104 protein-coding genes, 1 tRNA gene, 6 pseudogenes and 1 riboswitch (2 of these 112 cut by a window edge) are annotated in these 113,069 nt (G+C 68.8%); of the genes and pseudogenes, 44 read left to right on the top strand and 67 right to left on the bottom strand.

Features of this window, described 5'->3' with window-relative positions; translation table 11 throughout:
- A protein-coding gene (locus ACWEOW_RS01985) for a PIN domain-containing protein (RefSeq protein WP_452267465.1) crosses the window boundary here: on the top strand, positions 1-100 show its final stretch. Its footprint begins 305 nt before the window's first position; the window shows 100 of its 405 coding nt (coding positions 306-405); its start codon lies off the left edge, out of view; the stop codon is at positions 98-100.
- 770 nt (positions 101-870) lie between these two features.
- Here the strand turns inward: ACWEOW_RS01985 and ACWEOW_RS01990 are convergent.
- Entirely contained in the window at positions 871-1,224 is a 354-nt protein-coding gene (locus tag ACWEOW_RS01990) for a nuclear transport factor 2 family protein (RefSeq protein WP_452267466.1), read from the bottom strand.
- A gap of 167 nt (positions 1,225-1,391) precedes the next feature.
- The gene (locus tag ACWEOW_RS01995; RefSeq protein WP_452267467.1) at positions 1,392-2,234 is read right to left on the bottom strand and encodes an oxidoreductase; all 843 of its coding nucleotides are present in this window, start codon (positions 2,232-2,234) and stop codon (positions 1,392-1,394) included.
- A 97-nt stretch (positions 2,235-2,331) separates the two neighbouring features.
- On the opposite strand from ACWEOW_RS01995, the gene ACWEOW_RS02000 reads away from it, so the two are divergent.
- Positions 2,332-2,898 (top strand): TetR/AcrR family transcriptional regulator, encoded by a 567-nt coding sequence (locus ACWEOW_RS02000; RefSeq protein WP_452267468.1) that lies wholly within the window; start codon positions 2,332-2,334, stop codon positions 2,896-2,898.
- 191 nt (positions 2,899-3,089) lie between these two features.
- Here ACWEOW_RS02000 and ACWEOW_RS02005 read toward each other — a convergent pair whose 3' ends face one another.
- Entirely contained in the window at positions 3,090-4,298 is a 1,209-nt protein-coding gene (locus ACWEOW_RS02005) for a PstS family phosphate ABC transporter substrate-binding protein (RefSeq protein WP_452267469.1), read from the bottom strand.
- A gap of 153 nt (positions 4,299-4,451) precedes the next feature.
- Here ACWEOW_RS02005 and ACWEOW_RS02010 point away from each other — a divergent pair, with 153 nt between their 5' ends.
- From ACWEOW_RS02010 to ACWEOW_RS02030, 5 genes are all read left to right on the top strand, one after another.
- Entirely contained in the window at positions 4,452-6,131 is a 1,680-nt protein-coding gene (locus ACWEOW_RS02010) for an ATP-binding protein (protein WP_452267470.1), read from the top strand.
- On the top strand, positions 6,128-6,799 hold the full coding sequence (locus tag ACWEOW_RS02015; RefSeq protein ID WP_452267471.1) for a response regulator: 672 nt from the start codon (positions 6,128-6,130) through the stop codon (positions 6,797-6,799). The genes ACWEOW_RS02010 and ACWEOW_RS02015 overlap by 4 nt, the downstream gene beginning before the upstream one ends.
- Before the next feature lie 285 nt (positions 6,800-7,084).
- The gene (locus tag ACWEOW_RS02020; RefSeq protein ID WP_452267472.1) at positions 7,085-8,053 is read left to right on the top strand and encodes an alpha/beta hydrolase; all 969 of its coding nucleotides are present in this window, start codon (positions 7,085-7,087) and stop codon (positions 8,051-8,053) included.
- A gap of 46 nt (positions 8,054-8,099) precedes the next feature.
- Complete coding sequence (locus tag ACWEOW_RS02025; protein ID WP_452267473.1) at positions 8,100-9,083, top strand: hypothetical protein; 984 nt, start codon at positions 8,100-8,102, stop codon at positions 9,081-9,083.
- A gap of 65 nt (positions 9,084-9,148) precedes the next feature.
- Complete coding sequence (locus ACWEOW_RS02030) at positions 9,149-9,646, top strand: hypothetical protein (protein WP_452267474.1); 498 nt, start codon at positions 9,149-9,151, stop codon at positions 9,644-9,646.
- Positions 9,647-9,718: 72 nt separating this feature from the next.
- Here ACWEOW_RS02030 and ACWEOW_RS02035 read toward each other — a convergent pair whose 3' ends face one another.
- Positions 9,719-10,312, bottom strand: a complete 594-nt coding sequence (locus ACWEOW_RS02035) for a GNAT family N-acetyltransferase (protein WP_452267475.1) — start codon at positions 10,310-10,312, stop codon at positions 9,719-9,721.
- Positions 10,313-10,788: 476 nt separating this feature from the next.
- On the opposite strand from ACWEOW_RS02035, the gene ACWEOW_RS02040 reads away from it, so the two are divergent.
- Complete coding sequence (locus ACWEOW_RS02040; protein WP_452267476.1) at positions 10,789-11,259, top strand: hypothetical protein; 471 nt, start codon at positions 10,789-10,791, stop codon at positions 11,257-11,259.
- A 293-nt stretch (positions 11,260-11,552) separates the two neighbouring features.
- Here the strand turns inward: ACWEOW_RS02040 and ACWEOW_RS02045 are convergent, their stop codons facing one another.
- Complete coding sequence (locus tag ACWEOW_RS02045) at positions 11,553-12,218, bottom strand: response regulator (protein WP_452267477.1); 666 nt, start codon at positions 12,216-12,218, stop codon at positions 11,553-11,555.
- Positions 12,215-13,348, bottom strand: a complete 1,134-nt coding sequence (locus ACWEOW_RS02050) for a sensor histidine kinase (RefSeq protein ID WP_452267478.1) — start codon at positions 13,346-13,348, stop codon at positions 12,215-12,217. Before ACWEOW_RS02050 ends, ACWEOW_RS02045 begins: the two co-directional genes overlap by 4 nt.
- A 166-nt stretch (positions 13,349-13,514) precedes the next feature.
- On the opposite strand from ACWEOW_RS02050, the gene ACWEOW_RS02055 reads away from it, so the two are divergent.
- The gene (locus ACWEOW_RS02055; protein ID WP_452267479.1) at positions 13,515-13,916 is read left to right on the top strand and encodes a hypothetical protein; all 402 of its coding nucleotides are present in this window, start codon (positions 13,515-13,517) and stop codon (positions 13,914-13,916) included.
- 4 nt (positions 13,917-13,920) lie between these two features.
- On the opposite strand, the gene ACWEOW_RS02060 is transcribed toward ACWEOW_RS02055, so the two are convergent.
- Positions 13,921-14,784: a hypothetical protein gene (locus ACWEOW_RS02060; protein WP_452267480.1), complete on the bottom strand. Its 864-nt coding sequence runs from the start codon at positions 14,782-14,784 to the stop codon at positions 13,921-13,923.
- A 318-nt stretch (positions 14,785-15,102) separates the two neighbouring features.
- Between ACWEOW_RS02060 and ACWEOW_RS02065 the strand changes: the two genes are divergently transcribed.
- Positions 15,103-17,844: an ATP-binding protein gene (locus tag ACWEOW_RS02065; protein ID WP_452267481.1), complete on the top strand. Its 2,742-nt coding sequence runs from the start codon at positions 15,103-15,105 to the stop codon at positions 17,842-17,844.
- Positions 17,845-17,976: 132 nt separating this feature from the next.
- Here ACWEOW_RS02065 and ACWEOW_RS02070 read toward each other — a convergent pair whose 3' ends face one another.
- Complete coding sequence (locus tag ACWEOW_RS02070) at positions 17,977-18,600, bottom strand: FMN-dependent NADH-azoreductase (RefSeq protein WP_452267482.1); 624 nt, start codon at positions 18,598-18,600, stop codon at positions 17,977-17,979.
- A gap of 85 nt (positions 18,601-18,685) precedes the next feature.
- Here ACWEOW_RS02070 and ACWEOW_RS02075 point away from each other — a divergent pair, with 85 nt between their 5' ends.
- Together ACWEOW_RS02075 and arfB are read left to right on the top strand one after the other, a co-directional pair.
- Entirely contained in the window at positions 18,686-19,138 is a 453-nt protein-coding gene (locus tag ACWEOW_RS02075; protein WP_452267483.1) for a MarR family winged helix-turn-helix transcriptional regulator, read from the top strand.
- Between the two features lie 66 nt (positions 19,139-19,204).
- Positions 19,205-19,660, top strand: coding sequence for an alternative ribosome rescue aminoacyl-tRNA hydrolase ArfB (gene arfB / locus ACWEOW_RS02080; protein ID WP_452267484.1), 456 nt, complete (start codon positions 19,205-19,207; stop codon positions 19,658-19,660).
- Between the two features lie 186 nt (positions 19,661-19,846).
- Here the strand turns inward: arfB and ACWEOW_RS02085 are convergent, their stop codons facing one another.
- On the bottom strand, positions 19,847-20,296 hold the full coding sequence (locus ACWEOW_RS02085; RefSeq protein WP_452267485.1) for a MarR family winged helix-turn-helix transcriptional regulator: 450 nt from the start codon (positions 20,294-20,296) through the stop codon (positions 19,847-19,849).
- Between the two features lie 104 nt (positions 20,297-20,400).
- On the opposite strand from ACWEOW_RS02085, the gene ACWEOW_RS02090 reads away from it, so the two are divergent.
- Together ACWEOW_RS02090 and ACWEOW_RS02095 are read left to right on the top strand one after the other, a co-directional pair.
- On the top strand, positions 20,401-20,775 hold the full coding sequence (locus tag ACWEOW_RS02090) for a VOC family protein (RefSeq protein WP_452267486.1): 375 nt from the start codon (positions 20,401-20,403) through the stop codon (positions 20,773-20,775).
- 235 nt (positions 20,776-21,010) lie between these two features.
- Positions 21,011-21,487 (top strand): Hcp family type VI secretion system effector, encoded by a 477-nt coding sequence (locus ACWEOW_RS02095; RefSeq protein WP_452267487.1) that lies wholly within the window; start codon positions 21,011-21,013, stop codon positions 21,485-21,487.
- Positions 21,488-21,615: 128 nt separating this feature from the next.
- Here the strand turns inward: ACWEOW_RS02095 and ACWEOW_RS02100 are convergent, their stop codons facing one another.
- From ACWEOW_RS02100 to ACWEOW_RS02110, 3 genes are all read right to left on the bottom strand, one after another.
- Positions 21,616-22,782 (bottom strand): aminotransferase class V-fold PLP-dependent enzyme, encoded by a 1,167-nt coding sequence (locus tag ACWEOW_RS02100; protein WP_452267488.1) that lies wholly within the window; start codon positions 22,780-22,782, stop codon positions 21,616-21,618.
- A gap of 585 nt (positions 22,783-23,367) precedes the next feature.
- On the bottom strand, positions 23,368-23,820 hold the full coding sequence (locus tag ACWEOW_RS02105) for a DUF1801 domain-containing protein (protein ID WP_452267489.1): 453 nt from the start codon (positions 23,818-23,820) through the stop codon (positions 23,368-23,370).
- Positions 23,821-23,979: 159 nt separating this feature from the next.
- Positions 23,980-24,213, bottom strand: coding sequence for a hypothetical protein (locus tag ACWEOW_RS02110; protein WP_452267490.1), 234 nt, complete (start codon positions 24,211-24,213; stop codon positions 23,980-23,982).
- Positions 24,214-24,241: 28 nt separating this feature from the next.
- Between ACWEOW_RS02110 and ACWEOW_RS02115 the strand changes: the two genes are divergently transcribed.
- The 6 genes from ACWEOW_RS02115 (at position 24,242) to ACWEOW_RS02140 (ending at position 30,916) form a co-directional block, all read left to right on the top strand.
- A complete protein-coding gene (locus ACWEOW_RS02115) occupies positions 24,242-24,820 on the top strand; it encodes an ArsR/SmtB family transcription factor (RefSeq protein ID WP_452267491.1) in 579 nt (192 codons plus the stop codon).
- The gene (locus ACWEOW_RS02120; RefSeq protein ID WP_452267492.1) at positions 24,817-25,608 is read left to right on the top strand and encodes an SRPBCC family protein; all 792 of its coding nucleotides are present in this window, start codon (positions 24,817-24,819) and stop codon (positions 25,606-25,608) included. Before ACWEOW_RS02115 ends, ACWEOW_RS02120 begins: the two co-directional genes overlap by 4 nt.
- 535 nt (positions 25,609-26,143) lie before the next feature.
- Positions 26,144-26,509, top strand: coding sequence for a YciI family protein (locus ACWEOW_RS02125; RefSeq protein WP_452267493.1), 366 nt, complete (start codon positions 26,144-26,146; stop codon positions 26,507-26,509).
- Between the two features lie 144 nt (positions 26,510-26,653).
- Entirely contained in the window at positions 26,654-29,281 is a 2,628-nt protein-coding gene (locus ACWEOW_RS02130) for an adenylate/guanylate cyclase domain-containing protein (RefSeq protein WP_452267494.1), read from the top strand.
- A 237-nt stretch (positions 29,282-29,518) separates the two neighbouring features.
- On the top strand, positions 29,519-30,325 hold the full coding sequence (locus ACWEOW_RS02135; protein WP_452267607.1) for an LLM class flavin-dependent oxidoreductase: 807 nt from the start codon (positions 29,519-29,521) through the stop codon (positions 30,323-30,325).
- A gap of 21 nt (positions 30,326-30,346) precedes the next feature.
- Positions 30,347-30,916 (top strand): dihydrofolate reductase family protein, encoded by a 570-nt coding sequence (locus tag ACWEOW_RS02140; protein WP_452267495.1) that lies wholly within the window; start codon positions 30,347-30,349, stop codon positions 30,914-30,916.
- A gap of 158 nt (positions 30,917-31,074) precedes the next feature.
- Here ACWEOW_RS02140 and ACWEOW_RS02145 read toward each other — a convergent pair whose 3' ends face one another.
- The 4 genes from ACWEOW_RS02145 to ACWEOW_RS02160 form a co-directional block, all read right to left on the bottom strand.
- Entirely contained in the window at positions 31,075-34,368 is a 3,294-nt protein-coding gene (locus ACWEOW_RS02145) for a S8 family serine peptidase (RefSeq protein WP_452267496.1), read from the bottom strand.
- A gap of 410 nt (positions 34,369-34,778) precedes the next feature.
- Positions 34,779-37,184, bottom strand: coding sequence for a LuxR C-terminal-related transcriptional regulator (locus ACWEOW_RS02150; protein ID WP_452267497.1), 2,406 nt, complete (start codon positions 37,182-37,184; stop codon positions 34,779-34,781).
- Positions 37,084-37,725 (bottom strand): ATP-binding protein, encoded by a 642-nt coding sequence (locus ACWEOW_RS02155; RefSeq protein WP_452267498.1) that lies wholly within the window; start codon positions 37,723-37,725, stop codon positions 37,084-37,086. The genes ACWEOW_RS02150 and ACWEOW_RS02155 overlap by 101 nt, the downstream gene beginning before the upstream one ends.
- A 123-nt stretch (positions 37,726-37,848) precedes the next feature.
- Entirely contained in the window at positions 37,849-40,716 is a 2,868-nt protein-coding gene (locus ACWEOW_RS02160) for a helix-turn-helix transcriptional regulator (protein ID WP_452267499.1), read from the bottom strand.
- A 332-nt stretch (positions 40,717-41,048) separates the two neighbouring features.
- Between ACWEOW_RS02160 and dctP the strand changes: the two genes are divergently transcribed.
- Positions 41,049-42,203, top strand: coding sequence for a TRAP transporter substrate-binding protein DctP (gene dctP / locus ACWEOW_RS02165; protein WP_452267500.1), 1,155 nt, complete (start codon positions 41,049-41,051; stop codon positions 42,201-42,203).
- Here dctP and ACWEOW_RS02170 read toward each other — a convergent pair.
- Positions 42,178-43,419: a PucR family transcriptional regulator gene (locus ACWEOW_RS02170; RefSeq protein WP_452267501.1), complete on the bottom strand. Its 1,242-nt coding sequence runs from the start codon at positions 43,417-43,419 to the stop codon at positions 42,178-42,180. The two genes, dctP and ACWEOW_RS02170, sit on opposite strands and share 26 nt — an antisense overlap.
- Positions 43,420-43,505: 86 nt before the next feature.
- On the opposite strand from ACWEOW_RS02170, the gene ACWEOW_RS02175 reads away from it, so the two are divergent.
- From ACWEOW_RS02175 to ACWEOW_RS02185, 3 genes are all read left to right on the top strand, one after another.
- The gene (locus ACWEOW_RS02175) at positions 43,506-44,636 is read left to right on the top strand and encodes a flavin reductase family protein (protein ID WP_452267502.1); all 1,131 of its coding nucleotides are present in this window, start codon (positions 43,506-43,508) and stop codon (positions 44,634-44,636) included.
- 42 nt (positions 44,637-44,678) lie between these two features.
- Positions 44,679-45,839: a fatty acid desaturase family protein gene (locus tag ACWEOW_RS02180; protein WP_452267503.1), complete on the top strand. Its 1,161-nt coding sequence runs from the start codon at positions 44,679-44,681 to the stop codon at positions 45,837-45,839.
- A gap of 252 nt (positions 45,840-46,091) precedes the next feature.
- A complete protein-coding gene (locus tag ACWEOW_RS02185) occupies positions 46,092-46,676 on the top strand; it encodes a class I SAM-dependent methyltransferase (RefSeq protein ID WP_452267504.1) in 585 nt (194 codons plus the stop codon).
- Positions 46,677-46,992: 316 nt separating this feature from the next.
- Here ACWEOW_RS02185 and ACWEOW_RS02190 read toward each other — a convergent pair whose 3' ends face one another.
- The 8 genes from ACWEOW_RS02190 to ACWEOW_RS02225 form a co-directional block, all read right to left on the bottom strand.
- A complete protein-coding gene (locus tag ACWEOW_RS02190) occupies positions 46,993-47,280 on the bottom strand; it encodes an antibiotic biosynthesis monooxygenase family protein (protein WP_452267505.1) in 288 nt (95 codons plus the stop codon).
- 431 nt (positions 47,281-47,711) lie between these two features.
- On the bottom strand, positions 47,712-48,548 hold the full coding sequence (locus tag ACWEOW_RS02195; RefSeq protein WP_452267506.1) for a hypothetical protein: 837 nt from the start codon (positions 48,546-48,548) through the stop codon (positions 47,712-47,714).
- Positions 48,545-49,492: an ABC transporter ATP-binding protein gene (locus ACWEOW_RS02200; RefSeq protein ID WP_452267507.1), complete on the bottom strand. Its 948-nt coding sequence runs from the start codon at positions 49,490-49,492 to the stop codon at positions 48,545-48,547. The genes ACWEOW_RS02195 and ACWEOW_RS02200 overlap by 4 nt, the downstream gene beginning before the upstream one ends.
- 480 nt (positions 49,493-49,972) lie before the next feature.
- Positions 49,973-51,160 carry a Gfo/Idh/MocA family protein gene (locus tag ACWEOW_RS02205; RefSeq protein WP_452267508.1) on the bottom strand — a complete coding sequence of 396 codons (1,188 nt, stop codon included), beginning with the start codon at positions 51,158-51,160 and terminating at the stop codon, positions 49,973-49,975.
- Between the two features lie 115 nt (positions 51,161-51,275).
- Positions 51,276-52,346 carry a LacI family DNA-binding transcriptional regulator gene (locus ACWEOW_RS02210; protein WP_452267509.1) on the bottom strand — a complete coding sequence of 357 codons (1,071 nt, stop codon included), beginning with the start codon at positions 52,344-52,346 and terminating at the stop codon, positions 51,276-51,278.
- A gap of 50 nt (positions 52,347-52,396) precedes the next feature.
- On the bottom strand, positions 52,397-53,266 hold the full coding sequence (locus ACWEOW_RS02215; protein ID WP_452267510.1) for a carbohydrate ABC transporter permease: 870 nt from the start codon (positions 53,264-53,266) through the stop codon (positions 52,397-52,399).
- Positions 53,259-54,230, bottom strand: a complete 972-nt coding sequence (locus ACWEOW_RS02220; RefSeq protein WP_452267511.1) for a carbohydrate ABC transporter permease — start codon at positions 54,228-54,230, stop codon at positions 53,259-53,261. Before ACWEOW_RS02220 ends, ACWEOW_RS02215 begins: the two co-directional genes overlap by 8 nt.
- A 15-nt stretch (positions 54,231-54,245) precedes the next feature.
- The gene (locus ACWEOW_RS02225) at positions 54,246-55,523 is read right to left on the bottom strand and encodes an ABC transporter substrate-binding protein (RefSeq protein ID WP_452267512.1); all 1,278 of its coding nucleotides are present in this window, start codon (positions 55,521-55,523) and stop codon (positions 54,246-54,248) included.
- 125 nt (positions 55,524-55,648) lie between these two features.
- On the opposite strand from ACWEOW_RS02225, the gene ACWEOW_RS02230 reads away from it, so the two are divergent.
- Entirely contained in the window at positions 55,649-55,810 is a 162-nt protein-coding gene (locus ACWEOW_RS02230; protein ID WP_452267513.1) for a hypothetical protein, read from the top strand.
- Between the two features lie 741 nt (positions 55,811-56,551).
- Here ACWEOW_RS02230 and ACWEOW_RS02235 read toward each other — a convergent pair.
- Complete coding sequence (locus ACWEOW_RS02235; protein WP_452267514.1) at positions 56,552-58,117, bottom strand: outer membrane protein assembly factor BamB family protein; 1,566 nt, start codon at positions 58,115-58,117, stop codon at positions 56,552-56,554.
- A gap of 224 nt (positions 58,118-58,341) precedes the next feature.
- On the opposite strand from ACWEOW_RS02235, the gene ACWEOW_RS02240 reads away from it, so the two are divergent.
- On the top strand, positions 58,342-58,716 hold the full coding sequence (locus ACWEOW_RS02240) for an STAS/SEC14 domain-containing protein (RefSeq protein WP_452267515.1): 375 nt from the start codon (positions 58,342-58,344) through the stop codon (positions 58,714-58,716).
- A gap of 270 nt (positions 58,717-58,986) precedes the next feature.
- On the opposite strand, the pseudogene ACWEOW_RS02245 reads toward ACWEOW_RS02240, so the two are convergent.
- A pseudogene (locus ACWEOW_RS02245) lies at positions 58,987-59,754 on the bottom strand (STAS domain-containing protein); the annotation flags it as partial.
- A complete protein-coding gene (locus ACWEOW_RS02250; protein ID WP_452267608.1) occupies positions 59,679-60,023 on the bottom strand; it encodes a SulP family inorganic anion transporter in 345 nt (114 codons plus the stop codon). The pseudogene ACWEOW_RS02245 and the gene ACWEOW_RS02250, both read right to left, overlap by 76 nt.
- On the opposite strand from ACWEOW_RS02250, the pseudogene ACWEOW_RS02255 reads away from it, so the two are divergent.
- Together ACWEOW_RS02255 and ACWEOW_RS02260 are read left to right on the top strand one after the other, a co-directional pair.
- A pseudogene (locus tag ACWEOW_RS02255) lies at positions 59,936-60,346 on the top strand (ATP-binding protein); the annotation flags it as partial. The gene ACWEOW_RS02250 and the pseudogene ACWEOW_RS02255 sit on opposite strands and share 88 nt — an antisense overlap.
- Before the next feature lie 379 nt (positions 60,347-60,725).
- Positions 60,726-61,727, top strand: coding sequence for a DUF389 domain-containing protein (locus ACWEOW_RS02260; RefSeq protein WP_452267516.1), 1,002 nt, complete (start codon positions 60,726-60,728; stop codon positions 61,725-61,727).
- 33 nt (positions 61,728-61,760) lie between these two features.
- Here ACWEOW_RS02260 and ACWEOW_RS02265 read toward each other — a convergent pair.
- The 3 genes and pseudogenes from ACWEOW_RS02265 to ACWEOW_RS02275 all read right to left on the bottom strand — a co-directional run.
- Positions 61,761-61,901, bottom strand: a pseudogene (locus ACWEOW_RS02265) (helix-turn-helix domain-containing protein); the annotation flags it as partial.
- 504 nt (positions 61,902-62,405) lie between these two features.
- Entirely contained in the window at positions 62,406-63,077 is a 672-nt protein-coding gene (locus ACWEOW_RS02270) for a GAP family protein (protein WP_452267517.1), read from the bottom strand.
- Complete coding sequence (locus ACWEOW_RS02275; protein WP_452267518.1) at positions 63,077-64,876, bottom strand: alkyl/aryl-sulfatase; 1,800 nt, start codon at positions 64,874-64,876, stop codon at positions 63,077-63,079. The genes ACWEOW_RS02270 and ACWEOW_RS02275 overlap by 1 nt, the downstream gene beginning before the upstream one ends.
- Before the next feature lie 86 nt (positions 64,877-64,962).
- Here ACWEOW_RS02275 and ACWEOW_RS02280 point away from each other — a divergent pair, with 86 nt between their 5' ends.
- Positions 64,963-66,639 carry a SulP family inorganic anion transporter gene (locus ACWEOW_RS02280; protein WP_452267519.1) on the top strand — a complete coding sequence of 559 codons (1,677 nt, stop codon included), beginning with the start codon at positions 64,963-64,965 and terminating at the stop codon, positions 66,637-66,639.
- Between the two features lie 307 nt (positions 66,640-66,946).
- Positions 66,947-67,147: pseudogene (locus ACWEOW_RS02285) on the top strand (mechanosensitive ion channel domain-containing protein); the annotation flags it as partial.
- A 59-nt stretch (positions 67,148-67,206) separates the two neighbouring features.
- Here ACWEOW_RS02285 and ACWEOW_RS02290 read toward each other — a convergent pair.
- Positions 67,207-67,497, bottom strand: a complete 291-nt coding sequence (locus tag ACWEOW_RS02290; RefSeq protein ID WP_452267614.1) for a hypothetical protein — start codon at positions 67,495-67,497, stop codon at positions 67,207-67,209.
- Between the two features lie 106 nt (positions 67,498-67,603).
- Complete coding sequence (locus tag ACWEOW_RS02295) at positions 67,604-68,965, bottom strand: DUF1254 domain-containing protein (protein WP_452267520.1); 1,362 nt, start codon at positions 68,963-68,965, stop codon at positions 67,604-67,606.
- Positions 68,966-69,563: 598 nt separating this feature from the next.
- Between ACWEOW_RS02295 and ACWEOW_RS02300 the strand changes: the two genes are divergently transcribed.
- On the top strand, positions 69,564-69,854 hold the full coding sequence (locus ACWEOW_RS02300; protein WP_452267609.1) for a hypothetical protein: 291 nt from the start codon (positions 69,564-69,566) through the stop codon (positions 69,852-69,854).
- On the opposite strand, the gene ACWEOW_RS02305 is transcribed toward ACWEOW_RS02300, so the two are convergent.
- Together ACWEOW_RS02305 and ACWEOW_RS02310 are read right to left on the bottom strand one after the other, a co-directional pair.
- On the bottom strand, positions 69,782-70,087 hold the full coding sequence (locus ACWEOW_RS02305) for a transposase (protein WP_452267610.1): 306 nt from the start codon (positions 70,085-70,087) through the stop codon (positions 69,782-69,784). The two genes, ACWEOW_RS02300 and ACWEOW_RS02305, sit on opposite strands and share 73 nt — an antisense overlap.
- Before the next feature lie 217 nt (positions 70,088-70,304).
- Positions 70,305-70,847, bottom strand: coding sequence for a MarR family winged helix-turn-helix transcriptional regulator (locus ACWEOW_RS02310; protein ID WP_452267521.1), 543 nt, complete (start codon positions 70,845-70,847; stop codon positions 70,305-70,307).
- A 182-nt stretch (positions 70,848-71,029) separates the two neighbouring features.
- Between ACWEOW_RS02310 and ACWEOW_RS02315 the strand changes: the two genes are divergently transcribed.
- Positions 71,030-73,105, top strand: a complete 2,076-nt coding sequence (locus tag ACWEOW_RS02315) for an MMPL family transporter (RefSeq protein WP_452267522.1) — start codon at positions 71,030-71,032, stop codon at positions 73,103-73,105.
- Positions 73,106-73,126: 21 nt separating this feature from the next.
- Here the strand turns inward: ACWEOW_RS02315 and ACWEOW_RS02320 are convergent, their stop codons facing one another.
- The 3 genes from ACWEOW_RS02320 to ACWEOW_RS02330 all read right to left on the bottom strand — a co-directional run bounded on the left by ACWEOW_RS02320 (position 73,127) and on the right by ACWEOW_RS02330 (position 75,946).
- Positions 73,127-74,557 (bottom strand): tryptophan-rich sensory protein, encoded by a 1,431-nt coding sequence (locus ACWEOW_RS02320; protein WP_452267523.1) that lies wholly within the window; start codon positions 74,555-74,557, stop codon positions 73,127-73,129.
- Between the two features lies 1 nt (position 74,558).
- The gene (locus ACWEOW_RS02325; protein WP_452267524.1) at positions 74,559-75,272 is read right to left on the bottom strand and encodes a CPBP family intramembrane glutamic endopeptidase; all 714 of its coding nucleotides are present in this window, start codon (positions 75,270-75,272) and stop codon (positions 74,559-74,561) included.
- Positions 75,273-75,364: 92 nt separating this feature from the next.
- Entirely contained in the window at positions 75,365-75,946 is a 582-nt protein-coding gene (locus tag ACWEOW_RS02330) for a hypothetical protein (RefSeq protein ID WP_452267525.1), read from the bottom strand.
- A 102-nt stretch (positions 75,947-76,048) separates the two neighbouring features.
- On the opposite strand from ACWEOW_RS02330, the gene ACWEOW_RS02335 reads away from it, so the two are divergent.
- The 3 genes from ACWEOW_RS02335 to ACWEOW_RS02345 are packed head-to-tail and all read left to right on the top strand — an operon-like array spanning position 76,049 to position 78,197.
- Positions 76,049-76,936 (top strand): MerR family transcriptional regulator, encoded by an 888-nt coding sequence (locus ACWEOW_RS02335; protein WP_452267526.1) that lies wholly within the window; start codon positions 76,049-76,051, stop codon positions 76,934-76,936.
- Positions 76,937-76,965: 29 nt separating this feature from the next.
- Positions 76,966-77,328, top strand: coding sequence for a fumarylacetoacetate hydrolase family protein (locus ACWEOW_RS02340; protein ID WP_452267527.1), 363 nt, complete (start codon positions 76,966-76,968; stop codon positions 77,326-77,328).
- Positions 77,328-78,197, top strand: coding sequence for a maleylpyruvate isomerase family mycothiol-dependent enzyme (locus ACWEOW_RS02345; RefSeq protein ID WP_452267528.1), 870 nt, complete (start codon positions 77,328-77,330; stop codon positions 78,195-78,197). Before ACWEOW_RS02340 ends, ACWEOW_RS02345 begins: the two co-directional genes overlap by 1 nt.
- On the opposite strand, the gene ACWEOW_RS02350 is transcribed toward ACWEOW_RS02345, so the two are convergent.
- From ACWEOW_RS02350 to ACWEOW_RS02365, 4 genes are all read right to left on the bottom strand, one after another.
- Entirely contained in the window at positions 78,189-78,386 is a 198-nt protein-coding gene (locus tag ACWEOW_RS02350) for a hypothetical protein (RefSeq protein WP_452267529.1), read from the bottom strand. The genes ACWEOW_RS02345 and ACWEOW_RS02350 overlap by 9 nt on opposite strands.
- A gap of 310 nt (positions 78,387-78,696) precedes the next feature.
- Positions 78,697-79,038: a J domain-containing protein gene (locus ACWEOW_RS02355; RefSeq protein ID WP_452267530.1), complete on the bottom strand. Its 342-nt coding sequence runs from the start codon at positions 79,036-79,038 to the stop codon at positions 78,697-78,699.
- A gap of 223 nt (positions 79,039-79,261) precedes the next feature.
- Positions 79,262-79,621: a hypothetical protein gene (locus ACWEOW_RS02360; protein ID WP_452267531.1), complete on the bottom strand. Its 360-nt coding sequence runs from the start codon at positions 79,619-79,621 to the stop codon at positions 79,262-79,264.
- A 27-nt stretch (positions 79,622-79,648) separates the two neighbouring features.
- Entirely contained in the window at positions 79,649-80,080 is a 432-nt protein-coding gene (locus ACWEOW_RS02365; RefSeq protein ID WP_452267611.1) for an Hsp20/alpha crystallin family protein, read from the bottom strand.
- Between the two features lie 157 nt (positions 80,081-80,237).
- Here ACWEOW_RS02365 and ACWEOW_RS02370 point away from each other — a divergent pair, with 157 nt between their 5' ends.
- Positions 80,238-80,555 carry a MerR family transcriptional regulator gene (locus ACWEOW_RS02370; RefSeq protein WP_452267532.1) on the top strand — a complete coding sequence of 106 codons (318 nt, stop codon included), beginning with the start codon at positions 80,238-80,240 and terminating at the stop codon, positions 80,553-80,555.
- A gap of 430 nt (positions 80,556-80,985) precedes the next feature.
- Here ACWEOW_RS02370 and ACWEOW_RS02375 read toward each other — a convergent pair.
- Positions 80,986-82,907: pseudogene (locus ACWEOW_RS02375) on the bottom strand (FAD-dependent oxidoreductase).
- Between ACWEOW_RS02375 and ACWEOW_RS02380 the strand changes: the two are divergent.
- Positions 82,869-83,198: a hypothetical protein gene (locus ACWEOW_RS02380; RefSeq protein WP_452267615.1), complete on the top strand. Its 330-nt coding sequence runs from the start codon at positions 82,869-82,871 to the stop codon at positions 83,196-83,198. The pseudogene ACWEOW_RS02375 and the gene ACWEOW_RS02380 sit on opposite strands and share 39 nt — an antisense overlap.
- A gap of 316 nt (positions 83,199-83,514) precedes the next feature.
- Here ACWEOW_RS02380 and ACWEOW_RS02385 read toward each other — a convergent pair.
- The 9 genes and pseudogenes from ACWEOW_RS02385 to ACWEOW_RS02425 form a co-directional block, all read right to left on the bottom strand.
- A pseudogene (locus ACWEOW_RS02385) lies at positions 83,515-83,676 on the bottom strand (DUF6582 domain-containing protein); the annotation flags it as partial.
- 478 nt (positions 83,677-84,154) lie between these two features.
- Positions 84,155-84,227, bottom strand: a tRNA-Thr gene (locus tag ACWEOW_RS02390).
- Positions 84,228-84,377: 150 nt separating this feature from the next.
- The gene (locus ACWEOW_RS02395) at positions 84,378-85,073 is read right to left on the bottom strand and encodes a transglycosylase family protein (RefSeq protein ID WP_452267533.1); all 696 of its coding nucleotides are present in this window, start codon (positions 85,071-85,073) and stop codon (positions 84,378-84,380) included.
- Positions 85,074-85,098: 25 nt separating this feature from the next.
- Positions 85,099-85,209, bottom strand: a riboswitch (cyclic di-AMP (ydaO/yuaA leader).
- Positions 85,210-85,522: 313 nt separating this feature from the next.
- A complete protein-coding gene (locus ACWEOW_RS02400) occupies positions 85,523-87,367 on the bottom strand; it encodes a protein kinase domain-containing protein (protein WP_452267534.1) in 1,845 nt (614 codons plus the stop codon).
- A gap of 133 nt (positions 87,368-87,500) precedes the next feature.
- Positions 87,501-87,860 carry a fumarate reductase subunit FrdD gene (gene frdD, locus ACWEOW_RS02405; protein WP_452267535.1) on the bottom strand — a complete coding sequence of 120 codons (360 nt, stop codon included), beginning with the start codon at positions 87,858-87,860 and terminating at the stop codon, positions 87,501-87,503.
- Entirely contained in the window at positions 87,861-88,313 is a 453-nt protein-coding gene (locus ACWEOW_RS02410; RefSeq protein WP_452267536.1) for a hypothetical protein, read from the bottom strand.
- The gene (locus tag ACWEOW_RS02415; protein ID WP_452267537.1) at positions 88,310-89,053 is read right to left on the bottom strand and encodes a succinate dehydrogenase/fumarate reductase iron-sulfur subunit; all 744 of its coding nucleotides are present in this window, start codon (positions 89,051-89,053) and stop codon (positions 88,310-88,312) included. Before ACWEOW_RS02415 ends, ACWEOW_RS02410 begins: the two co-directional genes overlap by 4 nt.
- Positions 89,046-90,836 carry a fumarate reductase (quinol) flavoprotein subunit gene (frdA, locus tag ACWEOW_RS02420; RefSeq protein WP_452267538.1) on the bottom strand — a complete coding sequence of 597 codons (1,791 nt, stop codon included), beginning with the start codon at positions 90,834-90,836 and terminating at the stop codon, positions 89,046-89,048. Before frdA ends, ACWEOW_RS02415 begins: the two co-directional genes overlap by 8 nt.
- Before the next feature lie 6 nt (positions 90,837-90,842).
- Positions 90,843-91,067 carry a hypothetical protein gene (locus ACWEOW_RS02425; RefSeq protein ID WP_452267539.1) on the bottom strand — a complete coding sequence of 75 codons (225 nt, stop codon included), beginning with the start codon at positions 91,065-91,067 and terminating at the stop codon, positions 90,843-90,845.
- Positions 91,068-91,146: 79 nt separating this feature from the next.
- On the opposite strand from ACWEOW_RS02425, the gene ACWEOW_RS02430 reads away from it, so the two are divergent.
- On the top strand, positions 91,147-91,269 hold the full coding sequence (locus tag ACWEOW_RS02430; RefSeq protein ID WP_452267540.1) for a hypothetical protein: 123 nt from the start codon (positions 91,147-91,149) through the stop codon (positions 91,267-91,269).
- Here the strand turns inward: ACWEOW_RS02430 and ACWEOW_RS02435 are convergent.
- Complete coding sequence (locus ACWEOW_RS02435; protein WP_452267541.1) at positions 91,254-91,685, bottom strand: CBS domain-containing protein; 432 nt, start codon at positions 91,683-91,685, stop codon at positions 91,254-91,256. The genes ACWEOW_RS02430 and ACWEOW_RS02435 overlap by 16 nt on opposite strands.
- 208 nt (positions 91,686-91,893) lie before the next feature.
- Between ACWEOW_RS02435 and ACWEOW_RS02440 the strand changes: the two genes are divergently transcribed.
- Positions 91,894-93,480, top strand: coding sequence for an alpha,alpha-trehalose-phosphate synthase (UDP-forming) (locus ACWEOW_RS02440; RefSeq protein WP_452267542.1), 1,587 nt, complete (start codon positions 91,894-91,896; stop codon positions 93,478-93,480).
- Positions 93,477-94,283 (top strand): trehalose-phosphatase, encoded by an 807-nt coding sequence (otsB, locus tag ACWEOW_RS02445; RefSeq protein ID WP_452267543.1) that lies wholly within the window; start codon positions 93,477-93,479, stop codon positions 94,281-94,283. Before ACWEOW_RS02440 ends, otsB begins: the two co-directional genes overlap by 4 nt.
- A 180-nt stretch (positions 94,284-94,463) precedes the next feature.
- Here the strand turns inward: otsB and ACWEOW_RS02450 are convergent, their stop codons facing one another.
- The 5 genes from ACWEOW_RS02450 to ACWEOW_RS02470 all read right to left on the bottom strand — a co-directional run bounded on the left by ACWEOW_RS02450 (position 94,464) and on the right by ACWEOW_RS02470 (position 101,226).
- Positions 94,464-95,444, bottom strand: a complete 981-nt coding sequence (locus ACWEOW_RS02450; RefSeq protein ID WP_452267544.1) for a LacI family DNA-binding transcriptional regulator — start codon at positions 95,442-95,444, stop codon at positions 94,464-94,466.
- Between the two features lies 1 nt (position 95,445).
- The gene (locus ACWEOW_RS02455; protein WP_452267545.1) at positions 95,446-97,338 is read right to left on the bottom strand and encodes a glycoside hydrolase family 13 protein; all 1,893 of its coding nucleotides are present in this window, start codon (positions 97,336-97,338) and stop codon (positions 95,446-95,448) included.
- Complete coding sequence (locus ACWEOW_RS02460; protein WP_452267546.1) at positions 97,335-98,249, bottom strand: sugar ABC transporter permease; 915 nt, start codon at positions 98,247-98,249, stop codon at positions 97,335-97,337. Before ACWEOW_RS02460 ends, ACWEOW_RS02455 begins: the two co-directional genes overlap by 4 nt.
- Position 98,250: 1 nt before the next feature.
- Positions 98,251-99,807 (bottom strand): ABC transporter permease subunit, encoded by a 1,557-nt coding sequence (locus ACWEOW_RS02465; RefSeq protein ID WP_452267547.1) that lies wholly within the window; start codon positions 99,805-99,807, stop codon positions 98,251-98,253.
- Between the two features lie 111 nt (positions 99,808-99,918).
- Positions 99,919-101,226 carry a sugar ABC transporter substrate-binding protein gene (locus ACWEOW_RS02470; RefSeq protein ID WP_452267548.1) on the bottom strand — a complete coding sequence of 436 codons (1,308 nt, stop codon included), beginning with the start codon at positions 101,224-101,226 and terminating at the stop codon, positions 99,919-99,921.
- 326 nt (positions 101,227-101,552) lie between these two features.
- Between ACWEOW_RS02470 and ACWEOW_RS02475 the strand changes: the two genes are divergently transcribed.
- Positions 101,553-102,656, top strand: a complete 1,104-nt coding sequence (locus ACWEOW_RS02475; protein ID WP_452267549.1) for an ABC transporter ATP-binding protein — start codon at positions 101,553-101,555, stop codon at positions 102,654-102,656.
- 139 nt (positions 102,657-102,795) lie between these two features.
- Positions 102,796-104,040 carry a DUF4032 domain-containing protein gene (locus tag ACWEOW_RS02480; RefSeq protein ID WP_452267550.1) on the top strand — a complete coding sequence of 415 codons (1,245 nt, stop codon included), beginning with the start codon at positions 102,796-102,798 and terminating at the stop codon, positions 104,038-104,040.
- Here ACWEOW_RS02480 and ACWEOW_RS02485 read toward each other — a convergent pair.
- The 4 genes from ACWEOW_RS02485 to cysS all read right to left on the bottom strand — a co-directional run bounded on the left by ACWEOW_RS02485 (position 104,024) and on the right by cysS (position 107,961).
- Complete coding sequence (locus ACWEOW_RS02485) at positions 104,024-104,542, bottom strand: vitamin K epoxide reductase family protein (RefSeq protein ID WP_452267551.1); 519 nt, start codon at positions 104,540-104,542, stop codon at positions 104,024-104,026. The two genes, ACWEOW_RS02480 and ACWEOW_RS02485, sit on opposite strands and share 17 nt — an antisense overlap.
- A gap of 4 nt (positions 104,543-104,546) precedes the next feature.
- Positions 104,547-105,401 carry a DUF929 family protein gene (locus tag ACWEOW_RS02490; protein WP_452267552.1) on the bottom strand — a complete coding sequence of 285 codons (855 nt, stop codon included), beginning with the start codon at positions 105,399-105,401 and terminating at the stop codon, positions 104,547-104,549.
- Positions 105,402-105,536: 135 nt separating this feature from the next.
- Positions 105,537-106,505 (bottom strand): 23S rRNA (guanosine(2251)-2'-O)-methyltransferase RlmB, encoded by a 969-nt coding sequence (rlmB, locus tag ACWEOW_RS02495; RefSeq protein ID WP_452267553.1) that lies wholly within the window; start codon positions 106,503-106,505, stop codon positions 105,537-105,539.
- Between the two features lies 1 nt (position 106,506).
- On the bottom strand, positions 106,507-107,961 hold the full coding sequence (gene cysS / locus ACWEOW_RS02500; RefSeq protein WP_452267554.1) for a cysteine--tRNA ligase: 1,455 nt from the start codon (positions 107,959-107,961) through the stop codon (positions 106,507-106,509).
- A 69-nt stretch (positions 107,962-108,030) separates the two neighbouring features.
- On the opposite strand from cysS, the gene ACWEOW_RS02505 reads away from it, so the two are divergent.
- Entirely contained in the window at positions 108,031-108,786 is a 756-nt protein-coding gene (locus ACWEOW_RS02505; RefSeq protein ID WP_452267555.1) for a hypothetical protein, read from the top strand.
- Between the two features lie 54 nt (positions 108,787-108,840).
- Here the strand turns inward: ACWEOW_RS02505 and ispF are convergent, their stop codons facing one another.
- From ispF to ACWEOW_RS02525, 4 genes are read right to left on the bottom strand one after another with little or no spacing between them, the layout of a single operon-like run.
- Positions 108,841-109,392: a 2-C-methyl-D-erythritol 2,4-cyclodiphosphate synthase gene (gene ispF, locus ACWEOW_RS02510; RefSeq protein WP_452267556.1), complete on the bottom strand. Its 552-nt coding sequence runs from the start codon at positions 109,390-109,392 to the stop codon at positions 108,841-108,843.
- On the bottom strand, positions 109,392-110,216 hold the full coding sequence (locus ACWEOW_RS02515; protein ID WP_452267557.1) for an SDR family NAD(P)-dependent oxidoreductase: 825 nt from the start codon (positions 110,214-110,216) through the stop codon (positions 109,392-109,394). The genes ispF and ACWEOW_RS02515 overlap by 1 nt, the downstream gene beginning before the upstream one ends.
- Positions 110,217-110,232: 16 nt before the next feature.
- Positions 110,233-110,973, bottom strand: a complete 741-nt coding sequence (ispD, locus tag ACWEOW_RS02520; protein WP_452267612.1) for a 2-C-methyl-D-erythritol 4-phosphate cytidylyltransferase — start codon at positions 110,971-110,973, stop codon at positions 110,233-110,235.
- 10 nt (positions 110,974-110,983) lie between these two features.
- Positions 110,984-111,466, bottom strand: a complete 483-nt coding sequence (locus ACWEOW_RS02525) for a CarD family transcriptional regulator (protein WP_013493734.1) — start codon at positions 111,464-111,466, stop codon at positions 110,984-110,986.
- A 385-nt stretch (positions 111,467-111,851) separates the two neighbouring features.
- On the opposite strand from ACWEOW_RS02525, the gene ACWEOW_RS02530 reads away from it, so the two are divergent.
- Entirely contained in the window at positions 111,852-112,373 is a 522-nt protein-coding gene (locus tag ACWEOW_RS02530; protein WP_452267558.1) for a hypothetical protein, read from the top strand.
- A 76-nt stretch (positions 112,374-112,449) separates the two neighbouring features.
- On the opposite strand, the gene ACWEOW_RS02535 is transcribed toward ACWEOW_RS02530, so the two are convergent.
- Positions 112,450-113,069: the 3' portion of a response regulator transcription factor gene (locus ACWEOW_RS02535; RefSeq protein ID WP_452267559.1), read on the bottom strand. The gene runs 64 nt beyond the window's last position; the window shows 620 of its 684 coding nt (coding positions 65-684); its start codon lies off the right edge, out of view; it ends in the stop codon at positions 112,450-112,452.

Consider the following 113,069-nt stretch of genomic DNA (forward strand, 5'->3'; position numbering starts at 1 on the left):
CGCTGCCGAGCTGGCCGGGTTGACCATCCTGCACCTGGACAAGGACTTCGACCTGATCGCAGACCTCACAGGCCAGCCGACCGAGCGTCTCCGCGCTTGACGGCGAACCGCCGTTTCCCTGGAGCATTTCGCCGCCAGCCGCCCACCCTGACCGCTGCATGCGCGGACGTCGAGAGGGAGGTCGCGGCGCCCCGGCGTGAGGCTGCGAGGATGTGCGTGTGGCCAGGAAGTCAAAGGGTCCGACCTTCGCCGAGCTGATCAAGCAGCCCACCTGGAGCGAGGCGAAGTCGCGGCAAGCGGGTGAGCACGCGGTGCGACCCGGCAGGTACAACCATGCTGGCGAGCTCTTCGACCCCAGCGGTCGACTGCTGGTCCTTGAGCGGGAGGACATCACGCCCCAGCGGGCGCAGGAGCTTGTCAGCGGCGGTGCGCTCGTGGCCCATGAAGGCTGTGGGTGCGGCGGTTGGGCTGGCTGTCAGCCGGACTGGTCGTCCAGCGACGCCGTGTCGCGGCTGGGTACGTGTTCGCCATCGCTCCGGGGCCGGGGTGTGCCGACGTGGATTGATCTTTGGAGTAGCGAGGCGGGCCAGGTCGTGTACTTGCACGGAGACGTGCAGTGGGGCAACGAGCTCGGTTGAGCGCCCCGCTGTGCGCGGCTGGACCCGTCGGCCCGGTCCCGAGGTCGGATGCCTGAACTCCGCGGAGCGGCATGCGAGTGCCGTCCTGCGAGCACGAGCGCCAGACGTCGACGTCGCTGTCAAACAAGATCGCTGACAGTAGGTGCGGCGTTGCGATCCACCCATCGACGGTCGATGCGTCGCGAGCAGTTGACATGGCGAGCCAGTAGATGACGGCCGCCGTAGGCGCCAATCAAGGCGGCGGCATAAACACGGCGATGTCACCGTACGCGCGCATCGCGGCGATCCGGTCACCGGCGAGGTCGTAGGCGACGCAGTACGGGATCCGGGAACTTCCGTCCTGGCCGGCGCAGCTTCCTTCGATATAGGCCGTGCCGTCCGAGACGGACAGTTGACGAGTCTTCATGCCGGTCATGCGAGCGTGCAGGCCCATGATGCCCGCTTCGACCGCTTCCGACCCCAAGAGCTCTTCGTCGCTCTGGATGCTGGTCCAGGTGACGTCGTCGGTGAGGAACTGTTGGAAGTGACCACTTCCCATCGCTGTGAAGTATGCCTCCATGACCTTCGCGGTGTCATCGGCCGACATGGGCTCCTCCGGTCTCGTGGTTGGGCCAGGCTTCAGTCCCCATTGTGGCTCCCGTGGCGCCCAGCTGGCAGGCCTCGATGGCTGCCGACGGCGTTATGACCTGGACTGCTTTATGCCGCCTTCGCAAGCCGTGCATTCGTCCGTGCGGGGCAATTGAGCGGTGCTGCTTAGTTCTTGAGTCCGCTGGCTCGCTTGATCAACGCATCGAACGTGCGGTCCGGCAGCACCGCGTGAAGGCCGATGAGCGGCTTCGCACCAAAGCCCACGGCATAGCGAGTCTTGGGTCTTTTGGCAGAGGCGGCCTTGCTGATCGCCTTCGCGATCACAGACGGGTCGGACGAGAACCGGGCGTTTCCCTCGCCGGACAGGCTGGCGGCCACCGCCTGCGCCTGGTCGGCGTACGGGCCGACGCCCGATGTCTCTTTCAACATCTTTGCGGCGTTGGCTCCCCACTCGGTCCGTATGCCGCCCGGCTCGATGATCGCGACATCGACGCCAAAGGGGGCGGCCTCGAGTCGGACACAGTCGCTGAGTGCCTCGAGCGCGAACTTGGTCGCGTGATACCACGAGCCCAGCGGGGTGTGGATTCGTCCGCCCATCGACGTGATGTTGATGATCGTCCCGTCGCGCTGGTCCCGCATGTGCGGCAGGGCCAGCTGCATCAGGCGGGCTGCGCCGAAGACGTTGACCTCGAACTGTCGCCGGGCTTCGTCCATCGCGACATCCTCCAGCGCGCCGTAGGAGCCATAACCGGCGATGTTGACGAGCACATCCAGTCGGCCCTTCTCCTCGATGATCCGGTTGACGCCCGCGACCATCGACTCGTCGTCGGTGACGTCCATGGCCAATGGCCTGATGCCGTGAGCGGCCAGCTTCTGGAGCCGCTCGAGGCGGCGAGCGGCGCCGTAGACGACGAACCCGTCCTCGGTCAGCTTCCGCGCCGCGGCCTCCCCGATCCCGGACGAGGCGCCGGTGACGAGAGCCACGCGGGACTGGTGGTTGCTGGGCATGGGCGACGTCCTCACTGTAAGGTGAACCTTCATTCACGTTAGATCATGAACCAAGGTTCACTTTCACGCAAGTCCCATCGGATCCCGAGGTTGTGCCGTGACCCAGCAGCAGCGCGCTCCACGCGCGGACTCCGCGCGTAACCGCGCCAAGATCCTCGACGCCGCGCGCTCACGCATCACCGAGTCCGGACGTGATGTCGCGATGACCGACATCGCGGCCTCAGCCGGGGTGGCGGTGGGCACCCTGTACAACCACTTCCCCACCAAGGTGGACCTCGTCGCCGCGGTCATGGACGAGTTCGTGACCCAAGTTGCCGACCGCTCCGAGGAGCTGCGAAGGGCGGTCGAGGCCGGCCAGCAAACGGGTGGGGCCGCGGTGACGGAGTTCCTACGGTTCGTGCTCGACGCGTCGGCGGTCAATCACGCCGTCAAAGTGGTCGCCCAGACCATGGGCTCGTCGACCGTTGGGGACTCCCCGGACGAGGCCCGCGCCGCACGCGCCTTGGCATTCCTGCTCCGGGCGGCGCAGCAAGAGGGCGTCGTCCGCGAAGAGGTCACCGTGCAGGACGTGTACCTGCTGGTGAACTCGGCCCCCCTGGACGCGCCGAAGCCAGCGCGTGATCGCTGGCTCGACCTGGTGTCCCGCGGCATCCTCGCCGACTGAGTCCACGGACTCAGCGGACCGCCCCGCCATCACGAGGTTCGGTACTCACGGTGGCGCAGCGGAGAATACACCGGTAGGGCTGGACGGGGCGTTCGCGGTCGCGCGGCGCCGGGATGGCGAGGGGGTGGCCCGGTGCACACTTGCACGGGGCCACCGGTGTGCTGGACCTCGCTGGGCGTGCCTTGTCCGCCCTATGGAAGGGTGGCGAGCTGCTTCGACGACGCGGAGCTCTGGAATTCGCGCAGCGGCAGGAACACGCCTTGGTTGCCGACGACCTGCTGGCCCTGCTTGCTGATGATGAACTTCGTGAGTTCACGCATGACCGGATCCAGCTGCTCGCCGGGCTTCTTGTTCACGTTGAGGTACACCAGCCGACTCAGCGGGTACTGCGCCGAGGCGACGTTCTCGTACGTCGGCGCGTACGCAGGATCGTTGTCATGATTGCTCAGCGACAGCACCTTGACGGGCCGGTCCACGTAGGCCATGCCTGTGTAGGCGATCCCGTACCGGTCCTCGTCCACATGCTTGGCCTGGTTGAACACGGTCGTCTCCCACGAGACGTCGGGGTCTGCAGGCTCCGCGCCGACCGGGGTCGCCGAACGCCACTCGCCGCGCTCACCGTTGTAGTTGAGCACGCGCTCGCGCACGAACTCCTCGAACCCGTTCCACGGCTTGATCCCGTAGATGTGGATCGGCTTGTCCTGCCAGTCACCAGTCAGGCCGAGGTCGCCCCAGGTACGGATGGGCGTGCCGCCGCGATGATGGGTCGTGGACAGCAGCCGGTCGAGCTGGTCGAAGGACAGCTTGTTGATCGGGTTGTCCTTGTTGACCACGAAGCCCATCGAGTCGAGGAACCCGAAGTGGCGGTAGGAGCCGCCGGAGATCGGGATCGACGTCGGTCCGTAGCCGAACTTCTCTCGGAACGCCAGGTCGTCCGAGGGCTTGAGCTCGCGGGAGACGAAGACGCAGTCGAGCTTGCCGTCGATCAGGGCCAGCGCTCCGAGGCTGCCGGCGTAGGGCGGGTCGACGTTGATGCTCACCTTCGGGTACATCCGCGAGAACTCGGCGATCCAGTCCTTGGACAACGCCGCGAGGACATCGGAAGCGCCGCAGTTGTAGGTCCCTCGGAGAGCGTTGCGGCCGATCGGCTCGTAGGTCGTGAGCCCAGGGTCGGGCGTGGGCTGGAGCAGCTCGGGTGTCGGGGTGGGACGGCCGTGCTCCTTGTTGAACTCGTCCTGCGCGTCGGTCTGCTTTGTGACGGTCTTCTGGGGGGCGATAGCCCAAAGGGCCAGCTCTTTCGCCGTCGAGTTGGTCTCCGCGAGGCCAACGGCGGCTCCAGTGGCCGTGAGCGCTGCGCAGGCCACAGCGATCGTGGCGATGCGTACGGGATGGCGTGTCATGTCAGTGCTCCTCGTTGAGCGGTTCTTGGGTGCCCAAAACGTAGGAACCCGCTGGAGCGCGAACAAGATTGCGAAGGTTCGCGACATTGAGTTCATAAAGCACGCGGGATCGGTGCCCTGCTGGGCCCGGCGTGATGGGGTTAGGGTGCGCCTGTGCAGCCCACCCCCGTGACCGGCCGTGATGGACACCGGACGGCGACGTTCCGGGTGTCCCGTCCCGCGCTGCGGCTGCGCGACCAGGTGATCCTTCTCGTGACCGGGCTCGTGGCTGCGACACTCCTTCTGTCGGTATTCGTGGCTGCTTACATCGTCCGTGGCATCGTGCAGCGCCAGTTCGAGATCCGGGCGCTGACCATCGCGCGTGCCGTCGCGCTCGACACCCGTTATGTGGGATGGCTTCAGTCGGCCCCGGCATCACCCGACGGTCCGGTTCAGGCCGAGGCGGAGCGCGTCCGCATCGGCACCAACGCCCAGTCCGTCATCGTGCTCGACGCGAGCGGCACACGGTACAGCCACCCGGACACGCGGCTGGTGGGAGGCCGAGCCCGGGCGGACCTAGGTCCCGTGCTTGCTGGTGACGAGGTGATGGCGGTCGAGGACGAGGCCGACGGATCGGCCGCGCGGGGCCGGGTTCCCCTGCGTGACAGCACCGGTCGCGTAGTCGGAGTGGTCAGTGTCGGCCTGGGCATGAGTCGCGTAAATGACAGCGTATGGGCGCTCACACGCGGTCTGGTCCTGGCCGGCCTGGCGGTGCTGCTGATCGGGGTCGCGGGGGCGTACGCACTTGCCCGACGGCTGAGGCGCACGACGCACGGGCTCGAGCCCGCCGAGATGGCCGACCTGCTTCGCGGCCAGCAGGCCCTGCTCTCAGGTGTGCGGGACGGCGTCGTGGCGCTCGACCCTGACGGCGCGGTGACGGCGTCCAACGACGTTGCTCGACGGCTGCTCGGCCGGGCACCTACGATCGGCGTCCCGGCAGATGAGGCTGGCCTGCCCCCTCAGGTGCTCGACCTGCTGACCCGCGCCGACGCGCCGCGCGGAGAGCTCGTCGCTCTCGGGGACGACACGGTGGTGGCCACCCGGCTGCCCGTTGTTCGTGACGGTCGGGACCTGGGCTCGGTGCTCGTCCTGCGTGACCAGTCCGACCTCGACGACCTGGCTCGCGAGCTGGAGGCGACACGCGCGCTCACGGACGCGCTGCGCGCACAGGCGCACGAGTACACGAACCGCATCCACACTGTGGCCGGCATGCTTCACCTCGGGCACGTCGTCGAGGCACGGGACTACCTCCTCGAGCTGCACTCCACGACGACCTGGGGTGAGCTCATCAGCGATCCGTTCCTCGCCGGCCTTCTGACCGCGAAAGCCGCTGTCGCATCCGAAGCAGGCGTTCGTCTTCGCGTCAGCGACACGACGTGGGTCGAGGGCCACCTGCAACACCCGCTGGACAGCGTGACGGTCGTCGCGAACCTCGTGGACAACGCCATCCGCGCCGCTCAACAACCGGTCGGTCCGAAGGACCTTGACGACGAGAGCTGGGTCGAGGTGACCCTGCTGTCCGACGGACTCGCGCTCGTGGTGCACGTCGTCGACTCGGGCCCGGGGGTGGCGCCCGAGCAGCGGGAAGCGATCTTCCACCCAGGCTTCACCACGCGCCTGCTCGACGCGGATGCCCGACCCAAGCATGGGCTCGGGCTGTCGCTCGCCCAGCGCACCGCCCGTCGACACGGCGGCGACGTTGTCCTGACGGACGCAGGCTCGGACGGCCACGGTGCGGCATTCACTGCGCGGCTCGAAGACGTCATCGAGCCCGATCCCGGAGCCTCCCGATGACCAGACTGAGAGTGCTGGTCGTCGACGACGACTTCCGGGTCGCTCGTCTTCACGCGGACGCCATAGACGCCCTTCCCGACTGTGAGGTCGTCGGCCAGGCCCGGACCGCGGCGGAGGCTCTGCGCCTCGCCGCGAGCCGCCACGCCGACCTCATCATCCTCGACGAGTACCTCCCCGACGCGCCGGGCTCGTCCCTGCTCGGCCGGCTCGGCGCGCCCGCCATCCTGGTCACGGCCGCGAACGACACAGCAACCGTGCGACGCGCACTGGCCGCCGGCGCAGTCAACTACATCCTCAAACCCTTCGATCTCGACGTACTCACCGACCGGGTCACGGCATACGCACGCACGCGAGCGAGTCTCGGTGGGACCCGCGCGGTCGAGCAGGCCGACATCGACCGGGCGATCATCCGTATGCGCGGGGGAGCCGGTGCAGAGGTCCCGACCCGCCGCGGTGGATCGGAGACGACGGCCGCCCTTGTCCGCGACGCCCTCATCGCCTCGGCAGGGCCCCTCACGGCCACCGAGATTGCGCAGCAGGTCGGGGTCTCGCGTGTTACCGCCCAGCGATACCTGTCCGACTTCGCCCGCGCCGGCCGCGTGACCATACGGCTCTCCTACGGGTCTGCCGGCCGACCCGAACACCACTACACGTGGATCCAGGGATAGCGGCTCCGCGCGAACCCGCCCTCACAAGCAAACCTCAGAGGCGTCTGATTGGATCATGTCCGACTTGTCGGCCACCCTGCACCGAGGTGCGTCTAGCCGCCGCCTATCGCACGGCTCGGCGGCACTGGTGGTGGACGCGGTGTCCTCGAAGCGAGTGAGATCAGACCGGCCAGACCCGCCAAATGGCGGGCTCGCGATCGAGAATCTGCCGCGAACGGCGGTTCCTTCGCCCCTCGCGCGACCAGCATCGTGGTGGCTAGTTACATTGCCACGCAAGGAGCTCAGATGCCTACCACCACGGTCCCCCGCCCCCCGTTCGACCCGGAGCTGGACGCGATCCTCGCTGTCGTCGGCGACCAGCTCCCGCAGCTCACGCTGGAGACGATCCCGCAGTTCCGATCACTGCCTGTCAATCCGATAGAGCTCACCCCCGACAAGCTCAGTGATGCCGGAGTGACGCGCCGGGACTTCACGGTCCCGGGCTACGAGGGAGCCGACATGCTCCTTTCCGTGCTTGCCCGCGCCGACCACGCCGGGACTGGACCGGGGATCTACCACATCCACGGCGGAGGCATGATCACCGGCGATCGGCTGCTCGGTCCGCTGACGATGCTTCCCTGGGTCGTCGAGCACGACGCGGTCCTTGTGACGGCCGAGTACCGACTCGCCCCCGAGTTCCCCGACCCCTACCCGGTGGAGGACTGCTACGCGGGCCTGGTCTGGGCCGTCGACCACGCCGACGAGCTGGGCATCGACCGGGACCGCATCATGATCGCGGGGGCGAGCGCGGGCGGCGGCCTGGCCGCCGGGACCGCACTCCTAGCGCGAGACCGCAACGGCCCGACGCTCATCGGCCAGATGCTGATCTGCCCCATGCTCGATGACCGCGACACGAGCATCTCGACTGTCCAGTACGACGTCGGGACGTGGACCCGCGACCACAACCGGGTCGGCTGGGACGCGCTGCTCGGAGAGCGTCGCGGGACCGCGGATGTGTCGATGTATGCCGCTCCGGCTCGCGCGACAGACCTTTCGGGGCTGCCGCCCGCGTTCATCGACTGTGGCTCGGCGGAGGTGTTCCGCGACGAGGACGTGGCGTACGCGACGGCACTCTGGGGCGCCGGCGTGCAGGCCGAGCTGCACGTGTTTGCTGGCGGATTCCACGGCTTCGACATGCTCGCCCCACACACCGCGGTCGCCCAAGCGTCCGTCGCTGCACGGAATAACTGGGCTTCGCGCATGCTGGGCTCCTGAGCCTCGTCGCGGCGATACTCTCGTCACGACAACAGCTGGAGCACCGATGCAGGAACTCGTAGGAAGGCTCACGGCTCTCGATCCGGAGGCGAGCGAGACGCTCAAGGTCGTCGCGTACTTCGACGCGCTCGTCGCCTCGGGCGTGGGTCTTGACGGGCTCCTGCGCGCGGCGGCAGTGCTCTCGGGGGTGGTCGCCGGGGCGGAGCGGCGTGGCCGAGTCAGCAGATGCGATGCAACCGGGCGCCGCCTTGACGCCGACGGTGACGTGAAGCGGGCGCCCGAGCGCGTCGTCGGGGGCGCCCGGGTGTGGCTCGAGCGCGACGGGCCGCTCCATGCCAACGACGAGATGGTCGTCGAGCGGCTTGCCTTGGCGGTGGAGCTCCTCGAGACGCGCCGCGGTCCGGCCCGCGGCCTCGACATCGTCATCGATGCCGACCGGGGGCCCACCGAGCGTAAGGAGGCACTCGCCGGCCTGCGCATCGGTGGCAGTGCCCGGTTGCGCCTGGTCGCGACGAGCGTCGCCCAACCTGCTCCGGGGGAGCCATCGACCGTCGTCCCCTCGAGGTACGGGATGCTGCGCGCGACGGTCGACGCGTCCGGGAGGCTCTCACCCACGGGGCGGGCTGGCCTCGGAGTCTGGACGCGGGCGGACCATGCGCCGGAGTCCTGGGAATCAGCCGTGATCGCCTATCGCCTCACGGACGCGGCCGACCAGATCGTCGATGCGACCGACCTAGGGGCCATGCTGGTTCTCGCACGCGCCTACGACCCCGAGGTCCCCCACCCGGACGTCGCGAAACTGGCTGGCCTCGATGCCTTCCAGGCCAAGGTTCTACGTGCTCTCGTCGAGGCCGACAGCATCCGATCTGCGGCGGCGAAACTGGGGATGCATCACTCCACCGTTCAAGCCAGGCACGAGGCGCTGGCCCGCGACCTCGGCTACGACCCCCGCACGCCCATCGGACGCATGCGGTACGTCGCTGCCGCGCTCCTACTGCGTCTATCTGGCTCATCCGCCGTTGACATCTGACCCGACTCCCTGCTGGCACCCGTACCGAAACGAAGCGGCACGCCGAAGTCAGCTCGACCATGTCGATGACCGCGCGCCCTGCCCGTGTCGGCGCTGCGGCATACGGTGGCGCCATGGGTGACTTCGACTTCTACGTGGGCACGTGGGATATCGCCAATCGTCGGCGCGTCGACTACCTCGATGGGGCGAGCCCGTGGGAGGAGTTCCCAGCGGTGAGCGTGGCCGCCCGACACTTTGACGGAGCCGCGAACATCGACGAGATCACCTTTCCCACGAAGGGATGGGCCGGGCTGACCGTCCGGCTCTACGACCCCGCTACCAGCCTGTGGTCGCTCTACTGGATCAGCCGATCGGCACCAGTCATCACCACACCCGTGACCGGTCGTTTCGTCAATGGTCGCGGGGAGTTCGTGAACGACGAAGCATGGGATGGCGTCCCGGTGCGCGTCCGGTTCCTCTGGACCGACATCACTGACACCACGGCCCGATGGGAGCAGGCCTTCTCGCGGGATGGTGGCTCGACCTGGTTACCAAACTGGGTGATGGAGTCCACCAGACGGTAAGGGGTCGGCCCCGGCAACGGCTGGCCGCGCGTACCGAGCTCATGAGCCGGCCGAGGTGAGCGCAACCGGCCGTCAGGACGACGCGTCGAGTCGGTGTCGCACCACTCGCCGGCGCAGGGTGGGCGATGCCTTGACCTCGTATCCGACGTCGAGGAAGACCTGGAGCAGCCCGACCGACGCCTCGTCCCAGATCACGGTCTTCCCCGGCGGCGGCTCGGTGGGGTAGCCCTCCAGGACGCGGGCGCCCACCTGTCTGCCGTACTCGACGGTGGCGGCGGCGAGCTCGTACATCAGCCCCTGTCGACGGAAGCCCGTGCGCACGACGAAGCAGGTGACCGACCAGACGCCCTCGAGGTCTGGGTCCATCCGCATCCACGGCTTCTGCCGGACCCAGATCCTCGGGTAGTTCTCCCGGGGCTCGACCGCGACCCAGCCGGCCGGCTCGCCGTCGACGTACCCAACGAGACCGGAGGTGGGGCCGCTCGTGCCGCAGCCAGCCTGCTCCAGGAGCGCGGCGTCGCGCTCCTGCTGGGTCGTGTCGCGCCAGATCCAGCCCGGGACCTTGAGCGCCTGGCAGCGGCACCTGCGGGCGCCGCCCGACTCGAACACGGCCTCCAGGTCCTCGCTCGTCGCGTCGTTGGCCGGTCGCCAGCTGAACTCGGACACACCGCGAGACTAGTCGCGGGCCGGCGCCGGCAGCGACGCCGTGACAGTCGGTCCGTGTGACGTCATCGGTGCGTCACCGCCGCTGAGCTGACCATCCTGCCGAGCGGCGTGTGCAGTCTCGTCCGGAGATCGCCGAAGCACTGCCACCCGAGGGATCATCGACAACGATGCCCCCACCGCGTTCCGACTTTGACTCACCCTGCACGCGTTGGCTAGGGCTGGCCGCGCGGGGTCGGATCTTCGGGACGCGGTCTGAGGATGCATCAAGGCGCAGGTTGGGGCACGCGCTACGTAGGCCGAACGGGACGTTGCGAGAGTGCGACATCAGAGAGGAGGGACCGGTGCACCGTCCGTGCACGGCGAGCGGAGTCTGGAAAGGGCTGGGGTTGGGGCGCGGGCCGACCCGCGTATCGACGTTAGGCACCCATCTTTGCGGAACTTGTCCCGCTGGGCGACAAACAAGCGATCATGCGGTCATGGAGTTCTTTGCGATTGCCTTCAGCACGTTTCTCGGGGCCGCCGTTGCGCTACTGGCGGAACGGTTGACGCGGCGACGCGACGCCCGGCTGCGAGAAGAGGCGGCGATCAATAACCTCATCTTGGACCTTGCGGCGAAGCGAGCATTTCTGGTGAATGACGACTGGGTCTGGGCCGATGGAGAGCCAAGTCGAGTGGTGGACTCGATCTTCCATGCCCGCACATTGATTCGAGAAGCGCGTATCTCATTGATGCCGCGCTCCCGCGCTCTGCCCCATCTTCGAAGCATGGCACGGGCGTGCAACACCTTCATCGAGTTGAGCGAGCGCGAAGACGATCAGGGACTCAAGAAGGCTCTCATGCGACTGACCGAGGAATTGACCATCGAAGTCAGACAACTCTTTGCCCTGGAGCCAAGGCGACACTTCGGCGACTTGCCTGGAAGTTTTGCATTGAAGGCCTCGACGTGATCGCGGACTTCAACAAACCCATGAATTGTTAAGGGCGCAACGGGCTCGACCCCTGGTCGGGATCCAGCGAGGGCTCAAACCCCGTGGTCGGGCTGCTCGATTGGGCTAGCTCGCAGGACGCCGATCGGTCCCGTCGATGTTGCTCGAGCTTGGACGAGCGTTCGCGACGGCCGGGGACCCTTCGGCACGCGCATGAGCGCTGAAGACGAGCAGACGCTGTTGCTCCTCGAACAGCTGCTCCAGACGGAATCGCGAACGCGCGAATACAGTCCGCTCAATTCGGACCTGCCGATCTAGCCGAGGCTCGAGGGCGCCCCGGGTGCCACCAGGCCCGTCTCGTAGGCGAGGACGACCGCCTGGGCCCGGTCGCGGACCGCAAGCTTCTGAAGCAGGTGCCGCACGTGCGTCTTGACCGTGGCCATGGAGATGACCAGCTCTGCAGCGATGTCGGCGTTGGACAGTCCGCGACCGATCATCTGCAAGATCTCGCGTTCGCGTGGGGTCAGCTCGTCGAGCGCAGGCGACGGTGGCCGCCCGGGCGGGCTGCTGACGTAGTGCGTGACGAGGCGTCGCAGCACGGTCGGCGCGTACAGCGCATCGCCCGCGGCAATGACGTGGACTGCTTCGACCAGCTGCTGACGTCCGACGTCCTTGAGGAGGAAGCCGCTGGCGCCCGCCTGGAGCGCGGCGAATACGTGCTCGTCCAGGTCGAAGGTGGTCAGCACGAGGACGCGGGTGTCGAGTCCGGCGTCGACGATGCTGCGGGTCGCGGCGATGCCGTCGGTGCCGGGCATGCGGATGTCCATGAGGACGACCTCGGGGCGCAGGCGTTCTGCGAGCGTGACCGCCTCGGCCCCGTCCGCGGCCTCACCCACGACCTCGACGCCGGCGGCCTCGAGAACGAAGCGAAGGCCGGACCGCACGAGGTCCTGGTCGTCGGCGATGAGGACGGTGGTCATGCCGCCTCGATCGGCAGCAGCGCCCGGATCGTGAACCCACCATCCGTGCCGTTGCCGGCGTGCAGGTCGCCGCCGTGGATACGCACGCGCTCGCGCATACCGACGAGGCCGTGCGCGTCGGGAGACGGTGTGCCACGAGCTCCGGGGCCGAGGTCATGCACCTCGATGCGCAGGGAACCGGGCTGCCAGGAGAGGGCGATCGACACCGGCGCGCCGGGGGCATGCTTGGTGGCGTTGGTCAGGGCCTCCTGGACGATGCGGAAGGCGGAGAGGTCGAGGCTGGACGGCAGCACGACCGGGGTGCCATCGACGGACAGCTGGACGTCCTGGCCGTTGCCGCGGGCGCGGTCCACGAGGGCGGGCAGCTCTGCCAGTCTCGGCAGTGGTCCGTAGTCCGCATCGTCGTTCTCGGCCCGCAGGACCCCGACCAGACGGCGCATCTCCCCCAGCGCCTCGGTCGCAGTGCTTCGGATCACGGCGATGGCTCGTGACGCGAACTCCGTGTCACGCTCCAGAGCGGCCTCCGCCGCATCGGCTTGCAGCGCAATGACGCTGACTGCGTGCGCCACCAGGTCGTGCAGCTCGCGCGCTATTCGAGCACGCTCGTCGGCGACCGCCGCCCGCTCTCGACGTTCGCGCTCCTGCTCCAGGTACTCGGTCAGCTCCTCCAGTCTCCGCGTCTGCTGGCGTTGGCGACGCATCACCAGCCCCACCCCGGCGGGGGCGAGCACGGCGAGGAGGGCGCCGGCATACTCACCGACGCCGACGCCCTGCTCAGCGGACGCCACGATGGCGAAGACACACCCGATGAGCACGGTTGCGGCGGCAAGGAACTGGTCCGCCACATAGGCGGTCACCGAGTAGAACAGCAGCACGGCGGCGAGATATCCGACCAGGAGGAAGCCGTCGGTCGGGATCAACCACACGGCCGAGCCGACCAACGCAGCAGCCGCGGGATGACTGCGCCGCCACGCGATTGGTGCAGTGGAGCCGACCGCGACGAGCACCCCGATGGGCCACGGCGCAATGGGAAGCAGCACGAGTACCTGTGCCAGGGCGATGACACACAGCAGCGCGGCGACGACTTCGTCTGTCGTCAGGAGCCGCACGACGCTGCGCCCAGGTGACACGCCGAACACGCTAGGCGACGCGGCTCGGCGGTGTCATCAGCCCGTGGGCTGACCGGCACCCATCCCACGCCGCGGTGGAAGTTCGGCCTGTGGATCGATGAGTCAGCCCCCTGGGACTCCGCACGATGTGGTGCATCCACATCCCACGCACCAAGGAGCAGACACCATGACCACCACCGCGAGCGCCGAGCCGACCACCACCATCCGGTCCCGTATGCCGCGTTCCGTCCGCGCCGCCCAGCTGCTGCTGCTCGTCCCGCTCGGGGCGTTCCAGCTCGTCGCAACGATCGCCTTCTCGCTCACGATTCCGATGTCGGGCAAGGACTACGTCGTCGCGGTCTGGGCGCCGATCATGGCCAGCATGTGCATCGTCATCGCGTTGCGCTTCGGCCGGGGCACCCCGCGGGTCCTGGCCGTTGCGCTCGGGCTGCTGGCCGCGCAGACAGCATTCAGCCTCGTCAAGCTCGTCGTGTACGGCGAGTCCCCCGCGCTCGTCTTCCTCGCCATGACGGCCGCCTGCGCCGGGCTGCTCGCCCTGCCCGCCAGCCGTGGCCACTTCCGGCGATGAAGCACTAGCCGGCGGCGCAGCCACCCAGAGCGATGATGCCGTCGAGGGTCCTGACCTGGTCTTGGATGCTCGCTAGGTCCTCCTGAAGGCCTTGCACAGTGGCGGTCAACGTCACGATCGCGTCGTTGTTCGCCTTGAGCTGCGCCTCGAGGTCGCGAATCATCCCCTCCACGTCGGCGACCTGGGCGTCGAGCGACAGCAGCTGGCCCTCCAGCGTGGCCAGCTGGGCCTCCTTCGCCGAGACCGCGGCCCTGAGCTGGTTCCGCTGAGTCAGGGCGGCGGCGACTTCGGCCTGCAGGTCGAGGATCGCACCCTCCCCGGCGGTGGGCTCGGCGTTGAGCTCGTCGAGCTGGGCGGTCAGCTCGTCCACTTGGGCCTCGACCTCGGTCAGCTGTGCGTGAAGCGCGGCCAGAGCCTTCTTCAGCTCGGAAACCTGGACGGCAAGGCCGGCCTGCTGGTCCGTGAGCGAAGCCAGGGTGTCGTGGCGGGTCTTGATACTCGCCTCGAGCTGGCCCCCGCGCTTCTCGAGGTCGGCGATCTGCTGGTCGATCCGGTCGATCTGCGTCTGAAGGTCCGAACCCTGCGTCTGGAGGGCGGTGCGCTGGGCCGTCAGCGACGCGATGAGGTCCGCGTTCTTCCTCGCCGCTGCCTTGAGGAGGTTCTCCTGCACGGCGCCGCGGTGCGCGACCTGGTTCACCACTCCCATACAGATGCCGTCGGTCGTCGCGGTCGCTGCCGACGCCGGGTTACCAGCGAGGAGCACGCCGGCGAAGGCCGCCGGGACGACCAAGACCGCTGCGGCGCGACGGCCGGGAGACGTCCATCGGGTGATGGAAGACCTGGGTGCGAACCAGTCAAAACCACTCATGTCCGTGTGCTGCCTTCCGGTGGACGTGCTGTGCGCGAGGGCCGCGAGCGCGCAGGCTGGGTGTGGGTGACCCAGGTGCTTGGGGTGGAAGCCGAAAACGCCTGTCGCCGAGGTGGATTCGGGTCGGTTCGTCCGAGTTCGTGCCCACGCCCCGCACCGTTGTTCTTCCGGGCACCATAGATGGGCCGATCATCGGCCGCACGAGAACGGCGGTATTTCTGGCAGGACCCTGACGGCTTCGGGACCGAAGCGGCGGGCGGTTCGCCCAGATCATGCGATCCCGTGACGGGCTCGCCTCTGGCGGCGACACTGTGTCGTATGCCGTCGCTGCCCGTGGGCACCCTGACGTTGCTCTTCAGCGACATCGAGGGGTCCACCTCGATGCTCAATGGTCTTGGGCCCCTCTGGGGAGAAGCCCTTTCGGCGCACCGGGCCATCCTCCGGGAGGTCTTCGAGAGGCTCGACGGGATCGAGATCGGCACCGAAGGGGACAGTTTCTTCGTGGTGTTCACGTCCGCCTCCAACGGCCTGCGCGCTGCCGTTGACGCGCAACGCGGGCTCGCCGAGCACGAATGGCCCAAGAGGACGCCCTTGCGAGTCCGGATCGGGCTGCACACCGGCGAGCCTCAGCAGTACGAGGACGAGTACATCGGGATCGACGTCCATCTGGCTGCCCGGATCTCGGCCGCCGCGAACGGCGGGCAGATCGTGATCTCGGACCCGACCCACGCACTCGTGGGTGACGCGGTGCCCGGCGTCACCGTGCGCGACCTGGGCTGGCACCGGCTCAAGGACATACCCGCCCCGCAGCACCTCTACGAAGTCACGGCGCAGGGACTCGGAGGCGACCACCCGCTCCTCCGCAGCCTGGGCATGGCAGCCAACCTCCCGGCATACTCCAGCGAGCTGGTCGGCCGGGCCGATGACCTGCACGCCGTCCTCGCGGCGATCGAGCACCGAGGCGCTCGGCTCGTCACCCTCACGGGTCCAGGGGGCACGGGCAAGACCCGGCTCGCCGTGACGGTCGCGCGTGCGCTTCAGGACCATTTCCCCCACGGTGTCTTCTTCGTCCCACTCCACACGGCGAACCGGGCGGTCCTCATGTGGGCGGCGATAGCCGAAGCCGTTGGCGCTCCCGGGGACTCGCAACAGCAGCCGAGCGACCGCGCCTGCGAGTTCCTCCGTGACCGCGCGGCCTTGCTGGTGCTGGACAACCTCGAGCAGATCCCGGACGCCGACCGGGTCGTGAGCCAGCTGCTGTGGGCCGCGTCCGGCGTCAGTGTGCTGGCCACATCGCGCCGACCACTGCACCTGGTCGAGGAGCAGCTCTATCCGCTGTCCCCGCTGACGGTGCCCGCGTCACCCGGCGACGACGCGAACCTTGCTGACATCGAGGCGGTCCCGGCGGTCAAGCTGTTCGTGCAACGTGCCGCACTGGTCAGGCCGGGCTTCTCGCTCACGGCCGACAATGCCGGGGACGTCGTGGCCCTGTGCCGACGCCTGGACGGGCTGCCGCTCGCGATCGAGCTCGCTGCCGCGCGCTGCCGGCTGCTTGCCCCCCGCGCCCTGCTCGCGCGCATCGACAGCTGGCTGGGTGAGACGGTGGCCTCCCCGCAGCGCCAGGACGGTCAGGACAGTCGGGACGGGCAAGAGGGTCAGGCCCGCACGGACCGCGCCGACCTCGCGGACGGCGAAGAACACCGGGTCGGCTCGGACCCACTGGGCCGACCGGAGCGGCAGCGGACGCTCAGGGCGACGATCGCGTGGAGCTACGACATGCTTCCGGAGCAGGACAGACGCGCCTTCCGACGGTTCGGCGTCTTCTCCGGTCCGGTTGGGCTGGACGCGGTCGACGAGGTCGTCGCGCAGGGGCGGGACGCCCTGGACGTCGTGACCCAGCTCGTCGACGTGAGCCTGCTGGAGATCGCCGAGGGACACGACGGCGAGCCCCTGATCCACATGCTGGAGACCATCCGACGGTTCTCTCGCGAACGCATGGAGGAGCACGGGGAGACTGACGACGTGCGGCTCGAGCATGCTCGTTGGTGCCTCCGAGTGACGACGCAGATCGAAGGGATCCTGCACGGTCCGCGACAGATGACTGCACTGGATCGGATGGAGGCCGTCATGGAGGACGTACGGGCCTCGATGGACTGGTCCTTCGATCGGGCAGCGCAGTCCGACGACGAGCGGATCACCGCCGGTCTTGCACTCCTCGGACCGATGAACAGCTACTGGTACCGGTTCGGATACGTCCAGGAAGGGCGTGGCTGGCACCAGCGTGCGCTCTCGGTGCTGGACAGCGGGAACCACGGCGACTCCGTGGGCGTCGTGGACGCGCTTCACGGTCACGGGATCCTCGCGCTCCAGCAGAACGACGTCACCACCGGCACTCAGGCCCTGGAGCGGGCGCTCGCCATCGCCCACCGCCTGGGCGATGTGAGCCTGGAGGCCCGCGAGTCCAACAGCCTCGGGATCGCACGCAGAGAGAGCGGGGATCCCGAGGGCTCCAGAGCGCTCATCGAGCGCAGCCTCGAGCTGGCGCGACAGGCGGGCGACCGGTCCCGTGAGGCCACCGCCCTGAGCAACCTGGTCCACGGCTACATGGACACCGGGGACTACCCGGCCGCGGTGGACGCGGCCCGCCGGGCTCTTGTTGCGGACCTGGCGCTGGACGACCCGTGGGGCGTCGGGATCGACCGATGCAACCTCGTGACTGCGTTGCTCCATGCCGAAGGCCCGGAGCCGGCATACCGGGAGTTCGTCGAGGTGGCTCCGGCAGCCATAGCCCTCGGGGACGTCGAGCTGTCCATCAGCGTCGTCGAGATCGCCGCGAGCATCTGGGCGGCGTTCGGGGACGCAGCAAGAACCGCGACCATGCTGGGTGTCGCCGACCACCAGCGGGAGGTCACCGGGATCTCGCGTACCGCACCGGACCAGGTGCTCCTCGACCGCTTCATCGCGCCGCTCGAGGCCGCCACTGACGGCGAGCTCTGGCAGCGGGCGTATGCCGCTGGCGCCGGCCTCACGATCGAGGAGGCCGTGTCGCAGGGTTCCTGACTTCGGCCACGGGCACTATCGCGTCACCACCTGCCGGTGAGCAAGCCCAGGTATGCCGCTTGGGCGAGCGTCCGGGCCAACGCTCGCCCAGCGGGATACCTCCATCGGGTGTCACGGCCGGGAACCGCCGGCTCAGAGCTTGCCGGCTGCCAGGCGGGCCTGCTCGAGGGCTGCGGCCCGGAGCTCGTCAGGGCGGTCGGTCGCGAGGTTGGGGCGGAGCTCGATCGTCGTGATGTCCTCGACGCCGGCCCAGTCGAGCCACCACTCGAGGTACGGGCGCTGGAAGTCGAGGCCGAACGCACTCGACCGCTCCGGCCCGTAGACCGCACTGGTGAGCAGGAGAACCGCCTTCTTGCCGGCGAGGAGACCCGAGTAACCGTCCACCGGGTCGAACCCGAAGACCATCCCAGGCTGGCTCACGACGTCGATGAGCTGTTTGAGGATGTACGGCACGGACCCGTTCCACATCGGGACGGAGAACAGGTAGGCGTCAGCGGCGTCGAACCGCTCGAACGCGCGGCGCGCGCGGTCCCAGGCCTGGCCCTGCGCGCCGGTCGGCTCCTCGCCGGCGAACACCGCCATCTTGGCGTCCGTGGAGTCGGGCCCGAAGTCGGGCAGGGTGCCGTCCCAGAGGTCCCAGTGCTCGACCTCGACGTCCGGGCGCTCGCAGAGCTCGGCGAGGTATGCCGCCGCGAGAGCTAGTGACTCAGACCCCTCCGCACGTGGTGAGGCGGAGATGTGCAGCAGTCGGGTCATGACACAGCCTTTCACGAATATTTATGTGCGTGCGCACGTAACTATATACGTGCGCCCGCACGTAATCAACCGGTATGCTCGCGACATGTCCAGACCGTCGCGCCGGCACCTCGCCGCGAACGCATGGGGAGCCCTGCTGCGCACGCACGCGGACCTTGTGCCCTCCCTCGACCGCACCCTCCGCGCCAACACCGGCCTGCCCCTCGCGTGGTACGACGTGCTGCTCGAGCTCGCGGCGGCCGACGACGGCCGACTGCGGATGTCGGAGCTCGCCGACCGGGCGGTCCTCAGCCGCACCCGCATCAGCCGCATCGTCGACGAGCTTGTCGGGGCTGGACTGGTCAGCCGCATGCGCAACCCCGATGACGCCCGCTCCTCCTTCGCGACGATCACGACCCAAGGGCGCCGCCGGTTCGAGAAGGCGGCGCCGGACTACCTGGAACAGATCGAGAAGCAGTTCGCCACCGGCCTGACCGACGAAGAGCTGCGCACCATCGCCCGTGCGCTGGGCCGGATCCGGACCCACATCATCGGCTGAACCCTCGCCGGCGAGTGTCCCGGGCCGCCGTCCGGTATTGCGACGTGAGCGGGCGAGAATGGGCAGGTGACCGAACCCGGCAAGGACCTCGTGCTCCGCGGCGCGGGCCTCGGCGAGATCGTCATACCGGCCGTTGAGCTCATCGAGCGCTTCAGCCGGGCGAGCGGCCCCGGCGGGCAAGGCGTCAACACGACCGACAGCCGCGTCGAGCTGGTCTTCGACCCCGGGGCGAGCGTGGCTTTCACCGCGGCGCAGCGCGACCGGCTGATGGAGCGCCTCTCCGACCGTCTCGTCGCAGGGCGTCTACGCCTCGTCGGCTCGGAGCACCGGTCGCAGAACCGAAACCGCGCCGCGGTCCGGCAGCGCTTGCGCGATCTGCTCGTCGACGCCCTCGCCCCCGCAGGCCCTGCGCGTCGCCCGACCCGCCCGACGCGAGGATCCCAGACCCGCCGCCTCGAGGCGAAGCGGCGTCGCGGGGACCTCAAGTCGAACCGGGGTCGAGTACCGCCGGCGCCAGACTGAGGTGCGTATGCCGCTGAGCCGGCTCAGTGGCATACGGCTTGTGCCTTGACCGTTGGTTGCGCGTCTCCCAGAGCTCAGAGGCTGCCGGGTCGGCAGCGCGCGAGGCTGGCTGGCAGGCCCGCGAGCCTGGCTGGCAGGCCCGCGAGCACGTCCTTTGCCGGGCCGTCGACCACCCCAGGGGCGGGTTCACAAGGGCCGGGACCGTTTGTCGATCCTGGTCATGATCCTTGTGAGGTTGAGCAGGTCTCGAGTGTCGAGAGCGTCGCCGAAGGTGTGCTGCAGGAAGACGTGGTGACCCTCACGCGCCTGCCTGACGATGGCACGCCCGCTGGGTGTGATGGTCGCGAGTGTTGATCGTGCGTCGTCGGGGTCTTGCTCGCGATTGACAAGTCCGGACTCGGACATGCGGTCCAGGAGCTTGGAAAGCCCGGACGGGGAGAGGACGACGGCCTCTGCCAGGTCGGTCAGTCGCAGTCGACCGCCTGCGTTCTCGAGCTGCATCAGTACGTCGTAGCGCGGCATCGTCAGGCCGGTGTTGTGGCGCATCTGTGCCTCGACCTGGTCCCACAAGCGGGCATGCGTCCGGGTCAGAGTCAGCCAGGCCGGCATCCACCGCTCGACGTCGCCTGCTGCCATGCGAGCAGTGTAACCAAATTACTTGACATGCCAAGCATGTGCCGTGTTTACTTGGCATGCCAAGTAAAAACGGCGCACTTCTATGACAACGCCCGAGGAGGACGATGATGCTCACCGCAACGATGGTTGTCGCGACGATCCCGGTGACCGACCTGGAGCAGGCCAAGGACTTCTACGGGAAGACCCTGGGACTGGCCTCGCTCTGGGAGAACCCCGCCTCGGTCAGGTATCGGGTGGGCGAGCACAGCGAGCTCTCGCTCTTCAAGCGGCCCGGGCTCGACACAGCGCACACCCTTGCCCACTTCGAGGTCGATGACATCGAGAAGGCCGTCAGTGATCTGGAAGCCAAGGGCGTTCGCTTCCAGGACTACACCGAAGGACCGCTGGTCACCACCGGCCACATCGCCCAGCTCGGCCAGGCCCGCGGCGCTTGGTTCACCGACCCCGACGGCAACACCCTCGGCCTCAGACAGGGCTGAGTAAGCCAATCCCCGGCCACAAGCCGTGCCCAGCGGGCCGGCAGCATCGGTGGAAAACCGCCGGGAAACGAGCCCGTGACGGGACACTGCACCCATCGAGGCGGCCGTGCGGCCGTCGCCTTGGCCGCCATCGGTCCTCGGATCCGTGAACTGACCGAGATTGACACAGTCGACCGACAGGACGACCTTGGGGTAGGTCGCCAACGCTGCCCACGGATAGGAGCGTGTTGTGGCCATGTCGATGTTCGCCCGCCTTGGCGCGATCAAGGGTGAGTCGCGCGATGCCAAACACAAGGACGAGATCGACCTTCTGTCGTGGTCGTGGGGCGTGTCCCAGTCGGGCACCGCGGGGCAAGGAGGAGGCGGTGGGTCAGGCAAGGCGAGATTCGACGATTTCAGCTTCACGCATCACGTTGACAAGGCCTCGCCCCTCCTGATGAAGGCATGCGCCACGGGTGAGCACATGAGGGACGCGACGATCACGGTCCGCAAGGCGGGCCAGGGCCAGCAAGAGTACCTCGTCATCAAGATGACTGACGTCGTTATCACGAGAGTTTCCACGAGCGCTGATGCAGAGGGGGATGACCCGGTAGAGGGCGTCGTGCTCACGTTCGCGAGGGTCGACCTCGAGTACAAGCCCCAGAAAGCGGATGGCTCTCTCGATGTTGGGCTCCATTTCAAGTACGACCTCAAAGCGCAGACGGAGGGTTAAGGGTCGCCGGGATAGCGCTCGACGCTAGCGGGCGTTGCGATCGCCCAAAGCTTTAGTTCGACCTTCTTGTCGACGCGTGACTCGAACGTTTCAGGTGCGACGTTGGTCCACGGGCGACCAACGTGATGTCAGTCTCCTAGGTGTGCCTCGAGCCGCTCGACCGTGCCGTCCACGTCAGTGAGCTTGTCCAGGCCGAAGAGCCCCACACGGAAGGTGGAGAAGTCGTCCCCTTCGCCACACATCAGCGGTACGCCGGCAGCTACCTGGATGCCGCGTTGCTTGAACCTCGCGCCGCTGCGGATCTCAGGATCGTCCGTGAAAGCCACTACGACGCTGGGAGCGGCGAAACCCTCGGCCGCGACCGAGGGATATCCGAGCTGCGAGAGCAGCTTACGGACCCGTGTGCCGAGGGAGACCTGAGCCCGGCGCAGGTTGTCGAGCCCGGTGGCGCGGGTCTCGAGCATCAGTGCGGCGTCGTGCGCGAGTGTGTCCGTCGGCATCGTCGCGTGGTACGGCGTCTGCCCCTGAAGATAGGCCTCGCTGATCGTCAACCATTTCTGCAGGTCAACGCTGAAGCTGGTCGAGGTCGTCGACATGACCTGCGCCCGGCCGGCCTCACCGAGCATCACGTAACCCGCGCATGGTGAGCCACTCCATCCCTTCTGCGGCGCGCTGAGCAAGACGTCGACACCGAGCTCGGTCATGTCCACCCACAGCGCCCCTGACGCGATGCAGTCCAGGACAAAGAGCCCACCCGCTGCATGCGTCGACGCGGCGATGGCGCGGATGTAGTCATCCGGCAGGACCATGCCTGCCGCCGTCTCCACATGTGCCGCGAAGACGACCTCAGCACGAGTCCGCTCGATCGCCTCGACCACCTCAGCGACCGGCGGCGGCGCCCACGGAGCAAGACGCTCATCGGAGACTGGATGGGCCCGGCAGACGGTCGTCTCACTTGTCACCGACCCGACCTCGAGGATCTGCGACCAGCGGTATGAGAACAGACCGTTGCGCACGACGAGGCATCGCCGCCCCGTCGCCAGTTGCCGAGCGACCGCCTCCATGGCGTATGTGCCGCCACCCGGGACCACCGCGACCGTCTCGGCACTGTAGGTCGAGCCCAGGACGTCGACAATGTCCTGCATCACCCCGACAAACCGCTTGGACATGTGGTTCAAGGATCTGTCGGTAAAAACTACCGAGTACTCGAGCAGCCCATCAGGATCCACGTCGCGGCGAGGAACACTCACCCTCGCAGACTGCCACACGTTGGGCCATGCTGCGGTGGCGACCACGCGGACTGTGCCCGCCACCGTCACCTGGCGCGAACCTGCTCCTCCACACGGTGGGTCATGTCGCCGCCTGCCCTGCATGCGGGCTGGGGTCCTCGGCCGCGCTGACGGCGGCCTGGGCCGTTCACTCCGCGGTCCATGAGGGTGAATGCCGGCACGCCTGCCCAGCGGTGGTGGGGCATCTCGGGCGCCGCGGCCCCCAAATGGAGGGGTATGCCGGCCCGTGACCACCCACTCGGGCGCCGCGGCCCCCAAGTGGAGGGGTATGCCGGCCCGTGACCACCCACTCGGGCGCCGCGGCCCTCAAGTGGTGGCGCGGGCGCGCGACGGGCGGGATCGCACGGAAGCGGACCGAGAACGACGAAGCCCGCCCCCAGGCGGGGGCGGGCTCGCGGAGCCCGCCTCGTCGGGCGCGACAGGCTGCCAGCGTGGCGCCGACGGCCGGCCCAACAGCGACGTGATCGCTCCAGGCAGGATTCCACGGCGCGGCCTCGCGCGACCTCGGCTCCCGCGTCGAGACGGTCACTCACGCCCATGTCGCATCAGGAGTGCGGATGCCGCAGTCATGCTGACGCCACTCAGGGGTCATCAACTGGAGCTCGCCGGCGCTGTCCCTGTCTGATTGAGGGTCATGCCGTGACGGATGGCCGCCAGAAGGGCGTCGGCGTTGATGACTGAGAGGCGTTTGAACTTGATGCAGTAGCCCGTGACGCTGGCCCGACCGATCGAGGCCCCGTAGGTTCGTGCCAGGTACGTCTTGTCCTCGAGTCCCAGCACGTAGACCGAGATGCCTGTCGTGTTGGCGCTCAGGCCGATGCGATAGAACTCTCGCGACGACCCATCCGCGTAGGTGATGGTGTATGCGCCGTAGCCAATGTTGGGATTGGCCACGACCTTGCCGTCCTCGTTGGTGCCGTCGTTGAACCACAGCCTGCAGCCAGGAAACTCCGCGAGCAGCTGTGCGTGCAGCTGCCGGAGATCGGTCTGCTTGGGCTCGGGTTGACTGGCGAGGTAAGCCTCGACCCGCTCGGCAATGTCCATCGGCCACGATGCTAGCAACGCGGGACGCTGTAGAAACGGGCCCGAACGACGACGGCTGAGGGACCGTGGCCACGCCGTGGGAAAACCGCGAGCAGCCTGGGTGTGTGGTTCCACCGGATCGGCCGCGACCCGGGTTGGTGCGTCCTTCCGCGTAGGCGGCTATGCCGCTGCGCCGAGGATGCCGCGCATCCACGTCTGGGCGGGATGCCCGTGTTGGAACCGGGCATCGCCGGCGTCCGCGGTGTCGCCGAAGGTGTCGAGCACGGTCGGCGCCTCGGGGAACGACGCAACGTCGTACGCGTTGCCGCGGACCTGTGTCCCCAGCCGTGCGCCGAAGACCCTGAGCGACAGGGCCTTTGGTTCCCAGCCGCTTCGGTTCAGGGGCCTTGACAAATTTTCTTGTCAATGTCACCTTGGGGTCATGCAGGACGTCGAGGTCATCGAGAGTGCGGAAGCGGCCGCCGCCGCCCTGGACCCGGTCCGGGCCCGGCTGCTCGCCGAGCTGGCCGTCCCGGCCTCCGCCGCCGGGCTGGCCGCCCGGGTCGGCATCGCGCGCCAGAACATCAACTACCACCTCAAGGCCCTCGAGGCGCACGGCCTCGTGCAGCTGTCCGAGGAGCGTCGACACGGGGGCCTCACCGAGCGGGTGCTTCAAGCGTCGGCGATGTCATACATCGTGTCGCCGGCGGCGGTCACCGCCTCTGCGGCCGACCCCGATGCCAACGCCGACCATCTGTCGGCGAGCTACCTCGTCGCGCTGGCCGGCCGCGTGGTGCGCGAGGTCGGCGCCCTCGCGCGCCGGGCCGGCGCCTCCGGCAAGCGTCTGCCGACGCTGACCATCGACACGCAGATCGGCTTCCGGTCGGCCGCCGATCGGGCGGCCTTCGCGGACGACCTGACCGCGGCGGTGCTCGACCTCGCCGCTCGCTACCACCACGACGACGGGCGCCTGCACCGGCTCCTCGTCGCCGCCCACCCCCTTCCCGAGGAGATCACATGAGCACCACCCTGAACATCCCGTACCGCCTCGAGTTCAGCGTCGAGGTACCGGGTACCCCGGAACAGGTATGGCAGGCCATCGCCACCGCCAAAGGCATGAGCGCCTGGTTCGCGCCGACCGAGATGGAGGAGCGCGAGGGCGGCTCCCTGCACTTCACCATGGGCCCCGAGATGGGATCGGACGGCCAGGTCACCGGCTGGGAACCCCCGCGCCGCCTCGTCTACGAGGAGGACTGGGCCGCTCTCCTGGGCAAGGACCCGGACGCGCTCAGCCCGCTGACGTCCGAGTTCCTCGTCGAGGCGCAGTCCGGGGGCACCTGCATCGTGCGCGTCACCAGCAGCGGCTTCGGGACCGGCGCGGCCTGGGAGTCCGAGTTCTGGGACGAGATGGGTCCCGGTTGGATGCCGTTCTTCGACAACCTGCGTCTCTACCTGACGCACTTCCCCGGCCAGGAGGCCACGCACTTCGAAGCCACCGCCAACCACCCTGGCGATGCCGAAGCGCTCTGGTCGACCATGCGCGACGAGCTCGGGCTGAGCGAGGAGCGCGCGACGGTAGAGGTGCTCGGCGCCAGCGGCACGGTCGAGCGTGTCGGCGAGCGACAGACGCTGGTCCGGCTCACTGCGCCGGTGTCCGGGATTCTCAACGTCTACGCGTGGGGTGACGGCCACGGCACAGCGACGGCAGGCGTACGGGCGTACCTGTTCTCGGCCGACGCCGGTGACTACGTGCGGCGCGAGGAGCCGGCCTGGCAGGCCTGGCTGCAAGGACTCGCCGTCGGGGCATGAGCGCCAGGTCAGTTCTGGAGACCGGCTCCTCCCGGACGGACGCAGCCTGCGCCAGTATGCAGGTAAACGCCTCAGGTTTTGCCTCGACCCTTTTGTCAGGCGGCCGGTAGTGCGTGGGCCAGTCGATGTTCGCTCTGCTACCGGGGATCCGCCGGTCGCATAGCAGCCGGAGCGTATGCGAGGCGAGCTGGTTCAGCTGCCGGCCGAGCTTCTCCTCGCCATGCGCACCGCGGTCCCAGGCCTTGGTGGACCGCTGCTCGTTGGCAACCGCCAGGATGAACCCGCCGAGTTTTGGGTGGTTGGCGCGGATGCGCTTTCCCGGCCGGATCCAGTTCCACGCGCACACCGTATGTGGAAAGGCCCGCCACTGAAGCGGTTTCGATGTGCCTCTATCCGCCGGTGGCCGGGCACGCGGGCCCTACCGGAGCGGCCGATGGGAGGGGGACTCACCTCGCAGGGGTGATCGAGGGCGAGGTATCGTGCGCGATCAGACTTCGGCCACAGTGAGATACCAAGCGCCCCGGGAGGCGAGTTCATGGCTCTGTTTGCTGCTCTCATCTATGCCGCCGACTCCGCTCACGAGCCCGGCCAGAGCGCACAGACGTCTGAGGACATCGCTACGTGCGACGCCCACGCCGACGAGCTGGCATCCTCAGCCGCCATGACGGCAGCCTGGGCGTTCACTCCGCGATCCATGGCCAGGAGCGTCAGGTCAAACGGGGTGACCGAGGGCCCGTTCATCGAGGGGCCTGACCTCGTCGCGGGCGTGTACTTTCTCGAAGCTCCCGATCTGGAGTCGGCCATTGCGTCGGCCGCGAGCAACCCCGTGGTGCGTCAAGGCGGCGGGGTCGAGATCCGACCCGTTCACAGCGGAGGCCTGGTCGCGTCCGACGACGATTGAGCCGACGCCCCGGCCCATCCGCCGCGACGCGTTCGCGCGGGCGTACCGGTGCGAGCGGCTGGTCGGGCGTGCGGGATTCGGCACCCTGCCGCCGTCGTGCTGCATGCAGTGGCCGCACCCCCGAAACATGAGGAGACTGGCGCCGTGGTTGTGCACGAGCCGCCGAGCGGAACCGTCACCTTCCTGTTCACCGACATCGAGGGGTCGACCCGGCTGACCCAGCAGCTCGGGGCGGCGTGGCCCCCGCTTCTGGAGCGGCATCGGGAGATCGCTCGCGCATCCTGGGCGGAGCACGCCGGCATCGAGATCAGCACGGAGGGCGACTCCTTCTTCGTGGTCTTCCGCAGCCCGCGTGACGCTGTCGCCGCGGCCGTCCAGGCCCAGCACGGTCTGGCCGACGAGCAGTGGCCAGATGGTGGCGAGATCCGGGTTCGGATGGGCCTGCACACCGGGGAGGGCCAGCTCAGCGGCGGATCCTACGTCGGGATCGACGTGCACCGTGCGGCCCGAATCGCCGGCGCGGGGCACGGCGGCCAGGTGCTTGCCTCGGCCACCACCGTCTCGCTGCTCGACGGCTCCGGTTCGTGGCCGGCGGGCGTCGCTGCGGTAGATCTCGGCGAGCACCGACTCAAGGACCTCTCGCTCCCCGAGCGCATCTTCGGGCTCGCAATCTCGGGACTGCGCACCGACTTCCCTCCGCTGAAGACGCTGAACGCCGTTGTCAACAACCTGCCCAGCCAGCTCACCACCTTTCTCGGCCGCGGCGAGGAGCTTGCGCAGGTGCAGCAGCTACTGGCCCGGACCCGGCTGCTCACCTTGTTGGGGCCTGGCGGCACAGGGAAGACCCGCCTGGCTCTCCAGGCCGCGGCCGCGGTCGCGCACCGGTACCCCGACGGGGTGCACCTCGTGCCCCTCGCTGCGGTCACCGAGGCCGCCCTGGTGCTGCCCACGCTCACGCAGGCGCTGGGCCTCGCGCAGCCCGGTGCCGACTCGTCGAACCGGCTGGCCGACTACCTCGCGACGCGCCGCGTTCTACTGGTGCTCGACAACTTCGAACAGGTCGTCGACGCCGGCCCGGCGGTGGCGGACCTGCTGGCCGCGGCGCCACACGTCTCCGTGCTGGTCACGAGCCGGATCGCGCTGCAGGTCTACGGGGAGCGCGAGTTCCACGTCCCACCGCTGGACCTCCCCGACCCCCGGCACCTGCCGTCGCTCGACGTGCTCGTCGGCTACGACGCCGTTGCCCTGTTCGTCGAGCGCGCCCAGGGTGTTCGGCCTGAGTTCGAACTCACACCAGGAAACGCCGCCGCGGTCGCGGAGATCTGCGCCCGACTCGACGGGCTCCCGCTCGCGATCGAGCTGGCCGCAGCGAGGATCCGCCTCCTGAGCCCCGACGCCATCAGGCAGAAGCTGGGCGACCGGCTCACCTTCCTTTCCGGCGGCGCCCTGGACCTACCCGAGCGGCAGCGGACCCTGCGTGGGGCCATCGCCTGGAGCTTCGACCTACTCGACGAGGACGACAGGCGCTTCTTCGCGCGATTCGCCGTCTTCGCCGGCGGAGCTGAGCTGGCGGCCGTCGAGAAGGTCGTGTGTGACCCCGATATGCCGGGCGGTGCGCTGGACGGTGTCGAGTCAATGCTGGACAAGAGCCTGATCCGTTTCCAGGCCGATGGGTCGGACGAGCCGCGGTACGGCATGCTCGAGACGATTCGGGAGTTTGCGTACCAACGGCTCGTCGAGCGTGGAGAGGGCGACCTGGTCGGTGAGCGCCACGCCAACTGGGTCGCCTCGCTTGTCGAGCAGATGGCCCGTACGGTGCACGGCCCCGAGCGCCGCGCGGTGCTCGACCGTTTCGAGGTAGAGCACGACAACATCCGCGCGGCGCTCGGCTGGGTGCTGGCGACCGGCCGGTCAGCGCTGGCGTCGCGTGTGTTCGCCGGCACGTGGAGATACTGGCAGGCACGGGGGTTCCTCGCTGAAGCACGACGGTATGCCGAGCGAGTGATGGCGCTGCCCGTAGACACCCAGGCGCATGAGAACCGACGCGCCGCGGCCGAGGCGGCCGCCGGAATCGCCTACTGGCAAGGCGACAACGCTGCCTCACTCGTGTGGTACACCGAGGCGCTCGAGCTCGCCAGGGAGACCGGGGACGACGCCGTCATCGCCAACGCGCTCTACAACCTGACCTTTCCCGTCGGGCAGACCGCGGGAGGACTGCCCCAAGCCGTCGAGGCGTCCGAGGAGGCGATAGCCCTGTACCGGCGTGTGGGCGACCATGATGGAGTCGGACGGGCTCTGTGGGGGTTGGCGACCACCTACTACTTCAACGGCCGGGTCGACGAAGGTCTCGTGCGCGCCCGGGAGGCATTGGCCGTGCTCGACGGCAGCGGCGACCTCTTCATGACCGCGTGGTCGCAGTACATGGTCGGCGTCATGACCCGCGACCGGCCGGCGGCACAGCGGCACCTGGTGGCCGCACATCGCCTCTTCGCCCAGGCCGACGACACGTCCGGTCACGCGCTCGTCCTCGATGCCCTGGGCACCCTCGCGTGGCGCGAAGGCGACGTGGCCCGGGCGATGCGCTTGGCCGGGTTCGTGGGTCATATGGAGAGCACGTCCGGCTCCGGGCTGGCCAAGCTCAACCGGGACCTGGCCGGCTTCCACCCCGAGACGCTCGCCGAGGATCCCGCCCTCGCAGCGGCATACGAGGAGGGCCGGAGCCTCACCATGGAGGAAGCCACTGCCCTTGCCCTCCCGGACGAGCTTCGATGACCGGCGGCGCAGCAGCAACGTGGGGGGACGCGCGCGTGGCGTGTGGTTCAGCAGACGGACTGCCTCTTTCACCAGATCCTCGGTGATCCGAGTGCCGCCGCTGCTGTGCCAGAATTGGACGGACGTCTCTTCGCTGGAGCGCTATCTCATGGGCGCCATCGAGCATCAGCGCAGGTTCGCCGACTGGCGAAGGGTTCACCACTGTTCATCTGAGGTGTGCGGAGGGCAAGCGTGGAAATGCGTTCGGCATTGTTTCTGCCCATCTTTGACGAACTTTCTGACCCACGCCTCCTCGTCCGGATCGCTGTAGCGGCCGAGGACGCCGGTTGGGATGGTGTGTTCTTGTGGGATCACATCCGCTTGCGGGAGCCTGTACAAGCCGCGGTTGACCCGTGGATTGCATTGTCGGCGATGGCCGCTGCGACGTCGCGAATCCGGATTGGGCCGCTGGTGACGCCGTTGGCCCGCCGGCGGCCGGTCAAGGTGGCGCGCGAGACAGCATCGTTGGACATTCTCAGTGGGGGACGGCTGACGCTTGGGGTTGGCATCGGCAGTGACGAGTTCGGGCACGAGTACTCGATCACAGGTGAGGATGTAGACGACAGGACGCGGGCGGAGAAGCTCGACGAGTCGCTGCAGATTCTGGAAGCGGCCTGGTCGGGTGAGGAGGTGCGGCATCGCGGCCGCCATTACACCGTCGACGGGATGCGATTCTTGCCCCGACCGGTGCAACGCCCCGGAGTTCCGATCTGGGTCGGCGGTTACCGGGGCAAGGTCAAGCCGCTGCGCCGTGCAGCTCGCTATCAGGGCTACTTCCCGATCGGTGTCGAGAGCCCAGATCAAGTCGCCGAAGCTGCCGCCCAGCTCGCTGAGCTACGCCGCCAGAGCGCGGTTGCCGACGGCCCATGCGATGTGGTGATTTCGTTGACGCCCGACCAGGACCCGGCCGCGTATGCCGCTGCTGGCGCCACGTGGCGGCTCACCAGCCTTCCAGAGTCTGTGACGGCCGATCGAGTGTGGGGCGTTCTTCGCGACGGTCCATGAGGGCATCAAGGGAGCAACGCGATGAGACCACTTCGATACTCGATCAACGTCACCCTCGACGGCTGCTGCCATCACGAGGCAGGGCTCCCGCCCGACGAGGAGTCGATGCGCTACTGGACCGCGGAGATGGAACGAGCCGATGCCCTGATATTCGGGCGGGTGACCTACGAGATGATGGAGTCGGCGTGGCGACAGCCGGCCACGGGCACGTGGCCTGACTGGATGGACGGGTGGCAGATCCCGTTCGCCGATGCCATCGACCGGACGAAGAAGTACGTCGTGTCCAGCACGCTGAGCGGGGTCGATTGGAATGCCGAGCTGCTGCGAGGCGACCTCGGGCAAGCGGTTCAGCGGCTCAAGCAGGAGCCAGGCGAGGGCCTGTTCGTGGGTGGCGTGACGCTCCCCCTGGCGTTGGCGGATCTGGGACTGATCGACGAGTATGCGTTCCTGGTGCAGCCGGTCCTTGCCGGACACGGGCCGACGCTGCTCGCCGGTCTGCGCGAGCGCATCCAGCTCGAGCTCGTGGATCGCCACGAGTTCCGGTCCGGGGCCGTCGCCTTGCGATACCGGCCCACACGAGTGACGTCTTGACGGATGTGTTCTGGCACGTTGGCCGTTGCCTCGCCACGGACGACAGTTCTCGCGCCTGATGCGAGGGTTCGGGCTGTCCCAAACGCGCCGAAAGAACGGCCCTACCTTCATCGCGACCGCGGCGTCCCCGGGCCGGAGTGCGGCCCGGGGACTGCCTGCTACTGGTAGCGGTACGCGCGGATGATCGTCTGCCGCACGGTGTTGCCGGCGGTGTCGGTCGCCGACGCCCGTAGGGAGACAAAGCCGCTGCCCGTTGGGTGCTGCACCGACGCCACCGCCATCTCGCCGCGGCGGTCGACGACCAGTTGCTGCCATGTCTGGCCGTCGTCGAAGGACGCTTCGACGGTCAGGCTCTGGGTCTTCGCGGGGGCCGCGCCGACCTGCCGGTCCAGCGAGATCGGCAATGTGAACAAGCGGCCGGCCGGGGCTGTGTTGTCGATGTCGAGGTCCGGCGAGAAACGGACCGCCGTCATCGGCAGATGCACCAGCTCGCCGTCGGCCACGTGCGCCGACTCGAACGTCCACTCCGCGTCGACCAGCGTGGAGAGGGTAAAGGCCGGGTCGCTCTGGAACACCGCATGGATACGGTAGTTGCCGGACTCGGCCGGCACCTGGAAGGCGTCATTGAACCACGACGACTGCCCGACCTGAGTCCCGTTCCGATAGACCGCGAGGTCAACCTTGCCGCGCCCCGGAAAGCGGAAGCCCTCATGCCCACTGCCGTCCCCATGCAATGGCCCCGGTCCACCCATCGTGTCGCCCCAATAGCGGGTGGCGAACTGCTGGTCGAACTCCGGCTGCGGGAACACTGGCCCCTCGACACCGTTCGCCCATTTCACGTCGTACACCCGCCCGGGCTTGTAGGACGTCCAGTCCGACTCGAAACGCGTATATCCCTGTTGACCGTTCGAGATGAGCCATTCGGCCTTCTGGTCCTGGTTGTAGTACTCGACAACGGTGCGCGGCACGTCGTAACTGAGTGTCAGCGGCCTGTTCCTGCCGTCATTGCTGTTCCACACCGGCGAATTGCCTGGCGCCCGGGCCACCGCGACCCGACCCGCCCGGACGCCGGAGACGTCCGACCCGATCTGCGACCGCACCGTGGCGAAATCGTTGGCGCGGAGGGCTTTCGCCTTTCCCGCCATCATCTGGCCGCGCTCGTAGAAGTAGACCTGATAGACCGCCGGACTGTTGATCAGCGACTTGGCCCACGTTCCCGAGACGTAGGAGACGAAGCCTGTCGCCTTCCTGCTGTCGCTCGCCGGACCGGTCCGGATGCGGGCGAGGTCCATATTCATCAGAACGTCGTACGGGTCATTGGAACCCCAGATCTGCGGCGCCTGCGTGCGGTACGTCCAACCGACCTCGGTGTGCCCGGGCACCACCGACGGGTCCGGCACCGTGATCGTCACCGGCTTGGCGGAGCGCGCGTCCATCGTGACCGTGCGATCCGCATCGAGCGTGACCGTCGGGTCGACCAGCGAGGTGATCGCCACGTCATCGTCAGGTCCCGTGAGCAGGTACGACTGTGCGACGTACCGGCCCGCCCACAACCGCACCTGGGCGCTGCCGCCGGTGTGCGCGATCGCCCTGATCGTCTGCCGGTCGATGTCCGTCAGCACGGTGACCCACCGTGCGTCATCGCCGGTCACGCCCGGTGTGCGCACGGTGAGCGTATGCCGCGCCCTGTCCAACGCGATCGGCGTCTCGACACGCACTGTGCCCGAGGACGCGGTGATCTCCCCGCCGTAGGGCTGATCCGGCAAGTCCGCCCCCGGCGCGACCGTCACGGTCACAGTCGCAACCCCGCCCGCCGGCACCGTCACCGTCGAGGCACTCAACGTGAAAAGCCCGTCCGGCGCGTTCGAGCGCAGCGCCAGGTTCAGCGTCACGTCCGTCGCGCCGCTGTTGGCGTACGTCACGATGCGATCCTGACTAGTCGTCGTGCGATCAAAGCCGAGGCTGACCGGATCGGACGTGACCTTCTGGTCGATTGCGCGCGCGACATCGACGAGGCCGGCGCCCCGATCGTATGGCCCGCCATCGTCGCTCGGGGCGGCCGCCGACATCAGCGTGGCCTTGAGCTGGCGAGCGCTCCACTGCGGATGTTCCTGTGCCAGCAGCGCGGCGGCACCGGCGACGTGCGGAGTCGCCATCGACGTGCCGCTCAGTTGTGTGTACGCCTCGTTTCCGGGCAGTGGCGGGAAGGCGCCCGCCGACGAGCGGGCCGCCACGATCGAGACACCTGGGGCGGAGATGTCCGGCTTGACGGCGGCGTCGGTGGTCGTCGGCCCGCGGCTGGAGAAGTCCGCCAGCACATTCGTCTTGGACACCGCCCCCACCGTGAGTGCGTCCTCGGCACTTCCCGGCGAGTTGATCGTGCCCTCGTCGGGCCCGCTGTTGCCCGCCGCGATCACGAAGAGGGTCCCGTACTTGGCAGTCAGGTCGTGGACGGCCGCCTCGAGCGGGTCGACACCCGGGGTGTCCTCACCGCCCAGGCTCAGGTTGGCGACCTCCGCACCCTGCTCGGCGGCCCACTGCATGCCCGCCAAGATCGATGACTCGGGGCACCCCTCCATCCCGCACACCTTCGCGCTGAGCAGCGTCACGCCCGGGGCCACCCCCTTGTATCGGCCGTCGGACGCGGCGCCCGTTCCGGCGATGGTCGAGGCGACATGCGTGCCATGCCCCACGTAGTCGGTGAGATCCCCGGAATCGGTGAAGTCAACCGCCTCGGCGACCTTTCCCACCAGGTCCGGATGCTGCTGGTCGACACCGGTGTCGATCACGGCGACCTTCACGCCCGTGCCGGTCAGTCCGGCCTGCCACGCAGCAGGGGCGCCGATCATGGGCACGCTCACGTCCAGCGTCGGCCTCCGCAGTCCATCCAGCCAGACCTTGGTGACGCCGGAACGCAGCTCCCCCGCGTTGGTGAGACTCTTCCAGAGCTCGGCGGGCTTGTCCCGATCCTGCCGGTATGCCGTCACCCCGGCCAGCCGCTGCGTCAGCCGCGCGCCCGTGAGCTGAGCGCTGCCCTGGATCAGCAGGGGAAGCGTTCGGCGGGTGTCGTCGTAACCGAAGCTCAGCAGCGTGGACACGTCGAACAGGCGCTCGTCGAGTCGGCCGCTGGCGAGGAGGCCAGCAGCGTCGGCGGGGATCACCCGCACGTGGCCACCCGCGCTCGCGGTGACGAACGGGACCTTCTCGCGACCAGCGGCCGGCTCCACGTCGACCACGGACTGCCCGTTGCGGCTGCTCACCCGCACTGTGTCACCGGTGATCAGGGTGACCGCCCGTGCCTGCGTGTGGGCGGTCGGGGCACTCCCCGCGGCGTTTGCGGTCGCGGCATCGGCGGGCTGTTGGGTTTGCCCGGCGGCGGGGCCGCTGGGCAGCACGGCCCACGCCATGACTCCCGCCGCGGCCAGCACCGACTTGATAGGGATTAATCGCATGGTTCTCCTAGATTTCACGGCGCCGGTCGGCGCTTTGCGGACAGGCTGAAGGGAGATCCAACCCCGCGACCTGTGCTGCTCGGGTCGAGCAGGTCCAGGTCACTCGACCCAATCGAGCGTCATTCCAGAAAGGGGCTACAAGGGTTCGTAGGGACCATCCGACGTGAGACCCTCGTCAAGCTCAGATCCGAGATCTGAGCAGTCAGAGCCGAGATCTGAGATCTGAACCGACAGGGCCGGGTCGGCCGGTGGCTCTTCAGATCGCAGCTCGCGAGTCACCCGTGACGTTCGCCGTTGCGGCGAAGGTCGCTGCTCGTCAACCATGTGGTCATGCTGTCGGCCTATCCATCACGGTCGCGAGTGTCCACATGGACCATTCTTTATGTCGGTCGCAGGGGTGGCATTACTGCTCAGCGCTCGGAGTCGGCCGCCAGCAGCCCGGCCTCGGCTGCCGCCATCGCCAGCGCCGTGCGCGAGGAGACGTCCAGCTTCCGCATCGCCGACGACAGGTGGCGGTGCACCGTCCGCGGGCTGATGAACAGGGTCTCGGCGACCTGCTTGTTGGTCAGCCCGCGAGCAACCAGCGCAATCACCTCTACCTCACGAGGTGACGGCTGATCGCCATAGCCGCGTCGGCCGCGACGCCACGTGCGCGCGACCTCGACGCCGTGTTGTCGCAGCACGTGAGCTACCCGATCGGCGTCCCATCGAGCGCCCAGCTCGTTGAGGCGCTGCTGGACATCGGACAGCACCGCCACACCCTTGTCCTGCTCACCAGTGGCGAGTAGGCACAGTCCGTGCCGCTCGAGCGCCAACAGCTCGTCGTACGGCCGCGGCAGCTCCGCCAATGAGACTGCCGCGTCCGCGAACAGTCCTGCCGCCGCGACCAGATCGCCGTTCGCCTCCGCCAGGATCGCCCGGCACCTCAACAGGGCCGCAGCAGGAGCGGGGGCGGCCCGGCCTGCCACCCAGTAGGCGAAGTCGTCGACCAACTCAGTGGCTTGGCTCAGATCACCGACACTGACAAGGGCGTCGATGTGAACGGGTGCCACGTCGCTCGCTTGCAGCCAGATCCCTTTGCGCTTGATGGCCTCCATTGGCGCCACAGTGACCCGTACCGCCTCCTGCACGGCGCCATCGGCCAGACACAACCTGCCCAGCGCCACTGCTGCCAGGGTCGTCGGATCGTCCAGTGTGCCGGTGGCGGCCTCCAACACCTGACGCGCACGCCGCTCGGCCGCGTCTCGGTTGCCGACAGCCATCTCCAGCATCGCTCGGACCGAACCGGCCGCCAGACGAACGAGTGGATGAGTCTCCTCGTTGTCGCCCATTCCCGACAGGTTCTCATCCAGGCCGCTCCACGCCCCGGTGTACCAGTCGAGCAGCGCGAGATGGAATCTCGCGAACTCCGCCACCCGCTCGAATCCGGCTTCGCCTGCGGACCCAAGGACCTCCTCCAGTCGCTGGCGAGCCTCGGCGTACCGGCCCCAGTGGATGGCGCGGTGAGCGACATTGAACAGCCCCCGCAGCAGCTGCCGCCGTTCGCCCAAGGTGTCCGCGGACCGTGGAAGCTCCCCAGCAGCCTGCCATCCGGCTTCCTCACCCAGGCTGAGCAAGCCTGTCACGCGGTCAATCGCCAGCGCTCGCCGCTCCGCAGGTGACTCAACCCGCGGAATCAGACGGGTTGCCTGCTCCAGCCACTCGAGATGCCGTTCCGCGGGCCAGGACCGTTTCGACTCGGGATCGGCAAGAAACAACATTGCCTTGGCCGCGCGCTCTGGCCGTGATCCCAGCTCGCCCACCGCGGTCTCGAGGTGGGCGTGGGCCGCCTCGAACTCGCCCACCTGGAACAGCATCCAGCCCAGCAGCAGCCGAACTTCACCCCGCTCAACTTCAGGAACGTCACGATCGTCAACAATGCCTGCGAGGGCCTCCCGGACCACGCCTTCCATCCCGCCCAAGGGAGTGAGCCGATTTACCGCGACCTCGCCCAACCGGCGAGCCAACCGCAGCCGCCGATCGGGTGGGTGCGCGACGCTGGTGAGCAGCTCATGCAGCAGCGCCACAGCCGTACGCTCATCACCGGAGTCGAGGGCCAGCTCTGCGGCGGCTTCCGCGTAGTGGCTCCACTGCTCGGTTTCGCCGGCCTCATGGAAGTGGTGAGCCAGTCGTACGACGGGCTTCGGCTCGAGCCGCTGCAGGCTCTCGGCCGCTCGGCGGTGCAGTGCCCACCGCTCGGAGGCGGGGATCGCCTCTCCGATCGCCAGCGCATCCAGGACATGTCGAAACGCCAGCCAGCCGCTCCCGACCTCGCGCAGCAGCCCCGAGGCAAGCGCGGCAGCGATCCCGCGCCTGGCCGCGGGCTCATCCAGGTCGGCCACGCTGGTCAGCAGCGCCTCATCCGTGGGTTCGGCCAGGATCGCCGCTGCCTGCAAGACAGTCCTGCCCTCAGGAGGAAGCCTGCTGGCGCGCTCGAGGACGGAGTCGCGCAGCGTCGGCGGTACCTTCAGCTTGTCGAGGGCCTTTCGGGTCCACGAGTCGTGCTGGCGGACGATGTCGTGGCGGTCCCGAAGCATCCAGATCGTTTCCTCGACCGCGAGCGGGAGCCCGTCGGTACGTTCCTGCAGGAAGACCGCGAACTGCTCCGATACCGCGTCGGTGTCCAACATCGACCCCACCAGCTGACGGGTGTCAGCAACACTCAACGGCTTGAGCTCAATCCGCACCCGCGCAGCGCCCAGCGGCCGTGATGTCAGCCGCAACAGCAGAGACCCGTCTGGCACCTCGGCCGGTCTGTAGGTGACCACGACCGACATGTCGAAGTCCCCAGATGCGGTGAGGATGAGGAGCCACTCCAGCGTTTGCGGCGTCCGCCCAATGAGCGTCTTCCACCACCAGTACGTCGACACCGAGCCGGTCGACCAGCTCGCACAGCGCGCGCAGCAGCCGGTGCCGAGTCTCGGCCGGATCATCCAACGGCTCCAACGCGGGCGGCAGCTGGTCGGCCCATTCCGGGAACAACGGTCGCAACGCCCCAGCCAAGGGACTCAGCTCGAGGTCACCGAGCCGGGGACGCAACCGCCGGAGCCCATCCACCACCGGCCCCAACGGGAACGGCTCGATCATCGGCGGACACGTCACCATGAGCACCGTCAGGTCGGCCAGTTCCGGCGACCGCAGACACTCCCGAACGAGCCGGCTCTTCCCGATCCCCGCCTCCCCCTCCAGGAAGGCCATCGCTGGCGGATCGGCCAGAGAGCCAACGAGGAGTTCCAGCTCGGTGGCCCGGCCCACCAGAGCGGGTGAGGCCGCCAGCCTCTCAGGTCGAGCCATCGCTGAAACCGCCGTGTCCATCATCGTCGCCTAGCAAGCCATCCCCTGAGGTGCATGATCGTCTCACGGCATGACTTGGAGGATTTGTCCCGCGGGCCGAGCAGCTGGCCGGGCCTCACTCTTCGACGGCCGCAGAATGATTGTTGCCTACGCGTTGCCCGTGCTTCGAGCCATCGCCGCGGCCTCGCCACGATTGGCCACGCCGAGCTTGGCGAGGATGTTGCTGACGTGGAGCGCGGTCGTCCTCTCGCTGATGAAGAGAGTGCCGGCGATGGCGCGGTTTGTAGCGCCCTGTGAGAGCAGCGTCAGTACGTCACGCTCGCGTGGCGTCAGGCGGTCGAGAGGGCTCGGGCTCTGCTCCGCGCTCACCGGAAGCGGGATCCGGTGCCGGCGGGCTTCGGCAGCTGCCTGTTGGGCGAACCAGCGTGCGCCAATGGCCTCGGCTGCCCGCCACACCGCCAGGAGACTCTCTCTACCCGCGTCGCGCTCACCGTGGCGCAGTTGCTCCCCCGCGTGTTCTAGCCGCGGGCGAAGCGCGAAGTAGGCGCCGAACCGCGTTGAGACGTCGACGGCGCGCGACCACTCGCTGACGGCAGATCGCCCCTCGAGGCGAGCGGCATACGCTTCGGCCATGGCGAGGTAAGCGCCGTATTGGGATTCGGCCCAGTCTTCGGTAAGGCCACCACGTGCGACGGCAAGTGCCGCGCCGGAAGCCTCCGCTAACGCAACCGGGGCTCCCAGTCCGGCAGACCTTGCAGCACAGAGCGCTTGCAGCCCGCAGCGGGCCCGAACAGCCGCACGCACGGGCGATTGCGTGTCCGCGCTCTCCAACAACAGCCTGGCGGCTTCGAGCTCACGCGCCACGTTCCCGAGTTGCTCGAAGAGCTCGACCCTTCGCATCGTGTCCGACGGGGCGAACAGATGTGGGGCGTAGTTCTCCTCGATGGTCAGTTCCTCCGTGGCCAACGCCGACTCGAGATCGCCCACGGCCATCAGGAGTTCCACTTCGCGCCAGCGCCTCCGGCGCTCTGGATAACCGCTCTGGGCGACGAGCTCAAGGCGTGGCCCCGCCGCGGCCAGGTGTCCTTGCCAGATCAGGGCCGTCAGCTCTTGCTCCACGTTGAAGCTGGCTGAGAGGACAAGGCCTTCAAGGATTGCGGCGTCCTCGGCCTGTTGTGCCAGGGCACGAGCTTCGTCCAGGCGGCCTGCGCTGATCAGCTCGCCGGCCAGGAGCGCTCGTGCGTTCAGCGCGGCTCCAGGGGCCGAAGCCTGCTCGGCGACCGCGACTGCCGCCTTCATGGCCGCGCGGGCCGCAGGGAGCCGACCGAGCTGATGTAAAGCTTGCGCAGCTGATATGTGGGCTTCGTACTGGGCCAGGAGCGAGTCGGTCTCGCCTGCGATGGCGATGCCACTCGCCGCCGCATCAAGGGCTTGGGTGTACTCGAGCTGACGAAGGTGCATCACCGCCTTGGCACCCCACGCCTCGGCCAGCTCCCGACTGGGCTCCCCCGAGGCGAGCGCGATGGCCCGGTCTGCGACCGCCCAGGTGTCCACGTCCCCGTCGCGGTCGTTCCAGTCCAAGACAACGATCGTGAGCACTCGACTCGCGGCCAGCGGATCGGTCACATGCTCGAGCCGGTCGACGGCATAGCGCAGGAGACGACGGATGCGCTCGACCTGACCGCTTCGGACCAGGGACTCTGCCGCTACCGCGGCCGCCTCCGCGTCGGAGATACCCGCGAGGTCGGCGGCGTTCGGTACGCGCGACCACAGGGCGAGCGCCGACTCGAGGTGGTCGGCCGCCTCGGGTACTCCATGCTGCTTGGCGGCCAACCCGGCCTTGACATGAGCGACAAGGGCGGTGCCGATGTCGGTGGCCGCAAGGGCGTGCACGGCGAGAGCCGCGTTGGCCCGCCACCGCGCGGCAGCAGACCCCTCCCCCGCACGCTCGCGCAGGACGCCGACGAAGGCCTGGTGCAGGGCGACACGTTCACTCGGCAGAAGGCCGTCCTCGATCGCATCGCGCAGCAGTGCATGCCGAAACCCGAACTGAGCGCCGTGTCGCGTGAAGACCTGGGCGCCAAGGGCCTCGCGGGCCAGCGCCTCGAACGTGGCCGTGTCCAAGCCGGATGCCTCTCGCAGCAGGTCGAGATCAATGACGTCACCGCCTGCAGAGGCGAGGCGCACCAGCGCGGCCGCCGGGGGCGACAGACCTACCACGTGTCGAAGCAGCAGGTCGTGCAGGGACGACGGCACCCTTTCATCGGGGGCAGTCATGATCTCCTCCGCGTAGAGCGGGTTGCCACCCGAGCGGGTCATGATGGCGTCGAGCTCGGCCACGGAGAGCGGCCGGCCCAGCCGTCGGTGCCCGAGCTCGGCAATCGCGTCTACCGAGAGGGGCTGCAGGGCCAGCCGGGTCGCTCCAGACACGGACAGCTCGGAGATCGCGGGGCGCGCGGGGTGCTCTGCTGTGAGGTCGTCCGAACGCGTGGTGACAACCAGCAGAAGGGGAGCTCGGCTGGTTCGCGCTGCAGACAGGATGTAGTCCCGCGTCGAGCGGTCGGACCAGTGCAGATCCTCGATCAGCATGACGACGGGCCGCTCACGAGCGAGCGCGGCGGTGCTGCCCAGCAGTCGCTCCAGTACGTTCCCGTCGACGATCGCGTCGTTGGCGACCGCGTCGGATGAGAGCCACCGCGCTGCCGGAGGAACCAGGACTTCGCCGTTGGACCGCGAGTCGACCACCTGACGCAACGCCTCGACTACCGGCGCGAACGGAATGCCCGTAGCTACATCAAGGCAGTGACCGACACCGACGGACAGCCCCAGCCGTTCGGCGTGGTCAAGGATCGCTCGGGCAAGGGTCGTCTTGCCCACCCCTGCATCCCCGATGACGAGCAAGGTCTGGGCCTGCGGCGCGACGCCCGGTGCCGGACCGCTCGCAACAGACCTGAGCAGCGGGTCCGCCATGGCCAGCTCCGGTTCGCGGCCGACCAGCGGCTCGCCACCGCTCATCCTCCGACCTCCCCACGGACGCCGCGCTGTGTCTGATCACACAGCGTAGGCGGGTGTGGGCTGGCGGTCCGAGGTTCGGGCTATGACGGCTCCGAGCTGCTGATGTAGGCGCGAAGTAGGCCCCACGCGGCCGGCGGGTGGCCGATGCCGAGAACAGGTAGTCACGCGGGGCAGGACTGGCAGAACAACCGATGTGCTCTCAGGTGATGCAACCCCAACGTGAAGGGGTCGGCAGCGAGCCGACGGACACGATTGGGGAACACGGCATGAACCTTCGCACCAACCGCGCTGCCGCTGACGCCGCCTCAGGACGGATGCGGGGAGCCACAACAATGACGCACCACGTCAGGATCGTTGCGACAGCCGCGGCCATGGCTTTCGCGTTCGGGGCGTGCACCTCCGAGGAGGGAGCGGATGCGAGGGTCGACGCACCTCCGATCACGCTCCGGCTGGGCACGCCTTATCCCAGGGATGCAGCCTCGGGTGACGCCGCTGCGTTCTTCGCGGCCAGCGTGGCCCGCGGGACCAACGGGGCCGTGCAGGTCAGCATCGTCTGGGACGCCGGGAACGAGGTGTCGCCCCTCGCACACCCTGCCTGGGACCACACGGTCATCACGCAGCTCAGCAAGGGCAGGATCGACCTGGCGCTCGTCCCGGCGGGCGCCTTCGACGAGGTCAGTGAGCCGGCCTTCCGGGTGCTGCAAGCGCCGTTCCTGATCCAGTCCGACGCCGCAGCCGAAGGGGTGGCACGGAGCGACGCGGCCTTGGCGATGCTCGCGCGCCTGTCGACCTCGGGTCTGCTCGGGATGGCGCTCATCCCCGAAGGCCCACGCCACATTGCGAGCTTCGGTCAGCCGCTGCTCACGCCTGGAGATTTTCGGGGGGTGAGGACGCGGGCACGCCTGTCGGACTCGGTCTTCGAGACATTGACCGCCATCGGCTTGCTTCCCACGGCCGCGACCGCACAGGAGTTCGCTGAGGGCGTGTCGACCGGTGACATCGGCGCCGCTGATGTGTCGTTCGCCGAGTTCCAGGCGCTGCCCAGTGCTGTCGTCTACACGGGCAACGTGACGCCCTATACGCAGTTCGACGTGCTTGCTGCGCGAGCCGCGTCTCTGCTGAAGCTGAGCCCCGAGCAACGCGCCGTTCTCCAGACGGCGGCTCACGACACCCTCGACCTCGCGATCGCGAACAGGCACGGCGATGCCGCTGCGGCTGATGAGTACTGCAGGCGTGGTGGGGCCATCGTGCTGGCACCGCCGTCGACCTTGCAGGCGCTCCAGCTGGCGTCGCGGCCGGTCCTCGATCAGCTCGAACGTGACCCAAGCACCGGTCCAGCGCTCATCGCCGTTCGCCGGATCGTCATGGCATCCCCCGTCAGCGCCCCGGTAACGGGCTGCGTTCCCGCATCGCCAGGCGCGCCGATGACCTACGACACGACCCCAACGGTTTCCGAGCCTGTCACGAGGAACCGTGCTTGGCACTAGACCGAGGCAGGGCGATCACGAGCGCTCGCACCAGGGCTGGGTCCGCGAGGGTGTCCCCGAGCAGCTCACGCAGCTGACCCATCCGGTAGCGCACGGTCTGGGGGTGCACGTGCAGCTCGGCGGCGACCTCGTCACGGCGTCCCTGGTGCAAGAGCCAAGAAAGTAGCGTCGCGGACAGTCGGTCCCGCGTCGCCGGCGGCAGCTCGGCGAGGGGCGCCAGGACCTGAGCCCGAAGATCGGCCAACGCGTCCGGGTCGGCCGTGATGACGAGGTCGGCCAGGTGCTGCTCGCTGTCGATCGGGATGCCGCCGCGTGACCTATCACCCAGCGCCATCGTGCGGATCGCCCGGTCGTAGGACGACCAGGCGTCAACCCACCGACGGGGCGGACCGACGACGGCGTGGCGGCCACCGAGCACGCGCAGCAGGTGACGGCGGCCGGGTCCGTCGGCGTCGGGAACCAGCAGGAGCGTGAGCGGATGGTCGGGGTCGATGTCCTCGATCCCCTGCAGATCCTCGCCGACCTGCAGCGTGTCGGCTCCGAGCGATGCCAGCGCGCGACGGGCTTGGGCCGCCGGCAGCAGCACGGCGGTCAGCGAGGTCGGTGGAGTCCACTCGGCTCGGGCGGCGGCGGCGGCGAGCACGTCGGCGTCGGCTCTGGCGAGCAGGTGCTGCCCCAGACGTTCGCGGTAGCGGTCGCGCACACGGCCGCTCGTCGTCAGCTCGTCGCTATGACCTGCCACGCTGGCAGCGGACAGCTCGTCGATGTAGGCGAAGAGCAGTTCGGCGAACTTCGCCATCGTCGTCGCGGGCACTCGGGCCTCGGCGGCCGCCCGGGCGAGCTCGCGCCACGACACGCGGGCCCCTACCCGGTATGCCGCGAGCAGGCTGTCCATGGACCGTCCTCCGCGCGCCTCCCCCCTTCCCAGCGCATAGGCTCCCTCGCGAGTGGGGCCCAGAGGGGTGCTCGGATCGACGTCACTGCCCCCGGCCGCCAGCTTGAGGAACCCGGCGATGGCCATCTGCACAGCCCTCTCGATCGTGTCGCCGGTCGAGCCCCCCAAAGCGCCCCGGTAGTCGGGGACCTCGTTGACTACGGCCGCCACCGTCGTCGTCGCGATGGCGGGGAGCCGCTCGCGCAGCACGCGGAGCACCGCATGGTCCAACTGCAGGGCGGCGGCCCCTCGGAACGCGGGACTGCTGCCCTCTGGAGCCATGAACTATCTCCTCCGAACAAGAGTTCCCGAGCATCTCACGCCTACCGGTCAGGATATTACTCTCCTGTGTCAGTCATGCTGGAGATATGAGCCTGACCGCACCCTCGACCCGAGCCGCCCGTCCGTCGCTGCGTCGACGTTTCGTCCAGCTGGCCGAGCGTGCGACCTCGCCGCTGTTGCCGGCCGACTACCTCGACCTCTTCGACCCGCTGCGCCCGGGCGCCGACCTGCGCGGCCGTATCGTCGAGGTCCATCCCGAGACCGCCGACGCCGCGACGATCGTGATCCGTCCCGGCGCCGACTGGGCCGGCCACGTGCCTGGCCAGTACGTGCGCGTCGGCGTCGACGTGGACGGCGTCCGTCAGTGGCGGGCCTACTCCCTGACCCACGGCCCTCGTCCAGACGGCCAGATCTCGATCACGGTCAAGGCCGTCCCGGACGGCCTCGTCAGCACCCATCTCGTCCGCGAGGCCACGCCAGGCACCCTCGTGCACCTCGAGCAGGCCCGTGGCGAGTTCGTGCTGCCGACCGACGGCGGCCGGTTCCTCTTCGTCACCGCCGGGTCAGGAGTCACACCAGTCATCGGCATGCTGCGCAACCTCTTCCCGGTCGCGGACTCCGGCGTCGTGCGCCTGACGCGCGCGGCGGCATACGACATCGTCGTCGTGCACGTGGCCCCGAGCGAGCCGGACTCGATCTTCATCGACAACCTCCGCGCGCTGGACGCGGCCGGCCTCATCCGGCTCGTCGCGCGCTACGACGATGTCCACGGCGTCCTCGACGTCGACCACCTGGACGACCTCGTCCCCGACCTGCACCAGCGCCAGACGCTCGCGTGCGGGCCGGGCGGCCTGCTCGACGCCCTCCAGCAACACCACGACGGACGTGGACTGCCGCTGCTGACCGAGCAGTTCCGCGCGACCACGCTGGTGGTGGGCGAGGGCGGCACGGTCGCTTTCTCCGGCTCGGGCGCCAGCGTCGCCGCGGATGGTGGCACGCCCATCCTGGACGCGGCCGAGGCCGCCGGGGTCCTCATGCCGTCGGGCTGCCGCATGGGCATCTGCTTCGGCTGCGTGCTGCCGCTGCGCGAAGGGGCCGTCCGCGACCTGCGCACCGGAGCCGTCACGACAGCCACCCCCGGCGAGACCGAAGGACGCGGCGTGCCGATCCAGACCTGCATCTCGGCAGCCGCCGGCGCCTGCGTCATCGACCACTGACCAGACTCACAGAGCAACCGACCCCAGACCAGAGGAGTCACCATGACCGTCCTGCAGAAGAAGGCCCGCAACCCGATCGGCCACCTCACGCCCGAGGACATCGAGCAGATCGGTGTCGAGCTCGACGCCATCCGGCAGTCGGTGATCGACACGCGCGGAGCCGACGACGCGGCCTACATCCGCAAAGTCATCAACGCGCAGCGCAAGCTCGAGCTCGCCAGCCGCGCGGTCCTGCTCGTGTCGATGTTCCCGCCCGCGTGGTTTGTCGGCACAGCCGGTCTCGCGGTCGCCAAGATCATCGAGAACATGGAGATCGGGCATAACGTCCTGCACGGCCAATGGGACTGGATGCGTGACCCCAAGATCCATTCCACGACGTGGGAGTGGGACAACGCCAGCCCGGCGGAGCAGTGGAAGCACTCACACAACGAGCTGCACCACACCTACACGAACGTGATCGGCAAGGACAACGACCTGGGCTACGGCATCATGCGCGTCGACGAGGACCAGCGCTGGGTGCCGCTCTACGCGGCCCAGCCGCTGTGGAACTTCGTCAACGCCTGCTTCTTCGAGTACGGCATCGCGGCCTACGACCTCGAGCTCGGTAAGAACCTCGCGACCAAGGAGCGCCGCCAGGACCCGGAGTTCCGCGCTCGCGCCAAGGTCACCCTGAAGAAGATCCGCAACCAGATGACCAAGGACTACGTCATCCACCCGCTGCTGTCCGGCCCGTCGTTTCTCAGCACACTCGGCGCCAACGCGACGGCCAACGTCATCCGCAACCTCTGGACCCACTCGGTCATCATGTGCGGCCACTTCCCTGAGGGCGTCGAGACCTTCGAGCGCAAGTCGATCGTGGGGGAGACCCGAGGCGAGTGGTACCTGCGCCAGATGCTCGGCTCGGCCAACATCAGCGGCAGCAAGGCCATGCACTTCATGACGGGCAACCTCAGCTTCCAGATCGAGCACCATCTCTTCCCCGACCTGCCGAGCAACCGATACCAACAGATCGCACCGAAGGTGCAGGCCCTTTTCCAGAAGTACGGCCTCACCTACACGACAGGCCCGCTGCCGCGGCAAGTCGCCTCGGCATGGAAGAAGGTCTTCCGCCTCTCGTTGCCCAACGACTTCCGCCGTCGCGGCAAAGCTGCCGTCTCGACCACGGGCGACGCCAGGCCGGTCGCCGAGCACATCGCCGCCTGAACCGCGCGTGTCCCGGCCAGGACTCCGGGATCATGCGGCGGCATGCACTGGGCGGGCCCAGTCGGGCATCATGACCGCAAAACCGGATCCGTTCGGTGGACACGGTCGACTGGGCCCTCGACCTGATTTCCTGGACCTGTGAAACCCGCAACGAGCACCGGCGAGGGATCTGCAGCCGGTGGCACCACTCGACCGGACATGGAGTTCGTGCGAGCCCACACAAAGATACGTGCTACACCGTTCGTCCCCGAGGTGCGGCTCAACCTTGGCGCCGACATCGGAACACTGTGGGAGCACATGGCGATCGCGCGGTCGGACTACTGCGCGCCGCCGTTCTGGGCCTTCCCGTGGGCAGGCGGGCAGGCCCTGGCCCGTCACGTCATCGACCATCCCGAGCTCGTTGCCGGGCGGACCGTGCTCGATCTTGCAGCTGGGAGCGGCCTGGTCGCGCTCGCGGCCGCCCATGCCGGCGCGCGCAGCGTCACGGCAAACGATGTCGACCCGTATGCGGCGGCGGCCATCGAGCTGAATGCACGCGCGAACCGGGTGACGGTGCACGTGCAGCTCGGTGACCTTCTGGCGGAGGACGAAGACCGGCGACACGACGTCGTGCTGGCCGGAGACGTCTGTTACAGCCGCGAGCTGGCCCTTCGCGTCGTTCCGTGGCTCACTTTCGCCGCCCAGAGGGGCACGCTGGTGCTGCTCGGCGATCCTGGACGCGCGTACGCCCCGCGCGAGGGGTATGCCGTCGTGGCCACCTACGAGGTACCGGTCGTCGCGGGCCTCGAGCAGGGCGACGTCAAACGCACCACGGTGCTCACTCCTGCCGCGCCGTAGCAGCCATGAGCACCTGCCGTCGGCGAGACGAACAACGGTCGCATCGCGACTCGCCAAGCCCCGCACGCGGTGTTCGGTGTGGTGCAGGACTCTCCATCGCCCGGTCATGCCGGTTCCCTGTTGGCCTGGACGGGTTTCGCCCTAGCCTCCCGGAACATTCCGGGGCGAGCCTTGTCGCCGGCCTGCTGGGCCGGGCCTACCAACGTCGCATCGACGCCGAGGAGCGGCTTCTGCGGCGGGACATGCCCGGCTACAACGCGTACAGCCGACGCACCCAAGAAGCTCGTCCCGTTCGTTTGGTTACCGGGCGCAGGTGTCACGGCACGTCGCCCTCGGCCGTGACCACCTCGAACAGGAGCGGGACGCTCGGGAACTGCTGCCACTTCTCCTGGCTTACAAGCCGTCGGAACTCGTCGGTTGAGTGCGCGGCGCGGAAGTCGGCCTCGGTCTCCCAGAAGGCCACGTTGATCCATCGGTGTGGAGCGCCCGGGGTGAGGGCTCGGTGCAGCCGAGTTGCGATGAAGCCTGGCCGCCGGATGAAGTACCGGCTCGTCTCGTACCAGAGCTCGGAGACGCTCAGCCTCGGACGCTCCCTGCTCGCCATGACCGTCGCGTCCCCTGCCTCGGACGACGGGTCGCCGCGGCGCGGCTATCGCCGGGTCGCCTGGATCGAGCAGGCCCTTGAGCCTCTCCGCGGGCGGCTGGACGACGCGGCGTTCGAGGACACGATTAGGTCGCCATCAGCCGCGCCCGCCTCCCGGGCCTCCCCGGCGAGGAACGCAGGCAGACTTACTTGCGACACCAGCCAGCCCAGCAGCGATGCAGGTGCGGGCAGTCCATTGCGGCCGGAATGCAACCATCCGAAACCTCCTGGCCGGGCAGCCGACGGCGACCGAGAAGCCGCACTCCGGTGCTCCAAGACGTCACCCACGTCAGGGTGACGATGCGGAGCGTAGGGCGCCGCTCCCGATGCGGTCGGCAGTTTCGCGGAGTTCGCAGGCGCCTTGCAGGAACAACCGGGCGGAGGCGTCTCCGTCAGGCGTCGCGTCGCCGCAGCATGACCCCCGCGACCGCTAGGACGACCACGGCATAGCCGACGAAGATCGCGAACCCGGTCCATGGCGCGAGCAGGGTGGGATCGACGTGGACGTGCGTGATGCCCTGCCCGGCGGTGCTCGGGAGGTACTTGTTGATCGGGTCGGACCACGATGTCGGCAGGAAGCGCACGATGACGGGAACCACGAGCAATATGCCGAACAAAGCCGAGATCCCGCCGGCAGTGTTGCGCAGCAGCGCTCCGAGCCCTAGGCCGAGGAGGCCAACCACCGTGAGGTAGAGCGCGGCACCGATGACGGCGCGCAGGACGTCGGGCTGTCCCAGACTGGCCTGCAGCTGCTTCCCCGACAGGATGTACTGCCCGATCAGGAAGGCGACCAGACAGGCCGGGACGGTGAGCACGAAGGTCACGGCTCCGAAGACGAACGTCTTGGCCCACAGGACCGGCAGCCTCTTGGGGACGGCCGCGAAAGTGGCCCGGACCATACCGCTGGCGTACTCCCCGGTGACGAAGAGGACCCCCAGCACGCCGACTGCCAGCTGCGCGAGGAAGATTCCGCTGAGCGCGCGGCTCGTCGGGTCGAACGCGGCAGCGGCGCCGGGCTCGGGGGGCGGCCAGTGCGACACGACGACGAGCGGGACGAGCACGGCCAGGCCCACGATGAAGCCGACTGCGGCAAGCTCGGATGCCACCGTCGAGCGCAGCGAGCGCAGCTTCGTCCACTCGGACAGGATGACGCGGCCCTGGGTCACCTGCTGCCCACCAGATTCGGGCCGCGGAGAAGCGGGTTGGACCTCCTGCGTCATGGTGCTCATCGAGCCGCCTCCATCGTCTGGTGCACCGTGGGTGCGCCGGGGCCGCTGCCGTGGTACTCGACCGCATCGCGCGTCAGGTCCATGAAGGCCTCCTCCAAGGAGACTTGCTGTGCTGTGAGCTCGAGAAGCGTGATGCCGTTGCTCCCGGCCAGCATGCCGATCTCGTCGGTCGTCATCCCGGTGACGTGCAGCGCGCCGCCATTGTCCGGTGTGGCCGCAACCCCGCGTCGGGCGAGGAGCGCCTGCAGCGCCCCGACATCCGTGGTCCGCACCCGCACGATGTTCCCGGAGGCACTGGCGATGATCTCGTCGACGGAGGTGTCCGCGATGAGTCGACCGCGACCGATGACGATGACATGCTCGGCCATCTGGGCCATCTCGCTCATCAGGTGGGACGAGACGAAAACCGTGCGGCCCTCGTCGGCCAAGCCCTTGAGCAGGTTGCGGATCCACCGGATCCCCTCGGGATCCAAGCCGTTGACCGGCTCGTCCAGGATCAGGGTGCGCGGGTCGCCGAGGAGCGCGGAGGCGATCCCCAGCCGCTGTCCCATGCCGAGGGAGAAGCCACCCGCTCGCTTGCGCGCGACGCCCGTGAGTCCGACCAGCTCGATCACCTCCTCCACCCGACGCCGTCCGATGCCACACGTCTGTGCGAGCGCAAGCAGATGGTTGAACGCGGATCGTCCCGGGTGGATCGACCGCGCCTCGAGCAGCGCTCCGACCTCGCTCAATGGGTCGCGGAGATCGGCGTAACGTCTGCCGTTGACCGTCACCGAGCCGGCGGTGGGCCGGTCCAGGCCCACGATCATCCGCATCGTGGTCGACTTCCCGGCGCCGTTGGGACCCAAGAAGCCCGTCACAGTCCCCGGCTTCACTATGAAGCTGAGGTCGTCAACCGCCAGCTTGTCGCCATAGTGCTTGCTCAGCCCATGTGCCTCGATCATGGGGTGCCCTTCCGAAGTCACGCGGATCAACCGGCATGGGTTGCCCGGCCGTGTGTGTCGCCACCGGCACAGCCGTCGGTGCCTGAGGCAGGCTACATCCGGCGCCCTGAGGGCGCCCTGAGAGAGTCATGGCACGCGACGGGGAGGTTTTGTGCAGGAACGCCGGGGACGGCCGATCGACACGATCCCCCCGGGTACCGCCACTGGACGGGCAAATGCCCGATGTGCAGGACGAGCCGGGTCCATAGCGTGGCTGAGAATCGTCCGATCCGCGCACCTGGAGCTGTCACGGTGATCCACCGGACCCCGGGGCGCTCAACGACCTCGACAAGACCTGCGAGGGCGGCGTCGCGCCCTTGCTGGAAACGATGCAACGGGCTGGGCGCACCGAGCGTCGCCGGGTTCCTGCTGGATCCGTCCTGCTTGGGTTGTTCGGCGTTTTCGCGGCGGTTTACGGGGCCCTATAGGGCTCTGTCCGGCTCAGTGACGGCACGGCTGCCGACTCTGGCCGTTCGCGAAGTAGCTGACGATCGCGTCGTCGAGTGGCTGCACCGGCAACGCGCCGCCGGTGCCCCGCAGCGACTCCGTCGCACGCACCCCGGCGGCAACCGCGTCTCGCGCCGCGACCGGTGAGGTCTCGGTGGGGCCGCCGTCGCGCACGAAACGTAGGAACTCCCTCATGAGCGGGCCGTCCGCCCCGCCGTGGCCGGAGTCGTCGGCGGTGGCCGGGACGACGAAGACCTCGTCGGGCGGCGCCGACCCGCGATGGCGCTTGTTCCAGAGCCAGATCTCGGCGCCCTCCTCGTCGCCCATGTTCTCGATCCGCCCCTCGGTGCCGATGACGGTGTAGTTACGCCAGTAGTCGGGCGAGAAGTGGCACTGCTGGTAGCTGGCGAGCACGCCGTTGCGCAGCCTCAGGTTGACCTGGGAGATGTCTTCGACGTCGACGACCGGGTTGAGGCCGGTCTGTGCCGTGGGAGGCCAGTTGTCGAGGCTGAACCAGTCGCGCATCCGCTGGCCCGAGCGGTCGACGCGGTCTGTGATGTCGCCATAGACGCTGAGCGAGCCCATCGCGGCGACGGTCTCGCTCGCGGAGCCGGCCAGCCAGTGGATCACGTCGATGTCGTGAGCACCCTTCTGCAGCAACAGGCCAGTCGTCCGCGACCTGTCGGCGTGCCAGTCCTTGAAGTAGTAGTCGCCCCCGTTGCCCACGAAGTGACGGCACCACACCGCCTTGATCTCACCGATCACTCCAGACCCGATGAGGTCGCGCATGAGGGAGATGACGGGCATGTGCCTCATGTTGTGTCCGACGTACAAACGCGTGCCCGTCCGGTGAGCCGTCGTGAGGATGGCGTCGGCGTGCTCGACCGTGATCTCCAGCGGCTTCTCGCAAAAGACGGCTATTCCGGCCTCGAGCGCCGGGATCGCGACGGCGGCGTGCTGGTCGTCGGGCGTGAGCACGAGCACGGCGTCGATGCCCGAGGCGTAGAGCTCGTCGAGACTGTCTGTCACCAGGGCCTCCGGAAGCGCGGCCCGGGCGTCCACGCGGGCGCGCTCGCTCGGGTCGCACACGCCAGTGACCACCGACCCCTCGCCGGGCCGGTGGGCCTCCTTCCACAAGTGCGAGCGCAGGCCGAAGCCGACGATTCCGATGTGCAGATCCACGGTGGTGACTCCTCGATGGTGCAGCTGCCTCGCGGCAGGTACAGGACGGGGTATGCCGTCCGGCTGGGTCGATGGTGCGGCGCCGACGCGTCGCGGGGCTGGGTTGCGTTGTGGCTCAGGGTTCCTCGCGAGCCGACCGCTGTCCTTCTGACGAGGTCGGCGTCGCCGGGCGGTGTTCGGGTCGAGGCGCCTCGGGCTCGTCGAGGTCGGTCGAGGCACCGCAGTGCAGGGTCCACGGGAAGTCGTGCAGCGCCGGCCGCGCGGATGGGTCCTGGGCGTCGGCGAGTGCGGCGCGGACGATGACGCCGGCCTGCCGGGCGTAGAAGTCGGTGGGGCCGACGGTGGTCAGGGTCGGGGCGACGAGGCGCGCGTCAGGAGTGTTGCCCACGCCGACGATCGCGACGTCGTGCGGGACGCGCAGCCCCAGCATGTGCGCCGCGTTGATCGCCGCGATCGCCGCGAAGTCCGTCGTCGCGTAGACGGCAGTGGGGCGGTCGGTCTGGGAGAGCAGCCTGACGGCGGCCGAGAAGGCGCTGGGCTGCGAGTTCTCGAAGACGCACACGTCACCCGGCCGGACCTCGATCGCGGCGTCGGCCAGCCGGGCGGCATACGGGGTGTAGCGGCTGACTCCGGTGGCCTCGAGGGCGGCCCGGGTCGTGAGGCAGCCGATGCGCCGGTGGTTCTCGAGAAGGTGGTCGACCGCGAGGTAGCAGCCGGGGATGGCGTCGGAGCGGATGACGTCGAAGCCGTTCGGCTCGAGTGTCTCGGAGAAGACGACGAGGCGTTGGCCGCGCGAGACGAGGGTTGCGAGCAGCCTTGCGGCATCAGGCTGGTCGGTGACGTTGTCGATGTAGGCGACGTCGCTCGGATACCGCTCGATCGCCGTGAACCAGTCGTGGTCGGCGAGGATCGTCGTGATGAGGCCGTGCTGGTTCGCCGTGGCGTTGACGGCAGCGGCGACCGCGAGCGACCACGGGTCGCTGAGCATGTTGAGCGAGAGCTGCACGAGGCGCGTGCGGCCCGTCCGGATCGACTGCGCGGCCCGGTTGGGCACGTAGTCGAGCCGACGCGCCGCCTCGAGCACCTTGGCGCGGGCATCGTCGGACACCCCCTTGTCGCTGCCCGCGCGGCCGGACAGGACGTAGGAAACGGTGGCCGTCGACACACCCGCCTCGGCGGCCACCATCTTCAACGTCGTCCGGGTCCCCGGCCCCGGCTGCCGGCCACGCGCGCCCATCAGCCCTTGGACCCCGAGAACGCGATGCCCTGGATGAACTGCTTCTGGAGGATGGCGAACGTCACGAGCATGGGCAAGGTCGCGAGCAGCGCCCCCGCCATGAGGACGGGGTAGTCGGTGCTGTGCAGACCCACGAGCTGGGCCAGCCCCACGGACAGCGGCATCTTCATGGGATCTGTCGTGACGACAAGGGGCCACAGCAGGTCGTTCCACGACCAGAGGATCGTGAAGATGGCCAGTGCCGTGATGCCGGGCTTGGCCAACGGCACCATGACGCGCCAGAACGTCTGCCAGGGGTTCGCGCCATCGATCCTCGCCGCCTCCTCGAGCTCCACGGGCATGGCCATGAAGAACTGTCGCATGAGGAACGTGCCGAACGCACTGAAGATGCCGGGCATCACCAGCGCCTGGAGCGAGTTCAGCCAGCCCAGGCTGCGGACGATCTCGTACTGCGGCAGCAGGTAGAGCTGCCCGGGCACCATGAGCACGGAGAGGAACACCACGAACAGGGCGTTGCGTCCCCGGAACGGGATCCGGGCGAACGCGTAGCCGGCCATCGTGCACAGCGCCACCTGACCGATGGTGCGCCCCGCAGTCAGCAGCACGGAGTTCACGAACATCTGGCCGAACGGTATGCCGTCGAAGACCTTGCCGATGTTGTCGAAGACCCAAGGGTCGGGCAGCACGTGGAGCGGCACCCGCAGCGCGTCGCCCATCGTCTTGAACGCGGTCAGCACCTGCCAGACGAACGGGAAGACCATGACGAGCGCGCCGAGGCACAGCACGCCGTGCACCAGCCAGGGCGTGCGCCGCCTCCGATCTCTGGTCGACTCACTCAGCGTCGACTCACGCAGCGTCGACCTACTCATAGTGGACCCACCGCTTCTGGAGCCGGAACTGAACGACGGTGAAGACGAGGATGATCAGCAGGAGCACGAAGGCGACCGCTGCGGCATACCCCTTGTCGTTGTCGAGGAAACCGGCCTCGTAGAAGAGGTAGACGATGGTCCTCGTGTCGGGGAACGCCGGGTTTGTCTTGCCCATCATCATGTAGACCAGGTCGAACACCTGGAACGACCCGATGACGCTGATGACGCTGACGAAGAAGATGGTCGGCGACAGCAGCGGCACGGTGATCGACACGAACCGGCGCACCGGGCCGGCGCCGTCGAGCTCGGCGGCCTCCATGAGGGTCTCCGGGATCCCCTGGAGGGCCGCCTGGAAGATGACGATCGTGGTGCCGAGACCTGCCCAGATGCCGACCACTGCGATGGCGAACAGGGCCGTCGAGGGGTCCGTGAGCCAGCTGCGGGCCGGTAGGCCGACGGCCGCCAGGGTCTGGTTGAGCACGCCGTAGTCGCCGTTGTAGATCATCCGCCACACGAGCGCGATGGCCGCGGGCATGGTCACGACGGGGACGAAGTACAGCATCCGGTAGACGCTCCGGCCGCGGAGCCCGCGGGTGTTGAGCAGGGCGGCAACGGCCAAGGCGATGGGGATGCCGAGTAGTGCGACGACGGTGTAGACGACCGTGTTGCGCAGCGCCCCCAACAGGTCCGGGTCCGCGAGGACCTTCTGGTAGTTGGCCAGCCCCGTCCACGTCTCGCCGCCGAACGCTCCCGACTTGGTGAAGGAGAGGTAGATCGTGCGGACGGTCGGCCAGATATAGAAAAGGGCGATGCCGGCCGCCGTGGGCCCGACGAAGAGCAGGGCCCACCAGGCCGAGGGCCGCGGTCCCTTGCGTCGGCGCCGAGTGGCGGGGGAGCCCGTGGGCTCCCCCGCCACGCGAGGCACCGGTGGCGCCGTCGTGGCTGTCGCTGTCGAGGTGGTCATGTGGGGTCCGACCGGTCACTCGCCGTCGAGCGCGGCCTGCATCTTCGTGGCCAGCTCCTGGAGCCCGGCCTCGACGGACACCTCGCCCGACCAAATCTTGGTCATCGTGTCGCTCTCGAGCGTGTTCCACGCACTCGTATTCTTCGAGATCGGGTAGGGCACGCTCGTGGCGACTGTGTCGATGAAGGCGTGCTGAAGGTCGTACTCGGGGTATGCCGCCACCCACGACGACTGCATGCCGTTCACTGCCGGGATCGGCCCGTTGTTCTTGTTGTTCAGCTCGGCGGCCTCCTTGCCGCTGGCGAACGCGGCGAAGGACTTGGCCTCGGCGAGGTGGCTGCTCTGGGCGTTCGCGACGTTGGCGAGGCCGTGGATCACGCTCTGGCCGCCCGCCGGTCCCTTCGGCAGGGGTGCGACGTTGACGACGTCCTTGAGAGCCGAGTCGACGCCGTAGACGCCGGCGTTCCACGACCCGCTGTAGAACATGGCGACCTTGCCGGACGAGAAGAGGTCCTCGGGTGCGGTGTCGCTCATCTGCTTGGCGTCGGGGGAGGAGCCGGCCTTGATCAGGTCGATCCACAGCTGCACGCCCTTGGCGGCCTCGGGGGAGCCATAGCCCGTCTTCTTGTGGTCGCCGCTGATGACGAAGCCGCCGGCCTGCGCGATCGTGTTGTAGAAGTTCTCCTGGCTGTACTGGCTGGCGCTGATGCCCCAGATGCCCTTGGCCTTGTCGGTGAGCTTGGCCGCGGCATCCCGCAGCGTGTCCCACGTCCACGTGGCGTCGGGGTACTTCACACCGGCGGCGTCGAAAAGCTTCTTGTTGTACCAGAGGCCGATCGTGTCGAAGTCCTTCGGAGCGCCGTAGAGCTTGCCGTCGTAGGTGTAGAGGTCGACGAGCGACTTCGGGTACTCGGCCGTGTTGACGCCGGCGCCGTCGAGCGGGGCGATGACCCCCTGGGAGGCGTAGAGCTGGAAGTGTGGGCCGTTCATCCACATGACGTCCGGTCCGGAACCGCCGGTCATCGCCGTCTGCAGCTTGGTCCAGTACTCCTTGTTCGGCGTGAGCTGGAGCTCGATCTTCACGTTCGGGTGGGCCTTGGTGTACGCGTCGGCGATGGCCTGCATCGCCGGCTTCTGCCCCGCGTCCCAGAGGGCGTAGGTGAGGGTGACGGGCTCGTTGCCGCCACCGGATGCGTCCGGCGAGCCACCGCTGCAGGCCGTGAGGGCCAGCAGGCCGACCATGCCGGCGACGCCGATCGCGGCGCCCTTCGGGACAAGGTGTGAACGGGCCAAGACTGTCTCCTTCTCGATCGCCACCACGCGTCGTCGAGTGGTGTTGTTAAACGATTAACACGAGAAGGTAGACCTCGAAGGTCGCCGGCCACAATGGCCGTTATCGATTCGTGATCTTTGGCGGCGTGCCCACGAGCGGCTGCCCGGGTCACATCGCGGGTCAGGTCGACCGCGACCTGACCCGCGACGAGGCGTGCCCGCGGGGAGGGCGCTGGGCGCGCCGCCGAGTGGAGGTCATTGCCGTTGTCGAGGCGGTGCACGTGGTGTCGTCGCTGACCCCGCGCTGAGCTCGAGGGATGCGGTCGGGCCGATGACAGCGATGCTCTGCCGCCGTCTGCGGCAGGACGCCGCGCTCGTTCTTGAGCAGCTCAGACCCCTTCTCGGCGATCTCACGGACCTGCTCATCCGACGAGATCGGGCCAGGAAACCCAGACCACGCGCCACATGCTCGCGAGCACCCGGCTGAGTCGAGCAGCGACCGTGGCAGAGCAGCCCCGACAGGGGCAAAGGGAGAGCTGTGGTGCCCCAACCCCTCTGTGTACCAGTAGATTCGGAACTGATTCGGAACTGATTTGGAGCTGGCGAGGGGACTCGAACCCCTAACCACCTGTGTACGAGCCTTCCACTGGCGCCGCCCTTGAAACAGTCGCTGACCTGCACAAACGCCGGACTGATTCAATCTCAGTGACTGCCTCGTGCGATCCCTGTGCGATGAGCCATGGCTCCTCCTGTCCACACATGTCCCCGATCGGCCGCGTCGGATCCCGAACGGCCCATGCGCGTGCACCAAATCGCCACATCAGGCCTTGGACGGCCACGACGGTCGACCCAGGCCTCCAACACCATGATCCGGACACATCCTGCAATTCAACGGTAGTAGAAACCCCGACGAACCGCGTCCACTCGACCCGCTCGTAGCTGAGTCTGACCGGAACAATGACGCCCCGAGTGTCTCCTCGCCACCCGGGTGCGGCCCGCCCGCCCTCCGTGTGTTCTCAGCCGGAGGGCGGACGCGCGAGCGTGTGGTGTTACGTGCCGTTCACGGTGAACGCGTAGAGCGCGCCGCCTGGGCGAGGATCCGGCGGGAGCACCACATAGCCGGTTCCCCAGTACACGGTGTTGCCGACGACCGATGCGCCGGAGTAGCAGGTGTCACCCGACGCATAGTCCCAAAGGACCGAACCGGACGACGCCTTGAGCGCGTACATGTGCCCGCCGTCGTCGGCGGAGCATCCGAAGATCACTCCGTCGAGGGCGGTCACCGGGCCCGGGGCGCCGGCACCGGTGGGTGCTGCGGTCGTCCACAGGACGGCGCCCGTCGCGGCGTCGAGAGCGGACCAGCCGCCGGCGTGGGTGACCGTGCCGTCCTTGAGCGTCCACGGCTTGGCCTCGCTGTTGGCGTTGGCCGTGTAGACGCGCGAGCCGTCGACCGCGGAACCCCACTGGAGTCCCCCATTGACGCCGCCCGTGCCTGCCTGGGTCGACCACAGCGGGGCTCCGGTGTCGGGGTTGACGGCCCAGTACTGGCCGGACTTCTGCCCTGCGCCGACGAACTCGGTGCCCTTCACCTTGTACAGCGTCGGAGCCTGGCCGAAGTCGAAGTCGGGTCCGTGATTGCTCGGGCATGCCGGGGTCGGGTCTTCGAAGCCGGGCAGGCCCGGGATGCCGCAGGACAGGTTCCACGCGTCGCTGGGAAGTGCCCGCATCGCCCACTTCACACCACCCGTCGTCAGATCGAGCGCGACGATGGCGTCGAACATGTCGCTGGCCGGGATGCACGCGGCGCGCGCCGCGTCATCGGCGGCGCTGGACACGCACGCGGTCGCCGAGTCCGGGATCGAGTAGTTGTTGCCGGTCGAGATGTAGAGCGAGTTGCGCTTGAAGTCGACAGCGGGAGCCGACCCCCAGACCGAACCACCGGTGTAGCCCTCGGGCACGGTGTAGGTGGTCCATCGGATGGCCCCGGTCGCGGCGTCGACGGCGAGCATCTTCCCGCGGAACGTCAGCGGCACGCCGAACCTGGCCAGGGCCTCTTCGAAGGATGCGACTCCGACGTATGCGGTGCCGGCGACGACGGTCGCCGACTGCGTCAGGATCGGGTACCCGCCCTCGATGGTGGTCCTCCAGACCAGCGCACCCGTCGTCTTGTTGATGCCCAGCAGGTAGCCGTTAGGGCTGAACCCCTTTCCGGCCTGGTCGCCGAGGACCAGCACGTCGCCTGCAATGGCCGGGGTGGCCCGTGCATAGTCGCCTGGCACTCCCGTGATCCCCACAATGCTCGTCTGCCATCTCACCGCGCCCGTGGCCGCGTCGATGGCGTAGAGGAACCCGGCGTCGTCCGGCACGTACACGACCCCGTTCTCGACGGCGGGTGTCGCAGACACGTTCCCAGCCGTCGACGTCCTCCACTTCACGGCAAGCGAGCCCACGTTGCCGACCCCCAGATCAGAGTTCGGGTTGTACCGGCTGTTGGAGGTGTCGTAACCCCAAGAGCTCCACGAGTCGGCGCGAGCGGCCGCGTTCGAGGGAGCGATCATGACCATGCCGAGCAGTGCGGCCGTCGCAACCGCCAGCAGAGCGCGTGAAGACTTCACATTGCCTCCTGCTTCTACGGCGCCGGGCGGCGCTCGCACCCTCAGGGTCGTCGCCCTCGTAGGCACGCAACATCACTTGATCAAGCGATGTTGCGGGTCGTACGCCGCGGCACGGCAACGCCGGAGGCAACCGACTGGTCGGCTTCAGACGTGGGCACGAGGTCCCCGGTCCGATCCACTTGCGTGATCCGTTGGTCGCTTGGAACGATCACGAGAGGAGGTGGATGATGATCCGAGTTCTCGACGGACTGCCCGAAGGCATCATCGGATTTGAGGCGAGTGGGAGGCTGACGGCCGACGACTACACCCAGGTCCTCGCCCCCGCACTCGAAATCGCAGCCGCTTCGGGCAAGATACGGATTCTGCTCGACTTCGGCGGCGAGTTCGATCGCTTGGAGGCGGGAGCGGTCTGGCAGGACTTGAAGATGGGCGTCCGCGACTGGAACGCCTGGGAACGCATCGCCTTGGTCACCGACCACGCTTGGATGCGGGACGGATTGAATATCTTCGCGTGGGCGGTTCCCGGGGAGGCCAAGGCTTTTCCGCTAAGTGACCGCGCGGCAGCCATCGAGTGGCTCACGAAGGCCCGGCCACGCTGAGCTCGGAAGCACGCCCGTCTTACGATCGCGCGACAGACACCGGCCGCATTGTGCAGACGCACCTTGACGCCAACCGCGTGGTATCCCTTGGCCCGCCGTGGCCGCAAGTCCCCCGGCGGCATGGGAATCCTGGTCGCGGGCGTGCGGTAATTGCACACGCACCCTGAGCCCGCAAAGGAGCGCGGGCGTGACAGCCGACATGGCCGCCAAGAAGGACGTGTTTCGTGCGCCGAACTCGGCCTCCGCGACCGGCGTTCACACCGTCGTCGCTCATGTCGTGGTCGTCCGAAGTCGCTCGGCCACGTCGTACGCTGTGCGCAGCGCCTCGCCGAGTACGGGAGTCTGGACGACGACGTAGTCGCGGCCGATGACCTCGAGGGTGCCGGCGCGCTCGAGCAGGTCGCGGAACGCGGGTGGGACCCCGCAGAGCACTAGGTGCACGCCGTGTGCGCGCAGCCGCCGGTGTGTCTGCACGAACGCCTTGAGGAACGTCGCCGAGGGGATGTCGACCGACCCACGCAACGACAGCACCACGGCGGCCGAGGTCGCCTCCCGCGGGTCGGGCCACTCGTCCTCGAGCCGGTTGACCTCGGCGAAGAAGCTCCCGCCGATGTAGTGCAGCACCGTGGTCCGTCCGCTCGGCAGCCGGTCTGGCGCGTCAGGGAGGTTCCACCCGCCGGCGCCGTCGGCCACGAGCTCGACCAGCCGGCCCCGGCGAGAGGCAGAGACGGCATACAGCAGGATCGAGAGTCCGGCACCGATGAAGATCGCCTGCTGGAGCGGCAGCTGCGTGGTGACCAGGAACGTGACGACCATCGCGACGCTGGAGAGCACCGACGTGCGCAGCACAAGCACGATGTCGCCGAGCCGGCCGGTGATCAGCTCGCTGCCGATCACGATCAGGAGGCCACCGATCACCGCCATCGGGATCTCGCCGGCGACCGGACCGACCGCGAGCACGATCACCGCCAGCCAGACGCCGGCGAAGATGCCGGACCAGCGGGTGCGGGCGCCGGCGCTCGTCCCCACGCCCGTGCGGGAGAGCGGGCGCCTGTGGGCAACGCCGAGAACAGGCCGCCGGCGATGTTGGCCAGACCCTGCGCGCGGAAGTCGGTCGAGGCGTCGGGACGCGAGCCGTCCGGGTTCGCGACGGCGGCGGCGATGCCGGCCGCGTGGGCGAGCGCGACCAGCGCGATCGCGATGGCCCCGAATACCAGGGATCCGTGCCTGCCAGGCCGGGCACCGGGTCCTGTTCGCGACCGCCTCCGAGTGGGTCGACCGGCTCGCCGGCGCCCACCACGACGCACGGCTGCAGGACGAGCTGCGACGCCTCGGCCGGTACCCGCTGCTGGTCATCGACGAGGTCGGCTACATCCCGTTCGAACCCGAGGCCGCGAACCTGTTCTTCCAGCTCGTGTCCTCCCGCTACGAACGCGCCTCGTTGATCGTCACTGGCAACAAACCGTTCGGCCGGTGGGGCGAGGTCTTCGGCGACGACGTCGTGGCCGCCGCGATGATCGACCGGCTCGTGCACCACGCCGAGGTCATCGCCCTCAAGGGCGACTCCTACCGGCTCAAGGACCGCGACCTCGGCCGCGTCCCAACCGCCACCAACCAAGAAGAGAACTGACATGCAGGGGGTCAGTTTCACCTGCCGTCAGGGGGTCAGTTTTCGCGCGCCGTTGACAATATTCCCTGTTCGAAGCGGGTCGGCCTCAGGGTTGTGCCGACAATGAGGACCACAGCCCTGTCCGCGCTGATGAGCCAAGCCCGACGGAGACCCTTTTGCTGTCTTCGCCAACATCTTCGAGCTTGAGACGGGCATCGCTTCGGCGCGAGATCACTCTCTGCCAGTGACTGCGTCGCAGGCGATCGGATTCGTGCATGCGCAACCCGTGCGGCTGCGCGGCATGCCATCGCTGGTCATTGAGCACGGTCGAGGCCTCCCACCGGACTCGGCTGAGCGTGGCAGCCCGCCTCGGCCACGGCCGCCACTGGATACTCAGGCCATGGTCACTGCGCTGCGCATCCGCATCCTGCCCGAGCACCAGCGTCGTTCGCGGGAAGAGCTCTCTGACGAGCTCGAGCTGGGCTCGGGTGACGCGACGGCCAAGAGATCGGCATTCTGGACGATGCTGACCCTGTCAGCGGTCATCGCCTCCGCGGGGGTCCTGGGCGACTCCACCGCCACCGTGATCGGAGCCATGATCATCGCGCCGCTCTCGACACCGATCATGGGAATCGCGCTGGCGACCGTGAAGCGCCAGCGCAACGGCTCCGTCGGCTATGTCTGTTTCGGCGTCCTGCTGGTCATCGGCATCGGCGCGGCGTTCTCGCTGGCACTGCCGTCGACCTACGCCCTGCTCGACAACAGCCAGATCTCCTCACGAGTGTCCCCGAACCTCGTTGACCTGGTCGCTGCGCTCGCCACGGGGCTGGCCGGCGCGGTGGCCCTCGCCCGACGAGACGTGGGCGCCGTGCTTCCCGGAGTCGCCATCGCCATCTCACTCGTTCCGCCGCTCAGCGTGGTGGGCGTCTGCCTCGGACAGGGTTCGTTCACCCTCGCGGCAGGTGCGTTCCTGCTCTTCGTGTCCAACCTCGTATCGCTCGTGCTGGCCGGGATGTTCGTCTTCGCCGTCCTCGGCTACAGCTCGCCGGAGACCCAGGGGGCGAGCGGCTCGTCACGAGGGACGTACGCGGCCATCGGCGGGCTGCTTGTGGTCGTCGTGGTGTTCCTCGGCGCCAACACCATCACCACCTACCTGACCACCCGGTGGGAGAACCAGGTCATGAGCACCGCTAGCGAATGGGTCGAGACCGTGCCGGGCGCGACCGTGGACAGCGTGACCCTGCACGGTTCCACCTTCACCATCCACATCACCTCGCCCACCGCGCTCCCCTCGACATCAGAGCTCCTCGCCGACCTCGACGGCAAGGTGCCCAACGGATTCCAGGTCGCGGTGGCAGACGCCCGCGGACAGACCATCGACGTCGGCACCGTCGGCCCCTGAACGGTCCTCAGTCCTTGACCGTGAGGCGCAGCGGGCAGCGGATCGGGCCAGCCACGCGTGCAGCGTCTGCCGGGACACATCCCACGACGCCGCGACCTCGCTGACGCTCCGGCCATCACCGATGACCGCCAGCACCGCCTTGTACCGCTGCTCCGCCACTCTCATCTCCCTCATCGAGAGAGCGTCAAGGATCAACCGAAGCAACTGTCAAGATCAGCCGAAACACTGTCAGGCATAAACCGAAGCCCAAACGTCAAGCATCAGGCGGAGCCATACACTGAGCGCCTTGTACGGATGCCAGGCCGGGGTCGACAACGCGCCGCCCTCCGATGACCCGACACATCCAGCGATTCAAACGGCAGTAGACAGCCGCACGAACCGCGCCAACTCGCTCCGTTCGTGGCTGCGCTTGAGCGAGGCAATCGTGTGCCCAATTTGTGCCCACGCGGAGTCGCGTTCCCTGAATCGAGCCTTGCCAGGCACCGATCCTGCGTCAATGAGACAAGCAGCAGATGAGCGGACTTCGAATGACGCATGGGGCATCGATCAATTGGGCGCCGGGGCGCCTGGTTTGAGTGGAAGCGACAGCGAGTTTGGGAAATCCGCTCAGGCCGGGGCCCACCGGGACGAGCTCCCGGGCGGGGAGCATCCATGGCGGGAGCATCCAGGGTGCCTTCGCTAGTAGCTGCCGATGCCCTTTCCGATCATCGTGACCCCGATGACGAGCAGGAGCACGGCCATGACGGTGGCGTTGTTGTGCACGAGCCACACCCGAAGAGATTGCAGCGGTCCGGACATGCGGTCTCGGGCGAGGAGATAGCCGAGCACCGGCACCGCGACCGACGCACCGGCGATCACCGTGAACACCGCGACGACCGCGACGACCTCGCCGGTCGAGAGCCGTGCTGTTCCGACCAGGACACCGGCGCTCGCCGTCATCAGCAGGTTCTTCGGGTTGAGGGCGGACAGGGCGAAGCCGAGCGTGAGAGCCCTCCCGAGGGTGAACTTGTCGATCGCGGCCATCCACTTGGGGAGCACGGGCTCCTCTCCCGCATGCGGCCGACCGCGCCACTGCTTGGCGGCGATGAGCAGCATCAGCGCGCCCAGCGCGATCTTGACCGTTCCCGCAACCGGCTGCGAAGCGTCGTCGCCGGGCTCGGGGATCACGGCGGCGAGCGCCACGAAGACGACTAGGGCGACGACGATGCCAGCGAGCCAGCCGAGCATGAAACCCACGCTGGCCGCCCGGGCGTTCGGGGCCAGCAGCATCAGGATCGTGGCGATGATCGGGATCGGGCTGATGAACACCGCGAGCGCGAGCGGGAGGATGTCCCCGATGACGGCTCCCATCAGGGGATCACGATGTTGAACGCCGGATCGGGGTCGTCGACGAACGAGAGGAGCGTGGTCAAGGTCGCGGGGTCGCCCTCGAAGGCGATGCCCTCGGGGCCGGCACCGGCGAGCAAGTGGAGCAGTTGGGGCTTGGTGAGTGTGACGACGAGATCCGCCGGCTCCTGCCTCTGCGTGGGGAAGTGCACGAGCGCCCCGTTGGAGAGCTCCATGCGGTAGGTCTCGTCACGGTCGGTGAAGTGCCACCGGACCGAGACCGAGGTGTCCCACGCCTTCTGGGCGTCGATGCGGATCGCGATGCTGTCGAACAGCTGCGTAGTCGTCAGCGCCGCCATCATGCCCGAGGCGTCGGTCTTGAGCGCGATCGGGCCCGATTCGAGCTCAGTCGCTCCGGTGAGGAAGTTGTTCCGCCAGGTTCCGCACTCGGAGCCGTATCCGAGCCTGGTAAAGAGGTCGGTCTGGAGTGCTAGGGCACCAGCGTGCTGGGGGTCGGCGAACAGCGCATGGTTCGCGAGCTCCGTGGCGAACCGAAGGTCGCCGGCATCCGCGAACTCCTGCGCCTTTGCGACCGTCGCGTCGACTCCGCCGATGACCTCGACGTATCGGGACGCCTGCGCCTCGGGCGGGTGCTGCCACAGGTGCGCCGGGTTCCCGTCGTACCAGCCCAGGTAGCGCTGGTAGATCGCCTTGACGTTGTGGCTGATCGAGCCGTAGTAGCCGCGCCCGTGCCAGGCGTCGTCGATCGCGGGCGGCAGCTGGAACGTCTCCGCGATCTCGGCGCCGACCAGGCCCTTGTTCATCATCCGCAGGGTCTGGTCGTGCAGGAACGCGTAGAGGTCACGCTGCTCGGTGAGGAACCGGACGATGTTGTCACGGTCCCACGTCGGCCAGTGGTGCGAGGCGAACGCGACGTCGGTGTCGTCCGCAAACAGCTCGATCGCCTCGGCGATGTAGCGCGACCAGCCGCGCGCGTCGCGCACCTCCGCACCACGCAGCGTGAGGATGTTGTGCAGGGTGTGGGTCGCGTTCTCGGCCAGGCAGAGCGCGCGGCGGTCCGGGAAGTGGAAGTTCATCTCGGACGGCGCCTCGGTGCCTGGCGTCATCTGGAAGACGATGCGGACCCCGTCGAGCACCTCCTCCTGGCCGGTGTGGGTGATGTCCACGGTCGGGGCAAGGAGGCCCGTCGTCCCGGTCGAGCTGCCCGAGCCCAGGCCGACGCCGAGGGTCCCGGTGGCGCCCGGCTGCAGGCCCATCCCGGTGTGGTACACGCCGCGACGCAGCATCGCGGTGCCCGCGTACACGTTCTCCGACACGGCGTGGTCAAGGAACCCGGCCGGCGCGACGATCGGCACGTCGGTGTCGGCGGAGACGACGCCGAGAACGCCGCCGAAGTGGTCGATGTGCGAGTGCGTGTAGATGACCGCCCTGACGGGTCGGTCGCCGCGGTGCTCGCGATAGAGCGCGAGACCGGCGGCCGCCACCTCGGCGGAGATGGCCGGGTCGATGATGATCACACCGGTATCACCCTCGACGACGGTCATGTTCGAGAGCTCGATGCCGCGCAGCTGGTAGATGCCTTCGGTGACCTCGAAGAGGCCCTGGATTGCAGTGAGCTGACTCTGCCGCCACAGGCTCGGATTCGCGGTGTCCGGGCAGTCACCCTCGGTCACCTGACCGTAGATGTCGGCGTCGTACACGACGCGCCCGTCGGCATGCAGGATCTGCCCGGGCTCGAGGGGGGCCACGAGTCCGCGCGTGGCATTGTCGAAGTCAGTCCGGTCTGAGTAGTCGAGTGCCATGTGTTCGACGCTAAGGAGGCCCCACGGAGGTCGCGTCACCTGAACCGGGTGACGCGAGAGCATGCCTCGATCGGGATGGTGAAGTGGTGCGCCGACCGAAGTTGGGGCTGGGCCGCCCGACGCCGAAGGACGCCGTCGCGGGGTTCGTGACGGGGCTTTTCAGCATCCCGGAGGGCATGGCATACGCCAGCATCGGCGGTTTCAACCCGGTCCTCGGGCTCTACTCGGGCATGGTGCCGACGACGGTCGGCTCCCTGTTCTCCCGGACCGTCCTCATGACGACCACGCTCACGTCCGCCATCGCACTGACGTCGCAGAGCGTGCTCTCGAGCGCCCACCTCGACCCGGATGACATCAACAACGTCGCCACGCTCACGGTGCTGGTCGGCGCGATCATGGTGGTCTTCGGGCTGCTGCGGCTCGGCTCGGTGATGAGCTTCGTCTCGAACGCGGTGATGACCGGCTTCACCAGCGGCATCGCACTCCAGATCGTTGCGGGCGTCCTCGACGACGCCACCGGCTACAAGCCGGACGCGCACAACACGATCGCGAAGGTGGTCGACGCGGTCGCCCACGTCACCGACTGGGATCTCACGACGCTGCTCGTCTCGCTCGGCACGGTGGCGGTCTGGTTCGTCGTGCGGCTGGTTCCTCGGCTCGAGCCGTTCGCGATCCTCGCCGCGCTGGTCGTGGTCACCGCCATCGTTGTCGTGTTCTCGATCGATGTCGAGGACGTCGGCGACATCGGCTCGGTGCCGAGCGGGCTGCCGCACCTGGTCCTCCCCGACCCCGGCGTGATGCCCGATCTGCTGGCCGGCGCAGTTGCGGTGGCACTCGTCGCGCTCGCCCAGGCCGCGGGCATCGGTGCGGCCGTGCCGAACCCGGACGGTAGCCGCACGAACGTCTCCGGCGACTTCACCGCCCAGGGCGTGGCGAACCTCGCCGGCGGGTTCTTCCGAGCACTGCCGACCGGTGGCTCCCTTTCGCGGACGGGCGTCGCGACCAGCGCGGGAGCCCAGACTCGGTGGACGGGAATCTTCGCCGGGATCTTCCTCGGCCTCGTCGTGCTGGTCGCGGGCGGCGTCGCGGAGCTGATCCCGATGCCGGTGATCGGCGGCCTGGTGATCGTGATCGGCGCCGAGCTTGTCGTCGGCCGGATCCCCGACATCAGACTGGTGCTCCGGACGGGGTGGCTGCCGACCGCGGCGATGCTGGCGACCTTCCTCGCCACCACGCAGCTGCCTCTGCAGGAAGCGATCCTGCTGGGCGCCGGCCTGTCCCTGATGCTCTACTGCGTCAGCGCCGAACGGGCCGGGAGGATCAAGGCGCTGGTCCGTGAGGACGGCCGCTGGCGCGCGACCGACATTCCCACCGACCTTCCGAGCGACGCAGTCACGGTCCTCCACTACGAGGGCGCCGGCCTGTTCGCCGAGGTGGCCCGGATCGAGGAGTCCTGGCCGCGAAGCACCGACGCTCGCAACGCTGTGGTGATCCTGCACGCGCGCGCGCTGCCCGACATCCCCTCCTCGACGATCCTCAAGGCACTGCGCAGACGGGCAGAGCACCTGGACGCCCAGGGGTGCCGGCTCATGGTCGCCGGCGTGGACCCCGCACAGGTCGCACTTCTCGCCCGCACCGGCTTGGCCGACGCCCTCGGCGACGAGGCCGTCGTGCCGCAGACCTCGGTCTTCTTCGAGGCGCTGGACTCCGCGTACGCGCGGGCGACCGAGTGGGTCCGCAGGCCGCGCGAGAGCGACGACTGATGGCTGTGAGCCTTCCGTTGGTGGTCGACACCCCGCTCGGCGACCTCGACGTCGACGGCTGGACGTTGCTGTGGTCTGTGCTGGTCGTGATCTGCACTCTGCTCGCCTGCGCGGTACGCGGTCCGCTGAGTCCGCCGCCTCGGTCCCCTGGTGCCGAGCCTGCCTGCCGACGTCGTACTGCAGATCGCGCGCGTGGTGCGCTTACGCGATCTACGCGCTGGGCGCCGGGATCGTGCTCAGCCTGCTCGGTGCACCCATCCAGCCGGTGCTCATCGCGTTCCTCCTCGTCCTGGGCGCGCTCGTGCTCGTGGGACGTGGGGTTGCTGACAACTTCGGCGCCGGCCTCGTGATCCAGGTACGGCACGCGCTACGACTCGGAGACCTCATCGAGTCGGACGGACACCGCGGCCACGTGATCGACCTCAACAGCCGCGCGGTCGTCATCGAGACGTACGACGGCACGCACGTCCACCTGCCGAACAACATGGTGATGACCTCGTCATTGCTGAACCTCACGAGATCCGGTGTCGCCCGCTCGCAGCTCGAGGTCCGGGTCACCACGCATCGCTACACCAATACCGGGGACTTGACCTCGGTCTCCTCGCGGTCGGTGAAGTGCCACAGGCCCGATGCCGTGGTGCTCCAGGCCCGTTGGGCGCCGACCCGAGTCGCGAGGCTGCCGAAGAGCTGGGGGGTGGTGAGTGCCGTCTTCATGCCGGTGGCGTCGATCTTGGCCGCCACGGAGCCGTTCGGCAGCTCGAGCGCACTGAGGAGGTTGGTCCGCCGGGGACCGCCCGGACAGCGGTAGCCGAGGTCGGCGTCGTCGAAGTCGGATCGCTTCGAGTCGTCCAGTTCCATTCATCGACGCTGGCAGCGGCTGTGCCCCTGGTCGTCCGCATCCATGGCTTCAGCCCCCCATTGGCTCGATCGCGGCGGCCGCGTATGCGGTCCGCCGCGCGCCTGCTCAAGCAGTCCGTACCCGCTCCACGGCCGGTGGGGCCCAGCTGCCGTCGAGGATGCTGTCGTCAGGCCAGTAGGTGCGCAGGTAGACGGAGAACTCCTCCGACGGGGCGGGCAGCCAGTTCGGCTTCTGCGCCCCGTCCTCCGGCGCTTGCCCGCCGATGGTCAGGGTGAGCGAGCCGTCCTCACCGTAGGTGAGGTTCTTGTTCTTGGTGCCCAGCGAGTACCGGTCGAGGTCATTGGGGTGGAAGAAGTGGTGCTGGTTATACACAGTCAGCGACCAGAAGCCCCGCACCGGCGGCAGATGATTCCTATCGAATCGCACCGCGTAGGTGTGGGCGCCGTTCAGACGGGCACCGTCCGTGTCGAGGTCCTGGTAGAAGTACGTGGTCTCGACAGGGGTGTTCACGAAGATGTTCGACTTGCCCACCGCGAGCCTCATCAGGTAGTCGGTGCCGAACTCAGCACCGTTGCGCTGCGTGGTCCAGTGGTGCCCGACCGGAATCCCGTAGTTCCGGAACTCGAACAGCTCCCTCGCCACCGGCTCCGCCTCGATCGCCGCCTCACGGCAGGCCGCGGCGATCTCGTTGTCGTTCTCGGCGGCGGCGAGAACAGCACGGAACCAGCCGTACATCGCCTCCTCACCAGGAAGCGGCGGGACCTCGTCGAGCACCTCGCCGAACGAGGCGAAGAACGTCGTCGGATCGACCCACTGCGTCTCCTCCTGCCCCGAGGCGGCGTCGGTCTCCCCGAACGAGGGAGCCTGCGACCAGTCGGTGGTCTTCATGGTCCCGTCGAAATCGGCCAGGGGGTACACGCTGATCTGGTTCACGATCGGCTGGACCGCCTCACGGTCCTCGGCCGTGTCGTCCATGAACACCCGCGGGATCACCACCCCACAGCGGGTGTCGTAGTGGAACACCCCAGCGATCCCCTCCGGGACCGAGCCGTCCCAGCCTTCCGGTGCGAGCAAGTAGTGCCCGGGCTCGGTGCCGTACATCTTCCCGAGGTTCACGAACGAGTCGGTCCGCTGGTTGACCACCTGGTAGACCCAGAACCGGTCCCCGAAGTCGGGCACCTGGATCACCGCAGGGCCGAGGTTCGCGTCCAACGGGCCGAACCCGTACACCACATCCTGGTTCGGGCAGGCCACGATCCGCTCCTCCGGGCGGACGTAGTCATGGAGCATGCCGATGTGGTTCGGCGGCCCGGCCGGCACGATCCCGGCCAGCAGGCCCGGTCCGGGAAGCTGTTCCATGAACACGCGCCGGTTGTGGATGTTCGCCAGCGGCCATCCCCACAAGTAGGCCATCCGTGCCACCGAACGGGCATAGTCCACGGTCATCCGCTGCTCACCGAGCGCCACGATCTTTCCTTCACCTCGCCGACCCTGTCCTCGGGCACACTACCGGGACAAACGATCCCGGGATACCGCTCATCGGCTGCTTGTTTCATTGACGCAGGATCGGTGCCTGGCAAGGCTCGGTTCAGGCGACCGGGCTGTCGCTCTCTCATCGGCTGCTCACCCCTTTCGGTGTGGCTCTCATTTGGCCTGCGCAGGTCCATGCCGACCTGAAGAACTCGACCCCGACGACGACGCCTGACAGGGCCCACGTGTTAGCAAACGCTTTAGCAAGTCAGCCCAATGGGCCCACCAAGCCCCCGACACACCATCGCCCCGACCCGCGTTTATGCAGGTCAGGGCGACGTTTCCACATGGAGCTGGCGAAGAGACTCGAACTCTCAACCACCTGTTTACAAGACTTCGACCACCGCGACCGCGAAAAGGTGTGATGACCTGCACATACGTCGGACTGAGTAGACAGCCAGGAACAGCTTGTACGATGCCTGCGCGATTAGCCATGGCTAAGCCTGTCCATTCCCGTCCGAGTTGAGCTGGGCCCCGGCCTCTTACCAAGACTTCTTAGGCGACGCTGACAACGGGATGCCGTGTTGCGTCAGAACTGCAACCGGCCTTGGCCCTCGCCTCCGCTGCAGCCGACCACGGTTATGACGTGACCGGCCTGGCCAGCCAGCATTCCCTCGTTTGTAGGCTGCGCCTGTCTTGGCTCACCGAGTCGATTCCGGTCCGATCCGCCCACACGCACTGGACGCAACCCGCAAAGTCCGCTCTGCACGATGAACTCACGTCGCTTTCCGTCGCGATCGCCTGCGACATGCTCTACAGCGGTGGACTGCCAGAGTGGACCAGTCGCCACGCGACGGGTCGAGTCCGTCCTCGCCGACCGCAGTAGGTCGGTGGCGTTGTCCTGGCGGAGGCGCAGCAGGCCCCGGATCTTGTAGAGCGGGTCGTCCTTGTGGCCGCGCCGCTGCACGTCTCCTGCTGCACGCGGCGTCGGGTCTCGTCGACGACCTGGGTGCCGAGTTTGACGACGTGAAATGCGTCGAGCACGGCGACGGCGTCGGGCAGCTCGTCGCGCAGCGCGTTCGCGTAGCCGCGGAACGGGTCGAGCGAGGCCTCGCTGATGCCGGCGGTGAACTCCGCGGGCCGCGCCTGGAGCCAGGCGGCTAGGCGGTGCCGGTCCGGCCGGGCACGACGTCCAGCAGCCGGGCGTGCAGGTGGCGGTAGCGGCCTTGGCGCGCCGTGGATGTCGGCACCTGAGCCACCCTCTCGCAGGCTGGCTCAGCTGCGTCGCCAGCGAGCACGGGAAGACGCGTGACCGGAACGGCGCGGTCAGGGCAGGTCAGGTCATCAGGGTGCGCATGGCCGCGGTCGCGCCACGGAGGTAACGCTCGACGACCTCCCGCTCCTCGTCGCTCAACGTCGCGTCGAGCACGGCGAGCGCCTCGAACATCGGGCGTAGCCGCTCCAGGACCTCCGCACGCCCGCTCTCGGTGATGACGACCTCGGTGCGTCGCCCGTCTGCTGGGTGCGATCGCCGCTCGGCATGGCCCCGACTGGTCAGCCGGTCCACCACGCCCGACGAGGCCGCCGACGTGACGCCGAGCAGCTTGGCCAGCTCGACCGGACCGAGTGGGCCGCGGATCAGGTGGCGCAGTGAGTGCAGCTCGGTCGTACTGAGGCCGGCGCCACGCGCCACCGCTGCCGGGACCGCTTCGGCCACATCGACCAGCTCCTGCAGGGCCGCGAGCGTGCTCGTGTCCCGCCACTGGGGGCCGCCCGGCACGGCCCCGGCAGGTGCCGTCCCTGTGCGCTCCGCGCGCGCAGGCCCGCCCGAGGCAGGGTCACCTGTCGCATCGCGAGGACCAGTGCTAATGTCACTCACCAACTTAGTAATCACATGAGCAATGAACTGAGATACCTACTGAGGAAGTCGTCGAATTCTAGCGGAGGTATGGCGTGTCCAAGCTGCCGAACGTGCCAGAGGCGCCCCAGGCGCCAGAAGCGTCAGGGGCGACCACCGTGTCCAGGGCGTCAAGGGTGCCGACCCCATCAAAGGCGGCGAGGGTGTCCGAACGGATCACGAGGCGATGGTGGGCCGTCGCCATCGTCGTGCTGGGCCTCGTCGGAGCCGTGGGGGTGGCGGCGTCCGTCGGCGAGGCGACCAGAACCGCCCGCGTGACCGACTCGCTGCCCGCCGGGTCCGAGAGCGCGTCTGCGCTCGAGCTGCGGGAGCGCCTACCCGAGGCGGACGGCTCAACCGCGGTGATCCTGTTCAGCAAGCCCGACGGCATACTCAGTGACTCGGATCTCGTGGCGATCCGCGCGCGGGCCGGCGAGCTGCCCGGTACGGGAAGGGTTCCCGTTCAGCGAAGCGACGACGGCACGGCAGCGCTCGTCGTCGTGCCGGTCACGGCAACCGACGCCACCGGCACCGCCGACGAGGTGAGCCGGCTTCGTGGCATCGCGAAGGCCGGCCTCCCGGACGGGGTCATCGCGCAGGTCACCGGACCGGCGGCCGTCGAGGCGGACCTCGCCGCCGTGTTCCAGGGGGCCAACACGCGGCTGCTCGTCGCCACCGCCTCAGTCGTGGCGCTTCTGCTCGTGCTGACCTACCGCAGCCCCGTGCTTTGGATTCTGCCGCTCATCGTCGTCGGTGCGGCCGACCGGCTCGCCGCCGTCCTGGCGACCCACGCGCTCGCGGGCCTGTCGGTTGTGTGGGACGAGTCGACGATCGGCATCCTCTCCGTCCTCGTCTTCGGGGCCGGCACCGACTATGCGCTGCTGCTCATCTCCCGGTACCGCGACGAGCTGCGCCGCCATGAGGACCGGCGCCAGGCCATGGCCCTCGCGCTGCGGCGCACGGCTGAAGCGGTGCTGTCCAGCGCACTGACCGTCGTCGTCGGCCTGCTGACCCTCCTGTTGTCGGCGTTCCCCGCCACTCGGGGCCTCGGGCTGGCCTGCGCCATCGGCATCGTCGTGGCCGCGGCTGCGGTTCTCCTGCTCCTGCCGGCTCTGCTCGTGTGCTTCGGCCGCTGGGTCTTCTGGCCGAAGGTGCCGCACGTCGGAGAAGCCGCGCTGGTCGACGCAGACTCGCTCTGGCGCAGGATCGGTGACCGGGTCGCAGCCCACCCCCGCCAGATCGTCGTGACGACGCTCGCCGTCCTCGCCGTCCTCGCCTCGGGTCTGGCGTTCGTCCAGACGGGCCTGAAGCAGGCGGACCAGTTCCTGAGCAAGCCGGAAGCGATCGCGGCCGGCGAGCGCCTTGCCCGCTCGTTCCCAGCCGGCAGCGCCGACCCCATGGTCATCACGACCAAGGACGACCCCCAGCAGGTGCTCTCCGATGTCCAGGCGGTCGACGGGGTCGCGACAGCACGGATTGTCAACGAGGGCAGCGGTATTGCGGAGGTGGCCGCGATCATCACCGCCGCGCCCGGATCCCCCCAGGCTGCAGAAGCGGTGCGGAGCGTGCGGGCTGCGGTCGCCGGCCTGCCCGACACCCACGTTGCAGGGACCGAGGCCGTAGCGCTGGACTCGAGCGACGCGGCGGCCCGGGACCGCATGGTCATCCTGCCGCTGGTGCTCGCGCTGGTCCTCGTCGCGCTCATGGTGCTGCTGCGTTCCGTCGTGGCACCGGTCATCCTCGTTGCCACCGTGCTCGCGACCTATCTGGCCAGCCTGGGCGCGTCGTGGTGGCTCTTCACCAAGGTCTTCGGCTTCACCGCGCTGGACGACAGCGCGCCCCTCTTCGCCTTCGTGTTCCTCGTTGCCCTCGGCGTGGACTACAACATCTTCCTGGTCACGCGGGCCCGGGAGGAGGGCCGGTCGCACGGCTCGCGAGAAGGGATGCTGCGCGCCCTGGCCGCCACCGGCGGTGTCATCACCAGCGCCGGCATCCTGCTCGCCGCCGTCTTTGCGGTCCTGGGTGTCCTGCCGCTCGTCGTGCTGGCCCAGATCGGCGTCATCATCTGCGTCGGGGTCCTGCTCGACACCCTCGTCGTGCGGACGCTGCTGGTCCCGGCCATCGCAGTCATGCTCGGCGACCGGTTCTGGTGGCCGCGCCACGGGTTTCGGGACGGTCCGCGGGGCGCTGATTCAACCGTGCGGCATACCGACCGCGTGGGCCAGCAACCCGCGTCGTAGGGACCGACCGTCGCGGGAGGCTCACCCGCGGTTGCGCCGAGCGATCGCCGCGGTGAGCACGCTCGCGAAGGCGCACCATGCGGCATACGCGCCCAGGACGCCCGCCTTTCCCCGGCCCGTCGGGAGCGCCTGCCGGCCTAGGTCGGCAGCGCTGGTGGCGAGCAGTGCCGCATCGGCCGCGGCGAGCCCCGGCCGCCGCGCTCCGAAGAAGGCGGCGCTCCAGCCGGTATTGAGTGCGAGGTTCGCGACCAGCGACCGCTCGAGTTGCCGCGACCGCGCGACCTCCCCGCGTTCGGCGAGCTCAGCGCTCGCTGCCGCCGAGCTCAGCGCCAGCGCCGAATAGAGCAGGGTCCACACGACGGGGAAGGCGACGCGCGGCGGCTGCCACCGCGGCGTGTCCAGCTCTGTGTACCAGCGGGACTCGGGACGCGTGAGCAGCGAGCCGGCCACCGCCGCCGCTCCCACGAGACCGGCGGTCCGGCGGAGGGTTCGTCGCCACAACATGGGGTCGACCTCTCGCAGAGCCGCGCGCACGGCGTCGTCGAACCCCGTGCGGCCGCCCGGTGGGGGACCCGCCACCGGGTCGAACTCGTCGTCGCCACAGACCGCGTCGTGTATCAGGCTGTCGACGAGTGGTCGGGCGAGCCCCGCGGCCAGGGGAGTCACCAAGCCGACCCAGAGACCGGCCAGCCGGGGCGTCAGCACCGGGACGGTCACGACGAGGCGAGGCCCCAGCCCGGCGAGTCGGGCGTATCGGTGCATCATCTCGCGGTAGGTCAGCACGTCCGGGCCGCCGATGTCGTAGGCACGGTTGATGCCCGGCTCCAGGTCAGCGGAGCGGACGAGGTAGTGGACGACGTCCCGCACCCCGATCGGCTGCACCCGGTTGTCGAGCCATCTGGGCGCCACCATCGCCGGGAGGCGCTCGGTCAGGTGCCGCAGCATGTCGAAGGACGCCGACCCGCTGCCCAGCACCACGCCCGCCTGCAGGACGACCGCCGCCACCGGAGAGTCGAGCAGGATACGTCCTACCTCGACGCGCGAACGCAGGTGGTCCGACAGCTCCGACAGCGGCCCCTCGGGGTGCAGGCCGCTGAGATAGACGATCCGGGACACGCATGCGTCGGCCGCCGCGTGGGCGAAGGTCGCGGCCAGTTCTCGGTCGCGTGCGGCGAAGCCGCCGGCACCGTCCATCGAGTGCATCAGGTAGTACGCGACCTGCACTCCGCGCAGGGCTCGTTCGCAGTCCGGCGAAGAGCCGGCATCACCCTCCACCACCTCGACCTCGGAGGCCCATGCGCGCCCACGCAGCCGGTCGCGACGCCGGGTGAGCACGCGCACGCGCCAACCGGCCGCGAGCAGCGCCGGCACCAGCTGGCCCCCGATGTAGCCGGTGGCGCCGGTGACCAGAGCGGTTCGGTTGGTGGTGTCAGTTGTCGGATCAGCCGTCATGTCAGCTCCCTAGGGTGAGCACGAGGGGAAGCAGCAGCAGCATTCCGAGCGACCACGTGACGTGGGTGATCATGGGGCCTAGTACCCCGCCCGTGACGCGGCGCTGCAGCGCGGTCAAGACGCCCAGCGCGGCTGCGGCCACAACGAGCAGGGGTATGCCGGATGCCACCGTGGTCAGCGCGTAGACGACCGTCGTGGTGGCCACGGCATGTGCACGCCCGACTGCGGCATACAGGGCGCCCCTGAAGTACAGCTCTTCGGCCACTCCGTTGACCACCGTGATCGCCGCCACGAGCGGCAGCGACCCGAGGCGCGCATGGTCCAGGAGGCGCTGCACCGGGTCGCGGAGGGCCGGGATCCGCGCCACCGCTAGCCCGGCGACGAGGAAGGTGGCGATGAGCAACGCACCCAGGGCGAGCGACTGTACGACGGGACGTGCCGGCTGCCCGCCGGTGCGGGTGTGCGCTCGCCCGAGGTGCAGCGGCCCGGAGGCCAGGGCGCCGACGGTCCAGACGGCGGCGAGGACGACCGAGGCGAGATAGAACCGCTGGTCTCCCGGGTTCGTGCGTACGGTGATGGTCAGCAGCACGACTCCGACGGCGAGCGTCACGACGGCCGTGACGCGTCGCCGCCGGAGTGCTGCGGGACTCACCCAGTGTTCGCGGGGAACGGGGGTGACGAGCGCGGCGCGGATGAAGTCGCGGACCTCGCGCACCGGTTTGACGCCTCCGCCACGTTCACCTCGAACGGCCGTCACGGACCGGGCCGCCGCCCGCGTCCCGCGCTGTGTGGACGCATCGGTTGCTGCTAGCCGTCCGAGTCCTCGCCATGGGACGCCGGCCGCACGCAGGCGTCCCCGACGAAGGCCCCCGCGAACGCGGGCGCCCCCAGTGCGCCGGCGGCGTCGGGCGTGAGCGTCAGACCGGCTGCGATGCCGTCACAGCTTGGCGTCGTCCCGTTGATCGGCTGTACCGAGCCCAGGGCGAAGATGTTGACCCGTCCGGGGATGCGCTCGCCGTTGAGCTTGGTCCTGGCGTTAAGGTATCCGGTGCCGAGGTCGATGTTGAAGGCGGTGATGCGCAGGTCTCCGCCGCCGACGGGGACGAAGCGAAGGCCGCCGACGTGCCGGACGACCCCGTCGCCGACTCTGGTGATCGGGAAGGAGACCTGTGCCACTCCGCCCGGCGCGGAAAGCCGGCCCGGTGCCAGGGTCCGGACGTGCAACGTGTCGACCAGGGTCGGCACCAGGGCCGGGTTGAGGACGACCGTCGTGCGGCCTTGCGCGGAGGAGGCCCGGTGCTCGGAGGCGCTGGCCGGGGACGCGTCCGCCGTCCCGAAAGCCAGGATGGCCAGCGCGGCGATGCCACTCAACATGCGGGTTTGCTTCATGGTGTGCTGTTCCTTTCACGACGGTCGATTGGCTCTTCTTGTTCCGCAAACATTGCACAGTCCGCTAGGTTGTGCAAGGTCATGTAGAAGGTAGGAGGTGGCGTGAGCAGCACCGGTTACTCGATCGGGGACGTGGCCCAGCTCACCGGTGTGGGCGCGAGCACCTTGCGCGCCTGGGAGTCTCGCTACGCCCTGGTGACTCCGGCGCGCACCGACTCCTCATACCGCTCGTACAGCGACCGCGACCTCGACGTCATCCGGCGAATGCGCGTGCTGGTCGACTCCGGGGTCCCGCCACGACGGGCCGCCGGGATGGCGTTGGAGACCGTCGATCAAGCCGCGAGCGTCGCCGAGGGCCCTCCAGCGCCGGCAGGGTCGGTGCTGGCTGACCACGCGTCCCTGGCCCGTGCGGCGGCACGGTTCGACGCGGACGCGCTGCAGCACACCCTCGACGAGGCGTTCGCCCTCGCGTCGGCCGAGCGGGTGATCGACGACTGGCTGATGCCGTCGCTGACGAGGCTTGGTGATGCATGGGAAGCCGGCGAGATCGACGTGGCCGCGGAGCATTTCGTGACTGCCGCCGTGATGCGGCGACTGGCGGCTCTGTTCGAGGCGACGCGCGCCTACGGACCCCGGGTCCTGGTCGGGCTCCCGCCCGGCGCCCGCCACGAGCTGCCCGCGTTGGCCTTCGCCGTGTGCCTGCGCCGGGCCGGCATCGACGTCCTCTATCTCGGCGCGGACGTTCCGCTGGACAGCTGGGTCGCCGTCGTGCGGGCGTCCTCGCCACGCGCCGCGGTGATCTCGGCCGCCCATGAGGTGGACATCGCGAGCGCCGAGCAGACGGTGCAGGCCCTGACCACGGCCGGCGTCGGAGTCGTCTACGTCGGCGGCCGGGCCGCGGCCCGGCTCCAATCGGGCACCCCACTGCCGCAACAGCTTTCGAGCGCCGCTGACCTCGTTCGCGCCGCCATCGAGCAACGCCCCGGCTAGCCGTCGCGCATCGGCTCTTGACAAATCGAGTGGTCGTTTCAGAAGCTGCTCGCCCTGTTGGAGCGGATCGTCTCCGCGTCGAGCAACCCGGGCGATGTAGTGCTCGATCCCTGCTGCGGCTGCTTCCCGCCCTTGACCGAGACGAGGACGCGCCCTATGCCGTTCAGGACGACACCACCGGCGACCTGCTCTTCGACCCGGTCGCCCTCGTCAAGTACCTCTCGACGATGATCACACTCCGCCCGGGTGACCTCATCGCGACCGGCACGCCCGGTGGAGTCGGCCACGCACGCAAGCCGGCCCGCTATCTCGAGGCCGGCCAGACGGTCGTCACCGAGATCGAGGGCCTCGGCCGCTGCGAGAACGCCGTCGTCGCCGACCGGCTAGCCTGATGCCCCTGGCGCTGCTCCGGTCCCGAAGCCTCCTCACGGCCGGGACGACCCTGTTCCAGAAGGCGCTCGACGGCCTGGACGACGCGGCCTTGGCGCATCCGACTGACCTCCCGGGGTGGACGCGGGCGCACGTGGTCGCCCACGCCGCCGCGAACGCCGAGTCGCTCGTCAACCTCGCCACCTGGGCCCGCACCGGTGTCGAGACGCCGATGTGCGCCTCGGCGGAGCAGCGCGACGCGGAGATCGAGGCGGGCGCACAGCTCTCGCCATTGGGACTACGAGACTGGTTCACCACGAGTGCGACGGCCTTGGACACCGCACTCGGGAGCCTGACGTCCGAGCAGTGGACTTCACTCGTCCGCACGGCCCAGCGGCGGACCGTCCCGGCGAGCGAGGTGCCGTGGATGCGCACCCGCGAGGTCATGGTCCACGCCGTCGACCTCGACGGCGGCGTGGAGTTCGACGACCTGCCAGCGGAGTTCCTCGTCGAGCTGCTCTATGACGCGACCGCCAAGCGCACCGCCACCGGCACGGGACCGGCCCTCGTGCTGATCACCACCGACGGCGCCGGCCCAGGCGACGCCTGGTCGGTGCCGGGCAGCGGCGCCGTGACCCGGGTGCGCGGACCCTCGCCCAGCTCGCGGCCTACACGACCGGCCGTCGTCACCGGCACCTCGTGGCTGACACCGGAGCAATCCCGACCCTGCCCGGCTGGCTCTGACGACCGTACGTCGTCACCGCCACCGCCTGCGACCAGGCAGGCAACACGACACGACGGACAGCAACCGTCATCGTCACCGACCTCGCTGATGCGAGGGGCACCCGAAGGTTCTGCGTGGCGCCGTCCACGCGGCGGAACGTCAGAGTGATGGGATCACGAGGACAAGGACGGCATTGACGACCGAGACCGCGCAGGCACACAGCGAGGTCAGGAGCAGGAGGCGCCCTCCTGGTCCGTTAGCCAAACGGCTGTCCTTGCGAAGGCTGTAGAGGGCCAGCCGCGCCCGCCGGTGTGCCCCCCAGAACACCATCCCGGCGCCCGCTGCGATGATGGTCACGAAGACCCCCATAGCAGCCCACGACTCCGTCACGAGGAACACACGCGTTGTCAGCAGTGCGCCGCCGGCGAGGGGACCGCTGCGTGGGACACGCGTCGCGCGCCACCGCCTTGGGCGCGCCGACCGGGCCCGACGTGTGGTTCAGACCGCGCTCATTGGCTGACGCGGGGGGACTGGCACCGCGGGTCTGATCCAGAATGCCACGATGGCTGGGGTCACTCTCGAAAAGGTGAACGGCCTTGCCCAGCCGGGCAAGCATCGTTGGGTGTCGAGTGGCCCTTCAGCGGTGGCTTCCGGGTGCGCGGGCGGATCAGGCGGTTGGGTGCCAGCGGACTGGGCCGGCCACGATGGGCGGCTGGCTGGGTGCGCGCCGGTGGTCCGGCCGTGGCCTGGCGTCTGATGTCTCGGGTCGTGATGCCGTGGCCTGCCGGTCGTAGTGGGCTCTGCGTGCGGGGTCGTGCAGCACCTCGTAGGCGGCCAGAACCTGTTGCAGGGTCGTGTCGGACAGGGCGGGGTCTGAGGCGTCGACCGATGCCCGGGTGTCGGGGTGGTGTCGCCGGAGCAGCGCCCGGTAGGCGTGGCTGATCTGGGCTGGGGTGGCGGTCGGTGGGACTCCCAGGACGGTGTAGAGGTCGGGCCGGGGGGTGGTCATGGTCGGAGAGGAGTTGGTGTGGGTGTGGGCTGGCGTTGTGGCCCCGGCCCGGTGGGGCCGGGGCCACTATGCGAGGAGAGTCTCGTCCGGCCTGCAGAGTTGGCGCCGTTCGGGCGCGCGTCGCGCAATTTTGCGTCAGACGCTGCGGGTTGGGATGTGCCGGCCGGGTGAGCGATCACCTCGTGTGTGGTGGTTCAAGGCTGGCGATCACCTGCCTTTCTCCTCATTGTTCTGTCTCATGGGGTCGGTCCGTATCGGCTCCGTTTGGTGGAAGCGGGGGTGAGCGCTGCCTGGCCCAGCGACGGATCTGCGGGTCCGGTGCCGGCCAGCGGTGGTCTGGGCCAGTGTCGACCGCGCGGCGGACTCCCCCGCCACCTGAGGGCCCGCCGGCCGCGCCGCGTCCGGGCAGGCGGGTGGGCGGCTCGGGCCACTCGGCGGCGATGATCGCCTCGAACTCGGCCGCGACCAGGTCGGGGTCGTTGCAGATCAGGTCGAGGAACTGCTCATCGACCGTCGCGGCTGACGTCTCAGTGGTGTCGCTGGTGTCGCCGGTGGCCGGTGCGGCGAGGGGTGCGGTGGGCATGACCGGTCCCTTCCGGGTCAGGCGGTGTCAGGCGTTGATGGCCTTGCGGTCTTCGTCCTTGCTGGTGATGGCGATCTTGCGTGGCTTGGCCTGTTCGGCGACCGGGATCTGCAGGCTGAGCACGCCGGCCTCGTAACTGGCGCTGATGTGCTCGGTGTCGAGGTTGTCGCCCAGGATCAGCTGCCGGCTGAAGATGCCGCGCGGTCGTTCGGCGGCGAGCAGTTCGGCATCGCTGGCCCGCGATGGGCGTTCGGCCTTGACGGTGACCACGTTGCGTTCGACATCCAGGTCGACCGAGTCCGGGCTCACCCCCGGCAGGTCGAACTCGACATGGAACGTGTCGCCGTCGCGCCAGGCGTCCATCGGCATGACCGATGGTCGGGCCAGGGTGCCGTTGCTGCCGAACACCTGCTGGGTGAGCCGGTCCAGCTCGCGGAACGGGTCGGTGCGCATCAGCATCGTGTCCACCTCCATCACTCCTGTTCTGTTGGATGCTCCTTGGTGGGGCCACAGCCCCCGGTTTGGGATCTGTGGCGTGCGCTATAGATTTCATATAGCACTCGTGGGATGCTGATGCAAGAGGCGATTTCACGGAAGTTCGGAAGGACGCGTTCGAGTGGACAGGCTGGACAGGCTGGATGGACCGGACCCGGCCCGAGGTGTGTATGGCATCTCGGTGGCCGCCGAGCTCGCGGGCACCGGGGTGCAGAACCTGCGCGCCTACGAGGCGCGCGGGCTACTGACCCCGGAACGCACCGCCGGCGGCACCCGCCGCTACAGCGCCGAGGACATCGACCGGCTCCGCCGCATCGGCCAGCTCCTCGGGGCCGGGCTCAACCTCGCCGGGATCGCCATGGTCATCGACCTGCAGGACCAGAACGCCCGGCTTCGATCGGACCACAAGCCACACACCGCGAAGGAGGACCAGCGATGACCGCCAACCGCGTGCACCCCACCGACAACCCGAGGCCGCCCACCGACGACTCGCAGCTCCTCTATGCCAGCGAACCAGTCCCCGAAGCAGACCGGCTCGAGCAGCTCACCCCCGTCGACCCGGCAGCCCACCAGGGACTTGCTTCCGCTCCCGGCGGACCAACCTCGACCGTGCGCGCGAGCGCGGACGAGCCGCGTGGACCCGCGGATGAAGCCGACTGGCTGGAACAACAGCTCACAGTTCCCGCCGCTGACCCCGACGACGAAAACTACCCACCGGACCTGAGCAGTCGCAGTAGCCGATAGATCCCTAACCTCAAGCCGAAACACCCACTCGCGCGCCAGCAGCCGTCGGTGAGTTAAAGGGAGGACTTCGTGTTCCCTGGGATCCGGAGGAGACTGGGGCGCACCACATGGGCGACCGCGCGTGTTTACCGGCGGCCCTCGGCTTCCAGGAACTCGTGGACTTGGCGGATCGCGACCGAGCCCTCACCGACGGCGGAGGCGACGCGCTTCACCGAGCCACTTCGTACGTCGCCCACGGCGAACACGCCCTGGCGGCGGGTCTCGAACGAGCCGTCGGAGCAATCTGCGGCAGGCCCGGTGAGTATGAAGCCCTTGGCGTCCAGCGGGATCTTTCCCAGGAGCCAGCTGGTTCGGGGGGCTGCACCGATCATCACGAACAACGCTGTCGTCGCAACGCGGTGCTCCTCATCCGACTGGAGATTGTGCAGCAGCACCTCTTCGAGAGCTTCATCCCCGATGAGCTCGCACACCTCGCTGTTGCGCCAGATCCTGATGCGTGGCGCATGCTCCACACGATCGGCCAGATAGCGGGACATGTCCCTCTCCAGGTCGTCGTGTCGGATAACCAGGTTGACCACGGGCGATTGCCGGGCCAGGAAGCAGGCCGCTTGGCCGGCGGAGTTTCCACCGCCCACGACGGTGACGGGGTCCTGTCGGCACAGCCGGGCCTCGAACTCCGTGGCGGCGTAGTAGACGCTGCTGCCCTCGAGGCGGTCTATACCGGGGATGTCGAGACGTCGGTATTGCACCCCGTGGCGACGAGCACAGCGTGTGCGATCAGGGCGTCACCCTCCGCCAACCCCACCACGTGATAGCCGTCGGCCTGCGTGAGGGAGGTCGCCTCGCCGGGGATGTTGAAGACGGCGCCGAACTTTCGGGCCTGCACCACGGCGCGGTCGGCCAGCTCCGCGCCGGTGATACCGGCCGGGAACCCCAGGTAGTTCTCTATCTGGGACGACGTAGCCGCCTGCCCGCCGGTGGCGAGCGCGTCCAGTACGACCGTCGAGAGCCCCTCGGAGGCGGCGTAGACCGCCGCGGCCAGGCCGCCCGGGCCTGCGCCGACCACGACGAGGTCGTATGCCGCCCGCTTCGGCGCCGCTCGTAGCCCGATGAGGTCGGCCAGCTCAGTGGTGCTGGGGTTTCGCAGGACCGTCTGCCCTTTCCAGATCACGACGGGTGTCTGGTCGGGTGAGATGTCGAACGCCCGCAAAGTGGCCTCTGCCTCGGGATCCTCCTCCACGTCCTCCCAGCGGCACGGGATGCGATTGCGGCTCGCGAAGTCCCTCAGCCGGCGGGTGTCGGATGAGTAGCGGGAACCGATGATCCGAAGGCCGACGCCGAGGTCGGCGTGAAGGGCGCGTCGGAGGATGAAGGCCCGCAGTATCAGATCTCCGAGCGCCTGATCCTGGGTGACCGCCTCCTTGAGGCGGTCGTAGGCCACTTCGAGGACCTCCACGTCGGTGTGGGCGATGGCGGTGACGTAGACAGCTTGGCCCGTCAGCATGGACAGATCGCCCACGAACCGACCCCGGCCGTGGACGGCGATCACTCGCATCTCTCCCTCGGTGCTGTCCTCCTGGACAACCTGGACCCTGCCGTCGAGCACGACGAACAGGCCGCAGTCGCGGTCCCCCTCGCGGAACAGCGTGGTGCCCTTGGTCAACGCTTTCCGCTCGCCGTACCGCGAGAGCAGCATGATCTGCTCGTCGGTCAGGCGGGTAGGCGCCCGTCGTGTCGGGAGTCTCGGGCAGGTCCGCGAGCTCGGGGTCAGACGAACTGCTCGTCGGCATAGCACCACCTCCAGTTTCTCCCCCGGCTCGATCGAACGCACGATGACGTGGCCGGTCGTGGCGGCGTGAGCGCGCGCGTGTCGCATCGGTGACGAGTCGCAGCAGCCGACCTGGCCACAAGTCAGGCACTGGCGCAGGTGCACCCACGGAGTGCCAAGCTGCACGCACTCGGCGCATAAACGCCGGGCGGGTGGCGGCACGGGCCGGATGATTCCGAGGTGCGGGTCGGCGCTGACGCGGGTGGGGTTGGCAGTCATGACGCCAATCTGGCCACCACGGCAACGGTCGTTCTGGGTGTGTTCTTCCTGTACGCCGCGCTCTTCCTGCTCGCACTCCTGACCTCACCGGTTCTGGTGCCTGCACATCTGCTCGAGCAAGGCATCGGGCATGCTGTGCGACCCGACGACTACATGAAGCTGGCGTGGCTTACCAGCTCTCTCGCGACACTGGGCGGAGCTCTCGGGGCAGGTCTTGAGAGCGACGAAAGGGTTCGGGCCGCCGCTTACACGTACCGGCAGGAGTCGCGTCAGACCGAGCCGAAGGGGTGAGCAGCGCTCGTCGACGTCCTCCGAGATCGCCAGCAAGCCTCGCACCTGGCGGGCGGCCTGGACAGCCTCCCAGAGGCAGACGGCCCACCGGAGGCCAATACTCCGGACCCTGGCGTGGGCCCGGTCGGCGGCCCAGTCGAGTACCGCGCCTAGGTCCCACGCCTTGCACCCGGACAACTTTGCGTTCCGCTTGTGCGCGAACCATCCAACCTGGGTGATCGTGAGCTCGACACGTTGGGCGGTGAACTCAGGCCTGCTCGAGAGTACGTCGATCCGGAAGCGGTTGGGCTGGTCCTACCCGCCGAACGGGTTGCGTTCAGTCGTCCTTCTTCAGGTTCCCGTACTTCTTCACCACGGCCGCGCGGACCTTCTTCTGCCCGGCCGCGGTGCCGTGCTGTGCCACCCGAGCCAACGCGTTCCGCGCATGCTCGATGTCTGGAATCGGGTACTTCTCCTGCTCGGGCAAGGCGAAGGATAGTTCTTCAGGTTCTTGCGGTTCTTGCCGCCGCTCAGGTCTTTCGTCACAGGGGTGACCCCTTTGCTCCGAACAAGAGCTGGGTGCTGTGCCTTGTCACCTACCCAGCCAGTCCGTCCGCGCGCCGGTCTACCGGTCGTTGGCTCGCGCACGCGGGGAGGAGCCGGCCGGTTGAACACCCGGCATGTCCGAAGAGTCCCCGGCTCGCGGCGAGGGCATCCGGGCCCCAGCTCGGACGGCGATCAGATGCCTCGAGCACGCCGCCGTGACGCACAAACCCGGCGCGTTCGTGCGATCGGTGTCCGATTAGACGCCCAGTCCCAGGGACACAGGCAGACACAACTCCCAGGCCCTGGCGGCCCGGCGAGCGACGTTCCCGCAGGTCAGAGCCCCCTTCGACCCCAAGCCACCTGTTTGAGACGACAGATCAGAAACAGGTGCGGCTGGCAGCCCAATTCGCTTACGCACCAACCAAATTCGGAGCTGGCGAGGGGACTCGAACCCCTAACCACCTGTTTACAAGACAGGTGCGCTACCGATTGCGCCACGCCAGCACCCCCGGAGCGGCTCCCCCACCGTCGGGTCGGCGAGTGCTCGGGACGGGCGAAAGCGTAACGGAGCGACACGGCATACGGAAAAGAAGGACGGCCCCGCGGGACCCAGGGGTTGGTCGCGCGAGGCCGTCCGGCTCAGTCTGCCACGCCCTACCGGGGCATGCGGATGACCTGGCCGACGAAGATCAGGTTGGGGTTGTCGATCTTGTCGCGGTTCGCCGCGTAGATCTCCTTCCAGCCACCGTCGACGTCGTGCTTGACGGCGAGCTTGGACAGCGTGTCGCCCTTGCGCACGGTGATCTTGGAGCCGCTGGCAGCCACCGGGTAGGTGCGCTGCGAGCTCCCCGTGGCGGCATAGCTCTTCTTCTTGGTCACCTTCTTCTTGCTGCTGGTCCACTGCTTGGTCGTCCGCTCCGTCGAGCGGGAGGACGAGCCGGCCGCGGGCAGGCCACCGGACGTCGCACCGCCGCCGGACCGGGTGAGGCCGGCCCGGACCGAGCACACCGGCCACGCGCCGGGGCCCTGCGATGCAAGGACACGCTGCGCCACCGCGATCTGCTGCGCCTTCGTGGCGAGGTCCGCACGCGATGCGTATGCACCCCCGCCGTAGCCACGCCAGGTCGACGACGAGAACTGCAAGCCGCCGTAGTAGCCGTTGCCGGTGTTGATGTGCCAGTTGCCGCCGGACTCGCACGCGGCAACACGGTCCCAGACCGTCGAGGCCTTGGCCGCTCCTCCAGTGGCGACGCCCGCCACGACGGTGGCGGCACCTGCGATTCCGACTCCAGCAAGGCGCTGCTTCACCTTGATCCGTTTGGCGGCAGCGTGCTTGGACAGGTACTGCATGGGTGATCCTTCCTGACGGCGCCTGCGGGGTTAGCTGTCGGGTTAGGGCGTCAGGTGCCCCGCCGCTCTCGCGACTTCACCCCCAGGCCGGATCTCGTCCTCTTGGCATCACTCACCGGCCGCACTGGGTCCCCCGTCCTCGCCCGGCCCGCGGTTGCGGGCGACGTCCCTGGCTGGCGAGGCTCGGCGCGCTCAGGGACCGGATTTCTGGGTTCCATCTGAAATTGTGCGACGTGCCGTGTGGAGCCGGACGCGACGAAGCGGCCCGGGGAAATGAAATGTCACAACCCCGTTCCCGGCCCTAGAGTCGGTAGCCGCCGTGGCACTGACGGTACGTGAGCAAGCCCCCCGACACAAGCACATCCGAGATCGTTTTGTGACCTGGACTTGACCTGTGCTTTACCTGTGTTCTGCTATAGACCGGAGGAGCTGTTCCGGCCATCCCGAGCTCAACCCCCAAAAGGGTTGCTGCCCAACGGATTCCAGAGCAACGCAGCGCCATGGTTGAGGGCGAGCACGGCGGCCACGATGCCGAAGCTGAAGAGCGCCGCGGCGGCGATCTGCATCGGCAGCCCGACCGGCACGACCCGCCGCGCGATCGACCGGGACCCGCGCCGCAGCGATGCCCCACCCGGCCCCCACCATGCCATGACAAGTCCCAGCGCCCCGCCGATCGCAAGCGTGATCGGAGCGCCCGGGCCGAGCCCGTCGCCCCTGGTGCCGGCGAGCAGCAGCGCCGTCGCGAACACACCGGCGAGGGCAGCGCCGAGCGGCAGCAGAAGTCCGACGACGGTCGCGATCGCGCCCACGACCAGGTGCAGCGGGCTGGCCACGACCGCGTAGGGGAGGTCGCTGCGACGCCGGCCGTAGTTGTAGCGCCTCAGGACGAGCGCGGTCACCGACCGGTCCGTCGCCCGCGCCAGCACCGACCACACCACGAATGCCACGACGGCGATGCCGGGCCACGCCATGAGGGTGCCCAGCCAGGCGATCGCCGCGGCTCCCAGCAGCCCGGTGCGCATCGGCATCCCGATCCGCGGATCGCCTTCGCGCGCAACGACTTCGCCGTCGTCTGGCTCGCCTTCGTCCAGGTCTTCGTCCGGCCAGAAGTCTTCCGCCGCAGGCGGCTGCCCGCCTCGCACATAGCGCTCGTCGTAGGACTCGGCTCCGTCCCACTGCTCGTCGACCTCAGGCTCGTCATCCCAACCCCGTTGGTATGCCGCATCGCTGGGGTCGGCCTGTCGCGGTCCCGTCGGCGGTGGCGCCCATCGCGCATCGTCCGGTCCCTCGGGCACCACGGGGTAGCGCGCGGTCGTGCGCTCCTGCACGACCTGCGTCGCTCCCGGCGCGATCGGCGTCGACCGGCCGTCCCATTCGCCCGAGGGCGGGTTGGGGACCGTCGCAGCGCGCCCAGCCGCATACTGCTCGATCGCAGCGATGACCTGGTTGGCATACGGTCGGCGGGCTGGGTTGGGAGACAAGGACGCTCGCAGCAGCGGCACCAGACGTGGGTCGACCCCGTCGAGGTCCACGTCACCCGCGCGGACGCGCGTCAGCACGGCGTCCATGCGCGCGCGACCGAACGGCGGGCGCCCCGAGGCGGCGTAGGTGATGGTCGCCGCCCAGCCCCACCAGTCGGTGGCGTCGGTGATCTCGGCGCCCTCGACCAGCTCCGGCGACAGGTAGCCCGGCGTGCCCATGACGAGGCCCCCGACGGTGTGCCGCACGTCGTCCTGGAGGTGGGCGATGCCGAAGTCGATGAGGACCGGCTCCCCGTCCTCGAGCAGGACGTTGCCGGGCTTGATGTCCCGATGCACGACCCCGCAGGCGTGGATCGCGCGGATCGCCTCGGCGATGCCCCGCGCCAGCTGCGCCAGCTCGGCCGGCGCCATCGGACCGCGCTCCTCGACGACCTCGTCGAGCGCAGGGCCGGGGACGTACCGGGTCACGATGTACGGCCGCGGCCCCATCACGTCGGCGTCGATGACACTGGCGACCCGTGGGTCGCGGATGCGCGAGAGCGTATCCACCTCTCGCGCAAGGCGTTTGCGCGCATCGGCGTCGTGGGCCACATGAGACCGCAGCACCTTGATGGCGACCGCGCGGCCCCTCGGGTCGAGGGCGAGGTGCACGACCCCCATGCCACCTTCGCCGATCTCCTCGACCAGACGGTAGGGGCCGAGCCGCTGCCCGTCTCGACCGCCGTCACCGGCGTCGCCCGCCTGCGGGACCCGACCGGTGCCCGCGCCGGATCGCGGGGTGGAGACCCGGTCGGTCCGGTCGTACGCGGTCATGCCCCTACGGTAAGCGACGGCCCTGCTAGCCGAAGCCGCTTGGCGCTGCGCCGCGCGGCTCGGCAGCCGCACGGCCCCCCACGGCAGCCCCAGACCTCAGCCCCAGACCGCGCCCCGGGGCCGCACCCGAGCCTCAGGCGGTGACGACCCCCACCAGCACCACGGCGGCCCACACCGACCCGATCACCGCGAGGGCGTACACAACGGTGTTGATGAGGCGCTGGTGCGCCTTGAGGCCGAGCCCGTCGAACAGCGTGTACCGGAACCGCTGCGCCCAGTGGAACAGTGACAGGACGAACACCGCAAACAGGACGATCGCGATCAGCGGGTTGCCCAGCAGGGCGAGCAACGGGCCATGCGGCGGCGCGGCGAGCCAGCCCAGCGGGATCGCGAGCGCGAACAGCACCATGAGCACCGGTAGGAACAGTGCCGACACGACGCCGCCGGCGCTGAACAGCAGCCACAGGATGGGCTCCGCGGTCCGTCTGGCCACCTATCGGGTCACCACCAGCCACACGACGACCGCCGACACGACGACCCAGCCGGCGAACGCCCCACCGGCGATCGCCGCCGGCGGCACCCTGCGGCCCCGCAGCCAGACGACCATCGCCGCGGGCGTGAGGTTGAACCACGTCACGGCGTGCAGCAGCAGGAACGCGACAGTGATGACGTTGAGCACGACCACCCACGGGGTGCCGGCCCAGTCGAGGAACGCGCGGTACTGCGCCTCGCCCTGCCCCACGGCCCGCAGGAGCAGCAGCATGAAGACGACCGACCAGGCGACGAAGACGGCGCTGATCTCCCGCAGCACGAAGAACGTGTAGCTCCACCGTCCGATCCACCAGAGCTTGCCCACGTGCGGACGGTATGCCGCCGGCCCGTCCGTCGCGCCCCGGGCGTCCGCCTGCGTGGGTTCGTATGCCGGAGGGCTGGGTTCGCGGGTCATCGCGGGCCCCGCGGGAGCACGAAGGACCGCAGCGACTGCAGTGCCGCCGTGAGCTTGTAGCGCTGGATCGCGCCAGCAGGGTCAACTCCCTTCGGGCAGGCGCGGGTGCACTCGCCGACGAACGTGCAGCCCCAGATCCCCTCGGGGTGGATGAGCAGGTCCATCCGGACGTCCGCGCCCTCGTCGCGTGAGTCGAGGTTGTAGCGCTGCGCCAGGGCGATCGCCGCAGGGCCGACGAACTCCGGATCGAGCCCGTAGACGGGGCACGCCGAGTAGCACAGCATGCAGTTGATGCACATGCTGAACTGTGCGAACTCCTCATGCTGGCGGGGCGTTTGGAGGTACTCGCCCTCGCTGACGGGCTTCTCCTCGTCGCGGATGATCCACGGACTCACCGCCGGGAGCTTGCGCATGAAGTCGCCGATATCGACGACGAGGTCCCGGACCACCGGAAAGTTCGCCAGCGGCTCGACCCTCACCGGGCCCGGGGCGTAGTCGACGAGGAAGGTGGCGCAGGTCAGCCTCGGCTCCCCGTTCACCGTCATCCCGCAGCTGCCACAGATCCCCATCCGGCACGACCAGCGATACGACAGGCTGCCGTCCTGGGTGTCCTTGATGTGGTTCAGCCCGTCGAGGACCGCCCAGTCCCGGCGCAGCGGCACCTCGAACTCCTCGACAGTCGGCTCGGCCTCCTGCTCCGGCCGGTACCGCGCGACCTGCAGCGTGATCGTGTCAGCCATGGCCCTTCCTCCCGTACACCCGCTCCCCCGGCGGCCAGGACGTGATCGTGACCGGGAGCAGCTCGGTGCGGTGCTCCCCCGCCGGGTCGCGGTGGATCAGCGTGTGGGCGAGGTACTTCTCGTCGTCGCGTGCGGGGAAGTCGAGGCGCTGGTGCGCACCACGAGATTCCTTGCGCTGCAAGGCACTTGCGACGATGGCTTCCGCCAGGTCGAGCATGTTCTCCAGCTCCAGGGCCGCCACGATCTCGGTGTTGAACGCGGTGCTGTGGTCGTCGAGGGCCATCCGCCCCGCCCGCTCGTGCAGCGCTCGCAGACTGGCCGCCCCTGCGGCCAGAGACTGCTCGTTGCGGAAGATCCCGGCGCTCTCCTCCATGACCTCCTGCATCGCGGTCCGCAGCTGCGCGATGGACCCTGCATTGGAGCCCCGTCCGCCAGGAAGCCCGTCCGAGCTCCCTGCCCCGTCGCGGCCACGCAGGTCGGTGAGGCGGCGCTCCTCGTCGCGCGCCTGCGCGACGATGCTCGTGCCCGGGTCCTGAGCGCTCACGGCATACTCGGCGGCGGCCCGGCCCGCCCGCGCGCCGAAGACCAGGCACTCGGGAAGCGAGTTGGAGCCCAGCCGGTTCGCCCCGTTGATGCTGACGCACGCCGTCTCCCCAGCGGCATACAGGCCGGCGACGGGCGTCGCCCCGGTGGGATCCGTGTGGACGCCGCCCATCATGTAGTGGACGACCGGCCTGACAGGCACGAGCTCCCGCACCGGGTCGATGTTCTCGTAGCGAAGGCAGAGCTCACGCACGAACGGCAGCTTCGCGTCGATGAGACGCTCCCCGAGGTGGCGCAGGTCGAGGTGCACGACCGGGCCGTACTCCGTGTCGAGCGTCCGCCCCTTCTCCTGCTCGTGCACGAAGGCCTGCGAGAGCCGGTCCCGGGGGCCGAGCTCCATGCTGCGCAGGACCGGGGTCGGTTCGGGAGTGCCGAGGTCGTAGTCCTGCAGGTAGCGGTAGCCGTCCTTGTTGAGCAGCCACCCGCCCTCGGCGCGTGCGGCCTCGGTGATGAGGATGCCGGTGAACGGCAGGCCAGTGGGGTGGTACTGCACGAACTCCATGTCCTTCAGCGGCGCCCCCGCGCGCCAGGCCAGGGCCATCGAGTCGCCGGTGCTGATGTTGGCGTTCGTCGTGAACGGGAAGACACGCCCGCAGCCACCGCCCGCGAGCACGACCGCCTTGGCCGTGATGGCCTGGATCCGGCCGGTCGCGAGCTCGATCGCGACAACGCCCTGCACGCGGTTCTCGTCGACGAGCAGCCTCGTCACGAACCACTCGTCGTAGCGCACGACGCCACCGAACCGCAGTGAGGTCTGGAAGAGCGTATGCAGCATGTGGAAGCCGGTCTTGTCCGCGGCGAACCACGTGCGCATCGTCGTCATGCCGCCGAACGCGCGCACCGCTATGTGTCCATCCGGCTGGCGGCTCCACGGGCAGCCCCAGTGCTCGAGCTGGAGCAGCTCGCGCGGGGCCTCCTCGACGAACGCCTCCACCGCGTCCTGGTCGCAGAGCCAGTCGCTGCCGGACACCGTGTCGTACGCGTGCTCGGCCAACGTGTCCCCCGGCGCGATCACCCCCGCAGCGCCGCCCTCGGCAGACACAGTGTGGCTGCGCATCGGGTAGACCTTGGAGATGACCGCCACCCGCACGGCAGGGTCAGTCTCGGCGATCGCGATCGCTGCGCGCAGGCCTGCGGCCCCGCCGCCCACGATGAGCACGTCGTGGTCGGCGGCCGTCATCGGGTGTCACTCACCGCGGAGCTCTTCGTCGAGGAGCACCTTGCCCTTGTGGTGGACGACGCGGTGATGCGTGCTGCCGTCGTGGAAGTCGTCGCGGAAATCCTCGCAGCCGCAGCCATAGTGAAGGTGATCGACGACCAACCCGTCGTCGTCACTGTCGGTATATCGGGCACCGTCGACGATCCGCCCGCACGGTGCCTTTTCTGCGCTGAAGCTCGTCCTGGTCGGCATGGTGCACTGCCCTTCGCCCGACGCGTGCTACCAGCATGCTCCTGCTGGGCCCGCCTCGGGAAGGGTCAGCGTCGTCGGCTTGCACCGCCGTCGTGCGCCGGCGACCGGCGAGGACGACCGCGAGGACGACCGCGAGGACGACCGCGAGGGTCACCGCGAGGACGACCGCGAGGACGACCGCGAGGGTCAGCTCGTGATGTAGTCGCGCAGCTGGTCGCGCTCGGACTGCAGCTCCGAGAGGCGATGCTTGACGATATCGCCGATGCTGACGATGGCCGCGAGCTTGCCGTCGTCGTCGACGATCGGCACGTGCCGCACACGCAGCTCGGTCATCGTCGCGGCCAGGTCGGCGATGTTGTCCTTCGCCGAGCCGGTGGTCACGTCGCTCGTCATGATCGCGGAGACCGCACCGTCCAGCACCGAGGTGCCGGTGGTGTGCAGATGACGCACGATGTCACGCTCGCTGACGATCCCCTCGACCGTCGCGCCGTCGCTGCTCACGACGACGGCACCGATCCGGTGCTCGTCGAGGAGGGCGAGCAGGTCTGCGACGGTGTCGTCGGGCTTGATCGTCACCACGACGGTCCCCTTGGACCGGATGACGTCCGAAATCTTCACGGCGACCTCCTTCACTCGGCGAGTTTGGGTACGAACAGACCACGAGCCGCTCACGCGCTCCAGCCCGAGTGCCCTGACTCGACCCTAGAACGCCGCCGGATCGGGCGCCAGCATTCGTCGTTAGAGTGAGATCGATCGCGCCCGATCGCTCCCCGAGAGGCGGTGGCGACCAGGGCGCAGCCACCCGTAACCCTCAGGAGCTGATTGCGTGCCGTCCCCCCGGCCGACGTACGACCTGGTCATCGCAGCGAACCGCCTGCCCGTGGACAAGGTGGTGTCCGACACCGGAGAGGACGAGTGGCGCCGCAGCCCGGGCGGGCTCGTGACGGCGATGGAGTCCGTCATGCGCGACGAGCCGGGCGCCTGGGTGGGCTGGGCCGGGGACTCGGGGGACGCGCCCGAGCCCTTCGAGTCGGACGGCATACACCTGCATCCCGTGGCGCTGTCTGCCGCGGACATCCGGGACTACTACGAGGGCTTCTCCAACGACACGCTGTGGCCGATCTACCACGACGTGATCGTGCCCGCGTCGTTCCACCGCGACTGGTGGTACAGCTACCAGCGGGTCAACGCCCGGTTCGCCGAAGCCGTCGCGGAGGTGGCCGCGCCGGGCGCGCGCGTGTGGATCCAGGACTACCAGCTCCAGCTGGTCCCCTCGATCGTGCGCCGGCTCCGCCCGGACGTGCGGATCGGCTGGTTCAACCACATCCCGTTCCCGCCGGTCGAGCTCTTCGCCCAGCTCCCGTGGCGAACCCAGCTGCTCGAGGGCCTGCTCGGTGCCGACTTCCTCGGCTTCCAGCGACAGGCCGACGCCCGCAACTTCGTCCGGGCGTGCCGGCAGCTGCTCGGCGCGCCCACGCGGCGCGACCTGGTGACGGTGGAGGCATCCCAACGGCAGGTGCGTGCCGCGGCCATCCCGATCTCCGTCGACTTCAAGGGTCTGGAGGCGCTGGCGAAACAGCCCGAGGTGATGGCACGCGCCACGGAGATCCGGTCGAGCCTCGGGAACCCGAAGGTGCTCATGCTCGGAGTCGACCGTCTCGACTACACCAAGGGCATCCGGCACCGGCTCAAGGCCTACGAGGAGCTGCTCGCCGAGGGCCGACTCGAGCCACCGGAAGTCACCCTCGTCCAGGTCGCGACGCCGAGCCGCGAGCGCGTCGAGTCCTACCGCATCCTGCGCGAGGAGATCGAGCAGACCGTGGGCCGGATCAACGGTGACCTCGGCAAGATCGGCGCGCCGGCGGTGCACTACCTGCACCACTCGTATCCGCGCGACGAGATGGCCGCGCTGTTCCAGGCCGCGGACGTCATGCTGGTCACGCCCCTGCGCGACGGGATGAACCTCGTCGCCAAGGAGTACGTCACCTGCAGGCACGACCTCGGCGGGGCGCTCGTGCTGTCGGAGTTCACCGGCGCCTGGCACGAGCTCCACCAGGCGTTCGCCTGCAACCCCCACGACATCGAGGGCCTGAAGCAGACGATCATGCGGGCGATCAACACTCCGGCCAGGGACAAGCAGCGCATCATGCGTGCGTTGCGCCGCCGCGTCTCCGACCACGACGTCCAGCGGTGGGCCAGCCGATACCTGGCGGCGCTCGATGCGGCGCCCGACGTGCCGCGCTACGACCGTCGCAGCTTCGGCGTCGACGGCTCCGCGAACGGCTCTCCCGACCTGGACGGGGCTGCGCCCGACCCGGCCGACGAGCCGAGCGGGACCCCTGGGGCGACGGACCGTCCGGCCGGCGCGTCTGCGGGACCGGCCGCCCACGACGACAACGTGGCCGGGACATGAGCGCAGTCGCACCCTCGGACGAGGTGCTCGAGCACGCGGCCGCGGCCACACCACTTCTCGTCGCGACCGACTTCGACGGGGTGCTCGCGCCGTTCCATGCCGACCCGATGCAGGCGACGCCGCTGCCCGGCGCGGTCGACACGCTGCGCGCCCTGGCCGCCCTCGAGGGCGTCCACGTCGCTGTCGTCTCTGGCCGTGACCTCGACACGCTGCGCCTGCTGACCGGCATCGACCCCGCCGAGCCGATCGTCCTGATCGGCAGCCATGGAGCCGAGTCCTCAAGCGAGGCAGTGCGATCCGCGATGGAGGCCGCCGCGGTGACGCCAGACGACGAGGCGACGTTGGCGACGCTTCGCGACGACATCGAAGCGCTCGTCAAGGAGCACCATCCCGAGGCCGGCATCGAGTACAAGACCGCCGCGGTCGTCGTGCACACCCGTGGGCTGCCGCACGACGTCTCCGAGGCCGCCATCGCGGACGCCCGACGCGTCGCACTCGACCACGCCGGGGTCAAGGTGCTCAAGGGCAAGTCCGTTCTGGAGCTGACGGTGTCCCACGCCGACAAGGGCTCGGCCGTCACGGCGCTCGGGCGGCACGTGGGCGCCGTAGCGCGCGTCTACCTCGGCGACGACGTCACCGACGAGGACGCCTTCATGCGGATGACCCGTCCGGACGACGTCACGGTCAAGGTCGGCGCCGGCTCGACGGCCGCGCACTACCGCGTCGACGACGAGGCCGCGGCCGCCGGCCTGCTCGAGCGCCTCCTGTCGCTGCGCCCCGCCGCCCGCGCCACCGTCGAGTGAGCGCTCCGTCCCACACCTCTTCGTCGAGTGGGCGCTCCGTCCCACACCTCTTCGTCGAGTGGGCGCTCCGTCCCACACCTCTTCGTCGAGTGGGCGCTCCGTCCCACCCGTTCCAGCGGAAGGTGGGCCTTGCGCTGGAACTCGTGGGACGGAGCGCCCACTCGACGGTGGAAAGGCGCGTCAGCGGTTGCGGACCGCTCCTGTCGAGCCGCGGACGACGAGCTCGGGCCGGAAGACGTACTCGGCCCGAGGCGAGGGCTGCCCGGCGATCTCGTCGAGGAGGGCGCGCACGGTCGCCGCGCTCATCGCGTTGACGCTCTGGCGGACCGTCGTCAGGGGCGGGTCGGTGAACGCGATGAGCGTCGAGTCGTCGTAGCCCACGACGGAGAAGTCCCTCGGCACCTGAAGGCCCCTCTTGCGTGCCTCACGGATCGCACCCAGCGCCATCAGGTCGGACCCGCACACGACGGCGGTCGCGCCTCGGTCGACGGAGAACAGCGACCGCTCGATGAGGTGGTCGACGTCCGAGCGGCCGGTCAGCTCCTGCATCGAGTGGCGGAAGCCGGCGATCTTCCTGATGACCGGCACGTACCGGTCCGGCCCGACAGCCAGCCCGATCTCCTTGTGCCCCAGGCTGACCAGGTGCTCCAACGCGAGCCCCATCGACGCGACGTCGTCGTTGGAGATGAACGGCGCGTCGACCCCTTCGATGTACCCGTTGACGAGCACGAGCGGGAGACCACGCTCACGGAGCGCGACGTACCGGTCCGGGTCGGTCGTCGTGTCCGCGTGCAGACCGGAGATGAAGATGATCCCGGCCACGCCGCGTTCGAGCAGCATCTGGACGTAGTCGTCCTCGTGCACTCCGCCGGCGACCTGCGTGCAGAGCACCGGGGTGTATCCGTTCTGCGCGAGGGAGTTCTCGATGATCTGCGCGAACGCGGGGAAGATCGGGTTCGTCAGCTCGGGGACGATGAGCCCGACGAGCCCGGCACTCTTTCGCCGCAGGCGACTTGGACGGTCGTAGCCCAGCACGTCCAGCGCGGTCAGGACCGCCTGGCGGGTGGACTCTGCGACCCCTGGCTTGCCGTTGAGGACGCGTGAGACCGTCGCTTCGGAGACGTTCGCCTGGTCAGCAATGTCCTTCAGCCGTGCCTTCACGTCACCTCCTCCTTCGCCGCGGGTGGCGGGCCCCCTCGTCGGCCGGCTTCCACGTCCATACCCTGACAAGCGGCCCCCCAGCGCTCAGTGTGACAGCCCGCGTCCCGACCTTCGGTGCGGATCCGTATGCCGGTGTGCCCGTGTCGATCCCGGCTAGATGCCGCGTGTCGAGCACGATCGGCTCGTGAGCCCCTCGCGCCACGTGCACGAGCGCCACCTCGTCGAGCGTCTCCCGCAGGAACACGATGGCTTCGCCGTCGGCATGAACCCAGCGCAAGCCACCCCGGCGCAGCGCGACCGACCTGTGCCGCGCGGCGATGAGGCCACGGTAGACCTCGAGAATCCTGGTGTCCCAGCCATTTCCGTCCCACTGCATGGTGCGCCGGCCGTCCTCGCCGAACGCACCCTCCATGCCGATCTCGTCGCCGTACGTCATCATCGGCATCGACGGCATGGTGAACAGCAGTCCGGCGGCGACGTCCACGAGCCTGGGGTCGTCCCCGACCAGCGTGCGGATGCGGGTCACGTCGTGCGAGCCGACAAGGTTCCAGGAGTGGACGAGCGACTGCCACGCGATGCGGGAGGTGAAGTCGCGCATCGTCTCGACGACCGCACCGGCCTCCAGGACCGGCAGAGGTGCCGGGGCCCCCATGGTCATGGGGTCCTTGTCCTCCTGGCGCAGCCAGTTCCACACCGGCTTGCAGAAGCCGGCGTAGTTCATCACGCCGTGCCAGCCGTCGCCCGGCATGTCGTGGGTGTAGTCGTGGAAGTGCTCGCCGACGAGCAGTGCCTCGGGCGCCCACCGCGCGAGTGAGCCGCGCATCTGCCGGGCGACCTCGTGGTTGACGTCGGTCGCGCGCCAGCGCCCGGTCATGTTCGCGACGTCGACCCGCCACCCGTCGAGGCTGCCGCTGCGCCCGAGCCACTTGCGCACGACGCCGTTGCGGTCCTCGAAGATCCGCTTGCGCAGGTCGTGGTCGAGGTGGTTCAGCTTCGGCAGCGACCGCACCCCGAGCCACGCGACGTAGTCGCCGTCCTCCCAGATGTAGTAGCCGCGCTCGGGCCGCTTGCGACCGTCGGGACCGGCGGCCGCGAGGAACCACTCGTGGGCGTTGCCCGTGTGGTTCGTCGTGAAGTCGCCCATGACCTTCATGCCCCGCGCGTGCGCCGCGGCCGTGAGGCGGCGCAGCGCCGGGTCGCCGCCGACGAGCGGGTCGACCCTGTCGAAGGTCGTGGCGTCGTAGCGGTGGTTGGACCGGGCGGGGAAGAACGGCGTGAAGTAGATGACGTCGACGCCGAGCGACTCGAGATGGTCGAGGTGCTCGATCACCCCGTCGAGGTCTCCCCCGTAGAACTGGTGGGCGACTGCCTTGGAGCTCGTGTCGACGGGGGCGTCCCAGCTGGCGGGGATGGCCCACTCCGGCAACGCCCGCCGGTCGGCAGCCCTAGAGCGGGCGAAGCGGTCGGGGAAGATCTGGTAGACGACGCAGTCGAGGGACCAGTCCGGTGGCGGCGCGTCGCCCGCCACGAGGCGGAAGTCGCTCGCATCCGGCACGTCCCGATGGTGCACACCGGTCCCGTTGAGCCAGGCGTACTTCGTCGGGCCGCCGACGAGCAGGAACCGGTAGTTGGTGACCGGGTTGTGGCAGACGACCGTGACCTTCCACCACGCGTCGGTGGCGGTCGTCTTCACGAGGCGGGCGCTGCGGAACTGGTTCTCCCCGTCGGGAGCGGTGCGCACGTGCACCGAGTCGATCTCGCACTCGAGCGGCACGCGCACGAGCAGGTCGACGCGGTCGCCGAGGCGGGGCGTCTGGTTGGAGACGTACCGCCCCGACCCGTCGTGATGTGGCTGGGTGAGCCACGCGTGCTGGCGGGCCGGGGCAGGGCTCACTTGACCGAACCTGCGGTGAGTCCGCCGACGAGGAACCGCTGGACGGCGAAGTAGAGGGCCATCACCGGCACCGAGGCGAGCAGCGCGCCGGCGCAGAAGGCGCCGAAGTACTTGTTCTTGTCAGCCTTGAGCAGGGCCCACAGACCGACGGCCAGCGTCTGGTTCTCGGCGTCCTTGAGGAAGATGCTCGCAAGGAGGAACTCGCTGAAGAGCCCGACGAACGCGAGCATCCCGACGGTCGCCAGGATCGGCAGCACCAGCCGCAGGATGATCGTGAAGAAGATCCTGGCGTGGCTCGCGCCGTCGACCTTTGCTGCCTCGTCGAGCTCGCGCGGCACCGTGTCGAAATAGCCCTTGAAGAGCCACACGATGGCGCCCATGGCGCCGCCGAGGTAGGCGATCATCAGGCCGATCTGGGTGTTCAGGCCGATGGCGGGGATCGAGTCGCCGATGTAGTCGAAGGTGAGGTACATCGCGACGAACGCCAGCATCACCGGGAACATCTGCGCGAGCAGCAGCGTCATGAGCCCGCCGCGGCGGCCGTAGAAGCGCATCCGGGAGAAGGCGTATGCCGCTGCCGCACCGATGAAGACGCTGGCGAACGCTCCGACGCCGGCGATGAAGAGCGTGTTCTTGTACCAGGCCCAGTACGGCCGGATGTCGAACAGCTGGGTGAAGTTGTCGGTGCCGATGTTGTTCGGCAGCAGCTGCGTCGTGCTCAGGGTGCCCGACGGGTTGAACGCTGCCGAGACGATGAACACGATCGGGAAGAGCGCCCAGATGAGCGCGATGATGGCCAGCACGTACTTCCACCAGGTGCCCGAGCGCTTCTTCTCGCCGACGGCGTGGACGACGTTGGCGGCCTCGAGCTCGGCGGAGGTGGTGATGCCGGAGGTCGTGGTGGTGCTCATGTCAGTTCACCTCTTCCAGGGCCTTGGTCTGACGGAAGCCGATGTAGGACAGCACGGCCACGATCATGAAGATGAAGATCGAGATCGCCGCGGCATACCCGAAGTTCGGCGCGGCGCTGGTGAAGGCGAGGCGGTACGCGTAGGTGATGAGCAGGTCGGTCGACCCGATCGCGCTCTGGTTGTTCTCGAACGGACCGCCCTCGGTCATGAGGTAGATCACCGTGAAGTTGTTGAAGTTGAAGGCGAACGACGCGATGAGCAGCGGACCGACCGCGACCAGGACCAGCGGCATGACGATCGACCGGATCGTGCGGAACCCGCTCGCACCGTCGATCGCCGCAGCCTCCTTGACGTCGCCCGGGATCGCCTGCAGAGCGCCCGTGCACACGATGAACATGTAGGGGAAGCCGAGCCACAGGTTGGCGATGAGGATGGCCACCTTGGCCGCGTAGCCGTTGCCGAGCCAGTCGACGTCCAGGCCGAGCGCATTGTTGATCAACCCGAACTGCTGGTTGAACATCGAGGCCCAGACCAGCGCGGAGACGAAGCCGGGCAGCGCGTAGGGCAGCACGAGCAGCGTCCGCATCACCCGCCTGCCCTTGAGCCGTTCGTCGTTGAACAGCAGCGCGAGCGCCAGGCCGAGCAGGAACGTCGTCAGCACCGACATGAAGGCGAACAGCAGGTTCCAGCCGAAGATCTTGAGGAAGCCGGCTCGCAGCGTCTCGTTGGTCAGGGCGTTGGTGAAGTTCTTGAAGCCGACGTTCTCCTTCCAGCCCTGCGGAAGCTTGTCGGTCGAGTCCGAGACGTTGACCCACGACGCGTTCGACGGCCCGTACACCTTCGCCGGCTGGCCGCTGGCCTCCGTGCGGGTGTCGGTGATCCGGTCGGTCTTGGGGTCGTACGTCGCGGCGGGTTTGCCTTCGAAAGCCTCGGACAGGCCCACTCGTTTGATCGCCGCACCGCCCGTAGTCGGGACCGCGAAGTCGTCGAGGTCCTGGCGGGCGTTGACTTGTCGGCCGTTGAGGATCGTGTAGCCGTTCACCGCCGTGACGCGACCCGTGGCCCCCTTGGTCACGTCGCTGGCAGGGAGCTCGGTGAGCCCGTCCTTCGTGCCGGCATACACCTTGTTGGTCGTCGGGTTGGTCAGGATGTAGACCGGGTCACCCGTGGTGATGTCGTCGCCGGCCTTGACCGCGACGCTGAGGGCGTAGCGCGGCTGGCCCTGCACCTCCTCGACCGACGAGGAGACGATCGCCTTGATCGACTCCTCCTTGGTGAGGCTGTGGCCGTCGCCCCAGTTGGTGAACGCCGTCGTGGCCGTGAAGACCGCCGGCCAGATCTGGAAGGCGAGGAAGAAGACGAGGCCCGGAAAGAGGTACTTCGCCGGGACGTTGCGGCGCGAGGCGTAGATGAGGAGCACGGCGAGGCCGACGAGGCCGAGGACAACCGTGCCGAGCAGCTGGCCGTTCGCGGCGAACAGGCCGGCCATATAGATGATCACAGCCATCACGGCCACGATGATGACCCATTTGAGCACGACGTAAGGGGAGCGATTCATCGTTGAATCTCCGTCAAGGAGGAGGAGCGGCGGGGGCGGCTCCGCGGACGGTGACCAAGAGATGTGCTCTCGGTCACCGCCCGCGGGGATTGCTCAGGTGACGTCGGGGCGTCAGCCCTTGGCGATGTTCGCGATGATCTCCTGCGCGGCGGCGTCGAAGCGGGCCTTCGGGCCGGTCTTCTGGGAGATGACGTCAGCACCGGCCTGGCCGAGCGGGCCCCACACCGAGTTCATGGCGGGGATGTTCGGCATGGGCAGGGCGCCCTGGCCGGCCTGGAACCAGGCGGCGACGTCGGGGTCGCTCTTGGCGACCTCCTGGTAGGCCTCGGTCAGGGCCGGCGGACGGTGACCGACGTTGAACAGGTCGACCTGCAGGTCCTTGTTCGGGACGTACTTGGTGACGAACTCCTCGGCGAAGGCCTTGTTCTTGGCCTTGGACGAGACGTAGAACATCTGGACGCCGAGGAACGGCTCCATCTTTCCGCCGTTGATCGTCGGCAGCGGCGAGATGGCGTACTTGATGTTCGCCTTCTTGGCCTTGTCGATCGCCCACGGGCCGGTGATGAAGTACGGGTACTTGCCCGAGTCGAAGAGCGCGTCGGAGTTGGTGCCGTCGACGTTGGTCGTCAGGACCTTCTCCTTGCCGAGCTTCGCGAGCTCGTTGGCGCCCTTGATGGAGCCGGGGCTGTTGACGATGACCTTGTTCGGGTCGTAGTCGCCGTTGGACTTCTGCGCGAAGATGCCGCCGTCGAACGCCTTGAGGTAGGGGTACGTGTAGTAGGCGTTGCCGGTCTTGCCGACCTCCTGCACGACGATGCCGTCGGCCTTGCCGGCAGCCATCAGGGCCTTGCCCTTGGTGATCATGTCCTCGTAGCTCGCGGGAGCGTTCGGCGCGAGCGCGGTGTTGCGGACCAGGCCGATGTTCTCGACGGCGTAGGGGACGCCGTAGATCTGGCCGTTGAACTTGGTGGCCTTGATGGCGTCCGGAGCGAACTTGGCCTGGATGTCGGGCGCGAGGTTGATCGGCGACACGGCGTTGTTCTGGACGAGCTCGCCGAGCCAGTCGTGCGCACCGACGATGACGTCAGGGCCCTTGCCGGCGTTCGTCGCGTCCTTGAAGTTGGCGCGGACGTCGGGGGCCACCTGGACGGCGACCTTGATGCCCTGCTCCTGGCCGAACTGGTCGGCGTACTTCTGGATCGCCGCCGCACGGTCGTTGTCGGTCCAGATCACGAGGTCGACCGAGGCGTCACGAACCGGGGCAGCGGTCGTGCTCGCCGGTGCGGGGGCCGCGGAGGTCGTCGTGGTCGTCGATCCAGCGGGGGTCTGAGACGCGGAGGGCGTCGACCCACCGCAGGCGCTGAGGGCCAGGGCGGCAACACCCGTGACGGCTGCAGCACCGAGCGCACGCTTGTGCATGGATTCTCCTTTGAAGCCTGGTGGCACACGCCGCCACCGGTTGTGGCGCCGAATGTAGCAAGAACTTGCAGTATGAGCCACCGGCTCTTGCAGCAAGTTTTTGCAACGTTCTGGACACATCCTGGGCTCAGGACGGCAACGACGGGGACGGCATACGGACCCCCTCGGATGGCCCCCCAGGTGGACTCCCCGGTGGACCCGGGTGGACCTGGGGTGGTCAACCCCGCCCGCATGGGACATGATGGCGATGCCCGCTCACCCGGGTGGGTTCCCTTTACAACGGATCGTCCGGCACGTTCCTGCCGGTGAAGGAAGGCAATGAAGCCATGGCAACAGTGACGTTCGACAACGCGACGAGGCAGTACCCGGGCAACCCGGTCCCGTCGGTCGACAAGCTCAACATCGAGATCGCGGACGGAGAGTTCCTCGTTCTCGTCGGTCCCTCCGGGTGTGGCAAGTCCACGTCCCTGCGCATGCTCGCCGGCCTCGAAGAGGTCAACGGCGGCCGCATCCTGATCGGTGACCGCGACGTGACGAACCTGTCCCCCAAGGACCGCGACGTCGCGATGGTGTTCCAGAACTACGCGCTCTACCCGCACATGTCGGTGGCCGACAACATGGGCTTCGCGCTCAAGATCGCCGGCGTCGACAAGGCGGAGATCCGCAAGCGCGTCGAGGAGGCCGCCAAGATCCTCGACCTCACCCCCTACCTCGAGCGCAAGCCGAAGGCCCTCTCTGGTGGTCAGCGTCAGCGTGTGGCCATGGGCCGCGCGATCGTCCGCTCGCCCCAGGTGTTCCTCATGGACGAGCCGCTGTCGAACCTCGACGCCAAGCTCCGCGTCCAGACGCGCACCCAGATCGCCTCGCTGCAGCGGCGGCTGGGTGTCACGACGGTCTACGTCACGCACGACCAGGTCGAGGCCATGACGATGGGTGACCGCGTCGCGGTTCTCAAGGACGGCATCCTCCAGCAGTGCGACAGCCCGCGCCGCATGTACGACCACCCCGCCAACGTGTTCGTCGCGGGCTTCATCGGCTCGCCGGCCATGAACCTGCTCGACGTGCCCATCGTCGACGGCGGCGTCGACCTCGGCGGCCACACGCTGCCCGTCGAGCGCGACCACCTCAAGGACGCCGGCTCGCACGTGACGCTCGGTGTTCGCCCCGAGGACCTCGAGGTTGCCGAGGACGGCCACGGCGTCGCCGTCACGGTCGACGTGGTCGAGGAGCTCGGTGCCGACGCGTACATCTACGGCTCCACCAAGGCCCACCAGGTCGACTCCGACGGCACCGAGGAGATGTCCACGCCGTTCATCGCGCGCGTCGACGGCCGTCGTCCCCCGGAGAAGGGCCAGGTCGTGAACCTTCGGCCCAAGCAGGGTCACGTCCACCTGTTCAACGCCGAGTCGGGCATCCGCCTGGGCGACTGACGCACAAGCCGGCTTTCCGAGCCGGTATGCCGCTGGGCCGGCACCCGTCGACGGGTGCCGGCCCAGCGCCGTTGCGGCACCTGGCACCGCTCCGCGGACTCGAACGACGCCTCGCCGTGCCGCGTGCCACGATGGGTGCGTGACTCTCGAGATCACCACGGCCCGGCCGGAGTCGGCCCTGCTCGACCTGCCCTGGTCGACACCCCTCGAGGAGTGGCCGGAGAGCACGCTCGCGGCGCTCCCGCGCGGCATCTCCCGGCACGTGGTCCGGTTCGTCCGGCTCGGCAACCGCGTGCTGGCCGTCAAGGAGATCAAGGACGACATCGCCGACCGCGAGTACGCCATGCTGCGCAACCTGCGCCGGCTCGAGGTGCCCTCGGTCGAGCCGTTCGGGGTGGTGCACGGCAGGGCGACCGACGACGGCGAGCCGCTCGACGCCTGCCTGGTCACCCGGCACCTGCAGTTCTCGCTGCCGTACCGCGCCCTGTACAGCCAGAACCTGCGACCCGACACGGCGGTGCGCCTCATGGACGCCCTCGCCCTGCTGCTCGTCCGGCTTCACCTCGAGGGCTTCTGGTGGGGGGATGTGTCCCTGTCGAACACCCTGTTCCGGCGCGACGCCGGCGCGTTCGCGGCATACCTCGTCGACGCCGAGACCGGCGAGCTCCACCCGCGGCTGTCGGACGGGCAGCGGGAGCACGACCTCGACATCGCCCGCGTCAACATCGCCGGCGAGCTCATGGACCTCTCAGCGGGCGGTTTCCTCGAGGAGCAGGCCGACCCGTTCGAGGTGTCCGGCTCGATCATCGACCGCTACCACGCGCTGTGGCAGGCGCTGACCGGCACCGAGCGTTTCGAGCTCGGTGACCGGTGGCGGGTCGACGAGCGCATCCGCCGGCTCAACGAGCTGGGCTTCGACGTCGACGAGCTCTCGATCCGGACCGACATCGGCGGCACCGAGATCCAGATCACCCCGAAGGTCGTCGACGCGGGCCACCACTCCCGCCGCCTGCTCCGGCTCACGGGGCTGGACGTCGGCGAGAACCAGGCCCGCCGCCTGCTCAACGATCTGGACGCCTACTCCGCGGCCACCGACCAGCAGGGCGTCGACGAGGAGCTCGTCGCCCACGAGTGGCTCGCCCGGGTCTACGAGCCGACGACACGGGCGGTCCCGCGTGAGCTGCTCGGGCGTCTCGAGCCCGCCGAGCTGTTCCACGAGGTGCTGGAGCACCGCTGGTATCTCAGCGAGCGCGCCGGCCACGACATGCCGATCGAAGATGCGCTGCGCGACTACGTCGCGACGGTGCTGCCGAAGAAGCCCGAGGAGAAGGCCGTGCTCGGCGTCGACACGATGGAGCTGCCGGTCATCAGCCGCCTCGACTGACCCTCGCGTCCCGCTTCTCCACGGGACCCGACAGGATCTGCCCGAAGAGCACGACCATCCACAGCGCGAAGGTCGCGACGTGAACCGCCGTGCACCACAGGCAGATCGCGTTGATCCGGAAGAGCTCGGCCCAGACCAGGTAGAGCACCATGCCGAGGCCGATGGTCACCCAGACGAGGCGGACGGCGTCGAGCCAGCCCTCGGGCCGCCGCCACGTCCCCGGCAGACAGAGCCCGAGCGCGACCACGAAGAAGACCAGCCCGAGCAGCGCGACCGGGACACCCATGAAGGTGCTCCACGCGCTCGTGGTCACCTTCGCGCAGTCGATGATGCCGCCGATGCTGCACGCGAGGGTCGCGTTGTTCGTGAAGTGCTCGTAGGTGAGGTAGACCGACGTCCCGAGCCCGATGATGACGAGCACGAGCGAGGTGGGGGCGAGCCAGCGGGGCCGGACGCGGACGAACTGGGTCTGCTCGGCCGAGGCCGTGCTCTGGCGGCTCATGTCGTCAGTTCTTCAGCAGCACGCTCGCGGACATGACGCCCGGGCTCGTACACACGTTGGTCGGCTGGCCCTTGGTCAGCTGGCACAGCTGCGCGGAGATCATGTTGATCGCAGGGTCCATCGTCTTGCCGATGTCGGACTTCGGGTCCTGGATGCCGGCGATGATCTGGTCGTACGTCTTGCCGTCGAGGGCGTTGGCGTCGACCGTTGCGCCGTTGGTGGCGTGGGTGCCGCCGAAGTTGATCCAGGGGATGCCGCCACCGGGGTTGTACTTGGTGAACAGCGCCAGGTTGTCGCCGTCGAGGGTCTGCAGCGGCTGCCCCTCACGGTCCTGGGTCTCCACAGCCTCGAAGGCCAGCTTGTCACTGTCGAACTTGGCCTTGGCGAACGACCACGTCGGGGTGTCCGGGTGCACGTCGGTCGAGGAGCTCGTCGTGGGGGTCAGCCCGCTGAACGTGCCGAACCTCGACATCGCTCCGATCAGGGCCCAGCGCTCCATGGCGCAGAACGGGCAGTACTCGGCGCCGACGTAGAGCACCTTGGGCTTGCCGTCCTGGGTCAGCGGTGTGCCGCCCTGCAGCGGCTGGGGAGCCTGCTGTGGCGTCGGGGCGACCGCGGAGTCGAGCGTCGAGACGGGCAGCGTCGTCAGCTTGGCGAGCGCCGCGTCAGCGCCGGTGGCAGCCGGAGCCGCCGGCTTGGGCCGGTTGGCGATGACGACACCCAGGGTCACCGCGATGATGACGACCACGACCGCGACGACCGCCGCGATCACCTGCTTGCGCTGTCGCTCCTGTCGCGCCGCTTCGGCGCGCAGCTGCGCTGCCCGAGCCGCTGTCTCGGCGCGGTTGCTCTTGGCCACAATGGTTCCTTTGGTCGTCGTCATGCCCTGGCGCGGTGCGGGCCCAATACTACGTACCGTAGTTGTCGCGCCGAGAGCACTGTACCTGGGTCCACTGATCAAGCGTCGGGCACGCCCGATGAGTTCCCGCGGACCTCAGCGGCGGCGCTGCCGGGCGATCTCGTACAGCGTTACGCCGGTCGCGAGCCCGGCGTTGAGCGACTCGACGGTCGAGCTCATCGGGATCGACACGATCTGGTCGCACGTCTCCCGTACGAGCCGGGAGAGGCCCTTGCCCTCCGAGCCCGTGACGATGACGAGCGGCTCCGAGGCCAGCGACAGGTCGGGCAGGTCGACGTCGCCGTCCATGTCGAGGCCGAGCACGAAGAAACCGGCCTTCTTGAACTCCTCGAGCGCGCGGGTGAGGTTGCCGGCCTTGGCGACCGGGATGCGCGCCGCGGCCCCGGCGGACGTCTTCCACGCGGAGGCGGTCATCCCCACCGACCGCCGCTCCGGCACGACGACGCCGTGGCCGCCGAAGGCGGCGACCGAGCGGATGATCGCCCCGAGGTTGCGGGGGTCGGTGATGCCGTCGAGAGCCACCACGAGAGGTATGCCGGACTGCTCGGGATCGATGAGGTCCGCCGGGTCGGCGTAGTCGTACGGCGGCACCTGCAGCGCCAGGCCCTGGTGCACCGCGCCGTCGGTCAGCCGGTCGAGCTCACCCCGTGGCGTCTCGAGAATGGCCAGACCCCGCTCGCTGGCGAGCTTGAGCGCCTCTTTGACCCGGTCGTCGGAGTCGATCCTCGTCGCGATGTACATCGTCGACACGGGGATGTCGGCGCGCAGCGCCTCGACGACGGAGTTGCGCCCGGCGACGATCTCGCTCGATCCCTTGGCACGCCGGCTCGGTCGCGCCCCGGCCCCAGCGCGGCCACCGGTCTGGGGGCCCGAGCGCTTGGCGACGGCCCTGGCGCGCTTGTGCGCTGCGTGATACTCCCGGTCGACCGCCTTGGGGGTCGGCCCCTTGCCCTCGAGGCCACGCTTGCGCTGGCCCCCCGAGCCGACCGTCGGCTTCTTGCCGCCCTTGCGCACGGCACCGCGCCGCTGTGAGTTGCCAGGCATGTCAGGCCCCCGTTCCGTTGCCGCGCTCTGGGCGGACCAGCGACCATTGCGGTCCGGACGGCGTGTCAGTGATGGCGATGCCGACGCTGGCCAGATGGTCGCGGATCTCGTCGGCACGGGCGAAGTCGCGCTCCTGACGTGCCGCCTGCCGCGCGTCCAGCTGGACCCGGACCAGCGCATCCAGCGCTGCCTCGGCGGCGGCGTCATCGGCGGCCGCATCACGGGAGCTCCAGTGCGACGCAAGCGGGTTCACGCCGAGCACGTCGGTCATCGCGACGACGGACGCCGCCGCGGCGAGGGCCGCTTCGTCGTCGTCCTCGTCGAGCGCGCTGTTGCCGGCGCGGACGGTGTCGTGCACCACGGCAAGGGCACCGGACACCCCGAGGTCGTCGTCCATCGACGCTACGAACTCCGCCGGGAGCGACGCCGCCGCGCGGATCTCGTGACCGGGAGACCTCCGGGCGGCTCGCTCGAGGAACCCCTCGATGCGCTCGACCGCCGCGGCAGCCTCCTCGAGCGAACCCGAGTGGTACTCGATCATCGAGCGGTAATGGGCCGCGGTGAGGTAGTAGCGCAGCACGATCGGGCGCGTGTGCTCGAGCAGGTGGCGCACCTCGAGAGCGTTGCCGAGCGACTTGCCCATCTTCTCGCCCTTGACCGTGACCCAGCCGTTGTGCAGCCAGTACCGGGCGAACCCGAGCCCGGCGGCGCGCGACTGGGCCTGCTCGTTCTCGTGGTGTGGGAAGCGCAGGTCGATGCCGCCGCCGTGGATGTCGAACTCGTCACCGAGCCAGCGCCGGGCCATGGCCGAGCACTCGAGATGCCAGCCCGGGCGGCCGGGACCGAACGGGGTCGGCCAGGAGGCGTTCTCCGGCTCGTCGGACTTGCGACCTTTCCAGAGTGCGAAGTCGCGCGGGTCTCGCTTGCCTCTCGGGTCGGCGTCGTCGGCGCTGGCCATGTCGTCGAGCGACTGGTTGGACAGCGAGCCGTACTCCGGCCAGGACCTCACGTCGAAGTAGACGTCGCCGCTGTGGTCGGGAGCGACGTAGGCGTGGCCCTTGTCGATCAGGGTCTCCATGAGCGAGATCATGTCGGGCACGTGGCCGGTGGCACGGGGCTCGTAGGTCGCCGGCTCCACCCCGAGCGCATCGAGAGCCTCGGTGGTGAGGCGTTCGTTGCGATAGGTGAGCGCGAACCACGGCTCGCCCGCCTCGGCGGCCTTGCGAAGCACCTTGTCGTCGATGTCGGTGACGTTGCGCACGAGGGTGACGTCGTAGCCGTGGCCCGTCTCGAGCCACCGCCGGAGGACGTCGAAGGCGACGGCGAACCGGATGTGCCCGATGTGCGGAGCGCCCTGCGTCGTGAGCCCACAGATGTACATACCGACCTTGCCGGCCTCGCGCGGCGTGAAGTCGCGCAGCTCCCGGGTGGCGGTGTCGAACAGTCGTAGGCTCACCCGCCGAAGTCTATCGGCGCTCGCCGTCGAGCCCGACCACGCGAACCCGCCTGCCGATACGCTGCGGACATGGCTGCGCCGAGGCTCTCCAGCTACGAGCGACTCGACGGTCGGGAGGTCCGGGCGGTCATCCGCTACCTCGGCGAGCGGATCGACGAGTACCTCCCGAACCACCGCGGCCTGCGCGCGTCCACGGACCAGCTGGGCCGCCTGGTGGACGACCTGCTCGACCGGGAGCGCACCGCTCCGCGCCGTCGCCGCATCGTCGTCTGGGTATGCCGGGTGCTCATCGTGGTCGTCATCGTGACCGTCGCGCTCACCGTCGGTGCGGCCGTGCGGGACGCGATCGGCGACCGGGGCGCGCTGCACGCGTTCGAGTGGCTGCCGGTGGTCGAGAGCGGCGTCAACGACCTGGTCTTCGCGGGCATCGCCATCTGGTTCCTGTTGTCGCTCGCCGACCGTCTGGTCCGCAACGAGCTGCTGCGCCGCCTGCACCGACTCCGGTCGCTGGCCCACATCATCGACATGCACCAGATGAGCAAGGACCCGGCCGCCCTGCTGCCGGACACCGAGGCCGGCACCCCGGCCGGACGCGACGTGATCAGCCCGCGCACCCTGTCGGTGCGCGACTACGGCATCTATCTCGACTACTGCTCCGAGCTGCTCTCCCTGACCGCGAAGGCCGCCGCGCTCTGCGCCGAGGAGTCGACGGACGCGCTCGTGCTCGACACGGTCAGCGAGATCGAGAACCTGACGAATGGGATGAGCCGCAAGATCTGGCAGAAGATCAGCCTGCTGCGCGACACCCCCGCCCCGCGCGCCTGACCACCCTCGCCCGCCCACTCCCGTCGTTCGAGGTATTCCGGCCGGGGACCGAGGTCAGAGCGCGGGGGTCGCGACCGTCGGGACGACCAAGGCCGTCGCGATGGCTGCCAGGCCCTCGCCGCGTCCGGTGAGGCCGAGCCCGTCGGTGGTCGTGCCGCTGACGGACACCGTGGCACCGGCGGCCGCACCAAGCGCCGCCTCCGCCTCGGCTCGCCGGCTGCCGACCTTGGGCCGGTTGCCGACGACCTGCACGGCGATGTTGCCGATCTCGAAGCCGGACGACCGCACCAGCCGGGCGGCCTCGGCGAGAAGGGTCACGCCTGAGGCACCGGCGAGCTCCGGCCGGGACGTGCCGAAGTGAGCACCGAGGTCGCCGATCCCAGCCGCCGAGAAGAGCGCGTCGCAGGCCGCGTGGGCGGCGACATCTGCGTCGGAGTGGCCGTCGAGGCCGAGCTCTCCGGGCCAGCGCAGGCCGGCGACCCACAGCTCGCGGTCCGACCCGGCCGGGGCGAACGCGTGGACGTCGACGCCGACGCCGACCCGAGGCAGCGGCATACGGACGCCGGGAACGAGAGCCTCGGACGCGCCGGGCGCGGAGTCCGCCATCAGGCCTCCTTCCAGTCGATCGGCCCGCGGTGCACCTTGTGCGGTGCCGCCTGTGCCACCGGCTTGATGACCATGCTGTCGATGTTGACGTGCTGGGGCAGGCCGACGACGAAGCCGACGCACTCCGCGATGTCCTCGGCGACGAGGGGACGGTCGACCCCTTCGTAGACCTTGTCCGCCGCCGCCCGGTCGCCGTGCAGCCGGGTCAGCGAGAACTCCTCGGTCTGCACCATGCCGGGCCGGATGTCGGCCACTCGGATGTTCTCTCCGTTGAGCTCGAGCCGGAGGGTCTCGGAGACCACCGAGGTGCCGTGCTTGGCTGCGACGTAGCCGGCCCCGCCCTCGTAGACCCGCTCGCCGGCGATCGAGCTGATGTCGATGATGGTGGCTCGCGCCGAGCGGCGCAGCAACGGCAGCACGGCCTGGACGACCCGCATCGTGCCGACGACGTTCGTGGCGAACATCTGCTCCCACTCGTCCGGGTCGCCGTCCTCGACCCGGGTCACGCCGAGCGCGCCGCCGGCGTTGTTGACCACGACGTCACAGCGCTCGAGCGTGGCGACCGCGGCCGCCACCGACTCGGCGTCCGTGACGTCCATGACGACCCCGCGGGCCACCGGGCCGGCCACGTCGCCGATGGTGTCGCCGATGGTGCCGGCGATGGCGTCGACGACCTGGTCGAGCTTCTCGCGGCGCCGCCCCGCGACCACGACGTCGAAACCGTCGCTCGCGAGCCGACGTGCGATGGCCGCGCCGATGCCGGTGCCGCCTCCGGTGATCAGGGCCAGAGGCCGGGACTGCGCTGCGCTGGGGTCGCTCGTCACTCCCCGAGGATATGCGTCACCCGAGCAGGCGCGACGCGGCGTCGAGGTCACCGGGCGTGGTCACCTTCATCGCGAGCGGGTCGCCGGCGACGACGACCACCGGCTCGCCGAGCAGCTCGACCAGGCCGGCGTCGTCGGTCACGCCGCCTGGAGCCGACCCACTTCGCCGGAGACCAGCGTGGGCCCGTTCGAGCACGTCGCGCCGGAAGCCTTGCGGCGTCTGGATGGCGCGCAGGGTGGCCCGGTCTGGCGTGCTGACCACCACTCCCTGAGCGTCGACCTGCTTGACGGTGTCGACGACCGGCGTGCCGGGGACCACGGCGACAGCGCCTCCGTCGACCGCTGCGACGACCCGCTCGAACAGGTCGACCGGGGTGAGGCATCGGGCGGCGTCGTGCACGAGCACGACCTCGACGGCCGCACCGAGCCGGTGCAGGCCGGCCAACACCGAGTCGCCTCGCTCGGCCCCGCCCGAGACCAGCGCCACCGGCACGCGTGAGTCGGCCGAGCGGCATACCTCGTCGGCGATGGCCTGTGCCTGCGCGAGGTGGCTGTCGGGCACGACCAGGACGACCTCGTCGACCGCCGGACACGCGAGAACCCCCCGCAGCGCGTGCCCGAGGATGGGCACCCCCGCGAGGGGCACGAACGCCTTGGGCTCGGAAGCCCCCAGGCGTGCGCCGGAGCCGGCCGCGACGACGATGACGCCGACGCGACCGGCTCCGACAGAGATGTTCAGTGCGTCTCGAGTGCTCAGGAAGCCCGGCTCAGGACGCCAGGACCTCGTCGAGGATCGACTCGGCCTTGTCCTCGTCGGTCTTCTCTGCGAGCGCGAGCTCGGACACGAGGATCTGACGCGCCTTGGCGAGCATCCGCTTCTCGCCTGCCGACAGGCCACGGTCCTGGTCGCGGCGCCACAGGTCGCGCACGACCTCGGCAACCTTGATGACGTCACCCGAGGCAAGCTTCTCGAGGTTCGCCTTGTAGCGGCGGGACCAGTTGGTCGGCTCCTCCGTGTGGGGAGCCCGCAGGACCTCGAACACCCGGTCGAGACCCTCCTGGCCGACGACGTCGCGGACGCCCACGAGGTCGCAGTTCTCGGCTGGCACTTCGATCGTCAGGTCACCCTGAGCGACCTTGAGCTTGAGGTAGAGCTTGTCCTCTCCCTTGATCGTGCGTGTGTTGATCTCCTCGATCAGTGCAGCCCCGTGGTGGGGGTACACGACCGTCTCGCCGACCTTGAAAACCATCTGCTGTTTTCCCCTTTCGCGACCTCCAGATTATCACGATCCGGATGACAGCGCGATCTCAGGATCGTGCATCTGCGCAGGTCAGAGCCCTAACCGGACGCCTTCTCGCCATCCGAGCCGTCTTGACAGATGGGCTCTCGCGTGCATCAGCCGGGCCCGGGCGACGACGCCGAGGCCCCTCTGGTATGCCGTCCGGTCGCGTCCCAGGGGCAGGCGCCCGTCCGCTCGCCCTGCGTCCCGGGCGCCGTTCCGGTAGCCGGGCGACCACCGGCGCGGGGGCTTTCGGGAGCCACTCGAGCCGGTCCGGAGGGTGCTGCGGAATCGTTGTCGAGCAGCTCGGTGGGTGTGCGGGTCGAGGCGCAGGGCCGCCGGTAGGCTGTCGCCCGTGAAGCGTCGATTCCCCGCCCAGGCCACTGCGCGTCGCCCGATCTCCCGGCAGGTGTCGGCGCTGCTCGCCGGCGCCGCCGTCGTCGCTGTGACGGCCGGATGCCAGGCCAGCTCGCCCGTCCAGACGGACGTCCCCTACGTGCCCGCCGACGGGGTCCCGGTCGATGTCGGCCAGCTGGCCATCCGCGACCTGCTGCTGGTCGGCGACGGCTCCGGCCCGGCCGTGATCTCGGGTTCGGCCATCAACCTCGGCGACGGCTCCATGACCGTCAAGATCGCACCACAGGCCGCCTCGGGCTCCTCGTCGACGCCGACCTCCTCGGAGTTCCAGCTCGGCCCGCGCGAGCAGGTCAACCTCTCCACCAAGGGCCTGGAGATCTCCCAGCTCTCCGGCAAGCCGGGCACGCTCGTGCCGGTCACGGTCACGTCGAGCACCAGCGGGAGCGCGGTCGCCGACGTGCCCATCCTCCTGCCGGAGCACTATTACTCCACGGTGACGCCGAGCCCGACGGGTTCCTGACCCAGCCTCTGACGAGCCCCGCAGACTCTGACGGGCGCCGCAGACTCTGACGAGAGGCGCAGTGCTGCGGCTCTCGTCAGCTCGCCTCGAACTTGTAGCCCAGACCCCGCACGGTGACGATGTGGACCGGGTTGGCCGGGTCGGGCTCGATCTTGGCGCGCAGCCGCTTGATGTGGACGTCGAGCGTCTTGGTGTCGCCCACGTAGTCGCTGCCCCACACGCGGTCGATCAGCTGCATCCGGGTGAGCACGCGGCCCGAGTTGCGCAGCAGCATCTCGAGCAGCTCGAACTCCTTGAGCGGCAGCGAGGCGGAACGTCCCTGGACGCTCACCGTGTGGCGTTCGACGTCCATCCGGACGGGACCGGACTCGAGCGTCGAGGGCAACAGGTCCTCGGGCTCGCTGAGCCGGCGCAGCACGGCCTTGACCCGAGCCAGCAGCTCACGGCTGGAGTAGGGCTTGGTGACGTAGTCGTCGGCCCCGATCTCCAGGCCGACGACCTTGTCGATCTCGCTGTCCTTGGCGGTCAGCATGATGACCGGCACCGACGAGCGCTGGCGCAGTGCACGGCATACGTCGACCCCGGACAGGCCCGGGAGCATGAGGTCGAGCAGGACGAGGTCGGCGCCGTTCTTGTCGAACTCGGCGAGGCCGTCGGGGCCGGTCTCGGCGATGGCGACGTCGTATCCCTCCTTCT

It is taken from the genome of Monashia sp. NPDC004114, from assembly GCF_053603855.1.

Coding starts and splice junctions, on each gene's coding strand:
- ACWEOW_RS02120 (WP_452267492.1), top strand. CDS start 24,817: ATGAGCACCACCCTGAACATCCCGTACCGCCTCGAGTTCAGCGTCGAG.
- ACWEOW_RS02525 (WP_013493734.1), bottom strand. CDS start 111,466: ATGGTTTTCAAGGTCGGCGAGACGGTCGTGTACCCCCACCACGGGGCT.
- ACWEOW_RS02460 (WP_452267546.1), bottom strand. CDS start 98,249: ATGAGCACCACCACGACCTCCGGCATCACCACCTCCGCCGAGCTCGAG.
- ACWEOW_RS02345 (WP_452267528.1), top strand. CDS start 77,328: ATGCCCCTGGCGCTGCTCCGGTCCCGAAGCCTCCTCACGGCCGGGACG.
- frdA (WP_452267538.1), bottom strand. CDS start 90,836: ATGACGGCCGCCGACCACGACGTGCTCATCGTGGGCGGCGGGGCCGCA.
- ACWEOW_RS02060 (WP_452267480.1), bottom strand. CDS start 14,784: ATGAGTGGTTTTGACTGGTTCGCACCCAGGTCTTCCATCACCCGATGG.
- ACWEOW_RS02125 (WP_452267493.1), top strand. CDS start 26,144: ATGGCTCTGTTTGCTGCTCTCATCTATGCCGCCGACTCCGCTCACGAG.
- ACWEOW_RS02170 (WP_452267501.1), bottom strand. CDS start 43,419: ATGGCTCCAGAGGGCAGCAGTCCCGCGTTCCGAGGGGCCGCCGCCCTG.
- ACWEOW_RS02290 (WP_452267614.1), bottom strand. CDS start 67,497: ATGGAACTGGACGACTCGAAGCGATCCGACTTCGACGACGCCGACCTC.
- ACWEOW_RS02365 (WP_452267611.1), bottom strand. CDS start 80,080: ATGCTGATGCGCACCGACCCGTTCCGCGAGCTGGACCGGCTCACCCAG.
- ACWEOW_RS02085 (WP_452267485.1), bottom strand. CDS start 20,296: ATGGCAGCAGGCGACGTCGAGCGGTGGATGCCGGCCTGGCTGACTCTG.
- ACWEOW_RS02425 (WP_452267539.1), bottom strand. CDS start 91,067: ATGCCGACCAGGACGAGCTTCAGCGCAGAAAAGGCACCGTGCGGGCGG.
- ACWEOW_RS02135 (WP_452267607.1), top strand. CDS start 29,519: ATGCGTTCGGCATTGTTTCTGCCCATCTTTGACGAACTTTCTGACCCA.
- ACWEOW_RS02360 (WP_452267531.1), bottom strand. CDS start 79,621: ATGCCCACCGCACCCCTCGCCGCACCGGCCACCGGCGACACCAGCGAC.
- otsB (WP_452267543.1), top strand. CDS start 93,477: ATGAGCGCAGTCGCACCCTCGGACGAGGTGCTCGAGCACGCGGCCGCG.
- ACWEOW_RS01995 (WP_452267467.1), bottom strand. CDS start 2,234: ATGCCCAGCAACCACCAGTCCCGCGTGGCTCTCGTCACCGGCGCCTCG.
- ACWEOW_RS02270 (WP_452267517.1), bottom strand. CDS start 63,077: ATGGGAGCCGTCATCGGGGACATCCTCCCGCTCGCGCTCGCGGTGTTC.
- ACWEOW_RS02160 (WP_452267499.1), bottom strand. CDS start 40,716: ATGAGCGGTGGCGAGCCGCTGGTCGGCCGCGAACCGGAGCTGGCCATG.
- ACWEOW_RS02065 (WP_452267481.1), top strand. CDS start 15,103: ATGCCGTCGCTGCCCGTGGGCACCCTGACGTTGCTCTTCAGCGACATC.
- dctP (WP_452267500.1), top strand. CDS start 41,049: ATGACGCACCACGTCAGGATCGTTGCGACAGCCGCGGCCATGGCTTTC.
- ACWEOW_RS02145 (WP_452267496.1), bottom strand. CDS start 34,368: ATGCGATTAATCCCTATCAAGTCGGTGCTGGCCGCGGCGGGAGTCATG.
- ACWEOW_RS02475 (WP_452267549.1), top strand. CDS start 101,553: ATGGCAACAGTGACGTTCGACAACGCGACGAGGCAGTACCCGGGCAAC.
- ACWEOW_RS02410 (WP_452267536.1), bottom strand. CDS start 88,313: ATGACCCGCGAACCCAGCCCTCCGGCATACGAACCCACGCAGGCGGAC.
- ACWEOW_RS02400 (WP_452267534.1), bottom strand. CDS start 87,367: ATGACCGCGTACGACCGGACCGACCGGGTCTCCACCCCGCGATCCGGC.
- ACWEOW_RS02025 (WP_452267473.1), top strand. CDS start 8,100: ATGCAGGAACTCGTAGGAAGGCTCACGGCTCTCGATCCGGAGGCGAGC.
- ACWEOW_RS02150 (WP_452267497.1), bottom strand. CDS start 37,184: ATGTCGGTCGTGGTCACCTACAGACCGGCCGAGGTGCCAGACGGGTCT.
- ACWEOW_RS02070 (WP_452267482.1), bottom strand. CDS start 18,600: ATGACCCGACTGCTGCACATCTCCGCCTCACCACGTGCGGAGGGGTCT.
- ACWEOW_RS02190 (WP_452267505.1), bottom strand. CDS start 47,280: ATGGCGAGCAGGGAGCGTCCGAGGCTGAGCGTCTCCGAGCTCTGGTAC.
- ACWEOW_RS02465 (WP_452267547.1), bottom strand. CDS start 99,807: ATGAATCGCTCCCCTTACGTCGTGCTCAAATGGGTCATCATCGTGGCC.
- ACWEOW_RS02415 (WP_452267537.1), bottom strand. CDS start 89,053: ATGGCTGACACGATCACGCTGCAGGTCGCGCGGTACCGGCCGGAGCAG.
- ACWEOW_RS02015 (WP_452267471.1), top strand. CDS start 6,128: ATGACCAGACTGAGAGTGCTGGTCGTCGACGACGACTTCCGGGTCGCT.
- ACWEOW_RS02505 (WP_452267555.1), top strand. CDS start 108,031: ATGGCTGCGCCGAGGCTCTCCAGCTACGAGCGACTCGACGGTCGGGAG.
- ACWEOW_RS02005 (WP_452267469.1), bottom strand. CDS start 4,298: ATGACACGCCATCCCGTACGCATCGCCACGATCGCTGTGGCCTGCGCA.
- ACWEOW_RS02330 (WP_452267525.1), bottom strand. CDS start 75,946: ATGAAGCAAACCCGCATGTTGAGTGGCATCGCCGCGCTGGCCATCCTG.
- ACWEOW_RS02090 (WP_452267486.1), top strand. CDS start 20,401: ATGATGCTCACCGCAACGATGGTTGTCGCGACGATCCCGGTGACCGAC.
- ACWEOW_RS02020 (WP_452267472.1), top strand. CDS start 7,085: ATGCCTACCACCACGGTCCCCCGCCCCCCGTTCGACCCGGAGCTGGAC.
- ACWEOW_RS02040 (WP_452267476.1), top strand. CDS start 10,789: ATGGAGTTCTTTGCGATTGCCTTCAGCACGTTTCTCGGGGCCGCCGTT.
- ACWEOW_RS02030 (WP_452267474.1), top strand. CDS start 9,149: ATGACCGCGCGCCCTGCCCGTGTCGGCGCTGCGGCATACGGTGGCGCC.
- ACWEOW_RS02140 (WP_452267495.1), top strand. CDS start 30,347: ATGAGACCACTTCGATACTCGATCAACGTCACCCTCGACGGCTGCTGC.
- ACWEOW_RS02215 (WP_452267510.1), bottom strand. CDS start 53,266: ATGAGTAGGTCGACGCTGCGTGAGTCGACGCTGAGTGAGTCGACCAGA.
- ACWEOW_RS02210 (WP_452267509.1), bottom strand. CDS start 52,346: ATGGTGGCCGCCGAGGCGGGTGTGTCGACGGCCACCGTTTCCTACGTC.
- ACWEOW_RS02220 (WP_452267511.1), bottom strand. CDS start 54,230: ATGACCACCTCGACAGCGACAGCCACGACGGCGCCACCGGTGCCTCGC.
- ACWEOW_RS02260 (WP_452267516.1), top strand. CDS start 60,726: ATGGTCACTGCGCTGCGCATCCGCATCCTGCCCGAGCACCAGCGTCGT.
- ACWEOW_RS02105 (WP_452267489.1), bottom strand. CDS start 23,820: ATGGACATTGCCGAGCGGGTCGAGGCTTACCTCGCCAGTCAACCCGAG.
- ACWEOW_RS02395 (WP_452267533.1), bottom strand. CDS start 85,073: ATGCAGTACCTGTCCAAGCACGCTGCCGCCAAACGGATCAAGGTGAAG.
- ACWEOW_RS02320 (WP_452267523.1), bottom strand. CDS start 74,557: ATGACGGCTGATCCGACAACTGACACCACCAACCGAACCGCTCTGGTC.
- ACWEOW_RS02045 (WP_452267477.1), bottom strand. CDS start 12,218: ATGACCACCGTCCTCATCGCCGACGACCAGGACCTCGTGCGGTCCGGC.
- ACWEOW_RS02470 (WP_452267548.1), bottom strand. CDS start 101,226: ATGCACAAGCGTGCGCTCGGTGCTGCAGCCGTCACGGGTGTTGCCGCC.
- ACWEOW_RS02155 (WP_452267498.1), bottom strand. CDS start 37,725: ATGATGGACACGGCGGTTTCAGCGATGGCTCGACCTGAGAGGCTGGCG.
- ACWEOW_RS02275 (WP_452267518.1), bottom strand. CDS start 64,876: ATGGCACTCGACTACTCAGACCGGACTGACTTCGACAATGCCACGCGC.
- ispF (WP_452267556.1), bottom strand. CDS start 109,392: ATGGCGGACTCCGCGCCCGGCGCGTCCGAGGCTCTCGTTCCCGGCGTC.
- rlmB (WP_452267553.1), bottom strand. CDS start 106,505: ATGCCTGGCAACTCACAGCGGCGCGGTGCCGTGCGCAAGGGCGGCAAG.
- ACWEOW_RS02485 (WP_452267551.1), bottom strand. CDS start 104,542: ATGAGCCGCCAGAGCACGGCCTCGGCCGAGCAGACCCAGTTCGTCCGC.
- ACWEOW_RS01990 (WP_452267466.1), bottom strand. CDS start 1,224: ATGTCGGCCGATGACACCGCGAAGGTCATGGAGGCATACTTCACAGCG.
- ACWEOW_RS02195 (WP_452267506.1), bottom strand. CDS start 48,548: ATGAGCACCATGACGCAGGAGGTCCAACCCGCTTCTCCGCGGCCCGAA.
- ACWEOW_RS02075 (WP_452267483.1), top strand. CDS start 18,686: ATGTCCAGACCGTCGCGCCGGCACCTCGCCGCGAACGCATGGGGAGCC.
- ACWEOW_RS02355 (WP_452267530.1), bottom strand. CDS start 79,038: ATGACCACCCCCCGGCCCGACCTCTACACCGTCCTGGGAGTCCCACCG.
- ACWEOW_RS02115 (WP_452267491.1), top strand. CDS start 24,242: ATGCAGGACGTCGAGGTCATCGAGAGTGCGGAAGCGGCCGCCGCCGCC.
- ACWEOW_RS02240 (WP_452267515.1), top strand. CDS start 58,342: ATGATGATCCGAGTTCTCGACGGACTGCCCGAAGGCATCATCGGATTT.
- ACWEOW_RS02175 (WP_452267502.1), top strand. CDS start 43,506: ATGAGCCTGACCGCACCCTCGACCCGAGCCGCCCGTCCGTCGCTGCGT.
- ACWEOW_RS02095 (WP_452267487.1), top strand. CDS start 21,011: ATGTCGATGTTCGCCCGCCTTGGCGCGATCAAGGGTGAGTCGCGCGAT.
- ACWEOW_RS02180 (WP_452267503.1), top strand. CDS start 44,679: ATGACCGTCCTGCAGAAGAAGGCCCGCAACCCGATCGGCCACCTCACG.
- ACWEOW_RS02055 (WP_452267479.1), top strand. CDS start 13,515: ATGACCACCACCGCGAGCGCCGAGCCGACCACCACCATCCGGTCCCGT.
- ACWEOW_RS02200 (WP_452267507.1), bottom strand. CDS start 49,492: ATGATCGAGGCACATGGGCTGAGCAAGCACTATGGCGACAAGCTGGCG.